106 protein-coding genes and 6 tRNA genes (2 of these 112 cut by a window edge) are annotated in these 115,343 nt (G+C 27.9%); 21 read left to right on the forward strand and 91 right to left on the reverse strand.

Features of this window, described 5'->3' with window-relative positions; translation table 4 throughout:
• From tyrS to EXC36_RS02395, 3 genes are all read right to left on the reverse strand, one after another.
• On the reverse strand, nucleotides 1-102 hold the start of the coding sequence (tyrS, locus tag EXC36_RS02385) for a tyrosine--tRNA ligase (protein ID WP_129690283.1). 1,143 nt of this gene lie to the left of the window's left edge; only the first 102 of its 1,245 coding nucleotides appear in the window; the start codon lies at nucleotides 100-102; its stop codon lies off the left edge, out of view.
• Entirely contained in the window at nucleotides 102-692 is a 591-nt protein-coding gene (gene tapR / locus EXC36_RS02390) for a TyrS-associated PheT N-terminal domain-related protein TapR (RefSeq protein WP_010925287.1), read from the reverse strand. Before tapR ends, tyrS begins: the two co-directional genes overlap by 1 nt.
• A 272-nt stretch (nucleotides 693-964) precedes the next feature.
• Nucleotides 965-2,167 carry an IS3-like element IS1138B family transposase gene (locus EXC36_RS02395; protein WP_041363864.1) on the reverse strand — a complete coding sequence of 401 codons (1,203 nt, stop codon included), beginning with the start codon at nucleotides 2,165-2,167 and terminating at the stop codon, nucleotides 965-967.
• A gap of 557 nt (nucleotides 2,168-2,724) precedes the next feature.
• Between EXC36_RS02395 and EXC36_RS02400 the strand changes: the two genes are divergently transcribed.
• Nucleotides 2,725-4,182: a lipoprotein 17-related variable surface protein gene (locus tag EXC36_RS02400; protein ID WP_010925288.1), complete on the forward strand. Its 1,458-nt coding sequence runs from the start codon at nucleotides 2,725-2,727 to the stop codon at nucleotides 4,180-4,182.
• A 58-nt stretch (nucleotides 4,183-4,240) separates the two neighbouring features.
• On the opposite strand, the gene EXC36_RS02405 is transcribed toward EXC36_RS02400, so the two are convergent.
• The 7 genes from EXC36_RS02405 to mraZ all read right to left on the reverse strand — a co-directional run bounded on the left by EXC36_RS02405 (nucleotide 4,241) and on the right by mraZ (nucleotide 11,102).
• On the reverse strand, nucleotides 4,241-5,287 hold the full coding sequence (locus EXC36_RS02405; RefSeq protein WP_010925289.1) for an aminopeptidase P family protein: 1,047 nt from the start codon (nucleotides 5,285-5,287) through the stop codon (nucleotides 4,241-4,243).
• A gap of 51 nt (nucleotides 5,288-5,338) precedes the next feature.
• Nucleotides 5,339-5,491, reverse strand: coding sequence for a 50S ribosomal protein L33 (gene rpmG / locus EXC36_RS02410; protein ID WP_010925290.1), 153 nt, complete (start codon nucleotides 5,489-5,491; stop codon nucleotides 5,339-5,341).
• 98 nt (nucleotides 5,492-5,589) lie between these two features.
• Nucleotides 5,590-7,119 carry a methionine--tRNA ligase gene (gene metG, locus EXC36_RS02415; RefSeq protein ID WP_010925291.1) on the reverse strand — a complete coding sequence of 510 codons (1,530 nt, stop codon included), beginning with the start codon at nucleotides 7,117-7,119 and terminating at the stop codon, nucleotides 5,590-5,592.
• Nucleotides 7,120-7,282: 163 nt separating this feature from the next.
• Entirely contained in the window at nucleotides 7,283-8,455 is a 1,173-nt protein-coding gene (gene ftsZ / locus EXC36_RS02420) for a cell division protein FtsZ (protein WP_129690285.1), read from the reverse strand.
• Between the two features lie 36 nt (nucleotides 8,456-8,491).
• Nucleotides 8,492-9,718: a hypothetical protein gene (locus EXC36_RS02425; RefSeq protein WP_129690287.1), complete on the reverse strand. Its 1,227-nt coding sequence runs from the start codon at nucleotides 9,716-9,718 to the stop codon at nucleotides 8,492-8,494.
• Between the two features lie 20 nt (nucleotides 9,719-9,738).
• Complete coding sequence (gene rsmH / locus EXC36_RS02430; protein ID WP_010925294.1) at nucleotides 9,739-10,638, reverse strand: 16S rRNA (cytosine(1402)-N(4))-methyltransferase RsmH; 900 nt, start codon at nucleotides 10,636-10,638, stop codon at nucleotides 9,739-9,741.
• Nucleotides 10,638-11,102 carry a division/cell wall cluster transcriptional repressor MraZ gene (gene mraZ, locus EXC36_RS02435; RefSeq protein ID WP_129690289.1) on the reverse strand — a complete coding sequence of 155 codons (465 nt, stop codon included), beginning with the start codon at nucleotides 11,100-11,102 and terminating at the stop codon, nucleotides 10,638-10,640. Before mraZ ends, rsmH begins: the two co-directional genes overlap by 1 nt.
• Nucleotides 11,103-11,395: 293 nt before the next feature.
• On the opposite strand from mraZ, the gene rplM reads away from it, so the two are divergent.
• The 6 genes from rplM to EXC36_RS02465 all read left to right on the forward strand — a co-directional run bounded on the left by rplM (nucleotide 11,396) and on the right by EXC36_RS02465 (nucleotide 15,796).
• Nucleotides 11,396-11,830, forward strand: a complete 435-nt coding sequence (gene rplM / locus EXC36_RS02440) for a 50S ribosomal protein L13 (RefSeq protein ID WP_010925296.1) — start codon at nucleotides 11,396-11,398, stop codon at nucleotides 11,828-11,830.
• A complete protein-coding gene (rpsI, locus tag EXC36_RS02445; protein WP_010925297.1) occupies nucleotides 11,830-12,240 on the forward strand; it encodes a 30S ribosomal protein S9 in 411 nt (136 codons plus the stop codon). Before rplM ends, rpsI begins: the two co-directional genes overlap by 1 nt.
• 79 nt (nucleotides 12,241-12,319) lie before the next feature.
• Nucleotides 12,320-12,396, forward strand: a tRNA-Ile gene (locus EXC36_RS02450).
• A gap of 83 nt (nucleotides 12,397-12,479) precedes the next feature.
• A complete protein-coding gene (locus EXC36_RS02455) occupies nucleotides 12,480-14,003 on the forward strand; it encodes an ATP-binding cassette domain-containing protein (protein WP_050780375.1) in 1,524 nt (507 codons plus the stop codon).
• On the forward strand, nucleotides 13,996-14,970 hold the full coding sequence (locus EXC36_RS02460) for a carbohydrate ABC transporter permease (protein WP_129690291.1): 975 nt from the start codon (nucleotides 13,996-13,998) through the stop codon (nucleotides 14,968-14,970). Before EXC36_RS02455 ends, EXC36_RS02460 begins: the two co-directional genes overlap by 8 nt.
• On the forward strand, nucleotides 14,963-15,796 hold the full coding sequence (locus tag EXC36_RS02465; protein ID WP_129690293.1) for an ABC transporter permease subunit: 834 nt from the start codon (nucleotides 14,963-14,965) through the stop codon (nucleotides 15,794-15,796). The genes EXC36_RS02460 and EXC36_RS02465 overlap by 8 nt, the downstream gene beginning before the upstream one ends.
• 394 nt (nucleotides 15,797-16,190) lie before the next feature.
• Here EXC36_RS02465 and EXC36_RS02470 read toward each other — a convergent pair whose 3' ends face one another.
• The 7 genes from EXC36_RS02470 to EXC36_RS02500 all read right to left on the reverse strand — a co-directional run bounded on the left by EXC36_RS02470 (nucleotide 16,191) and on the right by EXC36_RS02500 (nucleotide 26,292).
• Nucleotides 16,191-17,015 carry a hypothetical protein gene (locus EXC36_RS02470; RefSeq protein WP_129690295.1) on the reverse strand — a complete coding sequence of 275 codons (825 nt, stop codon included), beginning with the start codon at nucleotides 17,013-17,015 and terminating at the stop codon, nucleotides 16,191-16,193.
• A 287-nt stretch (nucleotides 17,016-17,302) separates the two neighbouring features.
• Entirely contained in the window at nucleotides 17,303-18,394 is a 1,092-nt protein-coding gene (locus EXC36_RS02475; protein WP_129690297.1) for an MSC_0620 family F1-like ATPase-associated subunit, read from the reverse strand.
• Nucleotides 18,384-18,857 (reverse strand): MSC_0621 family F1-like ATPase epsilon subunit, encoded by a 474-nt coding sequence (locus EXC36_RS02480; RefSeq protein WP_129690299.1) that lies wholly within the window; start codon nucleotides 18,855-18,857, stop codon nucleotides 18,384-18,386. The genes EXC36_RS02475 and EXC36_RS02480 overlap by 11 nt, the downstream gene beginning before the upstream one ends.
• 2 nt (nucleotides 18,858-18,859) lie before the next feature.
• Nucleotides 18,860-19,768, reverse strand: a complete 909-nt coding sequence (locus tag EXC36_RS02485) for an MSC_0622 family F1-like ATPase gamma subunit (RefSeq protein WP_041364131.1) — start codon at nucleotides 19,766-19,768, stop codon at nucleotides 18,860-18,862.
• A 25-nt stretch (nucleotides 19,769-19,793) separates the two neighbouring features.
• On the reverse strand, nucleotides 19,794-21,272 hold the full coding sequence (locus EXC36_RS02490) for an MSC_0624 family F1-like ATPase-associated membrane protein (protein ID WP_010925304.1): 1,479 nt from the start codon (nucleotides 21,270-21,272) through the stop codon (nucleotides 19,794-19,796).
• 16 nt (nucleotides 21,273-21,288) lie between these two features.
• The gene (gene mip, locus EXC36_RS02495) at nucleotides 21,289-23,694 is read right to left on the reverse strand and encodes an Ig-specific serine endopeptidase MIP (protein WP_129690301.1); all 2,406 of its coding nucleotides are present in this window, start codon (nucleotides 23,692-23,694) and stop codon (nucleotides 21,289-21,291) included.
• 36 nt (nucleotides 23,695-23,730) lie between these two features.
• Complete coding sequence (locus EXC36_RS02500; RefSeq protein ID WP_129690303.1) at nucleotides 23,731-26,292, reverse strand: putative immunoglobulin-blocking virulence protein; 2,562 nt, start codon at nucleotides 26,290-26,292, stop codon at nucleotides 23,731-23,733.
• 397 nt (nucleotides 26,293-26,689) lie between these two features.
• Here EXC36_RS02500 and msrB point away from each other — a divergent pair, with 397 nt between their 5' ends.
• The gene (gene msrB / locus EXC36_RS02505; RefSeq protein WP_010925307.1) at nucleotides 26,690-27,127 is read left to right on the forward strand and encodes a peptide-methionine (R)-S-oxide reductase MsrB; all 438 of its coding nucleotides are present in this window, start codon (nucleotides 26,690-26,692) and stop codon (nucleotides 27,125-27,127) included.
• A gap of 158 nt (nucleotides 27,128-27,285) precedes the next feature.
• Here the strand turns inward: msrB and EXC36_RS02510 are convergent, their stop codons facing one another.
• The 11 genes from EXC36_RS02510 to EXC36_RS02560 all read right to left on the reverse strand — a co-directional run bounded on the left by EXC36_RS02510 (nucleotide 27,286) and on the right by EXC36_RS02560 (nucleotide 41,879).
• Nucleotides 27,286-29,004, reverse strand: coding sequence for a hypothetical protein (locus EXC36_RS02510; protein WP_129690305.1), 1,719 nt, complete (start codon nucleotides 29,002-29,004; stop codon nucleotides 27,286-27,288).
• A gap of 258 nt (nucleotides 29,005-29,262) precedes the next feature.
• Nucleotides 29,263-31,305, reverse strand: a complete 2,043-nt coding sequence (locus tag EXC36_RS02515; protein ID WP_129690307.1) for a hypothetical protein — start codon at nucleotides 31,303-31,305, stop codon at nucleotides 29,263-29,265.
• Nucleotides 31,306-31,447: 142 nt separating this feature from the next.
• Entirely contained in the window at nucleotides 31,448-33,310 is a 1,863-nt protein-coding gene (locus tag EXC36_RS02520) for a hypothetical protein (protein ID WP_129690309.1), read from the reverse strand.
• Nucleotides 33,311-33,490: 180 nt separating this feature from the next.
• Nucleotides 33,491-33,730: a hypothetical protein gene (locus tag EXC36_RS02525; protein WP_010925311.1), complete on the reverse strand. Its 240-nt coding sequence runs from the start codon at nucleotides 33,728-33,730 to the stop codon at nucleotides 33,491-33,493.
• A 247-nt stretch (nucleotides 33,731-33,977) separates the two neighbouring features.
• A complete protein-coding gene (locus tag EXC36_RS02530) occupies nucleotides 33,978-35,825 on the reverse strand; it encodes a transketolase (protein ID WP_129690311.1) in 1,848 nt (615 codons plus the stop codon).
• A 1-nt stretch (nucleotide 35,826) separates the two neighbouring features.
• Nucleotides 35,827-36,123: an MMB_0454 family protein gene (locus tag EXC36_RS02535; protein WP_129690313.1), complete on the reverse strand. Its 297-nt coding sequence runs from the start codon at nucleotides 36,121-36,123 to the stop codon at nucleotides 35,827-35,829.
• Nucleotides 36,123-36,686, reverse strand: coding sequence for an elongation factor P (gene efp / locus EXC36_RS02540; RefSeq protein ID WP_010925314.1), 564 nt, complete (start codon nucleotides 36,684-36,686; stop codon nucleotides 36,123-36,125). The genes EXC36_RS02535 and efp overlap by 1 nt, the downstream gene beginning before the upstream one ends.
• Nucleotides 36,687-36,812: 126 nt before the next feature.
• Nucleotides 36,813-38,102 carry a CNNM domain-containing protein gene (locus tag EXC36_RS02545; RefSeq protein WP_010925315.1) on the reverse strand — a complete coding sequence of 430 codons (1,290 nt, stop codon included), beginning with the start codon at nucleotides 38,100-38,102 and terminating at the stop codon, nucleotides 36,813-36,815.
• Between the two features lie 10 nt (nucleotides 38,103-38,112).
• The gene (gene dnaB, locus EXC36_RS02550) at nucleotides 38,113-39,471 is read right to left on the reverse strand and encodes a replicative DNA helicase (protein ID WP_050780377.1); all 1,359 of its coding nucleotides are present in this window, start codon (nucleotides 39,469-39,471) and stop codon (nucleotides 38,113-38,115) included.
• Complete coding sequence (gene rplI / locus EXC36_RS02555) at nucleotides 39,464-39,916, reverse strand: 50S ribosomal protein L9 (protein WP_041364138.1); 453 nt, start codon at nucleotides 39,914-39,916, stop codon at nucleotides 39,464-39,466. Before rplI ends, dnaB begins: the two co-directional genes overlap by 8 nt.
• Nucleotides 39,897-41,879 carry a GGDEF domain-containing protein gene (locus tag EXC36_RS02560; protein WP_129690315.1) on the reverse strand — a complete coding sequence of 661 codons (1,983 nt, stop codon included), beginning with the start codon at nucleotides 41,877-41,879 and terminating at the stop codon, nucleotides 39,897-39,899. The genes rplI and EXC36_RS02560 overlap by 20 nt, the downstream gene beginning before the upstream one ends.
• A 190-nt stretch (nucleotides 41,880-42,069) precedes the next feature.
• On the opposite strand from EXC36_RS02560, the gene eno reads away from it, so the two are divergent.
• The gene (gene eno, locus EXC36_RS02565) at nucleotides 42,070-43,440 is read left to right on the forward strand and encodes a phosphopyruvate hydratase (RefSeq protein WP_010925319.1); all 1,371 of its coding nucleotides are present in this window, start codon (nucleotides 42,070-42,072) and stop codon (nucleotides 43,438-43,440) included.
• Nucleotides 43,441-43,566: 126 nt separating this feature from the next.
• Here eno and lon read toward each other — a convergent pair whose 3' ends face one another.
• Nucleotides 43,567-46,095 (reverse strand): endopeptidase La, encoded by a 2,529-nt coding sequence (gene lon / locus EXC36_RS02570; RefSeq protein WP_129690317.1) that lies wholly within the window; start codon nucleotides 46,093-46,095, stop codon nucleotides 43,567-43,569.
• Between the two features lie 473 nt (nucleotides 46,096-46,568).
• On the opposite strand from lon, the gene EXC36_RS02575 reads away from it, so the two are divergent.
• Nucleotides 46,569-47,081 carry a lipoprotein 17-related variable surface protein gene (locus tag EXC36_RS02575; RefSeq protein WP_129690319.1) on the forward strand — a complete coding sequence of 171 codons (513 nt, stop codon included), beginning with the start codon at nucleotides 46,569-46,571 and terminating at the stop codon, nucleotides 47,079-47,081.
• Between the two features lie 483 nt (nucleotides 47,082-47,564).
• On the opposite strand, the gene EXC36_RS02580 is transcribed toward EXC36_RS02575, so the two are convergent.
• The 4 genes from EXC36_RS02580 to EXC36_RS02595 form a co-directional block, all read right to left on the reverse strand.
• Nucleotides 47,565-49,601 carry a hypothetical protein gene (locus EXC36_RS02580; protein WP_129690321.1) on the reverse strand — a complete coding sequence of 679 codons (2,037 nt, stop codon included), beginning with the start codon at nucleotides 49,599-49,601 and terminating at the stop codon, nucleotides 47,565-47,567.
• A gap of 220 nt (nucleotides 49,602-49,821) precedes the next feature.
• Nucleotides 49,822-50,988 carry a hypothetical protein gene (locus EXC36_RS02585; protein ID WP_129690323.1) on the reverse strand — a complete coding sequence of 389 codons (1,167 nt, stop codon included), beginning with the start codon at nucleotides 50,986-50,988 and terminating at the stop codon, nucleotides 49,822-49,824.
• A 176-nt stretch (nucleotides 50,989-51,164) separates the two neighbouring features.
• On the reverse strand, nucleotides 51,165-51,968 hold the full coding sequence (locus EXC36_RS02590; protein WP_129690325.1) for a hypothetical protein: 804 nt from the start codon (nucleotides 51,966-51,968) through the stop codon (nucleotides 51,165-51,167).
• A gap of 528 nt (nucleotides 51,969-52,496) precedes the next feature.
• Complete coding sequence (locus tag EXC36_RS02595; RefSeq protein ID WP_129690327.1) at nucleotides 52,497-52,763, reverse strand: hypothetical protein; 267 nt, start codon at nucleotides 52,761-52,763, stop codon at nucleotides 52,497-52,499.
• Nucleotides 52,764-53,245: 482 nt separating this feature from the next.
• On the opposite strand from EXC36_RS02595, the gene EXC36_RS04125 reads away from it, so the two are divergent.
• Nucleotides 53,246-55,096, forward strand: coding sequence for a DUF7486 family protein (locus EXC36_RS04125; RefSeq protein WP_456298997.1), 1,851 nt, complete (start codon nucleotides 53,246-53,248; stop codon nucleotides 55,094-55,096).
• Between the two features lie 896 nt (nucleotides 55,097-55,992).
• Here the strand turns inward: EXC36_RS04125 and EXC36_RS02605 are convergent.
• Nucleotides 55,993-56,796, reverse strand: coding sequence for a hypothetical protein (locus EXC36_RS02605; RefSeq protein WP_129690331.1), 804 nt, complete (start codon nucleotides 56,794-56,796; stop codon nucleotides 55,993-55,995).
• A 344-nt stretch (nucleotides 56,797-57,140) separates the two neighbouring features.
• On the opposite strand from EXC36_RS02605, the gene EXC36_RS02610 reads away from it, so the two are divergent.
• Complete coding sequence (locus EXC36_RS02610; RefSeq protein ID WP_129690333.1) at nucleotides 57,141-57,659, forward strand: hypothetical protein; 519 nt, start codon at nucleotides 57,141-57,143, stop codon at nucleotides 57,657-57,659.
• On the forward strand, nucleotides 57,652-59,178 hold the full coding sequence (locus EXC36_RS02615; RefSeq protein WP_129690335.1) for a hypothetical protein: 1,527 nt from the start codon (nucleotides 57,652-57,654) through the stop codon (nucleotides 59,176-59,178). The genes EXC36_RS02610 and EXC36_RS02615 overlap by 8 nt, the downstream gene beginning before the upstream one ends.
• A 917-nt stretch (nucleotides 59,179-60,095) precedes the next feature.
• Here the strand turns inward: EXC36_RS02615 and EXC36_RS02620 are convergent.
• The 3 genes from EXC36_RS02620 to rpsB all read right to left on the reverse strand — a co-directional run bounded on the left by EXC36_RS02620 (nucleotide 60,096) and on the right by rpsB (nucleotide 62,837).
• A complete protein-coding gene (locus EXC36_RS02620; RefSeq protein WP_129690337.1) occupies nucleotides 60,096-60,842 on the reverse strand; it encodes a tyrosine-type recombinase/integrase in 747 nt (248 codons plus the stop codon).
• 115 nt (nucleotides 60,843-60,957) lie between these two features.
• On the reverse strand, nucleotides 60,958-61,842 hold the full coding sequence (tsf, locus tag EXC36_RS02625; RefSeq protein WP_129690339.1) for a translation elongation factor Ts: 885 nt from the start codon (nucleotides 61,840-61,842) through the stop codon (nucleotides 60,958-60,960).
• Between the two features lie 2 nt (nucleotides 61,843-61,844).
• Complete coding sequence (gene rpsB / locus EXC36_RS02630; RefSeq protein WP_129690341.1) at nucleotides 61,845-62,837, reverse strand: 30S ribosomal protein S2; 993 nt, start codon at nucleotides 62,835-62,837, stop codon at nucleotides 61,845-61,847.
• 214 nt (nucleotides 62,838-63,051) lie between these two features.
• Here rpsB and EXC36_RS02635 point away from each other — a divergent pair, with 214 nt between their 5' ends.
• Together EXC36_RS02635 and EXC36_RS02640 are read left to right on the forward strand one after the other, a co-directional pair.
• Nucleotides 63,052-63,543 (forward strand): hypothetical protein, encoded by a 492-nt coding sequence (locus EXC36_RS02635; RefSeq protein WP_010925335.1) that lies wholly within the window; start codon nucleotides 63,052-63,054, stop codon nucleotides 63,541-63,543.
• Complete coding sequence (locus EXC36_RS02640) at nucleotides 63,536-64,435, forward strand: DUF4231 domain-containing protein (RefSeq protein ID WP_129690343.1); 900 nt, start codon at nucleotides 63,536-63,538, stop codon at nucleotides 64,433-64,435. Before EXC36_RS02635 ends, EXC36_RS02640 begins: the two co-directional genes overlap by 8 nt.
• Nucleotides 64,436-64,565: 130 nt before the next feature.
• Here EXC36_RS02640 and EXC36_RS02645 read toward each other — a convergent pair whose 3' ends face one another.
• From EXC36_RS02645 to thyA, 3 genes are all read right to left on the reverse strand, one after another.
• Complete coding sequence (locus EXC36_RS02645; RefSeq protein ID WP_158304729.1) at nucleotides 64,566-65,822, reverse strand: TatD family hydrolase; 1,257 nt, start codon at nucleotides 65,820-65,822, stop codon at nucleotides 64,566-64,568.
• A gap of 141 nt (nucleotides 65,823-65,963) precedes the next feature.
• On the reverse strand, nucleotides 65,964-66,455 hold the full coding sequence (locus tag EXC36_RS02650) for a dihydrofolate reductase (RefSeq protein WP_041364161.1): 492 nt from the start codon (nucleotides 66,453-66,455) through the stop codon (nucleotides 65,964-65,966).
• Between the two features lies 1 nt (nucleotide 66,456).
• Complete coding sequence (gene thyA, locus EXC36_RS02655; RefSeq protein ID WP_129690345.1) at nucleotides 66,457-67,317, reverse strand: thymidylate synthase; 861 nt, start codon at nucleotides 67,315-67,317, stop codon at nucleotides 66,457-66,459.
• Nucleotides 67,318-67,557: 240 nt separating this feature from the next.
• On the opposite strand from thyA, the gene nrdF reads away from it, so the two are divergent.
• From nrdF to EXC36_RS02680, 5 genes are all read left to right on the forward strand, one after another.
• Nucleotides 67,558-68,583, forward strand: a complete 1,026-nt coding sequence (gene nrdF, locus EXC36_RS02660) for a class 1b ribonucleoside-diphosphate reductase subunit beta (protein ID WP_129690347.1) — start codon at nucleotides 67,558-67,560, stop codon at nucleotides 68,581-68,583.
• A gap of 3 nt (nucleotides 68,584-68,586) precedes the next feature.
• A complete protein-coding gene (gene nrdI, locus EXC36_RS02665) occupies nucleotides 68,587-69,042 on the forward strand; it encodes a class Ib ribonucleoside-diphosphate reductase assembly flavoprotein NrdI (protein WP_010925341.1) in 456 nt (151 codons plus the stop codon).
• A 33-nt stretch (nucleotides 69,043-69,075) separates the two neighbouring features.
• A complete protein-coding gene (gene nrdE / locus EXC36_RS02670) occupies nucleotides 69,076-71,211 on the forward strand; it encodes a class 1b ribonucleoside-diphosphate reductase subunit alpha (RefSeq protein ID WP_010925342.1) in 2,136 nt (711 codons plus the stop codon).
• A gap of 30 nt (nucleotides 71,212-71,241) precedes the next feature.
• Nucleotides 71,242-71,913 carry a 16S rRNA (uracil(1498)-N(3))-methyltransferase gene (locus EXC36_RS02675; protein WP_010925343.1) on the forward strand — a complete coding sequence of 224 codons (672 nt, stop codon included), beginning with the start codon at nucleotides 71,242-71,244 and terminating at the stop codon, nucleotides 71,911-71,913.
• A gap of 77 nt (nucleotides 71,914-71,990) precedes the next feature.
• On the forward strand, nucleotides 71,991-72,758 hold the full coding sequence (locus EXC36_RS02680; protein ID WP_129690349.1) for a hypothetical protein: 768 nt from the start codon (nucleotides 71,991-71,993) through the stop codon (nucleotides 72,756-72,758).
• Between the two features lie 72 nt (nucleotides 72,759-72,830).
• Here the strand turns inward: EXC36_RS02680 and EXC36_RS02685 are convergent, their stop codons facing one another.
• The 51 genes from EXC36_RS02685 to EXC36_RS02935 all read right to left on the reverse strand — a co-directional run bounded on the left by EXC36_RS02685 (nucleotide 72,831) and on the right by EXC36_RS02935 (nucleotide 113,269).
• On the reverse strand, nucleotides 72,831-73,688 hold the full coding sequence (locus EXC36_RS02685) for an HAD family hydrolase (protein ID WP_129690351.1): 858 nt from the start codon (nucleotides 73,686-73,688) through the stop codon (nucleotides 72,831-72,833).
• Between the two features lie 139 nt (nucleotides 73,689-73,827).
• Entirely contained in the window at nucleotides 73,828-78,108 is a 4,281-nt protein-coding gene (locus EXC36_RS02690) for a DNA-directed RNA polymerase subunit beta' (protein WP_129690353.1), read from the reverse strand.
• A 2-nt stretch (nucleotides 78,109-78,110) separates the two neighbouring features.
• A complete protein-coding gene (rpoB, locus tag EXC36_RS02695) occupies nucleotides 78,111-81,761 on the reverse strand; it encodes a DNA-directed RNA polymerase subunit beta (protein ID WP_129690355.1) in 3,651 nt (1,216 codons plus the stop codon).
• Nucleotides 81,762-81,957: 196 nt separating this feature from the next.
• Entirely contained in the window at nucleotides 81,958-82,692 is a 735-nt protein-coding gene (locus EXC36_RS02700; RefSeq protein WP_010925348.1) for a DNA-processing protein DprA, read from the reverse strand.
• A gap of 75 nt (nucleotides 82,693-82,767) precedes the next feature.
• On the reverse strand, nucleotides 82,768-83,607 hold the full coding sequence (locus EXC36_RS02705) for an FAD synthase (protein WP_010925349.1): 840 nt from the start codon (nucleotides 83,605-83,607) through the stop codon (nucleotides 82,768-82,770).
• Between the two features lie 83 nt (nucleotides 83,608-83,690).
• Nucleotides 83,691-84,509, reverse strand: coding sequence for a YcsE-related riboflavin metabolism phosphatase (locus tag EXC36_RS02710; RefSeq protein ID WP_050780379.1), 819 nt, complete (start codon nucleotides 84,507-84,509; stop codon nucleotides 83,691-83,693).
• Nucleotides 84,502-85,350 (reverse strand): tRNA pseudouridine(55) synthase TruB, encoded by an 849-nt coding sequence (gene truB, locus EXC36_RS02715; RefSeq protein ID WP_129690357.1) that lies wholly within the window; start codon nucleotides 85,348-85,350, stop codon nucleotides 84,502-84,504. The genes EXC36_RS02710 and truB overlap by 8 nt, the downstream gene beginning before the upstream one ends.
• Before the next feature lie 76 nt (nucleotides 85,351-85,426).
• Nucleotides 85,427-85,511 (reverse strand) — tRNA-Leu (locus tag EXC36_RS02720).
• A gap of 25 nt (nucleotides 85,512-85,536) precedes the next feature.
• Nucleotides 85,537-85,612: transfer RNA gene (locus EXC36_RS02725), tRNA-Thr, on the reverse strand.
• Nucleotide 85,613: 1 nt separating this feature from the next.
• Nucleotides 85,614-85,689, reverse strand: a tRNA-Val gene (locus EXC36_RS02730).
• Nucleotides 85,690-85,693: 4 nt separating this feature from the next.
• Nucleotides 85,694-85,769, reverse strand: a tRNA-Glu gene (locus EXC36_RS02735).
• A 4-nt stretch (nucleotides 85,770-85,773) separates the two neighbouring features.
• Nucleotides 85,774-85,848 (reverse strand) — tRNA-Asn (locus EXC36_RS02740).
• A 112-nt stretch (nucleotides 85,849-85,960) separates the two neighbouring features.
• A complete protein-coding gene (hpt, locus tag EXC36_RS02745) occupies nucleotides 85,961-86,542 on the reverse strand; it encodes a hypoxanthine phosphoribosyltransferase (protein WP_010925352.1) in 582 nt (193 codons plus the stop codon).
• A 68-nt stretch (nucleotides 86,543-86,610) separates the two neighbouring features.
• A complete protein-coding gene (locus tag EXC36_RS02750; protein WP_010925353.1) occupies nucleotides 86,611-87,261 on the reverse strand; it encodes a deoxynucleoside kinase in 651 nt (216 codons plus the stop codon).
• An 11-nt stretch (nucleotides 87,262-87,272) separates the two neighbouring features.
• Nucleotides 87,273-87,746 (reverse strand): transcription elongation factor GreA, encoded by a 474-nt coding sequence (gene greA / locus EXC36_RS02755; protein ID WP_041364168.1) that lies wholly within the window; start codon nucleotides 87,744-87,746, stop codon nucleotides 87,273-87,275.
• A gap of 85 nt (nucleotides 87,747-87,831) precedes the next feature.
• Nucleotides 87,832-88,512: a BC85_0335 family putative methyltransferase gene (locus tag EXC36_RS02760; protein ID WP_129690359.1), complete on the reverse strand. Its 681-nt coding sequence runs from the start codon at nucleotides 88,510-88,512 to the stop codon at nucleotides 87,832-87,834.
• Between the two features lies 1 nt (nucleotide 88,513).
• Nucleotides 88,514-88,852 (reverse strand): hypothetical protein, encoded by a 339-nt coding sequence (locus EXC36_RS02765; protein WP_010925356.1) that lies wholly within the window; start codon nucleotides 88,850-88,852, stop codon nucleotides 88,514-88,516.
• Nucleotides 88,852-89,292: a Holliday junction resolvase RuvX gene (ruvX, locus tag EXC36_RS02770; RefSeq protein WP_010925357.1), complete on the reverse strand. Its 441-nt coding sequence runs from the start codon at nucleotides 89,290-89,292 to the stop codon at nucleotides 88,852-88,854. Before ruvX ends, EXC36_RS02765 begins: the two co-directional genes overlap by 1 nt.
• The gene (gene alaS, locus EXC36_RS02775; protein ID WP_129690361.1) at nucleotides 89,285-91,906 is read right to left on the reverse strand and encodes an alanine--tRNA ligase; all 2,622 of its coding nucleotides are present in this window, start codon (nucleotides 91,904-91,906) and stop codon (nucleotides 89,285-89,287) included. Before alaS ends, ruvX begins: the two co-directional genes overlap by 8 nt.
• Before the next feature lie 36 nt (nucleotides 91,907-91,942).
• A complete protein-coding gene (gene mnmA, locus EXC36_RS02780; RefSeq protein ID WP_010925359.1) occupies nucleotides 91,943-93,058 on the reverse strand; it encodes a tRNA 2-thiouridine(34) synthase MnmA in 1,116 nt (371 codons plus the stop codon).
• 62 nt (nucleotides 93,059-93,120) lie between these two features.
• Complete coding sequence (locus EXC36_RS02785) at nucleotides 93,121-96,807, reverse strand: lipoprotein 17-related variable surface protein (RefSeq protein ID WP_129690363.1); 3,687 nt, start codon at nucleotides 96,805-96,807, stop codon at nucleotides 93,121-93,123.
• A 246-nt stretch (nucleotides 96,808-97,053) separates the two neighbouring features.
• On the reverse strand, nucleotides 97,054-97,416 hold the full coding sequence (gene rplQ, locus EXC36_RS02790; protein WP_010925361.1) for a 50S ribosomal protein L17: 363 nt from the start codon (nucleotides 97,414-97,416) through the stop codon (nucleotides 97,054-97,056).
• On the reverse strand, nucleotides 97,416-98,417 hold the full coding sequence (locus tag EXC36_RS02795; protein WP_010925362.1) for a DNA-directed RNA polymerase subunit alpha: 1,002 nt from the start codon (nucleotides 98,415-98,417) through the stop codon (nucleotides 97,416-97,418). Before EXC36_RS02795 ends, rplQ begins: the two co-directional genes overlap by 1 nt.
• Before the next feature lie 4 nt (nucleotides 98,418-98,421).
• Nucleotides 98,422-98,832, reverse strand: coding sequence for a 30S ribosomal protein S11 (gene rpsK / locus EXC36_RS02800; RefSeq protein WP_010925363.1), 411 nt, complete (start codon nucleotides 98,830-98,832; stop codon nucleotides 98,422-98,424).
• Nucleotides 98,833-98,835: 3 nt separating this feature from the next.
• The gene (rpsM, locus tag EXC36_RS02805) at nucleotides 98,836-99,234 is read right to left on the reverse strand and encodes a 30S ribosomal protein S13 (protein WP_010925364.1); all 399 of its coding nucleotides are present in this window, start codon (nucleotides 99,232-99,234) and stop codon (nucleotides 98,836-98,838) included.
• A gap of 6 nt (nucleotides 99,235-99,240) precedes the next feature.
• Nucleotides 99,241-99,354: a 50S ribosomal protein L36 gene (rpmJ, locus tag EXC36_RS02810; RefSeq protein ID WP_010925365.1), complete on the reverse strand. Its 114-nt coding sequence runs from the start codon at nucleotides 99,352-99,354 to the stop codon at nucleotides 99,241-99,243.
• Between the two features lie 82 nt (nucleotides 99,355-99,436).
• Nucleotides 99,437-99,655, reverse strand: a complete 219-nt coding sequence (gene infA, locus EXC36_RS02815; RefSeq protein WP_129690365.1) for a translation initiation factor IF-1 — start codon at nucleotides 99,653-99,655, stop codon at nucleotides 99,437-99,439.
• Nucleotides 99,655-100,404 (reverse strand): type I methionyl aminopeptidase, encoded by a 750-nt coding sequence (gene map, locus EXC36_RS02820; RefSeq protein ID WP_129690367.1) that lies wholly within the window; start codon nucleotides 100,402-100,404, stop codon nucleotides 99,655-99,657. Before map ends, infA begins: the two co-directional genes overlap by 1 nt.
• Nucleotides 100,404-101,048 (reverse strand): adenylate kinase family protein, encoded by a 645-nt coding sequence (locus EXC36_RS02825; protein WP_010925368.1) that lies wholly within the window; start codon nucleotides 101,046-101,048, stop codon nucleotides 100,404-100,406. The genes map and EXC36_RS02825 overlap by 1 nt, the downstream gene beginning before the upstream one ends.
• Complete coding sequence (gene secY / locus EXC36_RS02830) at nucleotides 101,042-102,466, reverse strand: preprotein translocase subunit SecY (RefSeq protein WP_010925369.1); 1,425 nt, start codon at nucleotides 102,464-102,466, stop codon at nucleotides 101,042-101,044. The genes EXC36_RS02825 and secY overlap by 7 nt, the downstream gene beginning before the upstream one ends.
• A gap of 2 nt (nucleotides 102,467-102,468) precedes the next feature.
• Nucleotides 102,469-102,906 carry a 50S ribosomal protein L15 gene (gene rplO, locus EXC36_RS02835; RefSeq protein WP_010925370.1) on the reverse strand — a complete coding sequence of 146 codons (438 nt, stop codon included), beginning with the start codon at nucleotides 102,904-102,906 and terminating at the stop codon, nucleotides 102,469-102,471.
• 13 nt (nucleotides 102,907-102,919) lie between these two features.
• Nucleotides 102,920-103,609, reverse strand: a complete 690-nt coding sequence (gene rpsE, locus EXC36_RS02840; protein WP_010925371.1) for a 30S ribosomal protein S5 — start codon at nucleotides 103,607-103,609, stop codon at nucleotides 102,920-102,922.
• Nucleotides 103,609-103,965, reverse strand: a complete 357-nt coding sequence (gene rplR / locus EXC36_RS02845; RefSeq protein WP_010925372.1) for a 50S ribosomal protein L18 — start codon at nucleotides 103,963-103,965, stop codon at nucleotides 103,609-103,611. Before rplR ends, rpsE begins: the two co-directional genes overlap by 1 nt.
• A gap of 12 nt (nucleotides 103,966-103,977) precedes the next feature.
• Entirely contained in the window at nucleotides 103,978-104,517 is a 540-nt protein-coding gene (gene rplF / locus EXC36_RS02850; RefSeq protein ID WP_010925373.1) for a 50S ribosomal protein L6, read from the reverse strand.
• A 3-nt stretch (nucleotides 104,518-104,520) separates the two neighbouring features.
• Nucleotides 104,521-104,919, reverse strand: coding sequence for a 30S ribosomal protein S8 (gene rpsH, locus EXC36_RS02855; protein ID WP_010925374.1), 399 nt, complete (start codon nucleotides 104,917-104,919; stop codon nucleotides 104,521-104,523).
• 3 nt (nucleotides 104,920-104,922) lie between these two features.
• The gene (locus EXC36_RS02860; RefSeq protein ID WP_010925375.1) at nucleotides 104,923-105,108 is read right to left on the reverse strand and encodes a type Z 30S ribosomal protein S14; all 186 of its coding nucleotides are present in this window, start codon (nucleotides 105,106-105,108) and stop codon (nucleotides 104,923-104,925) included.
• Nucleotides 105,109-105,117: 9 nt separating this feature from the next.
• Entirely contained in the window at nucleotides 105,118-105,663 is a 546-nt protein-coding gene (gene rplE, locus EXC36_RS02865; protein WP_010925376.1) for a 50S ribosomal protein L5, read from the reverse strand.
• 2 nt (nucleotides 105,664-105,665) lie between these two features.
• Nucleotides 105,666-105,992 carry a 50S ribosomal protein L24 gene (gene rplX / locus EXC36_RS02870; RefSeq protein ID WP_010925377.1) on the reverse strand — a complete coding sequence of 109 codons (327 nt, stop codon included), beginning with the start codon at nucleotides 105,990-105,992 and terminating at the stop codon, nucleotides 105,666-105,668.
• A 10-nt stretch (nucleotides 105,993-106,002) separates the two neighbouring features.
• Complete coding sequence (gene rplN / locus EXC36_RS02875; RefSeq protein ID WP_129690369.1) at nucleotides 106,003-106,371, reverse strand: 50S ribosomal protein L14; 369 nt, start codon at nucleotides 106,369-106,371, stop codon at nucleotides 106,003-106,005.
• Between the two features lies 1 nt (nucleotide 106,372).
• Nucleotides 106,373-106,639, reverse strand: coding sequence for a 30S ribosomal protein S17 (rpsQ, locus tag EXC36_RS02880; protein WP_010925379.1), 267 nt, complete (start codon nucleotides 106,637-106,639; stop codon nucleotides 106,373-106,375).
• Complete coding sequence (rpmC, locus tag EXC36_RS02885) at nucleotides 106,639-106,836, reverse strand: 50S ribosomal protein L29 (protein ID WP_010925380.1); 198 nt, start codon at nucleotides 106,834-106,836, stop codon at nucleotides 106,639-106,641. Before rpmC ends, rpsQ begins: the two co-directional genes overlap by 1 nt.
• Before the next feature lies 1 nt (nucleotide 106,837).
• Entirely contained in the window at nucleotides 106,838-107,266 is a 429-nt protein-coding gene (gene rplP, locus EXC36_RS02890; protein WP_010925381.1) for a 50S ribosomal protein L16, read from the reverse strand.
• Complete coding sequence (rpsC, locus tag EXC36_RS02895; RefSeq protein ID WP_010925382.1) at nucleotides 107,266-107,919, reverse strand: 30S ribosomal protein S3; 654 nt, start codon at nucleotides 107,917-107,919, stop codon at nucleotides 107,266-107,268. The genes rplP and rpsC overlap by 1 nt, the downstream gene beginning before the upstream one ends.
• 9 nt (nucleotides 107,920-107,928) lie before the next feature.
• A complete protein-coding gene (gene rplV / locus EXC36_RS02900) occupies nucleotides 107,929-108,261 on the reverse strand; it encodes a 50S ribosomal protein L22 (RefSeq protein WP_010925384.1) in 333 nt (110 codons plus the stop codon).
• Entirely contained in the window at nucleotides 108,261-108,536 is a 276-nt protein-coding gene (rpsS, locus tag EXC36_RS02905; protein WP_010925385.1) for a 30S ribosomal protein S19, read from the reverse strand. The genes rplV and rpsS overlap by 1 nt, the downstream gene beginning before the upstream one ends.
• Entirely contained in the window at nucleotides 108,536-109,381 is an 846-nt protein-coding gene (gene rplB / locus EXC36_RS02910) for a 50S ribosomal protein L2 (protein ID WP_010925386.1), read from the reverse strand. The genes rpsS and rplB overlap by 1 nt, the downstream gene beginning before the upstream one ends.
• Before the next feature lie 71 nt (nucleotides 109,382-109,452).
• On the reverse strand, nucleotides 109,453-109,917 hold the full coding sequence (gene rplW, locus EXC36_RS02915; RefSeq protein WP_010925387.1) for a 50S ribosomal protein L23: 465 nt from the start codon (nucleotides 109,915-109,917) through the stop codon (nucleotides 109,453-109,455).
• Entirely contained in the window at nucleotides 109,917-110,795 is an 879-nt protein-coding gene (gene rplD, locus EXC36_RS02920) for a 50S ribosomal protein L4 (RefSeq protein WP_010925388.1), read from the reverse strand. Before rplD ends, rplW begins: the two co-directional genes overlap by 1 nt.
• Before the next feature lie 2 nt (nucleotides 110,796-110,797).
• A complete protein-coding gene (gene rplC, locus EXC36_RS02925; protein ID WP_010925390.1) occupies nucleotides 110,798-111,598 on the reverse strand; it encodes a 50S ribosomal protein L3 in 801 nt (266 codons plus the stop codon).
• Between the two features lie 118 nt (nucleotides 111,599-111,716).
• On the reverse strand, nucleotides 111,717-112,028 hold the full coding sequence (gene rpsJ / locus EXC36_RS02930) for a 30S ribosomal protein S10 (protein WP_010925391.1): 312 nt from the start codon (nucleotides 112,026-112,028) through the stop codon (nucleotides 111,717-111,719).
• A 353-nt stretch (nucleotides 112,029-112,381) separates the two neighbouring features.
• Nucleotides 112,382-113,269, reverse strand: a complete 888-nt coding sequence (locus tag EXC36_RS02935; RefSeq protein WP_010925392.1) for an MPN527 family putative ECF transporter permease subunit — start codon at nucleotides 113,267-113,269, stop codon at nucleotides 112,382-112,384.
• A 1,100-nt stretch (nucleotides 113,270-114,369) separates the two neighbouring features.
• Between EXC36_RS02935 and EXC36_RS02940 the strand changes: the two genes are divergently transcribed.
• Nucleotides 114,370-115,343 carry the 5' portion of a phospho-furanose lactonase gene (locus EXC36_RS02940; RefSeq protein ID WP_010925394.1) on the forward strand. Its footprint extends 82 nt past the window's final position, so the window shows 974 of its 1,056 coding nt (coding positions 1-974); the start codon lies at nucleotides 114,370-114,372; the stop codon falls past the right edge of the window.

Consider the following 115,343-nt stretch of genomic DNA (forward strand, 5'->3'; position numbering starts at 1 on the left):
ATCTAGTGTTATTAAATACACTTTTTCTTCACTTGTAATGTTGTTAAAAACCTTCCTCTTTTTTAATTCTTCTATTAATGTTTTAAGCTTGTTTTGTGACATTAAAAAATAAACTCCTTATCCTTTTGATCTTCATTTAAAAAAACTAATCCTGTGTTTTTTGACTCTATTGCCAAAGACTTATAAGAAACTAACATTCCTTGAGATTCAATATCAAAGATTTTATTTTTTTCAATAACTAAGCCAGAAGGTAAAAAAGCACCTATATTTGCAAAAACTAAAATGTCATTTTCTTTTACTTGCTCTTGGTTTGTTATGATTTGTTTGTTATCTTTTTCAAAAGTTAAAATAAAAAGTTTTTCATTTCTTGGATGAACTATTTTTTTAATTACTTTTGAAATAGAAAAAGATTCACTTTGTTCTAGATTTATTTCAATGTTATTTGCTTTTAAAAAAGATGAGAGTTTTTTGAATAATTCATTAGTAAAAACTCCATAATTTCTAAAATTAAAAATACCAAAAATAGCCTTAAATTTTTTTATATTAAGAGCAACTATTTTGTCTTTAGATTTTATTAGTGTTAATGTAACTTCTTTAATAGCAATATCTTCTGTTGAATCCACTTTTTTACTAGAGTCAAAATTAACCATTAACACATCTTCATATAAACTATTTTTTAAATATAATGACATATAGTTTTTTATTATATTACAATTATTAAAATAACAAAATTAACTATAGTTATATTTTCTATAATAGTTAAATTCAAAAGTATTTTTTATGCTTAAGTAAGTTTTACTTTTACAAAAAATAAATTATCTTTATCAAGATTTTTATAAAATTAGTCATATTTTATTTTAGATTTATATCTTGTAAAAAATGATCTTGTGTTAATGGTTTTTTAATAGTTAAAATCACATAATAAAATGAAAATTAAATAAACTAGGACAAAAAAAGTGACTATTTAAAAAACACTTAGAACATCTCAGCTTTGTTGAGGTGTTTTTCATTCTAAGATTGATTGTAATCTTTCATTATTGTATCAGTCAATATAATTTTGAATAATTTCTTGCAATTCTTTGAATGATAATTTTGAAATTTTTAGATCATTTAAGCACTCACTTTTGATATTTGAAAAGAAATATTCTGCTTCTCGATTATCAAGTGAATTTGCGATTCTACTCATTGAAATTATCCCATTGTTTTCTTTAATAATTTCACTATACTGATTTGATGAATATTGACTTCCATGATCTGAGTGAATTATTCACTCTTTATCAAATTTGATTTTAGAAATATGATCTAAAACTAACTTAACATCATTTCTTTTACTTAGATTTCAATTAATTATTTTCTTGCTTTGATGATGAATTGCAATCGATAAATAAACATGATTGTTAATTGCATCTTTGGGGCTTGGAATATAAGTTACATCAGTGGCAACTATGTTGTTAAATTTGCCATTGTAGTCTCTTTGAATTAGATTTTGATATTTAGTATTAAGATTTTTAATTTCATTTTTTCTTTTTGCTCTTCTAATTTTGCAAAAAAGATTTAATTTAAGCAAAATTCTACCTATTTTTCGATAGTTTATATACCTTTTATATTTATTTTGAATATAAATTTCTAATCTTTTTCTACCAAATATACCTTTGTTTTCATGAAATGATTTTCTAATAATTTCTTCAATTTCTTGATCTTTTTTCGGCTCTGCAAGTTTAGGTTTTTTTCAAGAATAATATGTTGATTTTGAAAAGAGAAATTCTTTTCATGAAATTTTAGTTAATATTTTTTCTTTATCTTTATGTTCTTTAATTTTTTTTCGAATTTCTTTTTCACTAATGTCATCAAAAATTATTCTATAAATTTTAACAATCTCTTCTAATTCTTCTCTTGTATATTCATTAACTTCTTTTCTTTTTGGTGGTCTACCGTTATTTTTTTTGTTAGCTGTAGATTTGCCAGTTTGTGAAATTAAAGATTGTTCATCTTTTTGAAAAGCAGAATATTTTTTGAAAAATCAAGATTTTACATATGTATTTTTTCAATCTTTACCAATATTTTTGTTTACTAAAAATATATATTTTTTTATATTAATTTTTCCATCATAAAATTCTTCATATAATGAAAATCATTTCTTTCATTGTTCTGGTTTTAGTTGTTTCATAAACACTCCTATTTAAAGTATATTTTAAAAAGTGTTTTTTATTTTTTTGTCCCAGTTTAAAATGACGATTTTTTAATTAAATAAATTTAACTTTAGTAATTTAATTTATTTTGACTTTCAAAATCAAAAGCATAAACTTACAAATATTTTAAGTTTATTATCTCAACTTTAAAATAATCAATACTTTTTGAATATAAAATTTGATCTCAAAATTGATTTTTAGTTAGAATTACTTTTTAATTAGTGATTAATTTTCACACAAAAAATTTAATTCAATAACAAAAAAACTAAAAAAATAAATAAAATTTTTTTTAATTGAAAAAAGTGAAAATTTAGGTTTTTTTATAAATTAAATTTCTTGTTTTGAAATTTAAAATATATAATTTTAAACATAGACAGGGGTACTTATCTATCAAAAATAGATATGGTTGAGATCAAACTCTTGAGCTGATCTAATTAATATTAGCGTAGCGAGTCTTTGGTAAAATAATTTTAATTACATCAATCTTTTATCTTCTCTGTCTAAATTACAAAAACGAGGAGAAATATTACTAATTATGAAAATAAAAAACTACAAAAAAATATGGATTTTAGTTCCAGGTTTTTTTGCATTATCTACTGTGGCCTTTGTTTCATGTTCATTATTTGCAAAGCAAAACAATCAAACAACTCAACAAACACAGCAAGCTCAGCCATCAACTCCAAATGAGTCACAAAAGCAAAATGGCTCAACTCAACAAACACAGCCAGCTCAGCCGTCAACTCCAAATGAGTCACAAAAGCAAAATGGCTCAACTCAACAAATACAGCCAGCTCAGCCTTCAACTCCAAATGAGTCACAAAAACAAAATGGCTCAACTCAACAAATACAGCCAGCTCAGCCTTCAACTCCAAATGAGTCACAAAAGCAAAATGGCTCAACTCAACAAACACAGCCAGCCCAGCCTTCAAATCCAAGTGAGTCACAAAAGCAAAATGGCTCAACTCAACAAGCAAATCCGGCTCAGCCTTCAAATCCAAATGAGTCACAAAAGCAAAATAACTCAACTAAGCAAAAATCAGTTCAAGACATTTTAAAAGATGAAATGAATGAAATTGGTCATATTTATTTAAAGTTAGCTTCAACTTTAAAAAATAAAAAGCCTTCGGAGATAAAAAATGAAGATCTTACAAGCAAACATATTGATGCTAAAATTGGTCCTTGAAACAATGTTTATACTCCAAAAGATGGCATTAGTCTAACTTATTCACTTCCAACCAAAAATGAAGAGAAAAAAGTTGATGATGATGCAGGGACTTTAAATGTTATTTTGACTTTGTCAAAAGGAAATGAAAGTTTAAGCAAAACCTTTAGACTTTCTCAACTAAAAGGAAGACTATCTCAAGAGATTAAAAAAATTCACTCAATTATTATTAAAGATAATAAGCAAAATGATTTAAAAAATAAATTGCCCTCTGAATTAAAAGTTAGTGATTTAACTCATGATAAATTGAAATTAAATAATATTCTTTTTAGTGAATTTGTTCCCTCTGAAGGAACTAGTGTAAGTTTTGATTTAGCTAAAGATGAGGCTCAAAAAGAAGCCAACGATGATCTAGGAAGTATAAATATAATTGTAAAATTAAAAAATGGAACTCAAGAAGCAAGTGAGGAGTTTCAAGTTTTTGGTTTTAAAACAAAAACACACCAAAAACTTGAAGCTGAACTAGCTAAAATAACTTCAATTTCATTAAAGCCTTCAGGAGATTATTTTAAAAATCTTTTACCTAGAGAAATTATTGGTCAACACATTCGTGATTTTTATAGCAAATTAGATCTAATAAAACAAGACGGAACAGTCTATAAAGCTCCAAGAGAGATCAAAGTTGAATTTGAAATTACAACTGAGCAAAGTCAAAATGTTGAAAACAACAATAAAGGTGAAATAGATGTTATAGTTAAATTTTCTCAAGCAGCTAAAGTTGTAACTAAGATTTACAAACTTAACCAACTAAAAAAAGCAACTACTGCCTAAGATTTAAAGCAAATAAAAAATGATTTCATTAGGAAATCATTTTTTTGTTATTTTCTTTTTATTTAGAGTTTTTTCTTGAAAGAACTACTGAGCCTTTTTCTGTAACTAAAATGTCATCTTCAACTCTAGCTCCACCAAGACCTTCAATGTAGATTCCTGGCTCAACTGTAATTACCATTCCCGGTTCTAAAACAGTGTTGCTAAATTTTGAAACATTAGGAAGCTCATGAACATCAATTCCAAGTCCATGGCCAGTTGAGTGAAGGAAATATTGACCATATCCTTTTGATTCAATGTAGTCGCGACACACCTTATCAACTTCAGAGCTTAAAATTCCAGGTTTAACAACTTCTCTTCCTAAACGAGCTGCCTCTTCAACAATTTCAAGAATTTCTTTAGCTTTAGGATTGGTACTTTTGTTTTCTTTAAAAATAAAAGTTCTAGTAATATCAGTTGCATAACCTTTGTAGTATCCACCAAAGTCAATTGTTAAAAGCTCACCTTCTTTGATTTTTCTATCACTAGTATGAGCATGAGGCATTGAAGAATTTGGCCCTGAAGCAATTATTGAACTAAAGCTTTCTTTTTCTGCTCCATGTTTTTTTAAAAGATAGTTTAATTTTCAATCAACTTCTTTTTCACTCATACCTTCTTTAAGATGATTTTTAATTAAATCATCTAAGGCCTTTAGTGAAATATCAATTGATTTTTGAAGTTTGTCTACTTCTTCTTTAGATTTTAAAATTCTAAGCTCTTGACCATCAATTCCAACAAACTCTGCATTTGGATTTAATTTTTTTAGATTATCTAAAACAGCCATAGTTAAATAGTTTTTTTCAAAACCTAATCTTTTGAAATTTCTTTGAGCAAAAAAGTCTTTTAAGCTATCACTAGTTAATAAGATAACATCAACATTTTTTGCATTTTTTCTAGCATATTCAATGTATCTTGAATCAACAAAAAGACTAGCTCTATCTTTTTCAATGACTATGTATCCATCTGAGCTTTGAATTTGTGAATATCATAGACGAGTTTGATATGCCTCTGAGACAATTGCTTCTAGCTGGTTTTGTTCTAGAACTTTTTTTAAGTATTTTGTATCCATAATTTAGCATTCCTTAAAGTCAATATAAAAAAAATAATTACAAATACTTAATTATTTTTTCTCTCTATGCATTGTTTTTGAGTTACATTTTGAACAAAATTTATTAATTTCAAGTTTTTCAACGTGTTTTTTCTTGTTTTTCTTTGAAATGTAGTTTTCCATTTTACATTCCTTACATGCAAGTGTAAATCCTTCTCTTGCCATTATTTCCTCCTAAAATGATGATTAACAAATTAATAATTAATTTTTGTTAATTTTATAGAACTATATTATTAATATAATAAGGTAAATCTTATTTTACTTTAAAGTTTAATTCTATTGAATAAATTTTCAATTTTTTCAATTTTAATGTTATCAAATTTTTTAAAATCTTCTAATTTAGATTTTTCAAAACTTTCAAAACCTAAAGCTTTAGCTAATTTTTGACTTGTTTGAGGCATTACAATTGAAAGCTCAAAAGCCATTGCATAAATTCCGTTTAACAATCTATTTAATACAATTTCAAGTTTTTGATCCTCTTTAGTTAAAAGTCAAGGACGAGTTTTGTCAATGTATAAATTTAATTTTTTACCTAAATTTATTGTTGATTCAAAAGCTTTGTCAAATTCATACTCTTCTGCAAAAGAGCAAAATGTCTCAAAGCTATTTTTAATATCTTTTTCAATTTCAAGATCTTCTTGATCTTTGCTTAAAATAAAACTTAAAGGCCTATCATAATTATTTAAGATCATCTTAACTGTTCTTGAAATTAAATTAGAAAAAGTATTAACTAAGTCATTGTTGTAAGCACTAACTAAAAGCTCTTCACTAAAAACACCATCTTTTTTAATAGAAAGCTTTGCTATTAAAAAATATTTAAGTACTTCTGAGCCATATTTTTCAATTAAAACAACAGGATCAACTACATTCCCTTTTGATTTTGACATTTTTCCTTCGGGAGTGACAATTCATCCATGGCTTATTATTTTAGTTGGCATTTTAACATTTAAGCTTTTTAAAAATATTGGCCAATAAATACAGTGAAATCTAGTAATTTCTTTACCTACAACATGGACTCTTTCATCACCATTTTTTCAAAATTTTTCATATAAACTTTGGTTTTTACTTCCATAACCTAAATTAGTTAAATATTGAAAAAGTGCATCAAGTCAAACATAAATAACATGTTTTGAACTTTGATCAATTTTAATTCCTCAATCAAGTTTAATTCTAGTAACTGAAAGATTTTCTAGTCCTTTATTAATAAAATTTGATTTTAATTCATTAACAATAGCTTTTGAGCTAATTATGTCTTGGTCTAAAAATTCTTTAATTCAATCAATAAAAAGATTTAAATTGAAAAAATATGACTCTTCTTCTATTTTTATTAACTCATGATTTGAAACAGGATGAAAAAATTTATTGTCTTTTTTAAGAGCTTGAGTCTCAGTTAAAAACTCCTCATCACTTACTGAATAAAGACCTACATATTTATCTAAATAAATGATGTTTTTTTCTTTTAGCTTATGAAAAATTTCTCTAACTACTTCTTTGTGCTCTTTATTTGTGGTTCGAGCAAAAAAGTCATAGTCAATATTGGCTTTTTTTCAAAAATCAATAAATTTATTAGCTTGTCTATCAACATAATCTTGAGTTTCAAGTTTTAACTCTTGGGCTTTATTGAAAATTTTTTGGCCATGTTCATCACTTCCAGTTGAAAAAAAAGTTTCATAGCCTTGAATTTTTTTATAGTTTCTTAAAACTCAAGCAATATTAGTAGAGTAAATATGACCTAGATGTAAATCTCCCGAGGGATAGTAAATTGGTGTTGTAATATAAATTGTTTTTTTCATAAATAATCCTTTATTGTCTTAATTTCTAGCTTTTAGTCTTTGAATTAAACATTATATAGTTTAATAAAAAATAAAAATTCAGACAATAAAAAAATGATCTCTTGAAGATCATTTACCTTTTTTTAAAATTGACAAAATAAAGAAATTTCGCAACATCTTTTCTTTAAACGTTTCTTTTTAAGAAAAAAGGTAATGTATCATCTTGAGAATCATCTTTTTCAAGAATTTTTGAGTCTCTATCAAGTAAAGAAGTTAAAACCATTTTCTCATCTTTTGGAAGAGGATCATTTATTAAAATAGTTTTAGTCTCTGATGCTTGAAGGTCAATTTCCATTGTCTTAAGCATGCTAGAAACTTCATCTTTAATTTCTTGTTCTGAATTAAATTTTTTAGAAGAGCTTAGCCCTGTTGCAATAACAGAGACATAAATCTCATCACCAATTGATTCATTGATTGTAGCTCCAAAAATTGTATTCATTTCAGGACCTACTGCGTTTTTAATAACATTAACTGCGCTATGAACTTCGGTTAATGTTAAATTAGCACTTCCGGTGATATTGATAATGGTATGGCTTGCTCCTTGAATTGATGTTTCAATTATCGGAGAGCTAATGGCATGGATGGCAGCTTTGACAGCTCGATCTTTACCAGAGGCTCTACCTATACCAATAAGAGCATCACCTTTGTCTTTCATAACAGTTTTGACGTCAGCAAAATCAAGGTTGATATGTGCTGGAATGGCAATTATATCTGTTATGGTTTTAACGGTGTGCTTTAATATGGTGTCTGCAAAAAGAAATGAATCTTTCATAGGAGCATCACCATATTGTTCAAGTAACTTATTATTAGAAATAGTTATAATTGAATCGCTAACTGCCCTAAGGTTTTTAATTCCCTCTTGGGCATTTTTATTTCTTAAATTACCTTCAAATTCAAAAGGAGTTGTAACAATTGAAATTGTAAGAGCTCCTAGTTCCCTTGCGATTTTAGCAATAATTGGACTAGCTCCAGTTCCGGTTCCACCACCCATTCCTGAGGTGATAATAACCATATCTGCGCCTTTAAGTTTTTCTTTAATCTCAACAATGCTCTCTTCTGCTGCTTTTTTACCAACTTCAGGATTGGCCCCAGCTCCTAGACCTCTTTTGTTTTCACCAAGGTGAATAAAGTTTGGAGCGCTGCTTCTTTGAAGTGCTTGAATATCAGTGTTTGCAACAATAAATTCAACACCTTGAATACCAGCTTGAATCATTGTCTCAACAGAATTATTTCCTCCACCACCAACTCCGATAACTTTAATGTTGGCAGTAGGAATAAAATTTTCTAAATCCGACATGCTTTTCTCCTTATAAAATACAAAATTCCAAGATAATTAATTAATAAATTTACTATCATTGTACTCTTCTTGTTTATTATATGAGAAATTTTGATAAAAAATGTTCGGTAGAGTATAAGTTTTACCATCATCTTCAAAATGAGGGTAGTTTAATTTAGAAAATCCAATTAATGAGTAGTGATTGAAATTAGCATGTTCATACAAGTTTCAATCAAACTCAGAGACATTAAAATCTCCAAGATCAACTTTGAAATAATGTTTTAAAATATTTAGATTTTGAAATTTACCTGTAAAAATTAAATTATCTAGCTTGATTTTGAATTTAGATAAAATTTCATCAATTTTAATTTTAATTTCATTGAAAAATTTTTTAAAAAAGTAATTTACATAATCAAGAATTCTCTTTGGATCGATATTAGGATTGGTTAGTAAAGTAGCTTTATTGTTTTGATCCAAATAAGAATTTGAATAAGCATTAATTAATTCAAAATACTTTTCAACATCTTTGTGTTCCATTTTTAAAAGAACATGCGATTTTTTCAAAAGGTTTAGTAAATGCTTATAACCATTTTTTAGTCTTTTTGAAAAAATCAATTTGTTATTTTTTCTAATACTAATAATTGTTCAAATCTCATCAACATGAACATTAACAAATTCATTTTCTGATTCTTTGGAAATGGCCTCACTTACAAGAGAGTCATAGTTTTGAATTTTATTAACTTTAATGTTGATATTTTTTAAAAAATTAATGAAAAGATTAATTTTTATATCACTTATTGACTCTACTGAAGCCCTTAATTTAAGGCTAGCAATTTTACTTTCCTGAAATAAAGGTGTGTCATAGACTTTTTGTTCTCCATTTTCCTTTTCAATGATGTATGACATTGGGTTAATGGCAATTAAATATCTATTTGGATATAAGTTTTTAAATCTTGATTCAGCTTTTTTAATAATTATTTCGATTAAACTTTTAGTAACGTTTTTGTTAATTATTTTTTCATGTATTTCAAAATTTTGATATTTGTGTTCAAAAGACTCTCCTCTTAGAGAAATGTCTAAAATTTCAAGTTGAGTTTTTGTTAATTTAAAAAATTCATTTTTGTAATCTAGAAAAAATGGCTTTAATTCATCAAGTTCTTTTTCAAGAATAGGACAACTTTTAGACAAAATTAAAACCGGTTCACTAGAGTCAGAGAATTTTAAATATGAAAATAAACTTATTTCAAAATCTCCTATTTCTAAAAATGTTTTAATTTTATTCATGATCATGTCCTTTCTTGAAATTAAAGTTTTTTAATAATTCTTAACTTTGAGCTTTTGGCTCGACGGTTTTGAGCAATTTCTTCCTCTGTTGGTTTAATAGTTTTAACTTGATAATCTTTTTGCTCCATAATAGGAAGCCTTCGATCATGTTTGTTCTTGACTTGTCTCTTAAAAAAGTCCTTGACAATTCTATCTTCAATTGAGTGAAAAGTGATTATGAGCATTTTTGAGTCTTTTTTTAGAAAATCTAAAGATTGAGCCAAAAATTTTTTTAAAACTATCAATTCATCATTGACAGCAATTCTAATTGCTTGAAAAACTGCCTTTGCTGGATTTTTCTTTCTAACAAGTGCAGCTGGAAGCGAAGATCTTATTACTTCAACTAGCTCTAATGTATCTTTTATAGGTCTATTATTGACAATGCCTTTAGCAACTTGCTTTGCAAGCTTTACATCTGCGTTTTCAATAAAAATTTTACAAAGACTTTCTTGATCATAGCCATTGACAATATCATCTGCTTTTAAAGGCTGATCTAAGTTCATTCGCATATCCAAAGGTCCTAATTTGGAGTAACTAAAACCTCTATGGGCAAAATCTAATTGAACAGAGCTTACACCTAAATCTAATAAAAACCCATCTACAAAGCTAATATTCATTTTGTCTAAATAAACTTTAAAGTTTACGAAGTTATCATTTATCAAAACAAAATTATCACTAATTTGACTAAGCCTTTGTCTACTTTTTTCTATAGCAAAAGAGTCTTGATCAAATCCAATTAATTTACCTTTGCTTGAGAGTTTTTTCAGGATCTCACTAGAATGGCCTGCATAACCAAGGGTTAAATCTACATAGATGCCCTCTGGATTTATTTCTAAATTTTCGATGACATCCTTTAATAAAACTGGTTTGTGCAATTGCATTAGAATTCAACACCTGATTCTTTTAATTTAAATGCAATGTTTTCAATTTTTTCATCATCAATTGAATCTTGGAAGCTGTCATATTTGGCTTTAGATCAAAGTTCAACTTTGTCTCCCATACCAACTAAAACAACATCTTTTTGGATAGAGGCTTTTTCTAGGATGTGCTTTGGTAAAACAAATCTTCCTTGTTTGTCCCCTTCAACTTCAACTGTTCTTTGGAAAAACAATCTAGCAAAGTCTCTTGCATTTTTATCAAGGACATTCATTGTTTTAAACTTATGGGCTTCGTTTTCAAATTCCTCAGAATTTCTAATTTCAACAACTCCATCTAATAAAACGCTTAGATAAAAGTTGCTACCTAGCTCAGTTTTAAACTTAGCAGGTAGCGAAAGTCTATTTTTAGGATCTAATGATCTTTCGAAGTTTCCATACAAAGCCATTTTTACCCCACTTTCTTCCACTATCCACCACTATTATACATTTTATTTCCACTTTTATACTTTTTTGTTATTTTTTTGGATAAAGAAAATTTTTTTGTATAAGCTAAAAAAGAAAGGTTTTTTCATTAGATTTAATCTAGTTTTTCAAGAAAAAAACCGTCAAAAAATTTTTTTTGATTTTTTTTGTTTAATGTATAATTTCAAAGCAATTATTCAAAATTTTGACTTAGACCGTTACACTTGTCATGTTATTTTGTAGAGTTGACTATGAATCAAAACATAATTAATATATAAAATAAAAAAGGAAACCATAAATGAGACAAACTACTATTGTTAAACATAAAGAAGTTAACAAAAAATGATTCCTTATTGATGCAGATGGTGTAGTTTTGGGAAAGTTAGCTACTTTAACAGCATCAATTTTAAGAGGAAAAAATAAGCCTGATTTTACACCCAACGTTGATATGGGAGACAACATTGTAATAATTAATGCCGAAAAAGTTGTATTAACAGCTAATAAAGAAGAGGATAAAAAATACTACTCTCACTCTGGATATCCTGGAGGGCTAAAAGTAATTAATGCAGCTAAGCTAAGAGCTAAAAAACCAATTGCAATTGTTGAAAAAGCGGTTAAAGGAATGCTTCCACATACAAAATTAGGTAGACAACAATTTAGAAACTTGTATGTCTATGCTGGAAGTGTACATAAGCAAGAGGCACAACAGCCAGTAAGAATTGAGGTTAAATAATGGCTATTTCTTATCAATTAAAATCACCTGCTTTTAGAGGACTAGGAAGAAGAAAATCATCAGTTGCTAGAGTTATTTTATTAAAAGGTAGTGGTAAATTTACTATTAATAAAAGAGAAGCAAAAGAATATTTAAAATCAGATATTTATATCAAAGATGCTCTTCAACCTTTTGATTTAACTCAAACAAACAACACTTTTGATATTAGAGTTACAGTTAGAGGTGGAGGTCTTGCAGGACAAGCTGGAGCAATTAGATTAGGTATTGCAAGAGCTCTTTTAGAAATAAGCGCTGATTATAGATCTGTTTTAAAAGAAGCTAAAATGTTAACTAGAAATACAAAAGTTAAAGAAAGAAAGAAACCAGGTTTAAGAAAAGCGAGAAAAGCTCGTCAATTTTCAAAAAGATAATTCTTTTTTATCAAAAACATATAAATTATTTAGTATAATCTTGAAACGAAACTTTGAAGTTATATTAAATTCTTTTCATGGGAGCATAGCTCAGCTGGTTAGAGCACACGACTGATAATCGTGAGGTCGATGGTTCAAGTCCATTTGTTCCCACCATATCACATTTTGACCAAACAAGTTATATAACTTGTTTTTTTATTTATATTTTAATTTTAAAAAGTTTATAATTGAAATTTAGTATGCAAAAAAAAGAAAAAAATGAGATTTTAAGAGTAAAAAATTTAAAAATTCAATATGGTAAAAAAGTTATTTTAGAAAATGTTAACTTTTCAGTTGATAAAGGTAGCTTTATTTCTATTCTAGGCCCTTCAGGCTCTGGTAAGACTACCCTTTTGAATTCATTAGCATCACTAGTTAAGAAAAAAGAAGGAGAGATTTTAATCAACAACTCCAAAGATAATCAAAACATTGGATTTGTTTTTCAAGACTCAAGCCTTTATGAAAATATTTCAGTTTACAAAAATATTTATCTTTCGATCAAAAATTCATGATCTTGAAAAATAAAAGAACTTTCAATATTTTTTGAAAAATATATTAGTGACTACAATGTTAAAAATAAAAAGATTTTAAATTTACTAAATGAAATTATAGAAAAAAGAGAAATAATTCAGAGTTTAAACAAAAAGCAACAAAAAAAAGTAATAAATAAACTAAAACTAGTTAGATTTTTGCTTTTTTTAGAATCAATCAAAATAAAATATTCAAAAGAATTTAAGCAAACAAAAACCTTAATTCTTAGAAAAAAAATCCAAAACGATTTGCTTTTATATCAAAGTTTTATTGATGAGTATAAAATCCAAAACAATAAAATTACAGCCTTAATTGATAATATTAAAAAAGAACAAACTAGTGTTGATTCTTTAGATCATAAAAGTTTAAAAAAGCTTATAAGCAAACTTAAGATGCTAAGGTTTTTACTTTTTTGACAAAGCGTTAATCTAAAGCTTTTTAAAAAAGTAAAAATGATAAAAAGCTTAGGGCAAAATAAACTAAGAAGCTGTCCAGTTAATAATTTTATATTTAATGCTAGAGTTGCTTTTTTAGCTAGAAAAGATATCATTGATGTTTCTAAAAACCTTGATATCATGCACCTTTTAAAAAATAAAGCAACAGCTCTTTCTGGAGGACAAAAACAAAGGGTTTCAATTGCTAAGGCTTTAGCAAAAAGAAGTGACATAATTTTGCTTGATGAGCCTTTTGCTTCTCTAGATGCCAAAATCAAAGAAAAAGCTCGAGAGTGACTAAAAGGTATTCAAAAGCAATATCAAATTACAATGCTCTTTGTTACTCACGATCAAAATGATGCTATGTTAATTAGTGACAAAATCATCTTTGTTGATAGTCAAACCATAGTTCAATTTGATGAGCCTAAAATGCTTTTTGAAAATCCTGTTAATTTAGCAGTGGCTAAATTCATAGGTTTTCCTGAAATTGTTCTTTTAGAAAAAAGAGAAAATTTATCTTACTATATTAGATCAAATAAAATAAATGTTGAAGCTGATCAAAATGGTAAGTGAGTAATTAAAGATTTAAAAACAAATGGAAATTTTGACATTCTAACCATTTCTTCAGCTTCTTCAAATAATTTAGTTGAAGTAATTTCTCTATCAAATGAGTACAAAAAAGGCCAAAAAGTAAATATTAGATATAAAAAAGAAGATGTTTTGATTTTTGATCAAAACGGTAAGAGAATTTATGTTTAAAAAAATTGACAATATTAGGCAAAACTTTTTTAATAAAGAAAACTTTTCTAAAAAAGTTATAGTTCAAAACTTAAAAGCAACTAGCTTTTTAATTCCTATTTTATTATTAGTAATTATTTTTACTTTTGTTCCTATCATAAAAACTTTTAAAGATGCCATTAGTGTTTATGAGCGTCATTCAAGGGTTAATTTTACTTTTGGTATAAGAAATTTTGAATCAACTTTTAATGATCCTTATTTTAAAGATGCTTTTTTTAATTCCAATATTCTTTTGGTAGTTGCCACCCCTCTTGGAATAGTTGTAGCATTTTTATTTTCTTTGATCATAAATTCAATAGCACTAAAAGTTACTAAAAACTTTTTAATTACAACTTTGTATTCACAGTTTTTTATTTCATCTTTTGCTATAGGACTAAGTTTTATTTTCCTTTTTGGAGATCAAAAAAGTGTTTTTAATAAGCTTTTTGGAACAAACATTGCCTTTACAAGAGAACATGTTTTATTAACCTTTTCAATTTTCCATATTTGAAGGCTTTTACCTTTTAATGTTGTTTTATTTTCATTTGCCCTTTCAAAAGCAAATGAAAAATATTCAAAAAAATTCAAAGTTGATAGATTGACAATAGCTGATAAAATCAAAAACGTTTATTGATTCTATATTAAAAGAGCTTTTATGTTGATTTTCTACATTAACTTTATAAGCGCTATTTTGCTCTATCCAGGGGCTATAATTGAATCAACTACTGATTTAAAATTAAATAAAGCTACTACTTTTGCAAGTTATATCTTCGATTTAATTAGAGGAACCAACTTCCAACCAGAAAGAGCCTCAGCTGCTTCATTTATAATTTTTGCTTACATAATGACATTAATTTTTTCTTTTTATATTCTTACAAAAATAACAAGAAAAACATCAAGACACATTAGTGCAAAAATTGAGCAAAGGAGATTAAATCAATATGTTTAAAAGAACTCTTTTTTCATTTGTTAAATATTCAATAGTTATTTTTGTATTGCTTTTAATTCTTTTTCCGCTTTATTATTTAATAACTCTATCTCTGACTTCCTCTAGTGAAGCTCTAAAAGATAACATTCGTTTTGTCCCTGATGGATTTAATTATAAAAACTATGATATTTTAAATAGTGAATTTTGATCGTCTTTAACTTATTCATTTTTTTTTGTAATTACAGCCCTTACAATTAGACTAGTTTCTCTGTTTTTAGGTGGTTATGGCCTTTATCTAACAACAAGAAAAATAAAAACTCTATTCTTTTCAATATTTTTATTTTTCTCAATTGTCCCTGAAATAAGTATTTATTTAGGAATTAAAGGAGTACTTAATGACCTTAATATCTCCGACATAGTCTTTTCACTTTCTGCTTCATCATTTTTTTCATTTTTTTCACTTAGCTATTTCCACAACTCATTTAACCAGGTAAGTCAAAAAGAAAAAGATATTATTAAAATTGATAATTTAAATAAACTTGAAGTTTTTTACTATGTTTATTTACCTAAATTAAAAATGCCTATTTTCCTGACTGTTATTTTTACAACCATTTCAACATGAAATTCATTTTTATGACCTTCTTACATCCTTTCCGGAAAAACAATAAATGGAGTTGGTTTTGATACAATTTCACTTTGATTCTTAAGAGTAGGAGACATTCCTCATGGAATGGGTAGACATGAGAATTTAGTAGCAGCTGGTTCTGTTATTTCAATTATTATTCCTCTTGGAATTTACCTAATTTTTTCAAAACTAATAAATAGACAATTATATAAATCAATTTAGCTTATTTAACTTGGCAAGTTTAAAAAACTTAAAGATTAGCTTTATAAACAAATTGCAAAAAGCATCCTCAAAGGGTGCTTTTTTAATTTAAAAATCTAGAAGCTCTTAGAAAGATTTTGGCTAAAAAAACTATTTAAAAACTTTGCTAAAGTTTAGTAATTGAATTGCTTAAACTGACAATGTTTTGTTTATTAAATAAGACAATGTTTTTATAAAAGTTTTATAGACAAAAGCTTTTGTTTTAATTAGTTCTATAAAAAGTCTTTTTTGGCTTTTTGTTTTATTTAAAACTTTTGAATTTGTTAGGTCAGTAAAATTAAAGATAAAACAATTAAAAAACTTACCAATATTTTTTGGTAAGTTTGTTTGTAAAATAGGAATTTTATTATTAATTTTATAAGCTTAAGAAAATTAATGGAAGTCCAGCAACAATTAAAGTAATAGAAATTAATGTAATTAAAATTATTAGAGTTTTTTTCTTTTTAAGATTCTTTTTAGTAAATGTAGAAATTCAAGTTCCTAATAAAGCAAGAGTACCCACCACTTCTAAGATAATACCCAAAATAAATTGAACATTTTTTTGTGTGCTTTTTTCTTCATTAAGTAAAACTTTTGATTCATTATAAGCTTTTAAAGCTTTAGTTTTTGTATCTTCTTCAGGATTTTTTGGATCTTTTGTATCTTGTCCAATGTAAGTTAGTGCACTAAGATGTTTGATTTGTTGAGTTATTTTTTCTGTTTTATTAATGTAGCTTTCGTATCAAGTAAAAATATCAAAATTTGGATTATTGGCAATACTTTGAAGTTGGAAAACATCTTTTATTAGTTTATTAAAGAGCTGGTCTAGCACTTTAATATCCATGTTAGCTTCTTTGAATTTTTGTTTTATTTTGTCAAAGTCAATGTCATTTTTAAATGTTTGTCTAAATTTATCTATAACACTTTCAAAAGCACTAGGAATTGAAGCAAAAGGAGATATTTTAGTACTTGTACCTTCTACTGTGAACTTTGAAGCAGAAAGAGCAGAAAGAATTAATCTTCTAATTTCTAAGTTAGATCTTCTTACTGATCCTTTAGTAAGGATACCTGTGGCATATTTATTTAAAATTTCTTCTTGTAACTTTGAAAAATCTAAACCATAAACAATTTGTGTTCCAAGACGATTAAAGGCTAAAAGAGCAGCTATTAAATGACCCTCTCCTAAATTTATAAATTTCATAGTATCATCTAGACCAACTGATTTATATAAACTTACAAAAACATCTTTAACTTCATCAATTTGTTTTTCATATAAGTGGTTAAATTTTTCTCTAAAAGATATATCAACAATTGGTGAAGGAAGATCAACATCAGCTAAATATTCACGAGTGCTTTCAGGAATGTTTCTATCACTAACTTTAACAGTTACTCTTATCTTACCTTGAGTTTGTGATTGTTGATCTAAAGAATTGTTAGGCCCTTGACCTTGATCATGAATTTGAGTTACTTCATATAGAAATCTTGTATTTACGGGATTATTAAAAAAGAAATAATTTTCACTTTTTTATCAACATTAAAATTTTTAATTAACGCTGGAATATCTTTTAAATATGAGTCTTTAATAATTGGAGATAAAATACTTAAACTTTGTTGATTAACAGTGTTACTATCTTCAATTTTTCCTTCATCTGGATCATTTGGAACCAATGGAAGAGGTTTAGGAAGCTCAGGTAAAGTTGGCTTAGGAGGAGGTGGAGGAGTTTGTTGTTCTTCATCTTCAAATCTATTTTGTTCAAGATCAAATTTAATAAATCTTGAAGAATATTTTGAACGAATATATTCTTCCCAATCTTTAAAGCCTTTTGGTACTTTAAAAACTATAGCTGCATTGGAGTCTTTTTCATCAAATTTTAGAAGATCTTCTTCTGAAATTTCAGGGGCATCTTTTTCATTGTAAATAATTGAATATAAATCATTTATTAACTTTTCAGAGTATTTTTTAGTAGTGTCTTTAATTTCATCGAGTAACTTAATATTTTTGATTTTTTCAGTTGAAGTTACTTTTCCATTTGGGCCAATTTTACCTACATATGAATTTTTGCTATCACTTTGTTCTCCAAAAACAATTTGTTCATATGTTTTAGTTTCTTTTTTGCCATCTTTTTCTTCTTCAACAGTTACACTTCCTCAATTAAGTTCTTTTAATGTTGAAAGGGCATTTAAAAAAACAGTGTGAAAGCCAAATTTACTATAGTTTTGCTCAATTTCTTTTTTATTTTTTTCTAAAAAATTAATGATGTTTTGAATGTAGGCTGTTTTGGTGATTTTTTTATAAGCATCAGTTTCAATCTTTTGGATTTTAGCTTTTTCATCCTTTAATTTACCAATGGTTGCAAAAACAGCTTTTCCAAAGGCATCTTTTAGGCCTTCACTTACTACTCCAGCAAATTGATCAAAAGCTACACTAACATCTCTTTTTTGCTTTTGGGGATCTTTAGGTGTGTTTTGACCGCTTTCAGTTTGAGCTTGAGTTGGAGTTGCACTAAGAGAAAAAACACTAACTAAAGATAAAGAACCAATTAAAGCTAAACTAACGAGTTTTTTCTTTTTATTTTTCATGTTCAAACTCCTCTAGTTTAAAAAGTTCTTTCATTTGTTCTTTGTAAATTTGATATTCAATTTCACTAATTTTTAAAAAATCTTCAAAGTCTATACCAATTTTTTGCATTAAGTTAAACTCTGCTAATTCTTTTGAAAGAGTTTTTATCTTTTCTTTGTTGTTAATTTTTTTATTAGTTTTTTCATAAAGATTTTTTTTATTTGAGCTATTTACCCAAATATTGTTGTCAGAGACAAGTACATTACAATTTTTTAAAAAAACATATTTTTTGTTTTTAGTTTTAAGATTCTCAATTTCAATTAAATTTTTTTCATAACTAGCAACCGAGTTAGGATCAAGGACAAAAAATTGATTTTCACTCTCTGAAACAAGTGAGATTTTAGAATTAGAAAATCTCAATTGTTGGTTGTCTAAAAAATGAATTCTAAGGTCAAAACCAATATTATTTGTTGAATTTTTCATAACTATTTTTCCTTTTTATCAAGTGAGAATCTAATGTTGTTTCTAGTTAATAAAACAATTTCTTCAATTTCTTTTTCCCTTTGGATTTTAATGATTTGTCTAGATAATTTTAAAATTTCTTCTTCAACATCTTTGATTATTTTGTTAATTTTTACCAAAAAGCTTTTAGAGCTAAAAAATGAAGATTCGATAATTAAAGATTGAATTGCATTCTCCAAATAAACATTTATTTGTGATTCAACAAAATTATTGACATCTGGATAAAACTTTAGTTTATTTGGTTCAAATTTAAACTTGATTTCATTTCTTGAATTTAACTTAGAAGCATCAAAGTCATCTATTGGAAGAATTGTAAAGAAGTTGTTGTAGTTTTTGTTTGAGTTAATAATAAAGTTAACTTTTTCATAGTCATTTTCAAAATATAAAGCTTTAATTAATCTACTTAAATAAAGAGCAAAGTTGCTTTTAACTTTTTTTAAATCAAAGATCTCAACTATTTTTAACTTATTTTTTTGACAAAACTCAAGAGCTCTTGGACCTATTGGCACAAATTCAATATTTTTATCTTTGCTTTGATTTAAGATCATATTTTCATAACGAATATATCCATCAGTTGAGTCTTTTTCATCTTCTGTTAAATAAATTCAAAGCTCTTTTTTTTCAGCAAATTTATCAATTAAAAAATTAGTAATTTTATTTTTACTTTTTTTATTAATAAAATCATTTTCAACATTGTATTTATCTCTAAGTAAATTAAACAAAGCCTTGTTAATTAAACAATTATTTGTATAAACATTCAAAGACTTGCTAAGTTTCATAATGTTAATTAAACCAATGTTTTTGTCATTAATAGCTCTTATTCTAATTTTTTCTAAGTTGCTTTTTCTCTGGGAAAGTTTTTTAAAATCCATATTTTCTCCTAAATTTGTCTTTAATTTAAATGCTTTGTGTTTTCATATTTTTGTTTTGGAATCTAGCCGCAATATAGATAGTTTTTACAAAAGAAACTAAAAACAATAGACTAATAAAGGCAATATTTACAAGAACAAAGATTTCATCAAGTGATATTTGAGAATTAATAGCATAGAAAGCATAATTTTGTTTGTTTAATAAGATAACTTGTAATCCAGCAAAAACAAGAGTTGTTATACTTGAGACTAAAAAGATTAAGATAAAGATCATGTTGTGGTTTTCTGATGATTTGTTTTTGAAAACAAAAAACCCAACATTAATTGCACTTATTAAAGAAGTTGATAAAAGATGAATATTTTTTTGTAGGGGATTGTCTATAAAAAGAGTAACTAAATAGTAACTAATTCACATCAGACTTGTAAAAAATGATAAATAAAGTATGCTAATTAAATTTGAAGATGAAAGTTTCTTGTTTCAATATTGTAGAAAAATATTTATAACAAGAAGAGCTAACAAAACAGCAACTTGAACTAAAAGGTAAACTCATTGAAGATTGTAATTTCCTGGAACTATACTAAAATCAACTTTAATAAACAAAATTCTAATAAATCATATTAAAACAGCTGCATAAATTGCCATATTTAAACTAATTTGATTTTTGAAATATTCATTAGTAAATTGTTTTGACATTAAAAAGACAATGTTTTGTAAATTAACTAAAACTAACAAAATTAGTAAAGCCAATGATGCAAATGTCATAATTAGTAGATTTGAAGTTTTTTTAACTTCAAATATTTGAACTAAATAATCATAAAATTTATTTTCATGAAAAAGAAATCCTGGGATGCTTGGTCCTTTTAAAAATGCATAACTAAAAGTATAAAAAAGTCCAAAAAGAATTATTTGTGATATAAGGGATAAAATACCTATTCAACGGCTTTTAAAGAAAATTGGGTTTGTTTTTTTATTTTGGAAATTCAAGTATAGAAAATAAGCTATGTTTAAAACAATTAGAGGTACAAAAATATAAATTAAATCAAAATAAGATTGAGCAACACTTGCATAAACATCAATAGTTGAATTAGCATTTATTTTATTATAAGGATTAAAAAAGATTAAAAGTGCTAATGAAGATATTGAAAAAGACAAATACAATAAAAATCAAATTCAATAGTTTTTAATTGATTCTCTTTGGAAATGGACTGAGCTATAGTTTTTCTTAATGGAATAAACTAAAACAAATATCAAAATAAAGGTTTTATAAAAAATTACATAATTAAATTGTTTGTCAAATAAATTTTTAAAATTCAAAAAGATTGGTATGTCGAAATCTTTTGTTGCATTAAAGATTGTTTTTTCGTATAGAAAAAAGATTAAAATAAAACAAATTGCAAAAAGGACTAAAATGGTTGATTTATAGAACTTTAATAGCAATTTTTTATTTTCCAAAATTAAATGTTTGGAATAGATTTTTTTCTCTGAAATAGTATTGTTAATCTGCATATATTTAAACTCTTAATTATGAGTTATTCGCCTTTGCTGAATTGTCAAATTTAAAATCATTTGGAACTTCTTTTATATTTTCAAAAAGATTAGTTTTAAATGAATCTCCATATAATTTTTTAAGAGCCTCTCGATATGAAGCACCTTCTTTTTGGTCTTTTCCTCCTCCATAAATTAGGTCATATTGACCAAGATTATATTGTCCATATAAACCTTTGTAATCAAATCCTTCTGAACGAAAAGCTGAACTAATACCTGAATTTGTTGAAGTAGCTCCTGTATGTCAAACTGAAACTAATTCATTATTTTGATTTCTAATTGAACTTCCTGAACTACCACCAATTGGTGAATAATGTTTTGGAGCATAACTCAAACCTGAATATAAATATTTTTTACCATCATATTCAAAATATTTTATTTGCTGAGTTTCTGGATCTCTTTTAGCAGTTTCAATTGGTGAAAGAATAAATAAATCAGCAATTCCTGGTTTATCAATAAATGATCTATAACCTAAAGTATAAGATAAATAATTTCCATTTTTAATTTGATCTTTAAAGTGATCTTCTCCATTTTCAGGAATACTTAACTGACCATATCAACTTGACTCTCCATTTACTCATAGAGATGTACTTACTTTATTAAATTCAATTTGTCTAGAATCTTGATATTTATCTAAAAAATAATCACCTGCTGTAGAAGGAAAACCAAGAGCAAATAAAGAATCACCTTTGTATTTTGCATCTCTTTCTGCTCTAGATAAAGGTACATCTATTTTTGAAGAATCTTTTAAATATGAGTTTTTTAAGAATTTAATATGATCAGCAGTATTTTCTGCATATCCATTAGTAAATTCTCTTGCAAATTCTTCAGCTGATGCTCTAGTTTGAAGATCTAATTTTGTAAAATCAATTTCCAAAACAGCAAAATCAATAAATTCTTGGAAATCTTTATATTTGGTCTTTTGTTCCTCAACTAAATAATCACTTGGATTTGATCTTAAGTAATCAGTAGCTGTATAAACTACTTTAAAAGGATTTTCACTTTGACCACTTTTTTTTACAATTCCAATTTGAGTCATAAAGTCATTTTCCAAAGTTGTCTTTAAAGTTGTTCTAATAGGAACATTTTTATTAAACTTTGTAATACCTAAATTTTTTGTTTCTGCATTAACTTTATCTATAACGTGAACATTAGTACCAAAGTATCATTTAGTTGGGTATTTACCATTATTTGTTTTTTCATAATCCAAAATTCACATTGTTCCAGTATCTTTAGTTGAAACTTCGGCATCTTCAATTTCACCATTTGCATTTTTCTTTGGATTAAAAACGTCCACTGAATAAGTTTGAAGTGCTATTTTTTTATACATTTCATTTGGAAGTGTTCTTGCCAAACCAGCTACTGAATATGAATTTCGATTAACAGAGTCTACTCAAGAAGGACCTTTAACAACTGTTTCTTCTTTTATGTTTAAACCTAAATTTTTACCACTTTGATCATAAACAGGAACAGTAAAACCTTTTACTAGTTGATTTTCATATGAATCTTGATTTAATTCTTTAGCTTTTTTATCAAATTCACTTTCTGCAGTTGAATTTCTTTTTATATCTTCTCTATATTTAGTGATGTCAAAATTACCAGCTCCTAATTGTCTTTTTAGTATATCTAGATATTTAGGATTGTCTTTATGGAATCTTTCTAAAGAATTAGCCGCTACATATTCTTGTAAATCAGATTTTAAAGCAGAAGAAGCATCACTTTCAATTTTTCCATCTGATCCTATATTAAAAGGACTAGTTTTAAAGCCATCAATTAGAATTTTTTCATCACGTTTTGATTTATTGTGAACATTTGTAACTTCAACTAATATATAGATTTTACCAGTTGTATTTGATATAGATCTACCTTGAGCATCTCTATCTGGAATTAGAGCTTTAGCTTTTAGTGAAAAATTTGAATCACTTGTTACTAATTCAAGACTTTCTAGTTGAATATCTGTTGCATAAAGATGTTCTTTTGATCTTCCTAATGGTTCATATTTGTTTATGGTAATTGTTTTGGTATCAAAAACTAAATTATCATAATTTGGTGTTTTTGAATTAGGAATTTCAATTGGCTTTTTACTTGGATTTATAGAATCAATTTCTTTTTTCTTAGCCTCTATATCCTTTGTTAATTTTTGAAGTTCTTTATTACTATCTTCAATTTGTTTTTGAATTTCTGGAGTTTTATTAGCACTATTTAACATAGAAATTTTGTCTTCTAAAGTTTTTCTTTGAGTTGTTAAATTATTAATTTGCTCTTGAAGGCTATTAACTTTTTTATCATCTGATGAATTTAGACAAGAAGTTAAAACTAAAGGAGCAAATCCTAAAACTAGAGTTGAACTAAAAATTATCATTTTTTTTCATTTTCTTTTCATTATAACCACCTTTTAAAGTATTTCTAGATTTTGAAATTATATAAAATCAACATTATCTTTTTCAGTTGTTCTTCTACCTATTAAACTATTTTTTAATTGAGAATTATTTCTATCAACTATAATTTCTGGATCTGAACCTAAATTATCTTTTGCTAGTTTAAGTAATAGATTAAGATTTGCTTGTCCTGAACCATTTAGTTGGGCGCCATTTTTTGAAGTAATTTTCAATTTTTTGGTTTGATTACCATTAGAAAATTCAATTTTAGCAAATGGAGGTCCAGGCTCTTCATGAGATATTGCATCAAATTGAGCTTCATTTAACTCTTCTACATCAATTTCAAAAACACTACCTGTATTATGTAATTTTAAGTTTTTAATTCTACGCCTACCATTTTCGGTTTTTTGCTCATCAGAGAAAATTAGACCTCTTAGAGATTTTATGGCTGGAACTCTACTAAAATCAAGTCTTGTTGGATAAGAGTTTTGTCCCTCTTTATGGTCAGGATCAAGTCCTGGACCAAAACCACCTTGGAAGATTTTTTCATTATTTCTAGTAAAGTATGCCATTCTTAGACCCAAGTTAATTCTTTTTAAATCTTTATCATAGTCTTTTGCATCAAAGGCTAAAGTGTTAAAGACTATTCTTGAATAAGGAAGATCTCTTCTATTAGCTTCATGAACATAGTTATAATCAATTGTATTTACTCAAGCAACATTTCTAAGAGCATAAGGATTTATTGTTCATTGATCAAAATAAGGTCTGTGTTTGCTTGTAAAAATTCCTAACTCATCAATTTCTTTGTTTTCTAATTCAATTAATGATGAAGTGTTGAAACCTTCAAAAAATAGTTCTAATTGAGCTAGTTTTTTAGGTAAAACTTTTAGTATCTCAGAAAATCTTTGATTGTCATCTTTTAATCCCATGTTCATTATTCTATAAGAAGTTATTGGTTTACCATCTCTTGTTAGATCTTCAATTAATTTTTTAGCTTTTGAATAACCACTTGGATTTGCTGCATCAATTGTAACAACAACTCCTTCGTTTCTATGTTTGTCACTTTTTACATCTCTTGTTAATTTAGAGATATTGATTCCATCTCTTTTTGAAACATTATACTTTTTATATTCAGGGCTAGTGGTAATGTCAGTTTTGGTTCATCCAGGATAGCTTCCTTCACCAATTTGGCCACCAAAACGTCAATTTCAACTTGAATAACCAAAAGCTCTTCTTTCAGTGTTATCTTTTTCATAAAGAATTTTAGTTCCATTAATTAAAGGAGCTTTTGAATATGAATTTATCTCACCTTTTGAGTTTATAAAAACGTTGTCATTTTCTTCATCAATAACATAACCTTTTCTAATATCTTGCTCAGTGTTACTATCTAATTTGGTAAACAAATTAGTGTCAATCACGTTTATTGTTCTAATGTAATACTCTAATACATGACCTTTTTTCTTACCTTCAAAACAATTAGGTCCAAAATAACATTTTATTTTTTTCTTAGGATCTTTTGCATAAGGATCATAGTCATCAACTACTTCCTGAATTCTTTTTTTTCTTATTTCAGCTAATTTTTTAACATCATCAAGGGTATAACCATTTTTTAAGAATTTTTGAAGTTCTGGATTTGGATCGGGAGTATCATCTCCTCTATAATCACGATTATGAAGATTAGGATTTACTCAATTTGGATCATCAATTAGTTGTTTAAATTTTGCAATAACTCTTGTATAAAATTCAGTTGGATTACCAGCTAATTGATCTGCTATCTTATAAACATCTGATTCTTTTGCATTTAATAAATTAGGTAAAAAGTTTTGATTAGCAAGGAAATTTTGTTTTAGACCTTTTAATCCATTTTGTCTATTTTTTTCAATATACTCTGGAGTTACCTCAGCAGAAATAACATGGTCAGCTATGTCATTTCGATAAGGATTTCTATTTGCTATTTTATCATCAATATCTTTTTGAGATACTTTCCTTGTTCTTGGTGTTCTAACTTTAACTTTTATATCAACACCACCAAATTTAACTATTTTATCAACTATTTGACCCTCTTTTGCTTCATCACTAGGTTTGCTTTGTCTTATAGGAGGGGTTTTTTTAGGCTCTTCAACTTTAGGTTGAGGTGGTAAGGGTTTAGGCTGTGGTTTAGGTATTGGTTTAGGAATTTCGGGTTTAGGAAGAGGAGCAGGTTTAGGCTCTGGCTTTGGCTTTGGCTCTGGTTTTGGTTCTGGCTCAGGCTCGGGCTTAGGCTCAGGTTTGGGTTCTGGTTTTGGCTCTGGTTTAGGTTCAGGTTCAGGTTCAGGTAAAGGTTGAGGTTCTTCTTTAGGTTTTTCAGGCTCTGGAAGAGGCTCTTGAATTTCAGGAAGATTAAAATCAGTATTAGAAGGAGCTGCTTGTCTATAATCAAGATTATTTTTTGGAATTAATTTAATTTGATCAGGATCTGTATCTCGTAAAAGTTCATTATGTTCATTGGAATTTTTGTTATTAGAAAAATAAATTAATGCAGCAGAACCTACAGAAAGGGGCAAAGTTGCAGATAATATAAACAACAATTTTTTTCTGGTTTTTCCAGTTTTAAAAATTTTCATAATAGAAATTCCTTTCTTTATTAATTATTAATTAAGTAAAAATTTTACCATTTTTTTAAAAAAATCTAGGTTTTTAAAGTGCTTTAGGAACATTTTTGTTCATTTATTTACAAATTAAAATGTTTTTTTACATAGAATTGTCAGGAATTTTAATTAAGTTTTAAGGATATAAAACTCATTAATATTATAATACTTAATTATTTTTTTAAATTTTTTAAATTAGTCTGGCAACTATTATAAAAAATATTTTTTCAAATTAATAAAAAGTTTTAGATTTAGTTTTTATTTTTTTAAAAGTTTTTAAAACTTAAAATCTTTAAAGCTATAAATAAAGAAAAATTAAAAATAATTTAAAATGTTTATGAATATCTATTTATATTGTAGAAAGGTTAATTAAATGAATAAAACAAAAGAACAAAGATTAAAAGAACTAACAACTTTGCAATACAAAGTAACTCAAGAAGGTCAAACCGAAAAAGCCTTTGATAATGAATATAACAATCATTATGAAGAGGGTATTTATGTAGACATAGTTGATGGAACTCCTCTTTTTAAATCTCAAGATAAATACAACTCAGGATCTGGATGACCTGCTTTTACTAGTCCTATTAAAAAGGATGAAATTGTTGAAAATGCTGATTTTTCTTATGGCCTAAGAAGAGTTGAAGTTAAATCAAAAAACGCTCAATCTCATCTTGGACATGTTTTTACAGATGGTCCAAAAGATAAAGGTGGTCTAAGATATTGTATAAATTCAGCTGCTTTAAGATTTATTCCAAAAAAAGACTTAGAAAAAGAAGGCTACAAAGAATATTTAAAATTATTTGAAGACTAGTTTTTTTTAAAAATAACTACTTCAATTTCAAAAAAGCACTTAGTTTAATCAAAACAAGCTAAGTGCTTTTTTATATCTTTTAAAAAAGTTAAAAAAATAATTAAAATGCCTTTGACATCTTAATTATTTATTTGTTAAATAGTTTTTTAATTATTTAATTAGTTTTGTTGAGCAACTATAGGATTTAAACTAACAATAGAACTATAGTAAGGTTTATTTACAAATTTAATTCTAATTGCATGAATTTTATCCTTTTTAATTATTACATGTTCTCTAACTAGTCCACGCTTGAAATCTTCATTTGTAGTTTTTGGTCATATTTCTGGATTATCAATAGTTTTTCACTCACCATTAGCTGCTTCTTGATATTCAACTACATATGAATTTGGTTTATAGTATTTTGGATTTTTGTAAAATAATAATTCAAAACCATAAATTAATCCTTGAGCATCGTCTTTAAATGACATTTGTAGTCAAGGCTGTTCATCAGCTGAATCTGCTAGTCAATAATAACCACTGTTGTAGTGTCTAAAAACACTAGAGGTAGGATATTGGTGAAAAATATCTTTTCAAAAACTACTTGCAATTACATCAAATTTTTGATTTCTAAGTGTTCCGCTATAGTCTTTGTCTAAAATACCTACTTTTGCAAATCCATCTATAACTAGAGTAATTTCTTTATTAGAACTACCTCTTGAAATTTTAAATTTCAAATGAGCTTTACCATTTTCATCATCAATTATATGATATTTTAGAAAATCAGCTTTTATTAGATACTTAAGAGGAATAGTTTTAAAACTATGATTAAGTTTTTGTAATTCTAGCGGAATCATTTGAGATCTTTTTTTAGTTTCATCAATGTTTTCAGCAACTTGTCTTTGCAGATTTTTATAAATCTCACCGTCTTTGACAACTTCGTTTAAAAATTCTTGATTAGTTTTGTAGCTCCATTCAAGAGTTTTAGATATATCCTCATAGCCTTGGGCAACAATTTTAAAAGTTGCTGTTCTTTTTTTAGAAACTTCATTTTCAGTTACTTTTTCAAGAGAAATACTAATGTCAACGTCTTTTTCAAGATCTTGAACAATTTTTGATGCTTTAAATGTAAATGAATTATCAGTAATTTTTGGTTTTTCACCAGCTAAATTTAAGTTAAATTGACCAAGTTTATAATCTGAAATATCTGGATTATTCATAAAGTCTTTATCAATAAAACTAATTTGATGAGCTTTTAGTGCATCGATAATTTTGCCTTGTTTTTCTTTTGTTAAATTATCGTTTTTTGGATTTTCTAAAGAATTGCTATTGTCCATATTTTTTTGTGGATCACTAGGATTTTCTTGTTTTGGAGTTTCTGGAACTTTAGGTTCTTTTGATTGATTTTCTAGAGTTTTTTCACTTTCTGATTTTCCAGAGTCTTTAGGAGTCTCTGGGTTTTTAGTTTTATCAGGGGTTTTTGGACTATCTGAATTTTCAGGACTAGTCATTGAATTTTCATTAGTATTTGGCTTATCTTGTGGCTTATCTTGATTAGATGGGCCTTTAGGAGTCTCTGGAGTTTTTGGACTATCTGAACTTTGAGGGTTAGTCATTTGCCCTTCGTTTTTGTTTGAATTATCTGCTTGAGGGGCTTTTGAGCCTTCATCTTCTTTATTTGAAGTATTTGGATCAGAGACTTTTGGACTTTGGTCACTATTTTTAGTTTCTAAGTCTTGCTTTGATGAATCTTTGTTTGAATTATTATTAATTAAATTTTGATTTTTATTGTCATTTTGTTTTGCTTTTGCAACACTAGAACATGAAGCTAGTGCAATTGGAGCTAAAATGCTTAGCGAAAGAGCAAAAACGAAAGTTAATTTTTTATTTATTTTTTTCACAATTTCCTCACTTATAAATTTTTTAATTTAAAAACAAAGCAATTAGCATTTTAACAAATTTTACTAATAAAAGGCATTTTTTTAAGCCTTTGCCTAATTTTTTCCACAAAAAAAGGCTATATTTATCAGTTTCATGTTTTCAACAAAGCTAGGAATTTTTAGATAAAAAGCTAAAAATTAAGCTCAAAAGAATAAACAAAATGATCAATAAATCATTTTTAAAAAATTTAAAATTTTATTTTTAGTTTTTTTGAAAAACTATATTGTAACTATTGGATTTAAGCTAAAAATTGAAGTATTTTTTGCTTTTTTGTCAGCTAAAAAGGTAATTTTTATTGCATGTACTCTATCTTTTTTAAGTATTATTCTTTCTTTGATGTAATTTTCCTTGTCATTAATTTTTAAAACTTCTTTTTGTGTTATGTCAAGATTTTGTCATTGTCCATCAACACTTTTTTTATATTCAACTTTGTAAGAGTCTTTATTGTAAAAATCGCTTTGGTCTAAAAATAAAAGATCAATTCCATAGATAAATTGTTCATAGCCTTCTTTTCATGCTAGTTCTAATCAAGGACTAATATCTTGATTGGAACTTTTTGCCTTTCAATAATTATTATTTGTTTGACTATCCTCAAAAACTTTATTAGATTCATGGCCATTTTCAAAACTACTTGCTTTTAAATCAAAATTTGAAGTTTTTTCTTCTTTTGATTCTAAAAATCCTACTTTTAAAAATCCACTTATAGAAAAAGTTTTTTCTATGGCCTCATTTGCTCTTGTTATTTTAAATCTTAATGTAGCACTACCTTGAAAATCATCAAAGCTTTCATAATTTAAAAAAGTTGCTTTTATTTCATCTTTTAAATCAAAATCTTTAATTTTTGGATTTGTCTCTGGTAATTTATAAGCATAGATATTAGCCTTTGTTGGATCAAAGAAATTATCAAAGAAAAAATTTGAAACTTTAGTTTCTAATTCTTTTTTAATTTCACTTTTTTCTAGTGAAAATTCAGCTAAATAATCTTTATTGCTTTTGTAAGTCCAATTTAAAACTTTGTTTATAAGCTGATTTTCTAGAGCAATTATTTTAAAATTTGCACTTCTTTGCTTAGTTTTTTCATCTTCAACTACAGACTCAAGAGAAATTGATAAATCAGCTTCAATATCAATTGCAGGATTTAAATCTAATCCACTAAATTTAAGAGAGTTTTCATTTTCTTTTGCTTTAGCTGAATTAAAATTTAAATTAAAATCATGGAGTTTATAGTCTAAAAGATTAGCTTTATTTTTATTTTTTTCATCAATGCTAAAGTTGTGGCTTTCTAGTGCATCTTTAATTTTTTGAAGTTTTGCTTCTAATAATTTAGCTTTTGTTTTAACTTCAAAGCTAAATTTATTAGTTAGTTTGTATTGATAAACATTAAAAAGAAAATGGCTAATTTCTCATTTTCCATCATTAATTTCTTCTTTTTCAAGTGAAATGGTTTGTATTTTAGACTTTAGTGTTTTAAAAGTTATTCTTTTTGTGTTTTTATTTGATTCATCACTAGCATTATTTAAATAATTTAGAAAAATTGAACTTTCTATATTTTTGGCTAATTCATCTTTGAAGTGTAAAGTTAGATTTTGCCCATCATAGTCAACTTTTATTAGCTCTACATATTGACCCTTAGTTGTATTTCATCATTTAAAGTTGCCATCTTTAATTTGATCATCGTTTTTAGAGTCTTTGTTTTCAAGTTCTTTTTGACTATTATTTAAATTTTTCTCTTGAGTTTTTGGTTTTTCTTCTTTTTTGGCTAAGCTATCTTGATTATTTTTATCCTTAGAATTTGCCTTGGCATTTTCATTATTTTTTGGCTTTGACTCTGGCTTTGGTTCCATTTTTGAAGGCTCATTTGTATCTTTTTGAGGTTGATTTGGTTTTGCTTGAGTTTTATCTTCAGCTTCATCTTGGGGCTTAATAGGTCCTTGTTGAGGGGTTTTTTCCATTTGATTAGTGTTTTTTTGATTTGTTTTTTCATCAACCTTTGGTTTTAGTGTATTTAAATTCATTTGATTGCCCATTGGGCTTTCATTTTTTTCTTGCTTTTTAGAAGAGCTTGAATCATTAGTTTTGTTATTACTATTATTTAAAGTCTCTTTGGAGTTGGCCATATTTGTAGTATTTTTATTTTCTTGCTCTTTTTCTTGGTTTTTTTGCAATTGTGAACTAGCACAAGAGACCAATGTTATTGGAGCTAAAATACTCATAGAGCTAAAAAGTGCTAAGCTATATTTTTTTAAATTTCTTTTTTTCATAATTTCTCCCGCATATAAAATAAAAGTTTTTTAAAAAAGCTAAGTTCGAAATAATAAAATTTTAACAAAATTTAAAAGCTTGTGATTTTTAAAAAAACAAGAAAAAAGGTGATTATGTCAATCACCTTTGATGTTTTGTTTTTTAATTTGCTTTTTTAACTATTGGCATTAAATATAAAATTGATGGGTATTTTGGTTTTTTGTCTTTTATAAAAACAACCCTTGCAGCATGAACATGTTTTTTGATTTCTACCGTGTCAATTCATTGATGTGTAAGTCTTCAATGACGTTTTCCTGTGATTTTAGGATTTTCAAGACTTATTCACTTTCCACCTGGTTTTTCTTGATATTCAATTCGATATGCATTTTCTCTATAGTAATCTTTAACACCTTTTTCAAATCCATTTAAAAATCCAATTTGTAGGCCATATAAAAGATTGCTTTTGCCATTTTTTCATCCAATTTGTAGTCATGGATTTGCATCATTTTTACCAGCTTGTCAATAATCACCCATTTCATCAATAGTACTAAAAGCTCCTTGAGCATGAAGAACTCTTCCTCTTTCACTTTGAATAAAATCATTTGCACTAAGTCCATTGCTACTTGAACTTATGTCAAAAGTTTCTTTTCTAAGTCTTTTTGAATTTTCAGCTTCTATATTTGCAACTTTTGCAAATCCCTCTACATTTAAGCTAATTAATTTTTCTTGATCTGCTCTTTTAACTTTAAATTCTAAAGTAGCACTTCCTTTAAAATCATCAACTGATTTAATTTTTTCAAAAAAAGCTTCGATTTCATCATCTAGAACAATTTTATGAATGTTTGTATTTAATTTATTTAACTCAAAAGGAATTAAATTAAGTTTTGAAGCAAAAAATTCATCAACTTTATTTTTTAAATTTTGAAAGTTTGGACTTTTTTGTGTAAATTCACTAATGAAGTCTTCATTAGTTTTATAACTTCACTCAAGAGTTTTTTCAATAGAGTCTTTTTCTGTAATTCATATTTTAAAAGTGGCTATTCTTTTTTTAGTGCTTTTATCTTCTGTTAGTGATTTAAGTAAAAGCTTTGGCTCTTTTATAAGATTTGAATCATTTGATTGATCAACTAAAAGTAGGGAAATAATATTTTCTTTAGATTCATTTTGTCTTAATTGTAGGTTTAAATTAAAATCAGATAAAGCATAAGAATTAACATCTTTTTTGTCTTTAGCTTTTTCTTTGATTTCAAAAACATGTGAGCTAAAATACTCTTTTATTCTTTGAACTTGTTTTTCTACTAATTTAGCTTTTTCTTCTTCAAAATTAGTTATTTTTACTTCAAAAGTCATTTTAGTTGAAGGTTTATAAGCATAGACATTAAATAAAATTTGAGAAATTTCTCATTTTCCTTGTTCAAGATTTAAAGAGCTAAGCTCAACCATTTGGCTTGTAGATTTTTTACTTGTAAATTCTATTGTTTTTTCTTGACTTTGACCGCTGGTATCTACTTTTTTTAGAGTCAATGTTGTTTTTAGATTTTCTGGAATTTCTTGGTCAAAATTAAGAGTTAATTTATTATTTTCAAATAAAGAGCTAGTTAAATTTAACTCATGACCTCCAGAGCTTTCTCATCAATTAGTCAGATTTGTCTCGGGTTTATTTTGACTTTGAGCATTATTGCTTTCTGGCTTTGAAGGAGAGTTTTGGTTTTTTTGGCTATCTCAATTTTCTTGTTTTTGAGAGTCTTTTTCTACATCTTTGCTTGCAGGAGGGTTGTTTTTTGGCTCCTCTTGTTTAGGAATTTCTTGTTCAGGGGCTTCTTTTGTAGAGTCTTCTTTTTCCATTGGACTTGGATTGTAATTTTGTTCTTGATCAATAGGTTTTTCAGCTTTGTTTTGATTATTTCTTTGATTTTTTTGTGTTATTGCAGTGTCTAGAACACATGAGCTAAGTGCTAGTGGACTTAGTACTAAAGACGAAAGTATTAACAAAGACTTATATTTCTTAGTTGTAAATTTTTTCATAATTTTCCAATCGTAAGTTTTAAAATGTCACTTGTAAAATTATAACGTATATTTAAATTTTTAAAAATTAGCTCTTTAAGGGCTAATCTAATAAAGCTTGAGTAATTAAAAAAAGGCTTATAAAAAAAGTAAAAACTAACAAAATAAGTGAATTTGTTAGTTAACTAATAATTTAAATTTTTATATATAACTAATAAGTAAATAAACTACAAGAGCAATAATACCTAGAAAAAACGCAAGAGAAATTCCTATTTTTAAAAATTTCGGAATGACTTTAAGGGCCAATACTACAATAACAATAACAACAAAAAGTACAATTATTCCAATGATACTTCAAGCAGCAATTGAGTTAATAAAGCTTTTTATTTTTTCATCATTTGTAGCAATTAACTCACTAATGTTGAATAAAGTATTGTCCATGTTTGTCCTTAGTATTAATTAATCATTTTGTAAATATTTTTACAAAATTAATTTGTTTCATTATAAAAAAATTTCTATGTTTCGCAAAAATTTTACTATAAACTCAAGCAAAAATATCAATATTCATCAATGTTTTAATAAAATAGGATTTATAAAAATAAATAAAAGCCTTTAAAAAGTAATTAATTAAAAACATGCACAATTTTGAAATTTTAAATTTTGTGCATGTTTTTTAAAGTTTTAAAAGTTATTTTTCGATAATGCTTTTAATTTTTTGCCTTAGTGAGTCTATGTCTAATTTCATTTCTTTATAAACAAGATTTCCAGGAGCTGAAAGTCCAAAGCGGTCAATTCCAATGTTGTATTTTGCTAGTTTTGACCAACCAAAAGTTGAAGCTGCCTCTATTGAAATAGTTTTATCTCTTTTTCATGGAAAATCCTCAACCAAGTTCATAGCAGGAACTGAGTACATATTTAACTTTAGTTCTTTAGCTATTTCTAAGGCATTGGCCACCTCTGAACCTGAGGCAATTAAACTATATTCTGAATTAGAATCTAAAAGTTGATAATATCCATTTTGGCTTTTTTGACTTGATGAGTTTTCTAAAGAAACAATATTTTGTCTTGTTGTTGCAATTACAGTAGGGCCATTATTATTTAGAGCAAAAGCATAAGCTCCTTGCATTTCCCTTTGATCAGCTGGTCTAAAAACTGCTACATTAGGAATTGATCTAAGCATTGCAAGTTGTTCAATTGGTTGATGAGTTGGGCCATCTTCTCCAACAAAAACTGAATCATGTGAAAAAATGTAAAGAGTTTTCAAGTTCATCAAAGCACCTAATCTAATAGCTGCTTTTAAATAATCTGCAAAAACTAAAAATGTTGAAGAAAAAGGAATTAAATTAGAGTGAAGAGCCATTCCATTAGATATAGCTGCCATAGCAAATTCTCTAACACCAAAAAAGATATTTCTTCCACTTAGATTTGTCTTTGAAAAAATTCCATCAGAACCAGCTGCTTTAGTTGAAACTGTCAAATCAGCTGAGCCTCCTATGATGTTTGAATTTTTAGAGCTTAAAAAATCTAAAATTTTTCCATTATAAATTCTAGTTGCAAGGTTATTTTCTAGTTTTAACTCGCTAAAATCAACATTAGGTTTTTGGCTTAAAAACTTTTCTAATTCACTTGAGGCTTTAAATTTTTTAAAAGCTTCAGAGGATCTTTTCCCTAAAGTTTCTTGATAGTATTTTTTAACCTCTTCAGGAAGATAAAAAGAATCGTTATTTCAATTTAAATTTTTAAGTAAAACATCAATATTTTTTCCAAGAGGAGCTCCATGGACATCGCTTGTTCCTTGGTTGTGAGCTCCTTCACCAATTATTGTTTTAATTTCAATAATTGTTGGCTTAGAAGAGGCTTTGGCTTTTTTGATTGCCTTATCGATATTTTCAACGCTAGTTTTATCAACTAAAATGTAGTTAAAATTCATCGCTTCAAAGCGTTTTTTGTTGTCAGAAGAATAAACAAGATCAACTTTACTATCTAATTGAACGTCGTTAGAATCATAAAGAACAATTAATTTTTCCAGTCCTAAATGACCAGCTAGATCAAGGGCTTCATTTGCTACTCCTTCTTGAAGATCTCCATCTCCACAAAGCACATATGTATAGTGATCTAATTCTTTGAATTTAGATTTTAAATGTGCCTGAGCCAAAGCAAGACCAACTGCCATTGCAAGACCTTGACCTAAAGGCCCTGTTGTAGCTTCTACTCCAATGGTGTGTTTATACTCTGGATGACCTGGAGTTAGAGAGTTAAGCTGTCTAAAGTCTTTTAGATCTTGTTCATTAATGTAGCCTAAAATTCTTAGATGTGAATAAAGAAGCGAAGATCCATGACCTGCACTTAAAACAAAACGATCACGGTTGATTCAATTTGGATTTTCAATGTCAAAATTTAGATGTCTTGTAAAAAGTGTGTGGCTAATAATGGCAGCTCCAAGGGCTATTCCTGGATGTCCTGAATTGGCTTTGTTAATTGCAGCTACTGAATTAACTTTTAGAGTATTTATTGAAAGTTGATCTAGTTTGTTCATATTATTTTCTCCCTAAAAATTCCATTTTGATATTTTCGGCTCTTGCATTATTTATTAAAATAAAGCTTTGATCAATTTTTTCGACGATCATTTCAATGGCTTTTTGTAAGAATAACTCACCCTTGATATAAAAGCCAATTTTAACTTTTACATTTGTAAAGTCTTTGTTTAATTTAACTTCATGAAAATCAAGAATTATCTCATCTCATGTTTTGAAAATATTTAACAAAGATTCTTTGAAAACATTAATATGGATATTCTCAAATATATTTTGATTTTCTCTAGTTATGTAGTACATTATTTAGAAGATTTTCCTCCATATTTACCTGTCTCTGATGAGACAATAATTGTCTCTCCTTCTTTAATAAACATAGGAACTTCAAGTTCATAGCCTGTTTCAACAATAACTTTTTTTTGTGGATTAGTTGTGGTGTTACCTTTGACTGCATCGGGGGCATTAATAACTTTTAATTCAATGTTAATTGGAATTTCAATATCCAAAATTTCATTTTGGTATTGTCTAACTAAAATTTTCATCCCTTCTGTAAGAAAATTTAGCTCCCATTCAACTTTTTTAACATCGATTTCAATTTGTTCAAAGCTCTCTTGATCCATCAAAATAATGTTTGATCCATCATTATATAAATAGTCCATTGGTTTTTTTTCAATGTGAGCTTTTTGAACTTTATCTCCACCGGTGTAGCTCTTAAGTGTAGTTGAGCCTGTTCTTAGGTTTTTAACTTTGGCTTTAACATTGGCTTGTCCTCTTCCTTGTTTTGAGTGTTGTGCTGTTAAAACAACATAGATATTACCCTCATCTTCGAAGGTAATTCCTGGTTTAAATTCATTAACATTTATCATGGTTGTCCTTTAAAATACATAGAGTTTATAAAATATATTTTCAATTATATACAAGTTGTATTTTAATGACCATTAAAATATTTATTTTTAAGTTTTTTTGTTTTAATTTAACTTAAATCAAAAGCTTTATTTAAGAATAATTTCGTATTTAAAAACTTTTTTCTTGTTAATTTCAATTACTTTGATTTGAAGTTGCTTTTTGTAGATAAATTTAGAATTTAATTTGATTTTTTTCTTAAATCTTTTTTTGATTCAATCACTAACATTTTCATCTTCATCAGCTTCAAGGTCTATTTCACTTTGGCTAATAAAATTTGACATTTTAGCATTTCCTCAAACATGGTATTTTCCAAGTGAAACTTCAAGAATTAAAACATCATCGTCATATTCATCATAGATCTCACCAACGAGCTCTTCGATGATATCCTCCATTGTAATAATTCCAATGATTTGCTCTTGTTGGGATTCAAGGTTTTTTTTAGTTACAAAAGCCATGTGTTTTTTTTCAGATCTTAGACTTTCAAGAGCTTTAGTCAAAGAACTAAAATGAGAGATTTTTGGAATTTGATAGATGTATTTTCTAATGTTAGTCTCAGGCTCTTCTCCGAGTAAATCTGAAATGTGAATAATTCCTAAAAAGTTATTTTGTTGTTTGACTGGAATTCTTGAATAACGATCTTTTTTAGTTAGCTCTATTGCCTTGGCAACATTGTCATCTGCATTTAAAAAAGTAATGTTTTCACTTTTTACATAATGGCGAATAACTTTTTCGGAATTTAAATCAAAGGCATTAGAAATAAGCTTTGACTCATCTTTGTTTATTACTCCTTCTTCATTTGCTATTTCAACATAGCTTTTTAGATCCATTTCTGAGTTAGTAACATTTTCATTTGTTTTTTTAAAGTATAAAACTGGGAAAGTAATAATGATAAAAAGATAGTTAAAAAACTCAACAATATAACAAGTTTTTTTCAAAAACTGATAGGCATATTTTTTAGCTAAGATCTTAGGAATTATTTCTCCAAAGATAATTACTAAGGGAGTGGCTAAAAAGATAGTAAAAATAGTTATTAAAAACTCATTTTCTTGAAGTGTTTTTGAAAGAAGCAAAGTAGTCATTGATGAAAAACCAATGTTGACTAAGTTGTTTCCTACTAATATGCTAGTAAGTGTTTTACTAAAGGATTTGATTTGTTTTTGGATTAATAAAGCTGATTTTTTCTTTGATTTGACATCTTGATTTAGCTTAGCGATGTTTAAAGAAGCATAAGCTGTTTCAGCTGAAGAAAAAAAGGAAGATAAAAATAGCAATATAACCATAGTTATAACTATCGAAACAATAAAAAGTCATGGATATGAACTTGAAGAAAGATTAGTTGTTAGTTTATTTGCTATATTGAGAAATGAAATGTCCATTTGTTACCTCTTAGTAAGATGTTTTTTGAAAAAGGCCCGTAGGAAGATCAAGGCTAAGTTGAATTTTTCCAATAGCTCCATTACGATGTTTTGCAATAATGACATCAACTGTTGGTCTTTGATCTGCTTGATCTTTTGAATTTGCATTTAAATAATAGTCCTCTCGATATAAAAACATAATTAAATCAGCGTCTTGTTCAATTGATCCTGAATCTCTTAAATCCGACATTAAAGGGATTTTGTCAGCTCTTTTCTCAACTTCACGATGAAGTTGAGAAAGAGCGATAATTGGAATTTGAAGCTCACGAGCTAATTCCTTAAGCTGTCTTGAAATTTTAGAAATTTCGTTTTGGCGGTTATCTCCTCTATTGTCATGAATTGTAATAAGTTGAAGATAGTCAATAATGATCATGTCTAATTTAACTTTTTGGTGCATTCTTTTAGATTTAAAAATAATGTCATTGATTCTTGAAGTTGAACCATCATCTAAATAAAGATTAAATCGGTCAATTTTATCTTTGGCCTTTAGAATTTGAAGCCAGTCATATTCATTTAAAGTCATCGGTTTTTTTAGTTTATTTCCAGCTACTCCACTTAGTGATGAAATCATTCTTCCAATTAAATGCTCATTGGGCATTTCTAATGAAAAAAAAGCAACTTTTTTGCCATAAAAATCACAAGCATTAAAAGCTAAATTCAAAGAAAAAGCAGTTTTTCCCATTGAAGGACGAGCTGCTAAAATAATTAGATCTCCTTTTTGAAATCCATGAGTTATTTCATCGAGATTATCAAAATTTGAAGCCACTCCTGAAATAGCGCTGTTTTCTTTTCTATCTTGCAAGTTTTTATAGTATCTTTTAACTACTTGAGAAGCGCTTTCAAAGTCTCTTATTTCAATGTCTTGATCAAGACTAGTTAATTTATTAATAACTTGTTCAATAATATCTTTTGTTTGTTGGTTATGAACAAGTGATTTTGAATTGTAAAAATTAAAAATTTTTTCAAGTTCTCTTTTTTTAGATTGCTCAATTATTTCTCTTACATATAAGATGACATTGCTTTTTAGTCCAGGTTTGACCATTAAAGACAAAAGATAGTCATAGCTAACTAAATTATTAGTATTTTTTTTAATGTAACTAGCTACATGATCAACATTAATTCCTTGAGCTTCTTTTGACATTTTTAAAAGAACTCTAAAAAGTTCTTGATTTAAAGGATTAAGAAAATTTTCAGGGCTAATCATTAGCTCTATTTTTTTAATCTCTTCAGGATAGACAATTAAAGTTGAAAGTAAATAAGACTCAGCTTCAATACTTTCATTTTGATTAGGAAAAATTTCAGGATTTTTATCTTGTTCGTAGTTATACATCTGCTTCAATTACCACCGTTAATTTTGCAACTATTTTATCAAAAAGTTTTACATTAACATGATTAATTCCTATTAGGTTTAAATGCACTTTTTCAATGCTATGTTTAGGAAGGTCAAAACCTAACTCATGCAATCTTTCTAAAAGTTTTTTTGCAGAGATTGAATGATGAGTTTCTAACTTATGATTTTTATCAAGAGAAGCTTTTAACTTAAAGGTTAATTTAAGTTTTTCAAGTTTTTCTTTTAGTTCTAAAAACTCTTTTGTTTTTAGAGAAAAATCAAGTTTTTCTTGTTCTAATTTTTGCTTTAATTTTTTAGCATTTTCTTCAGTGTAGGCAATGGCAAATTTTCTTGGTATTAAAAAGTTTTTTGCATATCCATCACTAACTTCAACTATAGTGTTTGCCTTACCGCTTGGGCAATCTTTAATTAGTATTAATTTCATTATTTTTCACACTCACAATCGCTTGTATTATATTATCTACAAATTGTTCAAGAGGCTCAACCGAGCTAGCAGCTGCAGCGGCATAGTGTCCTCCTCCTCCTACGGCTTCAGCAATGACTTGAACATTTGTTTTAATTCCTCTAGCTGAGAGTTTATACTCTTCTGTTCCAGAATTTTTAGCAACTACAAAAGATGCTTTTCTTCCTTGAATTTTTAACATCTCATCAGCTGCTATTGAAATGATATCTCCTGAAGCTTCAATTGATGAATAAGCTAGGAAATATCCTGGTTTTATTTCTCTAATATTTTCAATTAGTGATTTAACTTTTAGACTAATTTCTTCAGAAATTTTTAAAAATTCGACACTCTCAGAACTTAGTGCTCCCCAACTTTCTAAAAGTGCCGCTGCATTAAAGGTTCTTGAAGAAGTTGATTTTTGGAACTGATTTGTATCCATATAAATTCCATTTAATAACATTTGAGCTACATTTGGCTCAATTTTTATATCTCGATTAATAAAGTTAATTATTTCAGTGACTATTTCACTTGCACTTGAGGCATTTGTTTCAATATATTGATTAAAAAGGTTTGAAAAATCAGGGTTTTCACTTACTCGGTGATGGTCTAAAATAATAACATTATCTTTATGAACTTTGGCAAAAGCTTGAGGATTTTCAATTCTAATTTTTTCAGCAGTATCAACTACAAAAACTAAAGTTGACTCATCACTTAAATTATTAGCTACACTTGGTTTAATAAAAAGTTGACTATCATTTCCTGCAATATAAGTTGAAATGGCTCTTTTTGAAGTTTCATCAAAAGTAATATTTTGAATATAGGCTTTTTTGTCAAATTGACTTGCAATTTTGGCAAGAGCAAAAGCTGAGCCTAGTGAGTCAAGATCTGAAAATTTATGTCCATAGATAATAACTTTTTTGATTTTTTCACTTGAAAGTTTTTGTTCAATAATTCTTGTCATGTCCTTAATTCTTGTCTTTGATAAATCAAGGGCAATTTCACTTCGAGAACCAAAGAAAACTGGTTTTTTATTTTTTTCAAAAATTGTAATTTGATCTCCACCTCGAGATTGACTTTGTCTTAGAGCATTTTTAGAAACTTCAATTAACTCACTAACTTGATAAAGTCCTTTTGCAAACCCAAATGAAATTGAAATTCTAACATTTTTAACACTTTGCATCTCATCAAGCATGTTTAAAAATACAAACTCATCTTTGACCATTTTTTCAATAGTTTCATCATTTGTAATAATAAGAAATTTTCCACCAACATACTGACGATAAGCAAAGTTATAATTAGTAGAAATTTTTTCTAAAAGATCAACAACAATTGATTGAATTTGAAAAACATCCTCTTCACTTAGAGTTGATTGATAAAGCTTAAAATTATCAATTTCCATCTCTCCTAAAGCTAGTTTTTCACTTCGATAGCTATGTTGAATAATTTCCTCTTTAGTAACATCTTTAATAGTAATGATATTTTTGTCACTAAAGTTTTGTAATAAATAATAACTATCATTAATTTTAGTTACTATTTTTTCACTATTGTAAGCATCTTGATCAACTAATTCTGGTAAAAGATTGGAAATTCTTTTACCAATAACTTTTTCACCAAAAATTTTATTAACAAATGAAGAGTTTCATATTACTTTGTTGTCGTGAGAAACAACAATTATTCCAAGATAGTTATTAGTAATTGCAAAATCTAAAAAACTATTAAAAGATTTTTTAACATAAACATGTCTATTAAAATTATTGTTAATAAAATAAATTTGAAATAAAGTAAAAATTAATAGTGCAAAAGTTAAAAAAGTTCCAACCGAAAGATAAGGAATTTCACTAGCATCAGAGCCCTTTGAAGTAGAAGCTATAATTAACCATGTTAGAAAAATAAAGAAAATTAAGAATAGCAAAGACAAAAGGAAGAGGTGATACTTTTTATTCATGCCCTTATTATAATAAATTTTTATTAATATAAGGTTACATTTAGATTCATTTTTGTAATATTTTAATTAAATTTTAGATTTTGCTCTTTTATCTATTAAAATTTATAAAGTTTTAAAAATGTTTAGTTTTTTTGAACTTTTTTAATCAAAATAACTTTTAAATTTTTTAACCAAACAGGTAAGGAGACAAATGTCAGAAATCGTTAAAATTAAAGCACTTGAAGTTCTAGACTCAAGAGGAAATCCAACAATCCAAGTTGAAGTTCATACTATTTCAGGGGCCTATGGAAAAGCCCTTGTTCCTTCAGGAGCCTCTACTGGTTCAAGAGAGGCTCTTGAACTAAGAGATGAATCAACAAAATACAAAGATAATTGATATGCTTCTAAAGGTGTACAAAAAGCAGTTGATAATGTTAATAACAAAATCGCAGATTTACTTATTGGGCAAAATGTTCTTGATCAAAGAAACATTGACAACATAATGATTGAAGCTGATGGAACAGAAAATAAATCAAAATTTGGAGCAAATGCTATTTTAGGTGTTTCTTTAGCAGCTGCTCATGCAGGGGCTAATTTTTTACAAATCCCTCTTTATAGATACATTGGAGGAATTAATGCCAACATGCTTCCTCTTCCAATGTTAAATGTTATCAATGGAGGAGAGCATGCTTCAAATACCATTGATTTCCAGGAATTTATGATTATGCCAATGGGGGCAAAAACTTTTAAAGAATCCCTTCAAATGGCAAACAAAGTTTTCCATAATTTAGCTAAATTACTAAAAAAAGCAGGTCATGGAACTCAAGTAGGTGATGAAGGTGGTTTTGCACCTAATTTAAAAAACCATGAGGAAGTTTTAGACTTTTTAATGCAAGCCATTGAAGTTGCAGGTTTTGTTGCTTCAACTTCAAAAGAAAAAGGAATAGCAATAGCCATCGATGCAGCTAGTTCTGAGTTATATGATCAAAGCACAGGAAAATATACATTCAAAAAATTAAAACAAGCTATTAAAACAAAACAACCAGGTTTTGAAAATGTTGAAAAAACAAAATTAGATTTTACAAGTGATGAACTTATTGCTTATTATGGAGAGTTAATTTCTAAATATCCAATAATTTCAATTGAAGATGGTTTTGCAGAAAGTGATTGACAAGGTTTTGCTAAATTTACAAAAATATATGGTGAAAAACTACAAATTGTCGGAGATGATTTAACAGTTACAAATTCAAAAATTCTTGAAAGAGCTATTAAAGAAAAATCAATGAATTCAATTTTAGTTAAACTAAACCAAATTGGAAGTCTTTCTGAAACCCTTGATACTATCAACATGGCTCATAAAGCAGGTTTTAGCGCTGTTATTTCACATCGTTCAGGAGAAACAGAAGATACTACCATAGCAGATCTTGCTGTTGCTTTAAATACTGGTCAAATTAAAACAGGATCACTTTCAAGAACTGATAGAATTGCAAAATACAATCGCCTTCTTGAAATAGAAGATCAACTTGAAGAAGCAGCTGTTTTCCCTGGAAAAAAAGCATTTTGAAATTTAAAAAATAGATAATTAAAAACATCTACAAAAAAGCACCTAGTTTAAAAGGTGCTTTTTTTATTTATTTAAAAGTTCATAAAAAAGGTATTAAAAAATATTAAACCAATTGTTGATTTAATACTTTCCAAAATTAATTGACTATTTTTTTAAGAATAAATGATTGTAGATTTCTCAGTATTCTTTTACACTAATGTAGTCAATTTTTTCTTTAACTTCATCAGGAACATCAACTAAATTCTTTTTGTTTTCATATGGAATAAAAACAGTTTTTATTCCAAATTTATTTGCAGCTATTGATTTTTCTTTTAAACCGCCAATAGGAAGAACTTTTCCCCTTAGGGTAATTTCTCCTGTCATTCCCACTAAAGGAGAGACTTTTTTCTTAGTTAAAGCTGAGATTATAGCTGTTGTAAAGGTTACTCCAGCACTAGGGCCATCTTTAGGAGTTGCTCCATCAGGGACATGAATGTGAATTGAGTTATTTTCTCAATCAAAATCTTTAATACCAATTTTTTCAGCATTTGATCTTACAAAAGATAAAGCTGTAATTGCAGATTCTTTCATAACATCTTTTAGTGAACCAGTTAACTCTATTGAGTGTTTTCCTGGATAGATATTTACCTCAATTTGAAGAGTTGATCCTCCATAAGAGGTATAAGCTAGTCCATTAACTGAGCCTATTTGATCTTCTTTATCATTTGACTCATCATCATATTTAATTACACCAAGAAGTTCAACAACTTTTTTTTCATCAATTTTAACTTCTTCGTCTTCTTTAATTTTTCCTTCAAGAAGTTTTACAACAATTTTTCTAGCCATTTTATCTAAAACTCTTTTTAAGCCACGCACACCAGCTTCAAGGGTGTAGTGTTTAATAATAAAATCTAAAACTTCATCTGAAATTTGAAAGTATTTTTCATCAAGTGAAGAGTCTCTTAAAACAGCTTTTATTAAATGGTTCTTAGCAATTGCTTTTTTTTCTAATGAGGTGTAACTTGATAAGTTAATTATTTCAACTCTATCTAATAAAGGAGCTGGAATATCTTCATAGTAATTAGCAGTTGCTAAAAACATTACTTTTGAAAGATCATATTCATGTTCTAAATAATGATCTTGAAAATGTTTGTTTTGTTCAGGGTCTAAAACCTCAAGCATAGCAGAGGCTGGATCACCTTTATAATCTGAGGCCATTTTATCAATTTCATCTAGTAAAATTAAAGGATTTGACACTCCCGCTTTTTTAATTCCCTGAATAATTTTTCCAGGCATAGCTCCAACATAGGTTCTTCTATGTCCTCTTATTTCAGCTTCGTCTTTGACTCCTCCTAAAGAAATTTTTACAAATTCTTTATTAATTGACTCAGCAATTGCCATTGCCAAAGAAGTTTTTCCTGTTCCGGGAGGGCCTACTAAAGCTAAAATAGGAACATTGTGAGTTATTTGCTTATCGAATTTTTTATCAGATTCTTTAAAAACATTTAAGTTTATTTCATGGTCTTTATCTAATTTTATTAATGATTTTTTAAGATCTGGATTTTTGTTTTTATTATTAATTAAAACAGCTAAAAATTCAATAATTCTTTCTTTAACTTCTTTTAGTCCATAGTGATTTTCATCAAGGATTTTTTTAGCAACTTTGATATCTAAAAAATCAATGCTTGTTTTTCTTCAAGGAAGTTTCATTAAAGTATCAATATAATTTCTAGTAATGTTGGCATCAGGAGAAGAAGACATCATGTTTTTTAATTTTGACTCTTCATTAGCTATTAGTTTTCTTACTGACTTAGGATAGATTTTTTTATTGTTTTTATCATTGATTTTAGTTTTATACTCTTCTTCTTCTTCATTTGACTCACCAAGTTCTGAACGAATAGCTTTCATTTTTTCTCTTAAAATGAATTCTTTTTGCTGCTTACTTAGATTTTTCTTCATTTTTTCATCAATGGCATTTTCTAAGTCTTGGTCTTCTCTTTTACTTTTTAAATATTCAATGATAAATTCAGCTTGATTAATTCAATCAATTTGAACAAAGTATTCATATTTTAATTCTAAAGGCCAACTAAGTTCATTAACAATTTTATTTAAAAGTGCTTTTGGAGAAATTAAATCATTGGTTAAATCTTCACTGTAGAATCTCTCTAAAAACTCCTGATCACTTTCAATTTTTAAATTGTCAAGTTCTTTAGTAATACGGTTGTATTTAATACTTATACTAGAGATGTTTCTTTTTGATTCACTATCAAGGGGCATTGAGCTTTTGAAGATAATGTCAACCATTTTGTTGTATAAAATTTTTCCTTTAGCAGGATCTGGAGCTACTAGTTCAAAAGGGGAATAATCAGCCATAACTTTATGAGAAAGATTTGTCTCAGAGATAGTTATTTTATTAACTTTAACTCTTTTAAAAGGTAATAAAGTAACTTTTATATTACCCTTTGAAGGACTTTGAGAAATAATTTTACATAAAAGACCAAATTCCTTTAAATCTTTTTCACTTTCTATTAGTTCTTGTTTTGGATTTTCTTGAGTAACAACTACAATTTCATTTTTGTAGTTTTTAGTAGAAAGCTCCAAAGCAATTTTAGATGATTCTCTTCCAACATCTAAAGTTATTTCGATAAAGGGCAATAGAACTTGTCCTCTAACTGCAAAAAATGGTTTTAACATTTGATTCCTCCTTATTAATTTTAAGATTTTTACTTAAAATTTAATTTCCTTTAAATTCTACATACTCCAATGAGTTTTTAGAAAATTTTTCCTATTTCTTTTTAATTAATTTCCTTATTATAAACTAAAAATTGGCACTCTTACTAATAAAGTGCTAAATTTTAATAAATTATTAGTTTCCTTTGCTCAAACTCTACTATATTACATAGTGTTTTGAAATTCTTATCAAAAAAAATAAAAAATTTAATAATCTTTTGAAAATGAAAATTTAAAATTATATAGGTTGGTATTTTTTATTTTCTATTATTAATAGAATAAACTAATTGCTTTTTATATTTTAATTTCAGAAAATTTAAAAGCACTTTTAATATAGTGCTTTCATTAGTTTGAAAATCTTAAAAAAGTTGTCTTTTATTGGTTGAGTCAATGACTTAGAGATAAAACAAATAAAAATTATAAATAAAGGATAAATTATGAAATCTTTAAATAAAAAGAGAAAGTTTTTATTGCTTTTTGCTTTGACTTTAAACATATTGCTAATTTTTAGCACAACGCTAGCTTGCTCAAAAGAAGAAACTAAAGTAAACAAAGTAACAAATGCTTTCAAAATTGAAAGTGATATTCAAAAATTACAAGATTGATTTAATAAAACAAAATCTCTAATAGCTATTAGCAATTCAGATATTTCGAAATTAGCTCCTTCTGAAATAACAAATGAAAATCTTGTTAAAAGTCAAATAAAAGCACTAGATCAAAATAATTTAGAATTTAATATTCCAAAAAATTGAAGTGCTTTATTTGAGCTAGATTCTAACAAACAAGCAAATGACCAAGAAGGAACTTTGAAAGTTAAACTTAGATTTTCAAGCGGCTCTAAAACTAAATATGAATATAGAGTTCTTAGTGGACTAAAAAAATCCAAGGATATAAAAGAAACTATAGATCAAGCTAATGCATCAAAATTGACAAAAGATTTCAAAAGATAGCTTTTAAAGAACATTGCCATAATTAATTTGACCAAATTATTAAATTCTTAAAAAATAAAAGAGTTCTGTAAATTAATATAATGAATAGACACTCAACAACAAAAAGCTAAAGAGTTGATACAAAAGATTTTGTCTTTTTTAATAGAATTAATCTTTTTTTGAACTTTCTAAGTCTAAAAAAATTAAATCACTAAAAAGTTTTAACTAATAATGAAAAAATCCTAATCATTAAAGAAACAAATACTAAATTTTTAGAATCAAATTCTAAGAATTTAGTTCCAAAAGAGTTTTAAGGCCTAAATTCATTTATCACTATTAATCGAGAATTAAAAATAGCATTAAAAGCTCAAGATAACACTCCTATTCAAAAAGCTAATAAAAAAGCTAATTAACTTAAACTAATTAAAAAATAATTTGTTTATAAAATGTAAAAAACCAACTATGCAAAATAGTTGGAATTTTTTATTAATTTAAGATAGTTAATTAAAAAACAGTTCTTACTATAGGATTTAAACTAAAAACAGAAGGATAAGTTGGTTTTTTGTCTTTTAAAAAGACTATTCTTACAGCACTAATTCTTTCTTTTTTAATTTTGACTATTTCTTGAATAAAGCGCTTATCTTTTTCAAAAGGCATTGAAGTTATTTCAACATTTTCTAGAGCTTTTCACTCTGAGTTGCCATTGCTTTTGTATTCAACTTTATAAGAGCCTTTTTTGTAATAATCTTTGTTATTTCAAAAAAGTAGTTCAAAACCATAAATATCAGCTAATGTATTATCTTTTCAAGAAAACTCAAGTCAAGGACTACCATCGCTTGATGTGGCATATCAATAACTTTTGGCATTTGAATAATGTTTAAAAACTTCAGCTGCTGTATAGTATTGACCTAGTCAATAACCATTACTACTTGCTTTTATATTAAATTCTGAATTTCTAAGATTTCCCCTATATAAAGGATCTATTAAAGAAACCTTTAAAAATCGATTTATTGTAAAAGTTATATCTCTTTGCTCTTGTCCTCTTTGTAATTTGAATTTTAACTTGGCACTTCCATTAAAATCATCTAAAAAATCATATCCTTGAAAAGAGGCACTAACATCATTAATTAAATTAATAGTATTAATTTTGCTTTTTGCTTTTGGAAGCTGATAAGGATGTCAAAGACTTTTTTCAAAAACCGAAGTTAGACTTGCTTGCAAATCATCTCATAGAGCGCTGCCATTTTTAAATTCATCTAAATATTCTTTATTAGTTTTATAACTTCACTCAAGAGTTTTTTCGAAAACAAGATTGTCTAAAGTAGTAATTTTAAAATGGGCTTTTCTTGTTTTATTTGCCTGATTTTCGCTAACTTTTTCAAAAGTTATTTTCATTTGCTTTTCACTTTTTAAATCTTGATTTAAATTAGAGCCATCAAATTTAAGAGAATTTTTAACTATTTCCAAATTTTTGAAATTTAGATTTAAATCAAAATTAGAAAGGGCATATTCTGAAATAATTGGCTTATCTTTGTAATTTTGTTTAATCTTAATTTGATATTCGTCTATTACTCTTTGAATTTTTTCAACTCTTTCTTGGTTAAGTTTTTCATTTGTCTTAAAATCAAAAGTTGTTTCAGTTGTTGGACTATGACTATAAGTTTTGTCAAAACTAAAACTTTTTATCTTTCATTTTCCACTTGTTAAATTGCTAGAGGTAAGTAAAACATTTTGAACTTTGCCATTTGTAGTTTTAAAGCTTATTTGTTTTTCTTCATGAGAGTCTAAATTTTCCAATTTTAAAACTACTTCTACATCTAAGGGCATACTTTCTTTAAAAGTTAATGATAAGCTAGTTTGATCATAACTAAAGGACTCTAATATAGAAGCGCTTTCATTTAGTTTTTGCCATCATTGAAGAGCTTTTTTATCATCTTTGACTTCATTTTTGTTTTGCCTATTTTCAACTGGCGTTTTTAAATTTAAATCACTTGAGTTTTTTGACTTTTCTTTAGAATCATCCTTTGCAAGAGCTACTTTTTCATCATTTTTTAAAATGACATTTGTATCTTTTGAATTTGCCAAAGATATGTTTTCATCATTTTTTGTTTGTTTTTCTAAAGCACTAACATTAACAGCACTAGTGTTTTGATCCTTTTGAGCTTGTTTATTTTCTTGGATTTTGCTCTTAGAATTTGAAGAGCTATTTTGATCGGTAATTAAATTGCTAGTTTTTGAAGAGTCATCTTTTGTATTTTGACTAGATTCATTAGTCTTTTGACTTTGAGTTTGTGAGTTTTCATTAGAAACTGCTTTATTAGTTGAATCTTTGTTATCTTGAGATACATTTTTATCTTTATCTTTAAGATGATCATTTGGATCAGATTTGTTTGTTTTATTAGACAAGTTAGAAGAGTCACTTTGAGTTTTGTCTTCTTTTTTAGCAACATTATGATTACATGAAGCTAATGTCATTGGAGCTAGAATACTTGTTGAAAGAATTAGCACTCAGCTATATTTTTTAAAATATTTTTTATTCATAAATAACCTCACTTAATTTTTTTGTATATTAAATAAAATAAGAATTTTTGAATTCGAAATAAAATTAGATCTACATTTTAACATATTTTTAAAAAAACCAATCAATTTTTAGAATTGTTAAGTTATGACCAAAACAAACCAAATTACTTAGTAAATGCCATAAATTTGTATATTTTTTAACTTTTAAGAAATCTAAATTTGATAGTTTTTTTGATAAAAATTAAAAAATTTTTTGTTCATTAGCATCAAATAATGAACAAAGTGGAAATAATTCAAGTTCAAAAGATCAAAATTCAACTCCACCAAAGACTGATCAAGGTTCAAATGGAAGTAGTGGGAATGAAATGAAAAATCCTCTAGCAAGTGGAGACAAAAATGTAACTCCTCCAACAACAGGAGCTGCAAACACCAGTCAAACTCCTCCAACAACAGGAGCTGCAAACACCAGTCAAACTCCTCCAACAACAGGAGCTGCAAACACCAGTCAAACTCCTCCAACAACAGGAGCTGCAAACACCAGTCAAACTCCTCCAACAACAGGAGCTGCAAACACCAGTCAAACTCCTCCAACAACAGGAGCTGCAAACACCAGTCAAACTCCTCCAACAACAGGAGCTGCAAACACCAGTCAAACTCCTCCAACAACAGGAGCTGCAAACACCAGTCAAACTCCTCCAACAACAGGAGCTGCAAACACCAGTCAAACTCCTCCAACAACAGGAGCTGCAAACACCAGTCAAACTCCTCCAACAACAGAAGCTGCAAACACCAGTCAAACTCCTCCAACAACAGAAGCTGCAAACACCAGTCAAACTCCTCCAACAACAGAAGCTGCAAACACTAGCCAAACTTCTTCAACAACAGAAGCTGCAAACACTAGCCAAACTTCTCCAACAACAGGAGCTGCAAACACCAGTCAAACTCCTCCAACAACAGGAGCTGCAAACACCAGTCAAACTCCTCCAACAACAGGAGCTGCAAACACCAGTCAAACTCCTCCAACAACAGGAGCTGCAAACACCAGTCAAACTCCTCCAACAACAGGAGCTGCAAACACCAGTCAAACTCCTCCAACAACAGGAGCTGCAAACACCAGTCAAACTCCTCCAACAACAGGAGCTGCAAACACCAGTCAAACTCCTCCAACAACAGGAGCTGCAAACACCAGTCAAACTCCTCCAACAACAGGAGCTGCAAACACCAGTCAAACTCCTCCAACAACAGGAGCTGCAAACACCAGTCAAACTCCTCCAACAACAGGAGCTGCAAACACCAGTCAAACTCCTCCAACAACAGGAGCTGCAAACACTAGCCAAACTTCTTCAACAACAGGAGCTGCAAACACCAGTCAAACTCCTTCAACAACAGGAGTATAAAAATAAGCCAAAGTTATAAAAAAACAAGAGCTTACTTTTTAATAAAGTACTCTTGTTTTTTTATTTAGTAAATTAATAAAATGTTAAATGTTTAAATAGTTTTTACATATAAAAATTTAAATTTCAATAAAAATATTAAGTTTTCATTTTTATTTTTTAAAATTCAAATTAATTAAGAATTAACATTTTATTTATATATTACTGAAAATGATTTTGTTGAATCTAATTCATTTATCTTTTTTAGATGTTCTTTTAGTTTTTCTATAATTGGATCTAATTTTTCTTCTATAGTTTGTTTTTCACTTTTTATTTTTTCTAATTTTTTAGTTAAATCTTCTAATTTTACTTTTGCATCTTGAATTACATTTTTAAATTTATCTTCTTGCTCTTTTGTTAGTTCTATTTTGGTAAATACTGATTTTTTTTGATCTTCTGTTAATCCTTTAATTAATGAATCAAACTCCTCTAGGGAAATAGACTCTTTATTTAGTAAAGTTTCTTGCTCTTTTGTTAGTTTTACATCTTTTGCTGCATTTTTAAAATTTTCTAATTTTAGCTTAAAAAGTAATGATTTAAGATTATTTGAAATTAATTCTGATTGTTTTACCAAAACAATTTCTTCTTGATCTTTTAAATCTAGCTCTTGAGATACAAGATCTATTTTTTTGGTTGTTTCCTCTAAATCCCTTGATATTGACTTCAATGCATTATCATCTTGATTACTTTCAAATTTTGAAATAATTAAATCTTTTGATACACCTTCACTATTAGAAGAGCTCAACATTAAACTAATTCCTAGACTAAATTTGTTATTTTTTTCATTTTCTTCTTTTTGAAATGAAAGTAAAAGTTTTACACCATTAGGTATTGAAAAATCTGAATTATCTGCTTTCTTAACTTTTATTTCAGTACTTGAAGAATTTAAAACAATTTCACTTTTAGTTTCAAATTTTGAGCTTATTTCAACAGATTCAATACTATCAAGCAACATTTGAAGATCTACTTGGTTAGTTTTTCCTGTATCAGAACCATTTCCTCCAGTTTGACCTTCAATTTTTTCTGAATTATTTTGATTTTGTTCATTATTTGATGTTTATGAACTTTTTTTGAACCATTTTTTTGTTGGTTTATTTAATTATATTTAATGTTTTTTTCATATTGATTTAAAGTTTAAATAACATTAATTTCAAACTAAAAAAGCATATATTTTAATTCATTATTTATATATCATTATGTTTATTACATTTAATTTTTGCAAAAAAGCAATTTATAAACTAATTAGATTTAAAAAAGAGAAAATCTATATAATGTAATTATTAAATTTTTAAGGTTTAATAACAAATTTTAATAAACGAATTGTTTTAATTTTTTTATAAAAAAATATGTAAAATTATTATTGACAAGTTTCATATTGTATTCTTGTTAAAAAATTTTTAAAAATATAATAAAATTAAAAATTAAAGTAAGTTTGTAAAATTTAATTTTCAAGATAAATATCTATTTTTTCTACTATAGATATTTAACATAATTTTAAAATAGGAGAAGATATGAAAAATTCTAATATGAAGAAAAAGTTTTTATTCTTTTTAGGTTCTACTTCGTTTTTATCTATAGCAGGAGCTACACTAATTGCTTGTCAAAAACAAGACGATGGTGCAATAAAAAAAGACCTAGAATCAAAAATAGATGTTTTAACTTTTTTTCCAAAAAGTGTTGATGAAACTGCACAATGAACAGTTTCAAGACTACTATCTGAATATAGAACAGCTAAATCTAGTGATAGCAACCTAACTTTTGATGCATTTGTTAAATCAAAACTTGGTTCAAAACTTGGTTCTGACTATGAATTAACATTTAAAGAAAAAGGTGCAGACAAAATTGAATATACTATTTATAAAAAGTCTAATAAAGCTGTTAGTTCTACAAAAGTGTTAGAAGATACTAAAATTGGTCAATCAGATGCTCAAAAAGTAAATGCATGACTTGATAGAGTAAAATCTCTTGTTGCTAATAGTAGTGATCTTAAAGGTAAAAAACCTTCGGAAGTAATTGAAATCAAAACTTCAGATGTAAAGTTTAAAGAAACTAAAGATGGTCAAGATGTTGAATTTGATGTTCCTACAAATTGAGGAACTGTTATTACTAAATCATCTGCTAGTGATGCAGCAAATGATGCAAAAGGAACTTTAAAAGTTTCAGTTCAGTTTTCAAGTGGTGATTTTCAAAAGAGCAAAGATCTAAATCTTACTGGTTTAAAAACATCAAATAATGAACAAAGCGGATCTAATTCAGACAAAGTCGATTCAGGAACAAGCGGATCTAATTCAGACAAAGTCGATTCAGGAACAAGCGGATCTAATTCAGACAAAGTCGATTCAGGAACAAGCGGATCTAATTCAGACAAAGTCGATTCAGGAACAAGCGGATCTAATTCAGACAAAGTCGATTCAGGAACAAGCGGATCTAATTCAGACAAAGTCGATTCAGGAACAAGCGGATCTAATTCAGACAAAGTCGATTCAGGAACAAGCGGATCTAATTCAGACAAAGTCGATTCAGGAACAAGCGGATCTAATTCAGACAAAGTCGATTCAGGAACAAGCGGATCTAATTCAGACAAAGTCGATTCAGGAACAAGCGGATCTAATTCAGACAAAGTCGATTCAGGAACAAGCGGATCTAATTCAGACAAAGTCGATTCAGGAACAAGCGGATCTAATTCAGACAAAGTCGATTCAGGAACAAGCGGATCTAATTCAGACAAAGTCGATTCAGGAACAAGCGGATCTAATTCAGACAAAGTCGATTCAGGAACAAGCGGATCTAATTCAGACAAAGTCGATTCAGGAACAAGCGGATCTAATTCAGACAAAGTCGATTCAGGAACAAGCGGATCTAATTCAGACAAAGTCGATTCAGGAACAAGCGGATCTAATTCAGACAAAGTCGATTCAGGAACAAGCGGATCTAATTCAGACAAAGTCGATTCAGGAACAAGCGGATCTAATTCAAACAAAGTCGATTCAGGAACAAGCGGATCTAATTCAGACAAAGTCGATTCAGGAACAAGCGGATCTAATTCAAACAAAGTCGATTCAGGAACAAGCGGATCTAATTCAGACAAAGTCGATTCAGGAACAAGCGGATCTAATTCAGACAAAGTCGATTCAGGAACAAGCGGATCTAATTCAGACAAAGTCGATTCAGGAACAAGCGGATCTAATTCAGACAAAGTCGATTCAGGAACAAGCGGATCTAATTCAGACAAAGTCGATTCAGGAACAAGCGGATCTAATTCAGACAAAGTCGATTCAGGAACAAGCGGATCTAATTCAGACAAAGTCGATTCAGGAACAAGCGGATCTAATTCAGACAAAGTCGATTCAGGAACAAGCGGATCTAATTCAGACAAAGTCGATTCAGGAACAAGCGGATCTAATTCAGACAAAGTCGATTCAGGAACAAGCGGATCTAATTCAGACAAAGTCGATTCAGGAACAAGCGGATCTAATTCAGACAAAGTCGATTCAGGAACAAGCGGATCTAATTCAGACAAAGTCGATTCAGGAACAAGCGGATCTAATTCAGACAAAGTCGATTCAGGAACAAGCGGATCTAATTCAGACAAAGTCGATTCAGGAACAAGCGGATCTAATTCAGACAAAGTCGATTCAGGAACAAGCGGATCTAATTCAGACAAAGTCGATTCAGGAACAAGCGGATCTAATTCAGACAAAGTCGATTCAGGAACAAGCGGATCTAATTCAGACAAAGTCGATTCAGGAACAAGCGGATCTAATTCAGACAAAGTCGATTCAGGAACAAGCGGATCTAATTCAGACAAAGTCGATTCAGGAACAAGCGGATCTAATTCAGACAAAGTCGATTCAGGAACAAGCGGATCTAATTCAGACAAAGTCGATTCAGGAACAAGCGGATCTAATTCAGACAAAGTCGATTCAGGAACAAGCGGATCTAATTCAGACAAAGTCGATTCAGGAACAAGCGGATCTAATTCAGACAAAGTCGATTCAGGAACAAGCGGATCTAATTCAGACAAAGTCGATTCAGGAACAAGCGGATCTAATTCAGACAATGATGTTTAATACATTTATCTAATTTTTCAAACAAAAAATCATATAAAATAAAATTTAAAACGAGAAATAAAACAAAATTGTCCAAAAACTATTAACCTATTTCAATAAATTGAAAGTAAAATATATTATTTTAATAGTATTTATTTAATATTAAAAGATTCTAAATATTGTTTTAAATTTAGGCAAGAAAATATATTCTTGTCTTTTTTTATTTTTTTTAAATTGATTAGTCATTTTGCAACTAAAGTTTAAAACCTTAGTTTGTTAACTATCCAATCAAGCTAATTATTTTAAAAACATTAATTGAAAATAATTTATTAAAAATTTATTGATTGTAAGCTAAATTATTTCTAAAAAATGAATCATGAATTTTTAAAATATTTTTATTACTTATGTTTAGTTTTTCTAATTACTGTAAATCTTTTTTGTTATCTAGTAGTTTCTTTGTTAAGGTCTAAAGTTATTACTTTAAATATATTTTGATAGCCTTTTTCTTATTATTTTTAATGCTTAAATAAGCATTATTTGAATCAATATAAAGATATTTTCTAGTCTTAGTTATATCTTTAAAATCTAAATAATTTATTACTAAAATTAATTTAAAATCCCCTTCTTTGATATGATAAATTTCTATTTTTTTAATGTTGTAATCATTAAGAGATGGAAATATGAGACAAACTCATCCCTCAGCAGGAGAAATAAATAACGAAGCCTACAACAAAGATAAGTATAAAATAATCCAAAGTTATAAAAAAACAAGAGCTTGCTTTTTAATAAAGTACTCTTGTTTTTTGATTTAGTAAATTAATAAAATATTAAATATTTAAATATTTTGTATACATAAAAATTTAAATTTCAATAAAAATATTAAGTTTTCATTTTATTTTCTAAAACTCAAATTAATTAAAAGTTAACATTTTATTTATATATTACTGAAAATGATTTTTCTGAACCTAATTCATTTATCTTTTTTAGATGTTCTTTTAGTTTTTCTATAATTGGATCTAATTTTTCTTCTATAGTTTGTTTTTCACTTTTTATTTTTTCTAATTTTTTAGTTAAATCTTCTAATTTTACTTTTGCATCTTGAATTACATTTTTAAATTTATCTTCTTGCTCTTTTGTTAGTTCTATTTTGGTAAATACTGATTTTTTTTGATCTTCTGTTAATCCTTTAATTAATGAATCAAACTCCTCTAGGGAAATAGACTCTTTATTTAGTAAAGTTTCTTGCTCTTTTGTTAGTTTTACATCTTTTGCTGCATTTTTAAAATTTTCTAATTTTAGCTTAAAAAGTAATGATTTAAGATTATTTGAAATTAATTCTGATTGTTTTACCAAAACAATTTCTTCTTGATCTTTTAAATCTAGCTCTTGAGATACAAGATCTATTTTTTTGGTTGTTTCCTCTAAATCCCTTGATATTGACTTCAATGCATTATCATCTTGATTACTTTCAAATTTTGAAATAATTAAATCTTTTGATACACCTTCACTATTAGAAGAGCTCAACATTAAACTAATTCCTAGACTAAATTTGTTATTTTTTTCATTTTCTTCTTTTTGAAATGAAAGTAAAAGTTTTACACCATTAGGTATTGAAAAATCTGAATTATCTGCTTTCTTAACTTTTATTTCAGTACTTGAAGAATTTAAAACAATTTCACTTTTAGTTTCAAATTTTGAGCTTATTTCAACAGATTCAATACTATCAAGCAACATTTGAAGATCTACTTGGTTAGTTTTTCCTGTATCAGAACCATTTCCTCCAGTTTGACCTTCAATTTTTTCTGAATTATTTTGATTTTGTTCATTATTTGATGCTAATGAACAAAAAATTTTTTAATTTTTATCAAAAAAACTATCAAATTTAGATTTCTTAAAAGTTAAAAAATATACAAATTTATGGCATTTACTAAGTAATTTGGTTTGTTTTGGTCATAACTTAACAATTCTAAAAATTGATTGGTTTTTTTAAAAATATGTTAAAATGTAGATCTAATTTTATTTCGAATTCAAAAATTCTTATTTTATTTAATATACAAAAAAATTAAGTGAGGTTATTTATGAATAAAAAATATTTTAAAAAATATAGCTGAGTGCTAATTCTTTCAACAAGTATTCTAGCTCCAATGACATTAGCTTCATGTAATCATAATGTTGCTAAAAAAGAAGACAAAACTCAAAGTGACTCTTCTAACTTGTCTAATAAAACAAACAAATCTGATCCAAATGATCATCTTAAAGATAAAGATAAAAATGTATCTCAAGATAACAAAGATTCAACTAATAAAGCAGTTTCTAACGAAAACTCACAAACTCAAAGTCAAAAGACTAATGAATCTAGTCAAAATACAAAAGATGACTCTTCAAAAACTAGCAATTTAATTACCGATCAAAATAGCTCTTCAAATTCTAAGAGCAAAATCCAAGAAAATAAACAAGCTCAAAAGGATCAAAACACTAGTGCTGTTAATGTTAGTGCTTTAGAAAAACAAACAAAAAATGATGAAAACATATCTTTGGCAAATTCAAAAGATACAAATGTCATTTTAAAAAATGATGAAAAAGTAGCTCTTGCATAAGGATGATTCTAAAGAAAAGTCAAAAAACTCAAGTGATTTAAATTTAAAAACGCCAGTTGAAAATAGGCAAAACAAAAATGAAGTCAAAGATGATAAAAAAGCTCTTCAATGATGGCAAAAACTAAATGAAAGCGCTTCTATATTAGAGTCCTTTAGTTATGATCAAACTAGCTTATCTTTAACTTTTAAAGAAGGTATGCCCTTAGGTCTAGAAGTAGTTTTAAAATTGGAAAATTTAGACTCTCATGAAGAAAAACAAATAAGCTTTAAAACTACAAATGGCAAAGTTCAAAATGTTTTACTTACCTCTAGCAATTTAACAAGTGGAAAATGAAAGATAAAAAGTTTTAGTTTTGACAAAACTTATAGTCATAGTCCAACAACTGAAACAACTTTTGATTTTAAGACAAATGAAAAACTTAACCAAGAAAGAGTTGAAAAAATTCAAAGAGTAATAGACGAATATCAAATTAAGATTAAACAAAATTACAAAGATAAGCCAATTATTTCAGAATATGCCCTTTCTAATTTTGATTTAAATCTAAATTTCAAAGATTTGGAAATAGTTAATAATTCTCTTAAATTTGATGGTTCTAATCTAAATCAAGATTTAAAAAGTGAAAAGCAAATGAAAATAACTTTTGAAAAAGTTAGTGAAAATCAGGCAAATAAAACAAGAAAAGCTCATTTTAAAATTACTACTTTAGACAATCTTGTTTTTGAAAAAACTCTTGAGTGAAGTTATAAAACTAATAAAGAATATTTAGATGAATTTAAAAATGGCAGCGCTCTATGAGATGATTTGCAAGCAAGTCTAACTTCGGTTTTTGAAAAAAGTCTTTGACATCCTTATCAGCTTCCAAAAGCAAAAAGCAAAATTAATACTATTAATTTAATTAATGATGTTAGTGCCTCTTTTCAAGGATATGATTATTTAGATGATTTTAATGGAAGTGCCAAGTTAAAATTCAAATTACAAAGAGGACAAGAGCAAAGAGATATAACTTTTACAATAAATGCGTTTTTAAAGGTTTCTTTAATAGATCCTTTATATAAAGGAAATCTTAGAAATTCAGAATTTGATGTAAAAGCAAGTAGTAATGGTTATTGACTAGGTCAATACTATACAGCAGCTGAAGTTTTTAAACATTATTCAAATGGCAAAAGTTATTGATATGCCACAGCAAACGATGGCAATCCTTGACTTGAGTTTTCTTGAAAAGATAATACATTAGCTGATATTTATGGTTTTGAACTACTTTTTTGAAATAACAAAGATTATTACAAAAAAGACTCTTATAAAGTTGAATACAAAAGCAATGGCAACTCAGAGTGAAAAGCTCTAGAAAATGTTGAAATAACTTCTATGCCTTTTGAAAAAGATAAGTGCTTTATTCAAGAAATAGTCAAAATTAAAAAAGAAAGAATTAGTGCTGTAAGAATAGTCTTTTTAAAAGACAAAAAACCAACTTATCCTTCTGTTTTTAGTTTAAATCCTATAGTAAGAACTGTTTTTTAATTAACTATCTTTAAATTAATAAAAAATTCCAACTATTTTGCATAGTTGGTTTTTTAATAAATTAATAATTTATTCATAATAACTTTTTAATACTAAAAAACTTTTAAATATATTTTATGTATTAATTTTTTTAGTTAAATTATTTAAAAAAATGATTAGATCTTTTTCTAATTTAGTTGTTAAATTTTGATAAATTTAAGCCTTTAAATGATGAATTGTTATTTACATTATTTCAATTGATTTATCAATCTTTTTGTATTATCAAATTTGTGCAACTTACAATTTTAAAGTATAACTTTAGTCCATTTATTTAACAAAAGACAATATGAAAAAAATATAAAATTAAAATAAATTTAATCTTTTATATTTTTTAAAAAACTTGCACTAAAACAAGTGCTAAAGCTCAAAAAATCAATGTTAAAAAAATTAAAAAGTAAAAAAAGTAACCTCCTTTATTAGCTTAATTAAAGAGATTTTGAATTCATTATGTTCATTATTTAATTTATAAAATTAAATGTTTCTTTAGTAATTTATATAGATGATTGCAAGGGGAAAAATTTAATCTTAGAAAGGAAAGATAATCTAAAAAAAATTAAATTTAATAAAGAATTTAAATTAAAAAAATTTTGTATAAATTAAGATTTGTAAGTTAATAATGTAAATAAGTTTTATTTATATTTAGTTATTTTTAGTAAGGAAGGGTCATTTAATATTGAAATCTTCTTTTATAAAAAAATCTATTCCTTTACCAAAGCAATGTTTTTGAAATGAAAAAACACTTTTATTGAATAAATACAACATTTAAAAGTAATTCAAGATCAATATTAAAGATAAAAAATTAACAAAGAGAACAAAAAAACAAGAGGCTTTTAACAAAAAAGCACTCATGTTTTTTTGTTTCAAACTTAATGAAATTTTTATTTATTTAAATGTTTTAAGTATATTTTTCTATTGTAGCTCTCTGAAGAATTTACATATTGAAAAGTTGTATTAATTGATGAGTGTCCAAGTTGAAGCATAATAGTTTTAGGATCAGCTCCACTTTGCATCATATGAGTTGCAAAGCTTCGCCTTAATGAGTGAGGTGAAAATTCCTTTCCTAAAATTTTTTTAATTTCAATACGAAGAGTTTTTAAAGACATAGGATATCTTAAATCTGGATAGTAATTTCTAAAAGTATTAAAGGTCTCTTCTAAATAAAGAATTTGTCGATTTTTATTTCCTTTACCATGGACATAAAGTTTTTTATTGACCAAGATTAAGGTGTTAAGCTCTCCAATTCTAATTCCTGTTTGATATAAAAATCTAATTAAAATCTTGGTTTTTTTAATTCTTTCACTATCATTTTCTTCGAATTGAGTTAATTTTAAAAGCCTTTTATTTTTTAAAACAGGTCGATAAACAATATCAATTTTTTTAATCTTTAAAAATAAAAGATCTTCAACTTTTTTGTATTTTTTATGAAATTTCAAAAAACCCTTGTAAGAGGCTAAAAGCATTCTTTGATAATGAGCTCCATTAGAATCATCTACAATGATTTTCATGATTTTGCGATGACTATTATTTTCAACATCAAGTTTTTTGCTTAAGATTCTTCATGAAGAATCTACATATTTTTTTGATAAATTTCTTTTTTCAAGAAAAGCACAATATTTTTCAATCATATTTCCTCCTGTTAATTTAAATTTTGATTTTAAAAAAGCTAACTATTTTTAAAATCAAAAATACAAAAAAACAGAACAGATGTTCTGTTGAAATACAATTGTCAAAATGACAAAATTATTTTTTCATTTGAGCGGCTACCTCTGATGCAAAATCAACGGCCTTTTTTTCAATTCCTTCTCCGACTTCATATCTAATCATTTCTAAAGCTTCTGATTTATTATTCTTTAGATATTGCTCAACACTTAAAGAAGATTCCATTACAAATGGTTGGTTTAATAAAACAAATTCAGCTAAAGCTTTATTCAACATACCATTTAAAATGCTTTGTTGAATTTTTTCTGGTTTTCCAGCTAAAGCTGGTGATTTTAAAAACTCAGCTTTAAGTTTTTCAATTTTTTCTTGAGGAACTTCATTAGCACTCATGTATTCAGGATTCATAGCCGCAATGTGCATTGCAACATTTTTAGCTACTTCTTCATTTTTTCCTCTAACTAAAAATAATGAGGCAATTCTTCCATTTGCATGAGTGTAAGCTCCGATTGTTTGATCTTCAAGTAAGTCAAATTTTTTAGCTCTTCTAAAAGAAATTTTTTCCCCAATAGTAGCTGTTGCTTTGGTAGTAGCTTCTAATATAGTTAGATCATTTTCCATAAAAATATTTTCAGCACTTTCCATTGATTGAAAAGAATTTTCAACTAATGCCTCCGAAATATTATCCATTAAGTCTAAAAATTCTTTATTTCTAGCAACAAAGTCAGTTTCTGAATTTAGCTCAAAAATAACTGCACTTTTTCCTTTTACTGAGGCTCTAACTAATCCTTCAGCTGCTATTCTTCCTGATTTTTTAGCAGCTTTAGCTTTTCCATTTTCTTGTAGTCATTCAATAGCTTTATCTAAATCATAGTTAGTTTCTTCTAAAGCTTTTTTACAATCAAGAAAACCACTATTTGTTATTTCTCTTAGTTTTTTAATTAAACCTGCTTTTTGGCTTGCATCCATGATTATTTCACCTCTTCTTTAGTTTTTTTATCCAATGTTTCTCTTGAATCTTTATTATAAGTTCTTTTATATGGTCTTTGGCTTTGTTCTTGATTTTGAGAAGTATTTTGACTATTTCTTCTTCAAGAATCTCTATGTTCTCTTGAAGAAGATTGGTCAAATCTTGTATTGTTAAAATGACTTCTTTGAGGACTATCTATTTTTTTATCTTCAGGTAAAATGATGTTTGCTTCATCTTGGTAGGCAAAAAGATCTTTGCCACCTTTTGCATTAACAATAGCATCTGCCAATACTGTTAAAATTAGTGAAATTGATTTAATAGAATCGTCATTGGCTGGAATACCTAGATCGACAAAATCTGGATTAGCATCACTATCTAAAATACCAATAATTTTTACACCTTTGTCTCTTGCTTCTTTTACAGCAATTCTATCTACATTAGGATCTACTACAATCATAAAATTAGGTTGAGTTTTCATCTCTCTAATACCTTCAAAGTTTTTTTGTAACTTTGAAAGTTCTTTTTTAAATTCAATACCTTCTTTTTTGGTATATCCTTCGAAGTTATTTTCTGCCATTTTTTCAAGATCAAAAAGTCTTCTTACTCTTGAAAAAATTGTTTTAGAGTTAGTAAGAGTTCCACCTAATCATCTTTCAGTTACATAGTAAGAATTTGTTCTTTGAGCTTGCTCTTTAACAATTTCTTTTGCATGCTTTTTAGTACCTACAAAAATAAATGTTGCACCTTTAGCAGCTGCTGCATTAATAATTTTATAAGCTCACTCTAAAGCTTTAGAAGTTTTTGAAACATCCAAAATGTGAATTCCTCTTCTTTTTGAGTGAATAAATTTTTTCATCTTTGGATTTCATTGTTGAGTTCTATGTCCAAAATAAACTCCAGCTTCTAAGAACTTAGAATTTGGAATAATTTTATAAATATTTTCTGTTTTTACTTGTTTATCTTCATTAGATTTTCTTAAAATTTTTTCTGCCATTAATTCCTTTATTATTTGATTTTAAATATATTTTTTAGTTTGTTGAATTTCTTCCCAATGGATCATTTGACTCTAGCAATTTTTCTCAAACCACACCCAAAGCCATCACCGTTGGTGCTTAATGTAAATAAAAGCTCCTAAATTTTAACATATTTATTAAAACAAACTTGTAAAATGTATTGATAAAAAATTAAAAATTTAAGGAGGAATATTAATGGAAAAAATAAATAATTATTTAGAAGATTATTTATTAAAAAAGAAAAAAGATTTAATTAAACAAAAGAAAATTTCACTAATTTTAAGCACACTTTTAAGATGGTCTATCATGATTTTAAATTTAATTGTAATTGCTCTAGCTGCTTGAGTAATTAATGTTGAGATAAAAAGATATAATGGCTTAAATCCTTTAACAAGAAAAAGTTTTTTTGATGAAAATGGACTTACAATTGTTTTTGCTTCATTTTTAGTAATTGTATTTTTATTCAATTTATTTTTGGCTTTTTACACACCGATTATGAAGTGAAAAGACTATAAAAATGCAATGAATGAACTTGAATATATCAAACACAAAAATGATCAAGATAAAACTTATGAAAAAGAAGGGTTTTTAGATGATTTAGAAAATATAAAAAAGACATGGCTTTTTAAAAATAAAATTTCATTTAAAGAAACACTAAAAAAATTCTTATTGGACAAAAATGCTTAAAAATAATTTAAAAATTTCTGTTTTAGAATTTGCCCAAAGAGCAAAAAACAAAACTCTTTTAAAATGAAAAGTTTATCGAAGTATTTTTTGAATTTTAACAATTTTTACACTTGTTTTTGGTCTTTTTTCAGCCATCATGGGTACTGCTAAAATAGCCTCTTCAAGATTTCCAGAGCAATATAGTTTTATTGTTAATTTCTTTGTTAGCAAAAAGATTGAAAATGGAAAAGAAATTGTTGTTGATCAATGACCAATATTTGTTTTATTCATTGGAATTTTTCTATCAATAATAAATGGATTAATGGCTCTTTTTGCAATTAAAAATCAATGAGTTGAAAACAAAGAAAAAAACATTCAAATTTCTCTTCAATTCAAACTTTTTGAAGCCTCAGAGGAAAAATACAAAGATCTTAAACAAAGAGAAAAAGAGTTTCTACTTTTTAGCCAAATAAATTCAATTTTAAAAACAAGCTCTCGTTTGTTAAATAAGGAAAAATTAGAAATTCAAGAACAAAAAATAAAAAAATGTTTTAACACAAGTGATATTGAAGAGCTTTATAAAAAACTTCAAATCAAACATCTAAGATCAAAATCTATTTTTTTATTTTTTAGCATTTCACTAATTTTAATTTCATCACTAATGGGATTTTTATCAGCTTATTCAATTGCTAAAAATTCAAATTTAGAATCAGTTAAAATCTTTATTGTTATTTCTTTTATTACAGTAGTTGTTTCATTTTTAACAAATCTTTTAGTAACTTTTTCTCTTTCATCAAAAGCACAAAAAATTGATGAGCAAATTGAAAAAATTGATCTAATGTTAAAAGATATTAAAAATGAAAGTGATATTAAAATTAATGAACTTTTTGAAAACATTTCAAAAATAGACTAAAAGTATAATTAAATAAAATTTAAAAAACCTAGAGTTAAAAATAGCAAGAGACTCTAGGTTTTTTATTAGTATTTTTTTAAGTTTTATTAAAGATTTTACAAATATTGATAAAGGGCGTTTTTATTTAATTTTACAATTTAAAAGTTCTATTAAAATTATCCAAAACTATCTTAGCTATTTTTTGTGGAGAGCTTTGTTTTATTGCTGCAATGGCTTGAATTACATATTTAACATAATGGCTATGATTTTTTTTATTTTTATATTGTGAAGGTGTTAAATATGGTGAATCACTTTCAACTAAAATTCTCTCTAAAGGAAGGTATTTTATTACTCTATGAATTAATTGATTTTCAAAAAATGTAATTACCCCTGAAAAGGAAAAATATGAATTTAAAGATAAAAACTTTCTAGTTCATTCTATGTAACCAGAGTGGCTATGAAAAATATAAGTTAAAGAGCTATATTTTTTATCACTTATAATTTCATAGATTTTATCATGAGCATCTCTGACATGAAGAACTACCGGAAGATTATATTTAAGAGCAAGATCTAATTGAGATGTAAAAGATCTAATTTGATTTTCTTGAGAGGGATATTTTTTGCGATAAAAATCAAGACCAATTTCACCTATTGCAATTGTTTTATTTTCTATTAGTTTTTCAATTTCTTGATAGTCTTGATTTTCATTTGCTATTGTTGGATGAAGACCTACTATTGAATAGACATTTTGATTAATTTTAGCTAGCTCTAAAATTTCTTTGTTATCTTTTTGATCTATACCTACAAGAGCAACTTTTTTAATTTGATTTTTAAAAATATTTTCAATTTCCTTTTGAGGATTTTTATAATATTTGCTTGTAATGTGTGAGTGAGAATCAACTAAAGGATAGTGAATGTCAAAAATGTTAATTAAGTAATAATAAGTTGAATCTTTTATTTCCAATTTATGTTTAAAATCTTTGATAATTTCATGGCTTTCTAAATCGTCTTTTTCAACTTTAAAATAAACATTTTCAAAAGCAATTTTGTTTTGTAAAAATTCAAAAAACATATCAAGACCAAGCTGTTCTAATCCTCTATTTTTGTATAGGGGATTAATAAGAAAATTTACATAAGCTTTTTGCTCTTTTTTATCATCATTTATTTTTGTATAAAATTTAAAAACTCCAATAACTTCTTGATAAGTTTGCCCTTGATCAACTAATCACATTTGTATTTTAGAAAAGGTTTTTTTATCCTTTAGATGATTGGTTTGTTTTTTTAATTTTATAAGTTTTTCAAAATCATCTTTAAGTTCATCTTTTAAGTTATTTTCAAAGTGATTTATAAAAGAGATGTACTTGTTTTTATACTTTAGAGATGCTCTTGTTAATTTCAAAAAAGTCATATTATCACCTATAGAAAACTTTTTAAAAAAAACTCTAAAAAACAAAATCATCTTTTAATAAAAACTCTTTTGTAAAAGAGAAATTTTAAGCATATATTTATGATAATATTTTTTGGCTTTTAAATAAGCAAAAAAATGTTTTTAAATAGAGTTTTTTTGATCTTTCTTTTTGTAATAATAAACACTAAATTGATCGTAAATTTCTGGTTGTTTATATTGGACAAAATTTGAAAAATCAACGCTTAAATATTTATTGCCTTCATAGCTTCCTTTTACTATTGAAACAATTAAAATATCTGAAAGAGGTATTAACTGTTGATAAACATAAAGACCCCCTGCTACATATATATCTTTTTTGTCATTATTGGCATATTCTTTAAGTAAATCTTTATAGTCATAAATGACCTCAACATCAGGGTGGTCGATTTTAAAATCTTTTTCATGAGATAAAACATACATTTTTCTTTTATCAAAAACTTTTGGTAAAGAAAAAAAAGTGTTTTTTCCCATTATCAAAGTTTTATGTAAAGTTTGTCTTCTAAAATGTTGAAACTCTTCCTTAATGTGTCAAGGCATTTGGTTATCTTTTCCGATTAGACCTTCTTTGGTCATAGCTCATATTGAAATTATCATTTTAAACCGCCACTTCCCCTTTAATAATTGGATCAAATTCATAGTCAACTAATTCAATATCTTCAAAATTAATTTCAAAAATATTTTTGTTTTTGATTATTAATTTTGGCAGTTCTTTTGGATTTCTTTTTAGTTGAGTTTTTACTTGCTCAAGATGATTTACATAAATGTGAGCATCTCCAATTGAATGAACAAAATCACCAACTTCTAAATTAGTTTCTTGAGCTAATAAAAAAGTCAAAAGTGCATAAGAGGCTATGTTAAAAGGAATACCCAAAAAAGCATCAGCACTTCGTTGATATAGATGACATGAAAGCTTATTATCATTTACATAAAATTGAAACAAAGTATGACAAGGAGGTAAAAGCATAGTATCTATTTCACTTGGATTTCATGAAGAAACTATTAGTCTTCTAGAGTTTGGATTATTTTTTATTTGTTCAATAACTTTTTTTAATTGATCTATTCCCAAAAAGTCTCTTCATTGCTTTCCATAAACTGGACCTAAATTACCATGTTTTTGAGCAAATTCATTATCATCTTTGATTTTTTGAATAAACTCTTTTAAGCTCTCGTTTTGAAAATCTTGACTTTTTTTATAACTCTCATAAGGTCATTGATTTCAAATGTTAACTTTGTTATCAACTAGATATTTAATGTTAGTATCACCTTTTATAAATCACAGTAATTCATGAGCTATAGCACTAAAATTAGTTTTCTTTGTTGTAACCAAAGGAAAGCCCTTAGATAGATCAAAACGCATTTGATAACCAAAGGCACTAATTGTGTCAACACTAGTTCTATTTTCCTTATGTTTTCCCTTTTCTAATACTCATTTTAAAAAGTCTAAATATTGTTTCATCTTTGATATTTCCCCAATTGTTTTTAGCTTTTATTATAGGTTATTTTTTTCCTATTTTTTTTATAAAAAAAAATATAAAAGAAATATTTTGAGATTTTGTAATTTTTTTATGTATATTATTTAAACTATCACTATTGTTAAGTAGTTAAGTTATATATTTTTTAAGAGGTTATATATTTTTAAAAAGTAGTATGTAAAAATATTAATTTTGAAATTATTTTAAAAAATATAGGGGTAATTATGAGTCAAAAAGAAAGAAAGACTTATTTTGAAGATTCAACTTCTCCATTAGAATTTGCTCTTAATAATTTTAGTGGAAAAATGCGCTCTGTTAATTGAAATAAAATTGATGATGAAAAAGATTTAGAAGTGTGAAATAGAGTTTGTCAAAATTTTTGACTTCCTGAAAAAATTCCTGTTTCAAATGATTTAGAAACTTGAAGATCTCTTGATCCTATTTGACAAAAAGTAATTACCAGAACCTTTACTGGCTTAACTCTTTTAGATACCATCCAAGCTACCATCGGTGACATAGCACAACTTCCTCATTCTTTAACTGATCATGAGCAAGTTATTTATACGAACTTTGCTTTTATGGTGGCAATTCATGCTCGCTCTTATGGAACAATTTTTTCAACACTTTGTTCAACTGAGCAAATTAATGAAGCTCATGAATGAGTAATTAATACCAAAAGATTGCAAGATAGAGCAAAAATTTTAATTCCTTTTTATACTGGAAAAGATCCTTTAAAATCAAAAGTAGCAGCTGCTTTAATGCCTGGATTTTTGCTTTATGGTGGTTTTTATTTACCTTTTTATCTTTCTTCAAGAATGAAGCTTCCTAATACTTCAGATATTATTAGACTAATTCTTAGAGATAAGGTAATTCACAACTATTATTCAGGATATAAATATCAAAAGAAAGTTGAAAAACTTTCTCTTGAAAAACAAAAAGAAATGAAAGAATTTGTTTTTGATCTTTTATATAAGTTAATTGATTTAGAAAAAAAATATTTATATGAGCTCTATGAAGAAATTGGACTTGCAGAAGATGCTATTAAATTTTCTTTATACAATGCAGGTAAATTTTTGCAAAATTTAGGTTATGACTCACCTTTTACTAGTGAAGAGACTAAAATTGATGCTGAAATTTTTAGTCAACTCTCAGCTAGAGCAGATGAAAACCATGATTTTTTTTCTGGAAATGGCTCTTCATATGTAATGGGTATTAGTGAAGAAACAGAAGATGAAGATTGAGAATTTTAATTAATGCATGAAGATTTAATAAAAGTTAGCTCAAATACTATCAAAAAACCAACTGGTCAAGTATTTGTAGTTTATTTTTCATCAATTTCTAATAATACTCATCGCTTTATTCAAAAGTTAAATTATGAAAATCTTAGAATTCCAGTAAATATGGAAGAGTCTGTTTTTGTTGATAAAGATTATGTAATTTTTGTCCCTACCTATAGTGGTGGAGGAGAGTTTACTCAAGGTGCTGTTCCTAAACAAGTAATTAAATTTTTAAACAATGAAAAAAACCGCTCTTTTTGTAGAGGGGTAATAGCTTCAGGAAATACCAATTTTGGTAATACTTTTGCAATAGCTGGACCTATTTTGTCCAAAAAATTAAATGTGCCTCTTTTATATCAATTTGAACTTCTTGGCACTAGTGAAGATGTTAAAAATGTTCAAAATATCTTAGAGACATTTTGAAAAACATAAGCTTTTATAAAGCTATATATATAAGGAACTAAAATGACTAAAAAGAAAAATCAAGAAAAATACATCAACTTGAATGCAATGGCTAAGTTATATTGACAAGATGGCCAAAACATAAACTACGACCTTCAAGCTGCCCATGATTATTATGAAAGTAAAATAAAGCCTCATTTTAGAGTTTTTGAATCTTTTGAAAAGAGAATTGAGTTTTTAGTCAAAAATAATTACTATGAAAAAAGCTTAATAGATCAATATACAATAAGCCAATTAAAAGAGCTAAATGATTTAGCTTATAGCTATAATCATTTTTTTCCCTCATTTATGGGAATTTTAAAATTTTATAATGCTTATGCTCTTAAGAGCTTTGATGGAAAAGAATATTTAGAAAACTTTGAAGATAGAGCTCTAATGAATGCTTTGTTTTTGGCCAATGGTGATTTTGAAAAAGCTAAAGCTATTTTAAAAGAAATTATGCTCAAAAGATTCCAACCTGCTACTCCAACATTTTTAAATGCAGGTAAGGCCCAAAGAGGAGAGTATGTTTCATGTTATTTAATTAGGACTGAAGATAACATGGAATCAATTTCAAGGTCAATAACAACTTCACTTCAACTTTCAAAAAGAGGTGGAGGAGTTGCAGTTTTGTTAACTAATCTAAGAGAGCTAGGAGCTCCAATTAAAAACATTCAAAATCAAGCAACAGGAATTATTCCAATTATGAAAATATTGGAGGATTCTTTTTCATATGCAAATCAACTAGGACAAAGACAAGGAGCTGGTGCTGTTTATTTAAATATTCACCACCCTGATATTTTGCAGTTTTTAGACTCTAAAAGAGAAAATGCTGATGAAAAAATTAGAATCAAGTCTCTTTCGCTAGGTCTTGTTGTTACTGATATTGCTTTTGAGCTTGCAAAAAACAATGAAAAGCTTGCTCTTTTTAGTCCTTATGACATTCAAAAAGAATATAAAAAACCAATGAGTGATATTTCAATTACTCAAGAATATTACAATCTATTAAAAAATGACAAAATTAAAAAGACCTATATTAACGCTAGAAAACTTTTTACTTTAATAGCAGAGCTTCATTTTGAAAGTGGATATCCATATTTGCTCTTCGATGATACAGTTAATAGAAGAAATGCCCATCCAAATCGAATTGTCATGTCTAATTTATGTAGCGAAATCGTTCAGCCTTCAACAGCTAGTGAATATAGTGCTGATTTGAGCTATACAAAAGTTGGTGATGATATTAGTTGTAATTTAGGAAGTTTAAATATTGCCAAAGCACTTGAAAGCGGAAGAGAATTTAAATCTTTAGTGGCTAATTCAATTTTTGCCCTTAATCAAGTTTCTAGAAAAGCAGATCTTTCAAGTGCTCCTTCAATTGAAAAGGGAAATAACAAAAACCATGCAATTGGTCTAGGAGCTATGAATTTACATGGCTTTTTGGCAAATAATGAAATTTTTTATAACTCACAAGAGGCCCTTGATTTTACAAATATGTTTTTTTATGCAATGGCATATTATGCTTTTGAGGCCTCTCAAGAGCTTAGCCTAATTTATGGCAAATTTCACGGTTTTGAAAAAACTAAATTTGCCGATGGTTCATACTTTGAAAAATATACAAAAGGTGATGAAAATAAATGAAAGGCAAAAACTAAAAAAGTTCAAGATATTTTAGAAAAATATGATTTTTACATTCCAAGTCAAAAAGATTGAATTGAACTTGTTGAAAAAATTAAAAAAACTGGAATAGCAAATTCTCATCTTATGGCAATAGCCCCTACTGGCTCAATTTCATATCTTTCTTCATGTACTCCTTCACTTCAACCAGTAGTAGCTCCTGTAGAGGCTCGTAAAGAAGGTAAACTTGGAAGAGTTTATGTTCCTGCTTATAATTTAAATTCAAATAATTTTAAATACTACATTGAAGGGGCCTATGAAATGGGACCTATTCCTATTATTGATATAGCAGCCGAGGCACAACAACACATTGATCAAGCTATATCACTAACTTTGTTTTTAACTGATAAAGCTACAACTCGCGATTTAAATAAAGCCTACATTCATGCTTTTAAAAAGGGTTGTTCATCAATTTACTATGTAAGAGTAAGACAAGATGTTCTTGAAAATAGCGAAAATTATGAATGTGAATCTTGTGCAATCTAAGGGCAAAATTAACTTATAATTGCAAGAGCTATGTTTAGATTTTTTGTTGAGCAAAAAGAAGATAATTATTTCATTTTAACAAATGAAATTTTAAATCATATTAAAGTTGCTAGAGTTCAAAATAAAAACTTCATTTGTATTTATGAGCAAGTTTTTTATCTTTGTAAACTTGAGGGCAAAAAGGCTTTAATAATTGAAAAAATAGATGCCAATCATGAATTCAAAAATCAAGTAATTTTGGCAATGTCAGTTATTAACACTAAAAGATTTGAACTAACAATTCAAAAAGCAGCTGAATTAGGAGTGAGCTTATTTATTCCGATGCTAAGTCAAAATGTTGAGCAAAAATTAGGCAATGACATTGACAAAAAACTTCAAAGATGAAAAACTATTGCTTTAAATGCTTGTGAGCAATCTTTTCGAAATAAAGTTATGGAAATAACTTATCCTAAAAGCTTTAATGAAGTTATTGAAATGGAAGTTAAAAATAAGTACATAGCCCATGAAAAAGCAAAAGATTTTTTGACTAAAAGCTCTTTTGAAACTAACTCACTTTTTTTAATTGGCCCTGAAGGGGGCTTTAGCCAAAAAGAAATAGACCTTGCTCAAGAAAAAAGCTTTGAGCTTATTTGGCTTGGAAAAAGAATTTTAAGAGCTGAAACTGCTGCTTTTTTTGTACTAAGTCGAATTAATGAAGACTAAATTAAGTTAATATTTTAACTTTGTTATAATATTAAAATTGTATGAAAATGAAAAATCTTAAGTGGAGTTGAATTTCTTTGGCTTTAGCCTACACTCTTTTGTGTGTTCTTTTAATAATTTCAGCTGCGGTCTTTATTTTTCAAAACAAAAGCAAAGATCCTAATGTAATTCAAATAGCCCTAGCTCTTTCTTTAATTGTTTTAATATTATGAATTGCAATGATTGGAATTTTGTTTTGAAAATGAAAAAAAATTCCTTATAGCTTTGTTGAAGACTATGTTGAGACAAAAATTTTGCATGAACAGCTTATTTTAGGAAAAAAAGACTACAAAGTTAAACCAATATGAATAAAAATTGGAATTTTCAATTTTTATTGATGAACTATTAGTCCAGTATTTTCGCTAATGGCTTTAATTGTGCTATTTTTTACAGCTTCAAAAATTAAAGAACAATATTTTTTTACTATCTATATTTTTATTGCTTACAACTTATTAAATGCACTAATAGCATTAATTAAATTAATAAATATTAGTCCTTTTAAAATAAAAGTTGAAAAAATGTTTTTGGATAAACTTCGTCAAAACAAAGAGTTGATTTATGCAACAAATCCTGTAAAAGCAAGCGATTTAAAGCAAGGTAAAAATCCTTATGCTTTGGACAAAATCCAAAAAATGCACTTTGAAAGTCTTGAATTTAAAGATGGCCATGAACAAAGTCAAAATACAGATCAATTTAAAGAGCTCAAAGATATTGAAGTCAATGACTTGGAAGTTGATAATTTAGAAGTTGAAGAAATTGAAGAAAATTTTGAAGATAAAAAAGTTGAGCAAGAAAATCAAGAGTAATAGCTAAAAAATAAAAAATGTATCTAAAAAGCTAGATACATTTTTGTTTGTTTTTTTAAAGTAAATAAAGCTTTAATTTTTAGATATATCATTTAAAAAATGATAAATCCCCTCTTCATTGTGGCTTTTTGTTTCAAAAAGAGCATTTTGCTTGACAATGTCTTTGGCATTTTTCATTGCAACTGTGTATTTAACCACTTTAAACATTGAAATATCATTGAGTTCATCACCAAAGGCTAAGGTTCTTTGAGTGTTTAAATATTTATTTTTTTCTAGAAACTCCACTCCCTTACCTTTATCTGATCCTTTGGGCATAATATCATTGACTGAAATTTGAGAATCTAGTGAGTAAATATTATTAAATGTTTTTAAAAATTCTTGAAGTTTTAAAAACACTTTTGGATCAGTTTCTTTTTTTATAACCAAAAATTTAAAAATGTCATGATCATCAGTGTTAAAATCTAGGTTTTTTCAATCTAGGTCAATAACTTCAAATCTTTGGCTTTGCTCTCTTGAATTTAATGACTGATCAATTCAGTCAAATCAAGGACTTTTTTCAATGGCTTTATATCTTGTCATTTTATCTTCAAGATACATTATGAAAGTTATTTTTTGCTCTGTTAAATAATTGAATATTTTTTTAGCCTCTACTTTATCAATTGAGTTTTTAAAAATAACTTTATCGCTTAGTGGATCATAAACCATAGCTCCATTACATGAAATTACAGGGCTAGTAATATTTAGTTCATTAATTTCTTTTTTAACAAAATATCATGGCCTTCCTGTGGCAATAAAGATTTTTTTTTGCTCATTTTTTAATTTTTCAATAATGGCCTTGGTTTTAGGTTGGATGCTTTTGTTTTTGTCTAAAAGAGTTCCATCCATATCAAAAATAAGTGAGTCAATATCATTTATACCAATTTTTTTCATCTTTTCCTTTTCTTATAAATTAAAAATTTCTTAAATTATAAAATTAAAAGTTGCTTTAGTTAAAAAACTTTAATTAAAAAAGTTGCTTTTTGCTTAGAAAAACAAAAAAACTAGCTCTAAAGCTAGCTTTTAAATTAAATTATTTATTTTGAGAAATTCTAAATTCATTGAACATGTCTGAGACTTCATTGTCCATTTCAATTTTGTAGTGTCTTTGAGGAGATTTATCTTTGAAGTATTCTTTTGGATCTCTAATGTCAAATTTAGATTTACTTTCATATTGAGAGTTTGTTCCAGCTGGAATTTTCTTACCTAGAATAATGTTTTCTTTAACCCCAACTAAAAAGTCTTGTTGAGATGAAATTGATGAATTAACTAAAATTTTAGCCGATTCTTGATAACTTGCCGCTGCAAGGAATGAATTTGAAAGAAGTGGGATTCTTTTAGCTCCATGAATTACCACTTTACCTTTGGCAGGTTCAAGTCCTTTTTCTAAAAGCTCGTTATTTGTGTTGTAAAAATCAAGGTTATTTACAAGTGAACCAATAATAAAGTCACTATCTCCTGGTTCAGAAATTTCAATTTTTGAAAGCATTTGGCTAATGATAATTTCAATGTATTTGTCATTAATTGCAATACCTTGCATTCTATAAATTTTTTGAATTTCTTTAAGTAGATAACTTTGAACTTTTCTAGGTCCACCATATTCTAGAAGCTCTTCTAAAATAATAGGTCCATCAATAATTTTTTGACCTTTAACGATTTTGTCACCAACTTTAACACGAAGTGTTCTATTTTTAGGAACTGAAACTACTTCTGTTTGACTTGCATCATCTTGGTCTAAATAAGTTATATAAACTAAGTTAGTATTTTTGTCTTTTGGAGTTTTAATCTCAGTTATTATCCCATCAACTTTTGAAATAATAGCTGGTCTTCCTCAAGGAGAACGATGAGCATCAATAAGCTCAGTTAAACGTCCAAAACCACCAGTAATATCCTCTACACCAGCTACCCCTCCAGAGTGGAAAGTACGCATGGTTAGCTGAGTTCCAGGCTCACCAATTGACTGGCTAGCTGTAATACCAACTGCCTCACCAATTGAAACAATTCTTGAAGTTGCAAGATCTTTACCAAAACATTTTTGACAAACTCCGTTTTTAGCCTCACAACCTAAAATTGATCTAATGTTTACTTCTTTAACATCATGAACTTCGACAATTTCTTCTGCCATTTTTGCATCAATTAAAGTATCTTTTTCTACAATGACATTTCCATCTTTGTCTTTGACATCTTCAATTGTAAATCTTCCTTCAATTCTTTCTCTAATTGGAACAATAACTGTTTTAGTTTTATTGTCAACAATGTCTTTAACAACAAATCCATTTTGTGTAGCACAATCTTTTTCAGTTACAACAATTCCTTGAGCCACATCAACTAGCCTTCTAGTTAAATATCCTGACTTAGCTGTGTTAAGAGCAGTATCGGTTAGTCCTTTACGAGCTCCGTGGGTTGAAGAATAAAACTCATAGGCAGTTAGTCCATCAAGAAAAGAAGATTTAACCGGAATTTCAACAGTTGAACGAACAACCCTTTCGTTTTCAGCATCGGATTTAAGGATTTTAGTATTGTTAGTCATTAGTCCCCTAATTCCAGCTAATTGAACATAGTTGGCCATATTAGAACGAGCCCCTGAATTCATCATAATAAAAATTGGATTTAATGGATTATTTTTAACAATTTTCTTAAGGTCATTTTGAATGTTATCTTTAACTTCAGATCATTTGTTAATTGTTAGAGAATATCTTTCATCGTCGGTTAAAAGACCTTCACGATACATAGATTTAAGTTCACTGGTGTAATCATCACCTTCTTTAATTCTTTCTTTTTTGTTATCACTTACTTCAATGTCATGAATTGAAATTGATGTTCCTGATTTAGTTGAGAATTTAAATCCTAAGTCTTTAATTTCATCAAGCACAGAAGCTACAATATTGACATAGTCAAATCAAACATTTTCAAGAAGCTCAACATATTGATCAACTTCTCAAATTGGTTGATTTGGATTTCCTGGAGTTTTTAGAGAAAGTTTTTTATTTACATCAACAAAGTGTTTTGTTGTAAATTTTGAAAGTGATTCTGCATGAATGTATTCAAGAGCTGTTTTGTTTGTTGTAACTAAATTAGCAAATTTTGTAGAAGTGTCTTTATAGTTTGTGTGATTTACATCATTAATAACACTAGCTACATCTTCTTTTGTTAAAACAGGAACATATTTGTCAAAAATGGTTCTAATAATTTTTGAAAGATCTTTTTTAGAAAGAGCATCATTAATAGGAGTGTTTTGAATTGTCTCTTTTATGTTTAAACCATAAGGAATATAATATTTTTTAGTATATTCTTGAGCATCACTTATAGATGAAACTGATGAGTCAAAGATAAATGGGAAGTTTTCAGGAAAAGCTTGGTTAAAAATGAATTTACCAACTGTTGAGAAAATATAACCTTTATCACCTTTTAAATTAAAGGTTTTTTGTAACTTTTTAAATGGAATTGCAACTCTAGCATGAAGAGAAACACTTCCTTCTTCATAAGCTCTTAGCATTGAATTGGCATCTTGGAAGACTTTTGCCTCTCCTTTGGCCCCTGCTATTTCAATAGTTAGATAATAAATACCTAAAATCATATCCTGTGAAGGGTTAATAATTGGCTCACCATCTTTTGGCCCTAAAATATTTCTATTAGCATAAAGCAATTCTTTAGCTTCTCTAACAGCTTCATCACTAATAGGAACATGAACCGCCATTTGATCACCATCAAAGTCAGCGTTAAAAGCTGTAGTTACAAGTGGATGAAGTTTAATAGCCTTACCTCTAATTAAAACTGGCTCAAAAGCTTGAATTGAAAGACGATGCAATGTAGGAGCACGGTTTAAAAGAACAGGTCTTCCTTGGATAACTTTTGCAACATGAGGTCAAATAATTGGATTTAAATTATCAATTAATTTACGAGCACTTTTAACACTTAAGGTAATTTCTTGATCTATTAATTCTTTAATAATTCATGGCTCAAATAATTTAGCAGCCATTTCCCTTGGAATACCAACTTGGTTCATTTTTAATTCAGGACCAACAACAATAACACTTCTTCCTGAATAGTCAACCCTTTTTCCAAGTAGATTTTGTCTAAAACGACCTTTTTTACCAGTTAGAGCATCTGAAATAGACTTTAGATTTCTATTATCTTTAGAAGTTACAGGTTTAGGTTTTTTCTTAGAATTATCTATTAGAGCATCAACTGCTTCTTGAATCATTCTAAGCTCATTTTGAGTAATCAAAGTAGGAGCATTTAATTCAATTCATTTTCTTAGACGATTATTTCTAATAATAATTCTTCTATATAGCTCATTAATGTCACTTGTTGAGTGTCTTCCTCCATCAAGTTGAACTAAAGGTCTAAGCTCAGCTGGAATAACCGGCAAGTTATAAATTAACATGCTAGTTGGTTTTTGTCCAGAGTTAATAAAAGACTCAACTACTTGCAATCTTTTGTAAAGTTTGGAAAGATCTTGCTTTCTTGAAGAAGAAGTTTTTTCTAAGTTATTAATTTCTTTAATTTTAGATTTAATTTTTCTTTGCTCTTCTTCAAGGTCAATATTTTCTAGTAAAAATTCTATGGCTTTTGATCCAGTTTGAATTTTTGCACTTGAGTACTCTTCAATAACTTCATTTAGCTCGTAAAAATCAACTCCATAGTCATTTCCAACTTTTGATCCAACAATATCATTAAGGTGATTAATGGTTCCATCAATAATTTCAAGAGCATCAGCGTCATTTAAATTTAGCTCTCTTAGTTCAATAAGAGCATCTTTATAAATTTGAGCTGCATTATTAATATTGATAATTTTGTTTTTTGGTAAGCTTTTTAGGCCACCATTATCTAAAACAATGTGGCTTTTGTAGTAAATAATGTTTTCTAAGTCATTTTTAGAAACATATTCATTGCTCTCTCCAACTCTTAGTACTAATAATTTCGAAATAATTGAATTGTCAATTTTGAAAAATCAAAAGTGAACAACAGGAGTTTGTAAAGCAATATGACCCATTCTACTTCTTCTTGAAATTTTTGGCAATATTTCAGGTTTTTCAATTTCACATTGAGGAGTGTTATTACATGTTAGACCTTCATTGCTTTTTTTGTATTTTTTACCACAAATAGGACATTTATAGTCAGTTGCAGGACCAAAAATTAACTCATCGAAAAGCCCATGTCTTTCTGGTTTATAAGATTTATAGTTAATTGTCTCTGGCTTGGTAACTTCACCATGAGATCACTCTAAAACATCTTCTTTAGTTGCAAGAGATAAGCTAACTTTTAAAATCTTTTCTTCATCAACTGTTGAATATTTTCTAGTTTTTGGCATAATTAAAACTCACTTTCACTAACATTTTCAGAAGCTGTTTTTAGCTCTTGATCAAGATTTGAACTTTCATATTCTTGGCTTGGTAGTTCTTGTTTTTCTTCTTCTTTTTCATGAATTTGAAGTTTGATTCCTAGCCCTCTTAATTCATAGGCTAAAACACTAAATGACTCAGGAACTCCCGGTTTAGGAAGTTTTGTTCCACTTGTTAGAGCTGAATAAAGATTATTTCTTCCTTGAATATCATCTGATTTATAAGTTAGTATTTCTTGTAGAATGTTGGCAGCTCCATAAGACTCAAGAGCTCAAGTTTCCATCTCCCCAAATCTTTGTCCTCCGTTTTGACTTTTTCCTCCAAGAGGTTGTTGAGTAATAAGAGAATAAGGTCCAATACTTCTTGAGTGCATCTTGTCATCAACCATGTGAGAAAGTTTGAACATATACATAACACCAACAGAAATTTCATTGTCAATTTTTTCTCCAGTTGTAGGATCAAAAACTTTCATTTTCCCTGTTCTAGGCAATTTAGCCTCTTCAAGAGCATCCATAATATCAGCTTTTTTAACACCATCAAAAACTGGTGAGACAAATTTAACACCAAGTTTTTTAGCAGCCATTCCAAGGTGAAGCTCAAGAACTTGTCCAATGTTCATCCTTGAAGGAACCCCTTGAGGATTTAAAATAATATCAAGAGGAGTTCCATCTTCTAAATAAGGCATATCTTCAACAGGAAGCACTCTAGAAATAACCCCTTTGTTTCCATGGCGACCAGCCATTTTGTCTCCAACTTTGATTTTTCTTTTTTGAGCTACATAAACTTTAATCATCATGTCAATTTCTTCTTCAAGAACATTTCCATTTTCTCTACTTAGAATTTCAACATCAATAACTGTTCCTTGGTGTCCGTTTTTAACTTTTAATGATGTGTCTTTTTCATTAGAAATTTTTTGGTTAAAAATTCCATTTAGTAATTTTTCAGCAGGTGAGATGTTTTCATCTCCTTTAGGAGAGACCCTTCCAACTAAAATATCACCTGTAACTACTTCAGAACCTATTCTTACAATACCATTTTCATCAAGGTGTCTTCTTGATTCTAATGAAGCATTAGGAATATCAGCTGTTAATTTATCATCTCCAGCTTTTGATTTTCTAAATTGAATAGTTTGCTCTTCAATGTGAATTGAAGTAAAGACATCATCTTTAACTAGTCTTTCACTAACTATAATAGCATCTTCATAGTTATATCCATTTCAAGTTGAAAAACCAACAAGCACATTTTTACCAAGAGCCATTTCACCATCTTTAAAGCTTGATGAATCAGAAATTAAATCACCTTTTAAAACTTTATCTCCCATTTTAACAATAGGACTTTGAGAAATAACTGTTCCTTGATTTGTTTTTTCAAATGTTTTTAGTTGATAAGTTTTTATACTTCCTTTTTCAGAGGCACTATCTTTAATTTTTATTTGAGATCCATCGACAAAAACAACTTCTCCATCAACCGTTGATTTTAAATTGTTTGGTGAAAACTTAGCAATGTCAGCTTCAATTCCTGTTGCAACAAGAGGAGCTTCTGCAAAAAGTAAAGGAACAGCTTGACGTTGCATGTTTGAACCCATAAGTGCACGGTTGGCATCATTGTTTTCTAGAAAAGGAATTGAAGAAGCAGCTAGTGAGGTCATTTGTTTTGATGAAACGTCAATGTAGTCAACTTCTTTTGGTGAAACAACGTTATAGTCAAAATTAGACTTAACAATAACTTGTTCATCAGTAATTTTTCCATTTTCATCAATTGAAATTGAAGATTGAGCAAAAGTTCTATTGATTTCTTCATGAGCTGTTAAATAAACAGGTTGAGAAAAATCAACTATTCCATTAGTTACTTTGAAATATGGAGTTTGTAAAAATCCATATTCATCAACTTTTGCATAAGTTGCTAAGTTAAGAATTAGCCCGATGTTTGGTCCTTCAGGGGTTTCAATTGGGCAAATTCTTCCATAGTGAGTTGCATGAACGTCACGAACTTCAAATTGAGCTGTATCTCTATTAAGACCACCAGGCCCTAGAGAAGTAATTTTTCTCTTTGTAGAAATTTCTGAAAGAGGATTTGTTTGATCCATAAACTGAGAAAGCTTTGATGAGTTAAAGAAGGTTTTAATTTGGTTTTGAATCATTTTGTTATTGGTAATGTTTTTTGGAGTGATTCTAGAGATTTCTTTAGAAGACATTTTTTCTCTAGTATTTTTTTCCATTTTTAAAAGACCAATATTTAATTGGTTTAATAACAATTCTCCAACACTAACTATTCTTTTATTAATAAGTGAATCAGGATCATCATCTCTACCAATGTTTTCATTTAAATTAAAGTAATAGTTAATAATTGCAACAATATCTGAAATTAATAAATGGTTTTCAACACTAGTAGGATCATTACCAATTACAAAGTGTTTTTCTCCATCTTTTTCCATAGCTTTTTTAGATTTAAAAATATAAATACCAATGATGTTCATTCTGTTTTTTAACTTAGGATTTGTATCAAGTAATTTTCCATAAACATCGCTAGTAATGCCATAGTCTTTTAGATCAATATTTTTAATTAGACCTTCTTTAAAAGCATTTTGAATATCATTTGCAATATCATTTGTAATATAGATGCCTTTTGGATATAAAATTTTTGGCTCCATAGTTGGATCAACATTTTTTAGCACTATATCTTGGGCTAGATAAGTGGTAATGATTCTATCAAATAAGCTTAGCTTACGATTAAGCATATATCTACCAGTTTTTGATAGGTTATATCTTTTTTCGTTAAAAAGTAAATTTGAAATTAAATTTTGTGAAGCTTCTTTAGTTATACGATCACCTCTTCTAACTATTCTAAAAATATTTTCTTGAGCTTCTTTTCTAATTTCAACAATGTCTTTGTTTTTACCTAAAATTTTGTCTTTTGAAAGAGTGTTTTTTAGAGTTTCTGAATCTCCAAAAAGTTTATAAATATTCTCTTCAGTAAAACCAAAAGAAGATAAAAAGGTTGTTAATAAAAATGATTTGTGTTTATCAATTTTAATTTTTACACTATCTGAATTTGATGTAACTTTGTGTTTAATTTCAATTCATGAACCAATTCTTGGCAGAACTTCAACTTTATTGAACAAATCATCTGATTGTTTATCACGAGTTTTTTGAGCAAAATATGCTCCAGGTGATCTAATAAGTTGTGAAACAATAACTTTTTCAAAACCATTAATGATAAAAGATCCACTACTTGTCATTAGCGGAATATCACAAAGAATTACCTCATCAAAAGAAATCTCCCCAGTTTCTGTTATGTGTTTTTGCAATTTTACATAAAGCCTTGCTGAATAAGAAATACCTTTTTGTTTAGCTTCTTTAACTGCTTTTTGCTCAGTTACAAGTGGTTTTTCAATTCTTTTTGAACCTAAAACATACTTGATCTCAACTTTGTTATTTGAAGATTTAATTGGATAATATTTTCTTAGAGTAGCTTCAATTGCTTTGTTCAAGAATCAATCAAAAGATTCTTTTTGGATAGCCAAAACATCAGTTAATGGAAGAGAAAATCTAGTTTTTGAATAGTCTCTTCTTTTTGTGTACTGACCAAAATTTTTTAGCTCATAATTAATTTTTTGCGGCATAAACTTAGCTCCTTAAAAGTAATTTTTAAGTTTTTTGATATTATTTTAAATCCTTAAAATAAACAAAAAAACTAATCTAAAACATTAAATTAGTCATTTCATTTGTTAATAAATGTAAAATGTTAAATGTCATAATTAGTTTTTTAATTGTATAACAAAAAAATAAAAATTACGTAATTTTTTTAAAGAATTTTTTTTATGCTAAATCGCTATAGTGTGTAATCAATTTTGCCCCTTCTTTAATTAGATCATTATTGCCAAATTCATTAAAATTATCTGTTGGATAACAATAGATCATTTTGCCCATTTCTAAAAAGAAATTTACTAAGTGAAGGCTTTTAGAATTTTTCTTAAATTCGAAAAATACTAAGTATTTAGCAAGAGAAGCTAAAATTTCACTTCTTGATTGAAGCCTTTCTTTTTTAACTCCTACCTCAGGAGGGTAGATGCTAATAAGAAGATTTTTTTCAAAGTCAAATTCTTTTTGAGAAAAATAGGGATTATCTAGTCCGTTAGCTGCTAAAAAAATTACTTTTAGATCTTTTTGAATAAATTTTTTGACAACTTCATCATCAAAGCCTGGAAAATTTAGAGTTACTAAAGTTTCATTTTTCATATTCTCAACAAAATCATCTAAAAGATCTAAGTTTTTTTGACTTACAACATCTCCACTTAGAGCTATTTTTGTGTTTTTCAAAAGATCTAAATTCCCTTTATAAAACAAAATAAATGGTGGGTTATTTAAATATTTAAACTCTTCTGGGTATTTTGAACTCAAAATTGTAATGTATTTAATTGAATTTTCTTCAAGCATTGATTTATATTTTTTTAGCTCTACAGGGTCTATTTGTTCATGTTTTTTTAAAGATTCAAAAATCTTTTTTGTATTTCCTTTGTTTATAAAAGAAAAATACAGTAATACTTCATTCATTTTATCACCTCATTAAGTAATAGTCAAAAAAGGCTATTTTTATGAGAAAAAAATAAATTTAGGATTTTTAGCTAGTTATTTTTTTCTAAAGCGATAAAACTCTTTTATTTTTTCAAGGTCTTCTTGGTCAAAATTGTCTTTTGGAGAGCTTGTAATGATTCTTATTTTCTTGACAATTTCAAGAACTACAGCTTTGTTTTTTAAATTTTCAATTTCTTCATAGATAAGAGATTTAACTTCATTTTCTAAAAAGCCAATTCTAATTGCACAAGGAATTGCTTTTTGATCAATTACTATAAAACCAAAATAAATTCCTTTATGAATTTTTTGGATTGTTTGAGGATAGTCAAAAAGCATTTTTTCATTAATAGTTATTTCGATTTCATAATTTTTAATTAAAAGTAAATTAACAAAATCAATTTCTCCAAATTCAAGTTGCTCTTTTAAAAGTGAAGTTGCAATTTTTCTAGAATTAATTGTTTCAATTTCAACAATTTCAACTTTTTGAAAGTGTTTTTTTAAATCACTTGCATTTACACTAGCTCTTTTTCCTAGTTTAAAATCCTCTCCAACAATAATAGAAAAATCACTAGTTTTTTCAACTAGTTTTTTTATAAAATCAAAGCCATCTAGACTTGAAACTTCATTAAAGTCTCAAACAACAAGTTTTTTTAAATTAAAATCAACTAAAGATTGAATCCTTGAGTTAAAAGAAAGGAAATTCTTTGCTTTATTTTTTGGAAGATCAGCTGGGTTTTTAACAATTACAAAAACAAGCTCAAAGTCTTTTTCTGAATATTCAAGAGCTTTTTCAAAAAGCTTTTTATGACCAATATGAAAGGATTCAAAAGCTCCTATAATAAAGCAAATTTTTTCATTTTCAAAGACTTTAGGAAATTTATAAATTTCTAACATTTAAAAAGCTCTTTTACTTTAAAAACTAAATTAAAATCTTTTGGCATAATCTTTAATTTAAAACTACTAATTAGCAAAAGTTCTTAGATGAATTTTTGCTCTTTTAAATAATGAAAAACTCCATCTTTGTTGGCTGGGCCTACAACTAATTTAGCAACTTTTTTAACAGAGTCCAAAGCATTGGCTACAGCAATGCCGTGTCCCACTCCTTTAATCATTTCAATGTCATTTTCACTATCTCCAAAAGCCATTACTTGATCAATTGAAGAGTTTAAATGAGTTGATAAAGCTTTGGCAGCGCTAAGTTTGTTTGTTCCTTTTGAAGAGACAAAAAAGCCACTACTTCATTTTGTATTAATTTCAATTTCAGGGCAGTTTTTTTCAATAAATCCTTTACATTCATTGTAAACATTTTCGTCTTTGCTAACAATTGTTAAAATGGAAATTTTTTCTTTATTAATAGATTTATCAGCTATATCTTTAAATTTGTCTTTGTGGTTGGCTAAAAATCAAGATTGATCAAGGTGTGAGTGGTTTATATCTGAAAGGTGAATTCACTTATCATCGGTAACAAACATTAAATCATTATTAAAGTTTGCTTTAAAAAATTTAGAAAATTTTTTGACATTGTCAAAGTTTAAATAATTAGAATAAATTTCTTTTTTGTTTTTAATGTCATAGATAAAACTTCCATTTGCTCCAATAAAAAAATCTGAATGTCCAACTTGGTCTAAGACATCACCAATTGTTACATATTCTCTACCGGTAGCAAGGGCTGTGTAGTAATTATTTTCTTTTAGCTTTTGAAATGACTCAACAGTTTTATCACTTACTCTTTTTCAACCATAGGGCAAGATAGTTCCATCAATATCTGAGATAATTAATTTTATTTTTTTATTCATTTTTTTCATCCTTTTTTAAAGATTTTTCTATTTTGTTATTAAAAATTTTAATAGGTGCAATAATTTTACTTTCAATTTTGCAAATACCTAAAATTTTTTTAGTATTTTTGTAAATAAAGGCATATTTTCCATCAGCTAAGTCCTTGGAAAATTTTTGTCCTTTAGCTAAAGTCAAAATTTCGTGTTTTTCAAGGCTAAGTACTTCAAGGTCGATAATATCTAAATCACTAACAACTCCTAGATCATTTTTGCTTAGCCCTGAAAGTTCTATTCTTTCAAGATCATCCATCAAAGCATAAGTTTTAAGCTCGAGTCCAATTTGGTTAATTAAAGAGCGAATGTAAGTTCCTCTTGATACTTTGGCTTTAAAAATAACTTTGGGAAAGTCAATTTTTTCAATTTCAATGCTTTTGACAAAAACTTCTTGAGCTTTCATTGAAATTTCGCTTCCTTGACGGGCATATTCATAAGCTCTTTTTCCATTGATTTTTTTAGCTGAAAAAATTGGGGGAATTTGAACAAATGGACCAACAAAGTTTTTAATAGTTTTTTCAATTGTTAGATTATCAACTTTTAAATTAGAAGAGTTAATAATTTTGCCTTGGCTATCAAAGCTTTGACTTTGAAGGCCTAAAATCATTGTAGCTCTGTAGGATTTAAACTTTTTATCAACATAGTCTAGTAATTTTGTATCTTCATCACTGGCTAAAAGTAAAAGTCCAGTGGCCTCAGGGTCTAAAGTTCCTGAATGGCCAATTTTTTTAATATTATTTTGCCAAGCAAAATCTTTGATGGCTTTAAATGAAGAGATGCCTTTTTCTTTATAAATTAGATAAAACATAAATAACCTTAAGTATTTTTAAAGGGGATAAAAAATACCGTTGTTAGACGGTATTTTGGTCAAAAAAACTTTGATATGGTGCACGAGGAGGGACTTGAACCCTCACACTGTAAAGCACTAGAGCCTAAATCTAGCGTGTCTGCCAATTTCACCACTCGCGCAAAAACAAGGTAGTTTTAAACTATATGGTGCCGACTATAGGAATCGAACCTACGACCTACTGATTACAAGTCAGTTGCTCTGCCTGCTGAGCTAAGTCGGCATGGTGGAAGATGAGGGGCTCGAACCCACGACCCTCGCCTTGTAAGGGCGATGCTCTCCCAACTGAGCTAATCTTCCAAAATGGTGACCTATGCGGGATTCGAACCCGCGCATGCATGGATGAAAACCATGTGTGTTAACCTCTTCACCAATAGGCCTTAATGGCGCCGATTACAAGATTTGAACTTGTGACCAACTGGTTAACAGCCAGCTGCTCTACCACTGAGCTAAATCGGCAAAAGCATTAATAAATAGACTTTAAATTCTTTTTCGTCTTTATCTTTGCTAACTTATTTTAGCAACTTTTTTTAAAAAATTTAAATTTTTTTTAAATTTTTTTTGAGCTTATTTATTTGTCATTTATGTACTTTTTATTCATAGTTCCTATATAAGGAAGGTTTCTAAGTTTTTCTTGGTAATCTAGTCCAAAACCAATTAAAAATAAATTTTCTTTAACTTTAAAACCAACTTGGTCTATTTTAATATTGGCATTGGCAACAGCGGTTTTATCAAGAAGAGAAACTACTCTTAAAGATTTAGGATTTCTAGCTCCTAGAATATCTAAAGTTTTTTGAATGGTAATTCCACTTTCAATGACATCTTCAACAACTAGAATATCTTTTCCAGCAATATCAAGAGAAAGGTCCATAACGATTTTGACATTTCCTGAGCTAAATGATTTGCCATGATATGAAGAGGCAATCATAAAATCAATTTGACAATCAACATTAATGTATTTTATTAGTTGAGCTAAAAAAGGCACACAACCTTTAAGAAGACCTACTATTACAAGGTCATTGCTATCTTTATAAGTTTGATCTATTCAAAGGGCAATTTTTTTAATAGCTTCATTAATTTGCTCTTCGTTGTAAATAATCTTGTCGATATACTTACTAATTTTTGGTTTGTCAGTTTTGGTTTTTTGGCTCATTTTTACCTCTAAAATATATAAAAAAATAATAGTTACAAAATAGTAAATGTAACTAATTATAAATTTTTTTAGCTTCTTTTAAGATTTTCTAAAATTTCTTTAGCTTTTGCTAAAGTTTGATCAGCACTTAGCTTATCAGTTTCAATAATTGTATAAGGGATGTTATATTTTGTGCAAAGCTTTATAAAAAGTGGTTTATAAACTGCATGTAATATTTCAAAGTAGTTTTTATTTTTTTCTCAATTGTTAATTTCAACGTCTCTTCCACGACTAAAAAGTCTTTGTTTAAAAACTTCAAAAGAGCAATCTAAAAAAATTGCATGATCAGGAATTTCATTTCCTCTAATAATTACATCAAACATTGCATCATAGGCCTCAAGATAATAAGGGGCTTTTGATTGTAAATTTACATGTGCAAAAATGTAGTGTTCAACTGAAAAACGATCAAGAAAAATAAAGTCCTTTTTAGGATCTAAATGCTCGTTTTCAAAAATTGATAGAATTTTTTCAAATTTGCTTGAATGATTTTCAACAATATAGGATTGAAATCCTATTGTTAGATTTTCTTTTTTTTCATAAAATCATCTTAAAAAAGTATTAAAAACTTCATCATCTTCTTCAAATTCAACTAAATGAAGTGAAGTTGGATAGGTATTTTTTAAAGACTCAACTAGTGTACTTTTACCAGTGGAGATCATTCCACTTATTCCAATAACCATAAAAAAGCCTTTTATTTGTCATTAACTGACAAAATTTTTGTTGTGTATTTGTCAGGGGCGTCAATTTCAACAACATCACCTTTAGAAAAACCAATAATTGATTTTGCAAGAGGAGATTCATAAGAGATTTTGTTTTGAGTTGGATCAGTGTCAAAAGAACCAACAATTTTAAAAGTCCTTTCTTTTCCAGTTGATTGGTTTAAAATTCTTACAACTGAGCCAAGGCCTATTTTGTCAGAGTGACTTTCTTGAATTGAAATGGCATTTGAAAGAATGTTTTCAAGTTCTGTGATTCTATCTTCAATTTGACCTTGCTTTTCTCTAGCTGCATCATATTCAGCATTTTCTGAAAGATCACCTTGTTGACGAGCTTCTTTAATTTCTAAAATAACAGCTGGTCTTTCAACATTAATTAGATGTCATTTTTCTTCTTCATATTTTTTAATAGTCTCTTGAGTTAAATAAATTTTATTTTTTTCTTCCATATTCTTTTCCTTTCTAAGCACTTTTATACAGCTTTAACTTTTTAAAACTAAAAGTTAAAACATTTTGATTTTGTAAGATGTTATTTTAATTTAAATTTTTAACAATTAATAAAAATTCTGATTTAACTTTTGAAATTTCATATTTTTGTTTTAAAAAGTTTAAATCTTTTAATAATGTTTCTAAATCATTTTTTTTAGAGCCGTTGCAATGAATTAAAATCATAGCATTTTTTTTGACAAGTTTAAGACATTGATTGTATATTTGGTTGTAACTTGAGTCAAAATTTATGGCTAGGGCTAAGTCAAAGTCCTCTTTTGAATAGGAGCTTCGAAAAACATATTTTGGATCTTTAGCAGTTATTTTTTCAACTAAGTCTTTGTTATAGTCTTCATATAAAATCTCGGTTTCAAAGTCTATTAAGGATTTAATTGAAAAATAAATGTATTCATTTTCTTTTCCTAAAAGAGCTATTTTTTTATAGTTATTTCTATAAATTGTATTCAAAATAAAATCAAGATCAAGATCATCAAATTTTGAAGAGCTAATCTTTTTAAGCTCAAGATCAATTTCTCCTGCATTAGGACGCATTATTTTTTCAAGCTCTTTTTCTTTAAAATCTTCGTTTTTTTTAATTTTTTTAACCTTTAGTTTAATAAAAATATAACAAATAATAGCAATTGCACTTACTACAAAAATTGAAGCAAAAAGTACTATTTTAGAAGGAGTTCACTCCGAAGTAGAAAAATGAGATTTTAGACTAAGCACTTTAGTTTCTCTCTTCTTTTAAGAATTTTTGATAGCTTTTTTCATAAATAAAGTCATATTCAAAATACTCAAACATGGCTCTAACTAGCTCTTCGTTTTCTTTTTTTGAGCTCATAAACTCAAAAAAAGCAGGAAAAATCTCTGATTTTATCTCTTCATCATCAAGAAAGGTCAATTCTTGATCAGTGTCATAAAAAATTTCAATTTCGCCATCAATAAAAAGAAATTTGAAGTATTGATCTTCAATTTCAATTTGCATAACCACATAAGCCTCAGAGCCATCTTCAAAGATAATTTGACGTGATTCAATTTCATCAATTATTTTTTGGCTAAGTTGCATTATCTAACTCCTAAAAAGTTATTTAAATAATAATTCAAAAGCAAAGCAGCTGCCATTGAATCTTTTTTTTCTTTAATTTTGCTCTGAGATATATTAGTCTCTTTTAGCATTGCTTTTGCTTTAACAGTTGAAAGGCGCTCATCAACTAAAACAATTCTTTGACTAAAAGTTTTTCTTAAAAGTTTTTCAAATTCTTCAACCATAATTGAGCGCTCACTTCTAGTTCCTGTCATTCGAAGAGGATAACCTAGAATTATGGTGTCAAATTCATATTTTTTTTCATAGTGTTTAAGTTTATTAATAACTTTTTTGAAGTTATTTTCTTCAAAAAAGAAATTTTCAAGGGGAATAGCAAATGAATTACTTATAGGATCACTAATGGCAAAGCCACAACTTTTTGTTCCTAAATCAAGAGCTATTTTACGCATTACTTTAGCCATTTAACACCTTCAATATTTTATCTTTTGTAATTTTATCACTTGTAAAACCTTGAACTAAAATAGCATTTCCTCCACCTTTGAGCGAATATTCACTTTTTAGTAAATTAAAGATCTTATTTGAATCATATTTTTTAGAGGCAATTGTTAGAATAGTTGAGTTTTTTTCAACACTAGCTAGAATAATTAAAAGATCATCAAATTTTTCTCTTAATTGAGCTCCTTGAGCTTTAATTGTATTTTTATCAGCTTCTAAGTTAATATAAACTTTGTAGTTTGCTATATTTTCAAATTCAAGATTTTCAAAGTTGATTTCAACGTTTTCTTGAGATTTTAGAGCTTTTTTAAATTCTTGTTGAAGAGCTAAAATAGACTCTTCAACTTCAACTTGTCTTTGTTCTAAATCATCACTTTTAAATTGGTTTTTGTATTTAAAACTAGGATTAATTTTTTGAATTTTCTTGATAATGTTTTGTTGTTGTTCAATTAGATTATCTAAGTGCTCTTGATTAAAAGCTCTAACTAATTTTTCTGTTGTAATGGCACTTATTCTAAAAATTCCAGTTCCTTTATTTTCAACAGAGATGATTTTAAAGTTTTCAATTAACTTAGTATTGGGAATGTGAGTTCCACCACAAAGATCACTTGTAATGTTTTTGAAAGTAACAATTCTAACATTTGTTGGATCCATGTACTCAGTTTCTTCAATTGTGATGATTGCTCCCATTTCCTTGGCTTTGTCAATTGTTTCATTGCTATATTGTCTATCAATTGAAAGTTCAATGATTTTTCTGACTTGTTTTTCAATTTCTTTGATTTTCTCTTTTGAGGGTTTATTTTGACTAGGAAAGTCAAAAGTTAGACGTTTTTCATTGTTATTTGAACCAAGTTGGACAACAAAAGGACCTATTTGATCTCTTAAAACTTTAAAAAGTAAGTGAGTAGCTGAGTGGTTTCTTTCTAGATTTTTTCTATTTTTAGCATCCACTACACATTTAAGCTCTTTTGATGAGTCAATTTCACCTTTAACAAGGTGAACATGATTTCAGTTTTTGTCTTTGAAAACTTCTAGAATTTTGAATTTTTTTCCATCTTGTTCAACATAGCCTTGATCGTGTTTTTGACCACCGCTAGTTGCATAAAAAGGAGTTTTGTCTAAAATAAAATAACCTTGACCTTCGAGTTTGTTTAGCTTAGACTCTGAGTTAAAAAGATATAAAATCTTGCTAGTTGTTTCTAAAGTATCATATCCAACAAATTCATCAACTTTTTTGTCAATGTTGGCTAAAAAGTTGATGACCTTTTTCATTCCATCACCTTTTTTACTTTTTGATTTTAATTCATGCTCTTGTCTATATTTTTCAAATTCTTCAAGGCTAATTTCAACACCTTTTTCTTTGGCCATTTCTTTAGTTAATTCAACTGGATAGCCATAGGTGTCAAACATTTTAAAAACAATTGAAGCATCAATTTTTTTTGATTTTTCAAATTCTTTTTCAAGAATTTTTTTTCCTTGATCAATTGTTTTTGAAAATAAAAGCTCTTCATCTTTAATTACTTTAGCTACATGTTTTGTATCATAGTCAAAAATTAGTGAATCTTTGATAACTGGAACTAATTTATATAAAAAAGCCTCATCTTTAATTCCAAGTTGAATTCCAGTTCTATAAGCTCTTCTAATTAATCTTCTAATGATGTAGTCTCTTCCAACATTGGAAACACCAGCTCCATCACCTATGGCATTTGCAACGCTTCGCATGTGATCTGCAATAATTTTAAAGTAGGTATTAATTTCTCTTTGAACAGGCTCGTTTTGAAAGTAATTTTCAACAACATATTTTTTGTTGGTTAATTTTTCAATTGCTCTAATTATTGGTAAAAATAAATCAGTGTCATAGTTGGTAGGAGCGTTTTGTAAAATTGAAACAATTCTTTCAAAACCAGCTCCAGTATCAATGTTTTTTAGCTTTAATTCACTATAGTTGTTTTTACCGTCATTGTTAAAAGTTGAAAAAACAATATTTCATATTTCAATGTAGCGATCATTTTCAATGTCTTCTTTTAGAAGCTCAACTCCTCTAGGATCATATTTTGGACCTCTATCATAAAAAATTTCAGTATTTGGTCCACAAGGGCCCATACCAACGTCTCAAAAGTTAGTTTTTCTTGATCCTGCAATTAAATGGCTTGGATCAAAGCCTAAATCTAGTCAAATTTGTTTTGTTTCTAGATCTTCATGATAGTAAGTAAAATAGAGCTTTTCTTTTTCTAGTTTTAAAACATCAAGGACAAATTCTTTGGCAAAAGCAAGAGCTTCTTTTTTAAAATAATCTCCAATTGAAAAATTACCTAGCATTTCAAAAAAAGTATGATGGCGAGCTGTAATACCAACATTTTCGATGTCATTTGTTCTAATTGATTTTTGGGAATTAACAATTCTTGGTGAAGGTGGAGTTTTTTTTCCTGAAAAATAATCCTTTAAAGTAGCCACTCCCGAGTTAATCCACAAAAGGGAAGGATCATCAACTGGAATAAGTGATTTTGACTCGAGTTTGAGATGGTTTTTTGATTCAAAAAATGTAATTCATTTTTGCCTAATTTCTTTTGAGCTTAGCATGGTGGTTTCTCCTTAATTTAAAAAATCTTATTAAATTTACACAGAATAATTTAGTTCATTTTCATTTCAATATATATTTTTAATAACAGCTCCTCCAAGACATTTTTGTCCGTCATAAAGGGCTATTTGTTGTCCAGGGGTAACCGCTTCAAAGCCCTCTGGATAATAAACTTTGATTTGATCATTTTCAAGGAATTCAACTTTTACTCTAACGTCTTTTTGACGATAGCGAAATTTAGCACTTAAATTCTCAGGGTTAAAATCATGGTTATTTAAATTTAAATTTTGAGCAAAGAGTCAATTTGAAGTAAGTCATTTTTTTTCAGAAGCTGGTGCTACAAAAACTTGTTTTTTTTCTAAGTCATGGCCTACTACAAAATAAGGCTCTTTCATTCCTCCAAGGTTTAGACCTTTTCTTTGGCCTAGAGTATAGTACATCGCGCCTATGTGATTGCCAACAATTTTTTTAGTGGTTATATCCACTATAGTCCCTGGCTGAGTTGGAATGTAGTTTTGTAGAAAGTCAGTGAATTTTCTTTCTCCAATAAAACAAATTCCAGTTGAGTCTTTTTTATTGGCAGTATATAAATTAGCCTCTTGGGCAATACGTCTAACTTCAGATTTTTCCATATTTCCAAGGGGAAAAATCACTTTTTCAAGGACTTGGGATCTAACTTGAGTTAAAAAATAGCTTTGATCTTTTGACTGGTCAATACCTCGATAAAGATTTCCTTCTTTAGCAATGGCATAATGACCCATAGCAACATAGTCGGCGCCAAATTTTTCAATGGCATAGTTGAAAAATTTGTCAAATTTAATGTATTTATTACACAAAATATCAGGGTTGGGAGTAAAACCATTTTGATATTGCTCTATTAAATTTTCAAAAACACTATCTCAATATTCTTTTATAAAATCAACTCTATAAATAGGTATACCTATTTGTTTGGCTACTCTTGAGGCATCTTGAAAGTCTTGTTCTTGGGGACAAAGACTTTGATTTAAAGAGCTATTTCCCAAAATATCGCTATTAACTAATGAATCTCAATTACGCATAAAAAGACCAATAACTTCATGGCCTTGTTGTTTTAATAAATATGCAGCTACAGAAGAGTCAACTCCTCCTGAAAGTCCTATTACAATTTTTGACATAATATTATGATAATACCTTATTATAAAAAATTAATCATCCATTTTGAATGATTAACCTTATTTTAAGCAAAGTTTACAAGTCTAAAGCTAACTTGTCTTTCAATATTGGCAATTTTTAATTTTAAAACAATATCTCATTCTTGATTTGAAGATCCAACTTGATTAGCTGAGACTAATTCATAGCTAACACTAGTTATGCGATCAAATTTCATAAGTGCAAGTTTTTGTTCATTAGATAAAGCACCAAATTCTGATCCTTTAGGAACTTCTTTGGAAGGGTCTCATCAACTACCTTTATTAAGAGCATCAATTTTAGAAATTGCAGAGGTAATAATTTCATTATTTCTTTGCTCTTCAGTTTTAAATCCTGAAATAACTACAGGAACATATTTTAGAGCATTTGGATTTGATTTAAGGCTAACTTGCACATAAATTTGAACTCCAGGTTCATTTGAGCCTTCTACACTAAAGTTTCTGTTAATTTTTCTTTGATCATTTGAAAGTGGTGAAGTTTCAAAAATTCAAACAAAGTTGTATCTTTGGCTTACTTCTCTAGAGGCATTGATTTGAATGTCTGTAACATCAAAGGTTTGAGCAGTTTTTTCTCTTCCTTTTTGGTTTAGTTGAACTGAAGGAATTTGGAATTCATTTACTGCAAGTTGATCATTACTTAAAAGTCCAACAATTTGACCATCATTAAAGATGCTTGAAGTTAAGCCTTTATGAATAATTTGATAACTAAAGTTTACCTCACCTCTATTACTATTTCTAGTTATTGAACTCTCTATTATCTTAATTTCGTATTCACCACTTGATCCTTCAAGTTTTTCACTTCCAATTTGTAGTGATGTAATTCATTCTTTGATTTTTGTAAAATCAACATCTTCAGGTTTTCTTGTTTCTTTTTCGTTTAGACCTTTTGTAAAAGTCACTTTTGTGTTGTTAATTCTTTCTTGAGCTGTAGTTAGTAAGTTTCTAACTACAATGTTTTCAAATTTTCTTGAAGTTGTGTTTTGGTATTCAAAAGTATATGAAAATGTTAGAATTCCATCTGTATCATTGGCTTGGGTCTCTGTTATGTTTTCATATTCAAGATTTCAACTAATTAAGCTTGATGGGATTTCTTTTCCACCAATGTAGACTCTTTCAACTAATTCAACAAATTTAGCAGCTCCTTCTTTAGTTCTAAAAAATGAAGGTTTGTATCTATTATAAGAATTTCTAAAGTAAACTTGAGCGCTATTAACTTGATCTTGAATAATGGTTTTAAATCCAGGAACAATTACATTAACTAACTCTTCTCTAGTTACTCCATCAACTACATAAGTAACTTTTACTTGAAGATTAACAGAGCCATTTTGAGGGTTTCTACTTAGAATTTGAACAATTTGAGCACTTAGTCTATCTTTGTCATCTACTTTTTGTGGATCAGGAATTTTTATTGGAAGATCTCTAATTGCAAAGTCACTAACATTTGTATTGTTAGGTAAAATTGTGTTTTGAAGAGTGTTTGCTCTTTGGAAGAAAATATTTCTTGGCACTCTTAAAAATGTTCTAATAACATTGAAAACATTGGCTATGTCAAAGGCTTTAGATCTAAATCCTCTTAGTCTATGAGTAAATAAATATAAAGGAGTTTTTCCTGTTGAACTAGAAGAGTCATCTATTGTAAGACCAAGTTCAAGGGTTAAAATACCATGTTCAATATCACTTTGGTTAGGATCAATAACTCTTTGAAGACTTAGCTCAGGATTAAAATCTTTAAATTGTTCATCAAGGGTAGGTAAAACAACGTTTTCAGATTTAATTTGATTAACTAAATACTCTTCAAAACGTTGAGAAGCTCTATCACCGGTAAATGTAAATGAAAAGCGTCCTTGGTTAGTAATTCAGTCTTGAATTTTTCTAATTCTTTCACTATTTACATTTTCAGAGGTGTTAAATCCTTCAAGATTAACAATATAATTTAAGAAAACAAATTTAGATCTTGAGCTATCATTTTGGTCTAATTTTTTTCAATTTTCATGATCTTCTTTAGTTAAAAATACATTAACTCTAGCACTCATTGTTCCTTTGGCATCATCATAAGAATTTATTGATTCAATTTCAAAATTTAATCATGGATATCTTCTTATAAGTGCAAATCTATTAATTTCTTTAGGATTGGTAAAAAGTGAGACAATTTCACTTTTGTCAATTTCAGAAGCTGAACTAGCTCCTTCAGGTAAAAATGAAGAAGGTAGTTTAGAGCTTAGCTCATCTTTTCTTGAAGGTAAAACTTCAAATCTAGGTTTTGCATTGGTAATTTGACTTTCAAGCTCTTCTTGGGTTAAAAATCCATCAACATATCTAAAAAAGCTTTCAGTGTATTTTGAAGAACCCTCTCCTGCTTCAGCGATTATTTGAACTAGAACTTTTGAAGTTGTTTTTTCTTTATAAAATAGTTCAGAGTCATTTGCAATTTCAGCATTTTCTGCAGTTGATGTTATAACTTTTAAATCTTTAAGATTTTTTTCATTATCAACAAAGTCTTGTCAAATTTGCGAGTCTAAGTCATTGATATCTTTAAATTTATAAGAGTTAAATCCTAATGGCTCTGGCTTAGTGTTATTAAAAATTCGCTCATAAATTTGTTTTCCAACATAACCTATTCTATAGTTTATGTGTTTTCCAACAAATCTTTTTTTATCTAGCTCTGAAAGTGAAGAAATTGGATCTAAATCAAGATCTTCAATAGAATCAGAAGGAGGCTCACTTATGTTATTGCTTAAAACTTGAGAAGGTAAAATTGTAGATTTATTAACAGTATTTTTAACTAAAGGTTGGAAATTTGCTGCTTTAAGTCTATCTAAAGCTTGGCTAACTAATTGTTTATAAACTAAAAAGTCTTTGTTATTTATTGTTTGAAATTCAAAGCTAAATTTTTCATTAAAAGCAACATTTGAGCCTTCTTTAGAAGTTGCTAAAAAGTTTGCTTTAATGCTTCCTTTTTCATCGCTAACATCACTAAAGCCTTCAAATTTAAAATCTAAATTTGAACTAGCTAGAATTGGATTACTGTCATGGTTAATTATTTGAGGCTCATAAACTTTTATAGTTTTTTCTTGGCCATTTTGGTCACTTTGATTATAGCTTTGGTTTAGTATTTGAGAAGGTAAAACATATCTAGGGTTTTTTAATTTTGAATTTGGATCTTTTGATCTAATTTTAGCTAGATTATCAAAAGTTAAATAACCAGAGTTTTTTAAAGAGACAAATTTTTCTTGAATAAGAGCAAGAGCTTGTTTTTGAATTGATGAGTTTTCAATTTCTTGTCTTGTAGCAAAGCCATCTATTTCAATGTTATATTTTTTTACTTGATAGTCCTCAGTTGCATTATTAATTTCAACTTGAATAGTAACTATTAATTTTCTAAAATCCTCAGAGGGCTTAACTTCAGTAACTTTGTAGTTTAGCCTTGTGTCTTTTTCAAGATCATAAATGATCTCAATGTCTTCTTTTTTAACATCAAGGGTACTGATTTTTTTGTTGTCTTTTAAAAGCTGTTTTTCAGAAGTTAAAGCTACTTTAAATTCTTGGGCATCACTAACTAATTGCTCAGCTTCACTTCGAGAGAGTAAATTTTTAACTTCAGAGCCGCTTTTGCCAAGAGAAGTATAAACAAGAGCAACTGAAAAACCAGTTCCTGCAAATAATACACCAGCTGTTATTCCTAGACCAAGTAAAATTATTTTAAGCTTTTTATTCATAAATTTCTAACCTCGATTTACCTATTAATTTTTATATTGATTTGTCTATTTTGTCTATAGTTTAGTTTATCCCAAACAATTTCTTTAAGATTTTTTAAAATTTGAGCTCATTGATGCTTTGAATTATAAAGCAACATTGTTTAAGATAGTATAGTTTTAAATTATACCAAATTAAATCAGTTTAAAAGGAGCTTAACTAGCTAATTTAAGGGCTAATTTATAAGATAAATCACCCTGAAGGTGATTTTAAACTAGTTCAATAATAGCCATTTTAGTGTTGTCTCCTTGACGAGGAGGCAATTTGATAATTCTAGTGTAGCCACCATTTCGATTTTTGTACTTTGGAGCTAATGTATCAAAAAGATACTTTAGAGCATCTGTTCCATCTTTGGTTTTAATTTTTCTCATAGATGCAGCTGCTAGTCTTCTTGAGGCTAAGGTATTTTTCTTACCTTTAGTAATTAATTTATCAACAACTTTTCTTAGTTCTTTAGCTCTTGTTAGAGTTGTTGTGATTTTACCATTGACTATAATTTCAGTAGAAAGCGATCTTAAAACATTTTTTCTTCAAGTGCTATTTCTTCTATATAACTGTGTTGGATTAGCCATTATTTTTCCCCTCTATTTAAAGTGACATTATATTCTTTTAATTTTTGAATAATCTCTTCAACAGATTTTTTACCTAAGTTTTTAACAGCTACTAAATCATCTTCAGTTAGTGTTAAAATGTCTGCTAATTTTGTATAACCTTGTCTTTTTAGAGCGTTAATTGAACGAACTGAAAGATCAAGTGAGGTAATATCAACTGAGTGAATTGATGGTTCAACTTTTTCTTGTTTTTTTTGTTCAAAAACATCAACTGCATCCAAGTTTTTAACATCCCCTATTACTTGTAGATGAGCTATTAAAATTTGAGCAGCTTGAGAAAGAATGTTTTTGGTATCAATTGTGCCTTTGGTTTTAATTTCAATTTCAAGTTCTTCTTCAATGTTTAAAGATGAAGAGTTGATTTCTTGAACCTTTACTTTAACTTTTTCAACTGGAGAAAAATCTGAGTCAATTGCTAAGAATTTACCTCTTTTAATTGTTGAGTTTAATAAAGCAACTTTTTCTTCAATTAGTTTTTTGTTGTCTTCAAAACTAATATATCCTCTTCCAACATGGAAATAAACTTCCATAACAAAAGGTTTTTGACCATTATTAGTTGCAATTTCTAGGTCTTTGTTAACAATTTCAATTTCTGGATTTTCTGGAAATTTCAAATCAGAAGAAGTAATTTTTTCATTTTTAGTCTCAATTACTCCTCTATAGATTTTGTTGTCTTCAAAAATATTTTCATCATAGACTAGATGAATATTTTTTACATTTAACATAATCATTTGTACATCTTCAACAATATCAGAGATAGTGTCAAATTCTTGATCTACATCTTTGATTTTGATGGCAAAAGGTACAACTGAAGTAATAGATGATAACAAGGTTCTTCTTAGGGCAGTTCCAATTGTTGAGCCAAAACCTCTTTCTAGAGGTTCGATTTTAAATGTGGTTTCATAGTCATTAACTCTTTTAGTTTTGACTTCTTTATATTTAATTTGAACCATTTTTTTCATCTTATTACCTTGCTTTCTCTCGTTTTAAAACTCTTTTTGGAGGACGAGTACCATTGTGAGCTTGAGGAGTTACATCAACAATTTGACTCACTGATATCCCTGAAACTTCAATTTGTTTTCTAGCGGCATCTCTTCCTTGACCAATTCCTTTTACTCTAACGCTAACTTCTCTAATTCCATGTTCTTTAGCTTTTTCGCTAGCATTTTGAGCTGCAAGTCCAGCTGCATAGGCTGTTTTTTTCTTAGTTCCTTTGTAACCAATTGTTCCAGAAGAAGCTCATGAAATAACATTTCCTTTTTCATCTGAGAAAGTAACTATTGTATTGTTATGAGTTGAGTGAATATGGGCAACACCATTAGTAACGTTTTTACGTTTAACTTTTTTAGTTGTTTGGCTTGATCTTCTTTGTGCCATGTTCTATTTACCTTTCTTTCCAGCAACTGTTTTTCTTGGACCTTTTCTAGTTCTTGCATTTTTTTGAGTAACTTGACCTCTAACAGGAAGCCCTTTTCTATGTCTTATTCCTCTATAACATTTAATTTCCATTAAACGTTTGATATTTAAAGAAACTTCTCTTCTTAGATCCCCTTCAGTTAAGTAAGTTTTAGCTGAGTCTCTTATTGCTTGAAGTTGCTCTTCGCTTAGATCTTTAACTCTTGAGTCTTCTGTAAAAGTTTTTTCTTTTGCTTTTGCTAATTTTTCATTAGCTTTGACAATAATTTCCTTTGAAAGAGACTTTCCTATTCCAAGAATATAAGTTAGTGAAATAACCACACGCTTATTAGAAGGAATTTCAATATTTAAAATACGTGCCATATTTTATTACCCTTGCCTTTGTTTGTGTTTTGGTTGAATACAAATAATTCTTCGTATCCCTTTTCTTTTAATGTTTTTGCAATCTTTACACATTGCTTTTACTGATGCTCTAACTTTCATAGTTTTTTCCTTTGAAATTTTTGTTTGTTCATATAGCTAAAGGACTTTTAAAGTTCTTTAGTTTTTATCTTAATTAAAAGATTTATTTGTGTCTATATGTAATGCGGCCATTAGAAAGATCATGTGGGGAAATTTCCACATCAACTATGTCTCCTGGCAAAATTCTAATTTTGTGAATTCTCATTTTACCAGAGATATGACCTTTTATGATTACTTTATTTTCAAGAAGTTCAAGTTCATATTTGTTTGTTGAAAACATCTTTAAAACTTTAGCTTGCATTTTTATTGACTTATCTGACATTAGATATCCTTTGTTAAAACAATTGCTTTTCAGTCTTGAATCAAGACAGTATGTTCATAGTGTGATGATTTTAACCCTGATTTTGCAACAACTGTTCAATTATCTTCTTTTGTATAGACTTGAGGAGATTTTTGTAAAATCATCGGTTCAATACAAATAACCATATTATTTCTAATTTTCATTCCAGAGCCTCTTGGAGCTCTATTAAAGACATAGGGACTCTCATGCAAAGCGCTGCCAATTCCATGTCCTGAGTATTCTCTAGGAGTAAAGACTTTTTGAGAGTCTAAATATTTTCCTATAGCATAGCCAATATCACCAATGGTTGCTCCTTTTTTAATGGCTTTAATACCTTTTTCGAAGGCAACTTTGGCAACATTAATTAAAAAAGCGTTTTCTTCATTTTCTGGTGAAAGGCTTTTGCTAAAGGCTGAATCAGAATAGTAGCCCTTGTAGATAACTCCAATGTCAATGGAAATTAAATCATCTTCTTTTAGCACTCTTTCATTTGGAATGCCGTGAATCAATTCTTCATTTAAAGAGGCACATATTGTAGCTGGAAAACCCATATAACCTTTAAAGGCTGGTTTTGCTCCTCTTTTGACAATTTCTTTAAAAGCAATTGAATCAAGTTCTTTTAAAGAAACCCCTGGTCTTATAAGGTCATAGATAACTTTTTTAACCTCTGCCAAGATTTGACAAGATTTTTTGATTAGTTCAATTTCTTGCTGTGTTTTAACCAAAGCCATTATAAACTCACTTTTTGTTCTAATTCTTTTAGAATTTCTTCTCTATCTTTGGAAGCGTCAATTTCAACTAGAATGCCAAGTTCTTTGAAATATTTTTTTAAAGAATTAGTTTGCTTTTCATAAATTTCAAGTCGTTTGATAATTGAAGATTCTTGATCATCTTTTCTTTGAATTAGCTCGCTTTGATCAATTTCACATTTTGTATCAAGTTTTGATTTTTTAAAGTAAATGTGATATTGAGCATTACAACTAGGACATATTCTTCTTCCACTAAGTCTTTTTAGAATAATTTCACTAGGAGCTTCTAAAAATCAAACACTATATTCTTGAGCTTTATTTAAACTAAAAAGAAACTCAATTTGGTTTAGCGTTCTAGGATAGCCATCTAAGATGTAACTTTTTTGCTCTTTTTCGAGATCTGCTAAGGTTTTTTTAACAATTTCATTAGTAATTGAATCAGGAACATATCCCCCTGATTCAACTATTTCTTTAAGTTTTATTCCTAGCTCTGAATTAGAGGCTATTTGTGATCTAAAAATATTTCCTGTGGAAATGTGCTCAAAGCCATATTTTTGAGAAACTAGAGAAGCCAGAGTTCCCTTACCTACTCCTGGAGGGCCAAAAACTATAAATCTTTTTATCATAAAACTCCTGAGTTATCTAGCTTGTCTTGTTTTTTAGAAATAGCTTTTTGAGTAACTTTCTTCATGTTTGAAAGTTTGTTTGCCTTTAGTCTTGCTTTAATTTGATCAATTGTCTCAAGAGAAACAGAAACTAAAATCATCATACTAGTTCCACCAAAGCTAATGGCAGCTGGCATTCCGGCCATTTGCATTATATATTGAATTGAAACTAAAATTGAAAGATAAAAAGCTGAGAAAGTAGAGAGTCTTAAAACTACATCAATTAAGTAATTTTCAGTTTGATCCCCTGGTCTTAGTCCTGGAATAAAAGTACCACTTTTGTTAAAATCTTCACTAATTTTGTCGATTTTAGATTGTTGCAGTCCCATAAAGATTGAGAAAATAAAAGTAATAATTATTAATAAACTAAATCCAATAGGGTGGGTAAAGGCTAGATGTCTTTCAATTCAAAGCCTTACTAAAGAAGTGCTTCTATCTAAAAGTCCAGCAATTAAAAGTGGAAAGGAAATGACAATCATTGAAAAAATGACAGGCATTATTCCAGCTGGGTTAACCTTAATTGGTAAAGATCCCATTTCTTTTATGTTTTTACTTAGACCAGCTCCAGTTTGTTGAATTGGAATTCTTCTTTCAGCTAGATAAACAAAAACTATAATAACAATTAAAAGTAAATAACCAAATAAATACAACAAAAAATGAATTAGACCAGTAAAAAGAGTGGTTTTATTAGTTCCAACCAAAACATTAAAGGCCGCTCTAAATTGAGAAGGAAGACTAAGAGATATTCCTGAAAAAATAATTAAACTTGTTCCATTTCCAATACCTTTATCAGTAATTTGCTCTGATAAAAATAGAGTAAAAAGAGAACCTGCCACTAAGATAAGAGGAAGTAAAACATAAATGTTGGCAATTGTTTTGAACTCTTGATCAATTGAGATAAATCCATTTTCTCGAGAGAGAGTCTGAGTTAAAACAATGGCTTGAGGAAAGGCAAAAACCAAAGTTAAAAGCCTAGTGATAACATTAATTTTTTTTCTTCCAAGCGGTCCTGATTGAGACATTTTTTGAATTGGAGGAAAGAGTTTAGACTGTAAAATTGTCATAATCAAAGAGGCTGTAATAAAGGGGTTAATCCCTAATGAGACAATTGAAAATTGTCTTAGACCTCCACCACCTACTATGTTTAAAATACCAAAAAATGCTGATTGATTTAATTGTGAGGCATTAACAATTTTCACAAAAGGTGCTGTAATTGTTCCAGCTACAATAAAGATGGTAATTAAAAATAGTGTAAAAATTAATTTTCTAACCAATTCCTTTGTTGATCAAAAATCTGTCCACTTATGTTTAAATGACAAAAATTTTTCAGAAATAAACAAAGAAAAGGATCCAAAATATTTTCCAAATCCTTTTTTCATTTTTATAATACCTCTACTTTTCCTCCAAGCGATTCAACTGCTTGAATCGCACTTTGGCTAGCAGAGTGAACATGGATAGTTAACTTTTTGGTTAATTTTCCATTAGCCAATAATTTAACAGGCAAAGTTCTTTTAGTAACTAAGCGCTTTTCATAGATTTTTTCTAAATCTACAACTTCGTTTTCCAAAAAGTGTTTTTCAAGAGCTTCAAGTGAAAGGGGTTGGTATTCAATGTGGTTAATATTTTTAAAACCTCTTTTTGGAAGTCTTCTAAATCAAGGATTTTGTCCACCTTCAAAACCTAATCTAACTTTAGATCTTTTTCTTTGACCAGACTGTCCTTTACCAGCTTGTTTACCTTTACCAGCTGCATGACCTCTACCTTTACGGTGTTTTTCTTTTCTTGAGCCTGGTGTTGATTTCAATGAATGTAATTCCATTTTTATCCCCTTTTTAACTTATTATATCTTGGACTTTAAGACCTCTTAAAGCCGCAATTTCTTCAACTGTTCTCATTTTTTTAAGAGTTTCTACAGTTGCTTTAACAGTGTTCATTTTAGTTCTTGAACCATAACTTTTTGCATAAATATCAGTGTAGCCAGCTAATTCCATAACGGCTCTGACAGCTCCTGAGGCAATGATTCCTTTTCCTTTAGGAGCTGATTTAATAATAACTTTTGAAGATAAGAATTTTCCGCTCATTTCATGAGGAACTGTTGATTCATTAATGATTGGAACTGTAATTAAGTGATTTTGTGCATCTTTAATAGCTTTTTTGATTGCATCAGGAACTTCGTTTGCTTTACCGTGGCCATAACCTACTTTACCTTTTTTGTTTCCCACAACTACAAAAGCTGAAAATGAGAATCTTCTTCCACCTTTAACAACTTTTGTAACTCTAGCAATGTCAACAATTTTTTCGCTAAATTCAGTTTTTGGCTTGCTAATAACTTTTTTAACTTTTCTTCTAGCTTTGAAATTGCCCTCATTTTTGCTTTGAGACTCTTCAGTTACAACTTCCATTTCATCATCTTTTTTGATAATTTCCTTAGTTGCTTTAGCTTCTTTTTTTCAGGCTAAATTTGATTTTTCTTCTTTTTTAAAAGATGAGCTATCAAATTTTTTGTTTTTCTCTTTTTCCATTAAAATTCAATCCCTTCTGAACGCAATGCTTCTGCAAAAGCTTTAACTCGACCATGATATAGATAACCAGAACGGTCAAAAACGATTTTTGAAACATTTTTTTCTTTAATCATTTTTGCAAATTTAAGACCTAATTCATGAGCTGATTTGATGTTTCCGTGATATTCTTTTGAACCTTTTTTAGCTGTGGTGATTCCTACAATAGTAATGCTTTTACTATCATCTATTAATTGAGCAGAAAAGTTCATATGTGATCTAAAAACTGATAGTCTAGGACGCTCAGCTGTTCCAGTGATTTTAGTTCTAATTTTAAGATTTTTTGCTTTTCTAGCTTGATTTCTTGATAATTTTGCCATAACAATTTATGCTTATTTAGAAGCTTTTTTCCCTTCTTTTCTTCTCAATTTCTCGTCTTTATATTGAATACCTTTACCAGAATATACACTTGGAGGTCTAACTCCTCTAACTTTGGCAGCAAATTCACCTACAACTTGTTTGTCAATACCAGATATTATAATATTAACTGGCTTTGGAACTTCAACTTTTAAGTCTTTAGGAATAACAAGACTTACAGGATGTGAATAACCAGCTGCTAGTTCTAAATTTTGACCTTTAAGAGTTGCTTTATATCCAACCCCTTCAATTTTAAGTTCTTTTTTGAACCCTTCAGAAACACCTTTGACCATATTTGCAATTAAAGCATTTGTTGTACCATGAAGTTGTTTTGTTGGTTTAAGTTCATTAAGTCTTTCAACACTAATTTGATTGTTTTCGTGTTTGATATTTACAAAAGGAGAAAACAATCTAGAAAGACTACCTAATTTACCTTTAACTTCAAAAAAACTTCCATCAATTTTAACTTCTGTTCCACTAGGAATTTGAATAATTCTTTTACCGACTCTAGACATATTCTATCAAATGTAGGCAATAACCTCGCCACCTACATTTTCCTTTCTTGCTTCTTTATCTGTCAAAATACCCTTAGAAGTTGAAATTATTGCAATACCATAACCTGATAAAACTGAAGGAATGTTTGAAGCTGTTGTATATACTCTTAGACCAGGTTTTGAAATTCTCTTAAGATCAAAAATTGCACTTGTGTTTCCTTTGTATTTTAGAGTAATTAAAATTTTCTTTTCAATTCCCTGACCTACAATTTCATAGCCACTAATGTAACCTTCTTTTTTAATGATTTCAACAATTTTTAATTTTTTATTTGAAAAAGGTATGTTAACGCTTTTGTGTTTTCTTTTTGTTGCGTTTTTTATTCTAGTTAACATATCTGCTATTGGATCTGTAATAATAGACATAATCTATCAACTCGCTTTCTTAAGACCTGGTATTTTTCCTTCATGGGCTAATTTTCTAAAACATATACGGCAGATTTCAAATTTTCTTAAAACAGCATGTGGACGACCACATAGTTGACATCTTGTATATGCTCTTGTTGAGAATTTTGCTACTCTAGCAGCTTTGACTTTTAATGATTTTTTTGCCATATATTTCCTTTATTTTTCAACCTTTGCAAATGGAATTCCAATACCTTCTAAAAGTGCTCTTGCTTCTTTGTTGGTTTTAGCTGAAGTTACAATAATTACATCCAAACCTTTAATTTTTCTAATTTTGTCAAATTCAATTTCTGGGAAAATAATTTGCTCTTTTATTCCTAGTGAGTAGTTTCCTCTACCGTCAAAAGCTTTTGGACTAACTCCTCTAAAATCTCTAATCCTTGGCATAGCAATGTTGATTAGTTTATTTAAGAAAATTCACATGTTTTTTGATCTTAGAGTAACTTTACCACCCATTGGCATTCCTTCTCTTAGTTTTCAAGAAGCCAAAGATTTTTTAGCAACAGTTTGATAAGGTTTTTGTCCTGAAATTAAAGTTAGCTCATTAATAACTTCTTCAATTGCTTTAGCATTTGTTACTTCTTTTCCAGCTGTCATATTCAAAATAACTTTTTCAATTCTAGGTATTTCCATAGACGAAGAGTAATTAAATTGTTTTTGTAAATTTGACTTTACTTCTTTTAAATATTTTTCTTTTAAAATCACAACTAAATTACCTTTCCTGTTTTTCTAGCAATTCTAACTTTTTTGTCTTTTCTTTTTTCATAAGAAATTTTGCTAGCAATTCCACTTTTATCTTTTGGTCCACTTTTATGAACATAAGCTACATTTGAAATATGAATTGGAGCTTCAAAGTTTTGAATTGAACCCTCTGAATTAGATTGAGAAGGTTTTACATGTTTGGTTACAACATTTACACCTTTGACTTGAACTCTTTGCTGTTTTGGTAAAACTTTTAAAATTGTTCCTTTTGTTCCTTTGTATGAACCGGCAATAACAATAACTTCATCATTTTTTCTTAATTTTGTTTTCATAATTATCTTCCTACAACACCTCAGGAGCTAAAGAAACGATTTTTAAATATCCTTTTTCTCTTAACTCTCTTGCAACAGGACCAAAAACCCTTGTTCCTCTTGGACTTTTATCTTCTTTAATTATTACCACAGCGTTGTCATCAAAAGAAACATGTTGACCATTTTCTCTTTTAATTCCATATTTTGTTCTTACAATTACCGCTTTAACTACTTGACCTTTTTTAACAATTCCATTTGGAATAGCTTTTTTAACAGAACAAACAACAACATCACCAATATTTGAACTTTTTTTAACTGATCCACCTAAGTTTCTAATAATTCCAACTTCTTTAGCCCCTGAGTTATCTGCAACTTTGGCAACTGATAATTCTTGTAACATACTAATTACCTTCCTTTGCAAGTTCAATAATTTTGTCTAGTCTAAATTTTTTGGTCTTAGAAATTGGTCTTGTTTCAATAATTTTGACAATGTCACCAATTTTAGCTTTGTTTTGTTCATCATGAGCTGCAAATCTCTTTGTTTTTTTGAATCTTTTTGAGTAAATTGGGTGTTTTTTATAAATATCAACTGCAACAATAATAGTCTTGTCATTAACTGAAGAAACAACAGATCCAACTAGTGCTTTTCTTGTATTGATTCTTTCCATTATTGTGCTCCTCTATTTTTTTGACTTAGTGCTGTTAAGACTTTAGCAATGTCTTGTCTTACCATTTTAATTTTGTGTGTTTGATCTAATTGTCCTGTTGAGTTTTGAAATCTTAAAGTAAATAATTCAGCTTTTAGATCATTTACCATTTGTTCTAATTCAGCAACTGGTTTAACATTTATATCTTTAAATTTCATCTTAAATTACCTCTTCTTTAGGGCTGGCCTCAACAATTCTTCATTTAACAGGTAATTTGTGTCCAGCTAATCTTAGAGCATCTTTGGCAACTTCAGGTTTTATTCCAGAAACTTCAAACATCATTGTTTGTCTTTTAACTACTGAATATCATTTTTCAGGAGAACCTTTTCCTGAACCCATTCTTACTCCAATTGGTTTTGATGTTTTAGATAAGTGAGGGAAGATTCTAATAATAACTTGTCCTTCACGACCCATTCTTCTTGTAGCTGCAATCCTTGCTGATTCAATTTGTCGTGCTGTAATTCATGCACTTGTTGTAGCTTGAAGACCATATTCACCAAAAGAAACTTTGTTACCTTTAAAGGCATCTTTTTTATCGTGTCTAATTCTAAACATTTTTCTATGTTTAGTTCTTTTTGGTTGAAGCATTATTGTTTACCTCCGTCTAAAATTTCCCCTAGTGAAACTCAAACTTTAATTCCAATTGCTCCATAAGTAGTTCTAGCAGTAGCTTGTGCATAGTCAACTTTTTGTCTTAGGGTATGAAGTTTCATCTCACCCTCAGTGTAACCTTCTGTTCTAGCCATATCAACTCCATTTAAACGTCCTGATACAGCAGTTTTAATTCCTTTAGCCCCTGCTTTTAGAGAATTTCTAATTGCAAATTTTTGAGCAATTCTAAATGGTTTACGATTTTCCAAATCAACTGCAATTTGTTCAGCTAACAAACGTGCATTTAATTCAGGTTGGTCAATGTTAATTACATCAATTTTGATGTCTTTGTTTTTTTGTCTTAAAAATTTTTGTAAAGATGCAGTTAATGTTTGGATGTTTTTACCTTCTTGTCCTAACATAGCACCTCTTTTGGCACTATGAACTCCAACGAAAACTCTTCCTTTTTGATCTCTTTTAATTTCAACTTTTCCAATTAAGTATTGTCTAACTAGTTTTTCAAAAAACTGGTGAATTTTTTGGTCTTCTAATAAAAATTTACTAAAGTCTTTTTTCTCTGCATATCAAATAGCATTGTGTTGCTTTGTAATTCCGTATCTAAAACCATTTGGATTGACTTTTTGTCCCATTAATTTCTCCTATCTTTCGCTTACCATTACTGATAAATGTGATGTTCTTTTTAAAATTCTAGTTGCTCTACCTTGTGAGTGAGGTTGAAATCTTTTTAGAGTTGGTCCTTCATTAACCATAACATTTGAAACATAAAGTTTTGAAGCATCAAGTCCATGATTGTTAACAGCATTTGAAATAGCTGAGTTTAAAATTTTTAGAAAAATTGGCGCTGATTTTTTATTAGTGTTTTTTAAAATTGAAATAGCATTTGCAGTTGATTGGTGTCTAAATAAATTTGCCACTAATGAAGCTTTTTTTGAACTTACTCTAACTGTTTTTAATAGTGCTCTTACTTCCATTATTTTTTCTTCCTTTTATCTTCACCATGACCACCAAAAGTTCTTGTAGGTGCAAATTCACCTAATTTGTGACCTACCATGTCATCAGTTACAAAAACATCTATAAAATTTTTACCATTATGAACTTGGAAAGTTAAATTAACAAAATCTGGAAATATTGTTGATCTTCTTGACCATGTTTTAATTGGTTTTCTACTTTTTGATTCAATTGCTTTTTCAACTTTTTTAAGCAAATGTTCATCTGCAAAAGGCCCTTTTTTTAACGATCTAGCCATTATTTACTTTCCTTTCTTCTTCTTATAATTAATTTAGTAGATGATTTTTTGTTATCTCTTGTTTTAACACCCAAGGCTTTTTTACCTCAAGGAGTTAAAGGAGCTTTACGACCAATTGGTTGTTTACCTTCTCCTCCACCATGTGGGTGGTCAATTGGGTTCATAACTGATCCTCTAACTGTTGGTCTTATACCTTTGTGTCTATTTCTTCCAGCTTTACCAATGTTAACTAGTGAGTGCTCTTCATTTCCAACGATTCCAATTGTAGCTCTACATTTTGCAAAAACTTTTCTAACCTCTCCTGATTTAAGTCTTATCAAAACATATTTTCCTGATTCTTCTTTACCTAAAATTTGAGCATATGAACCAGCTGATCTTGCTAGAATTCCTCCACCTTTTGGTTGAAGCTCAATGTTGTGAATGTTTGTTCCTTCAGGAATGTTAGCTAGTTCAAGGCTATTTCCCACAATAATATCAACATTTTCTCCTGAGACAATTCTTTGTCCGACTTTGATTCCTTTAGGAGATAAAATATATCTTTTTTCTCCATCTAAATAAGTAACTAAAGAAATGTTTGCTGATCTATTTGGATCATATTCAATTGTTTTTACAATTGCTTCAATGTTGTCTTTATTTCTTTTGAAGTCAACTAAACGGTAAAATCTTTTTTCTCTTCCACCTTTGTGTCTAGTTGTAATTACACCACGGTTGTTTCGCCCTGAATTTTTCTTTAAGATTTTCATCAATGATTTTTCAGGAGCATGGCCAGTTAAATTTGTCTTATAGTCAAGAATAGACATATTTCTAGTACCGTTGGTAGTAGGGTTTAATTTTCTAATTGCCATTGTTTTCCTTTCTGATTAAAAATAGTTTGGCGTTTTGTCTTTTAATCATTTTTTCTAAATAAGTTTTTTACTTACTTATCTGCAACTTTTCTAACTCTAATTTTTGGAGTTGAAGCACTTGTATTTGCTTTAGTTGATTTAATATTTTTTGCAGCTATTTTTTCTGCTGCTCTTTTTTCAGCATCGCTAGCTTTTTTAGTTTTAGCACTTTCAGCTTCAACTTCTTTAGTTTTTAGCTCTTGCTCAACGCTAGGATCTTGAGGAAATAGATTGATTGAATTTCCTTGTGCCAAATAAACATAGGCTTTTTTAACAGAGTTGGTAAATCCATTGAATCTTCCTACTCTTTTAGGTTTTTTATCAATGTTAATAATGCTTACTTTTTCAACTTTAACATTGAAGATAAATTCAACTGCTTTTTTAATTTCAATCTTATGAGTTTTTGGTGAAACTGCAAAGGTGTAAATTCCTTTTTCCATTAAACCATAAGTTTTTTCAGTTAGAATTGGATATTTAATAACTTCACTTAATAACATTATTTAATCAACCCTTCTAAATATTTAATATTTTCATTTGATAAAATCAATAAATCAGCTGCTACTAGATCTTCAATCATTAATGAGGTAACTTTGGTAACTTTTACATTTTTTAAGTTTCTAGCACTTAAGAAAATGTTTTTATCATCACTGACTAGTAATATTCTTTTTAAATTACTTGCATTGATTTTTCTAAGTTCTTCAACTAAGTCTTTAGTAGAAGGTTTTTCTAGTGAAAATGTTTTTAATAAAACTGAATTTGATTTTGCAAGAGCAAAAAGTGATGCCATTAGAGCGTTTAATCTTACTTTTTTGTTGATTGAAATTTTATAATTTCTATTAACACTTGGTCCAAAGGCTCTACCACCACCTACAAAAATAGGATTTCTTAGAGAACCAGCTCTAGCTTTACCTGTACCTTTTTGTTTTCAAGGTTTTTTACCTGTACCTGAAACTTCAGCTCTATTTTTTACTTTATGAGTACCTTGTCTTCTAGAAGCTCTTTCTGACAAAATACAATCAAAAATAGCTTGGTCATAGTTTTTTTCAAATTCAAATATTTTAGAATTTAATTCTTTAATATTGCTAAAGTCAGCTTTTTGAACATCCTTGCTTGAGCTTTCTCTTTTGATTGAAACTTTTTCAACATTTACTTTTTCTACTTTTTCAGTTTTTTCAACATTGATTTTTTCAGCTTTAGCACTTGTTTTAACACTAGCTTTTTTTGGTGTACTTTCAGCTTTGTCACTTACTTTTGTTTTAGGAGTTTTAGCTTTAAGAGCTGTTTTATCAGAAGTTTTTTCTTTAGTAGCTTTTGTTATTTTTGGAGCTTTTTCTTCTGTGCTTTTAGTTTTAGTTGTTTTTTTAACTTCAACCATGACTATTCTCCTTTTCCTTCTTGTTCTTCTTTAGCTTTTTCGATTAAGCTTTCCATTTCTTCAATTGACATATCATTTTTTAAGTTGATATTGTATTTTTTAGAAATTTCAAATAAGTGGTTTTTCTTTGCAACAATTTCCAAATCAACAAGTTTAACAGCTTCTTTAGATGGAATTTTTTTTGCACATTCTTTGATAACAACAAATCCTTTTTTAGGTCCAGGAACAGCTCCTTTAACTAATAGAATATTATTTTTAACATCAGTCATAATAACTTCTAGATTTTGAATTGTAACTTGTTCATGTCCAAGATGACCTGGCATTGTCATACCTTTAACAACTTTGTTTCCTGAAATATCTCCAAGAGAACCAGTTTGTCTAACAGGTTTGCTTCCTCCACCTCCACCGTGAGATTTTGGACCTATTTTTTGATTATGTCTTTTAATGGTTCCGGCAAATCCTTTACCTTTTGAAATACCAGTTACATCAACAAATTCTCCTGGAGTAAATATAGATACATCAACGTTTGATCCTAGTTCAAAACCTTGCATATCTCTAATTTCTTTTACAAATCTTTTTGGTGTAGTGTTTGCTTTTGCAAAATGCCCGATTTCAGGCTTTCTTTGTCTTGATTTTTTCTTGTCTTCAAGACTTAATTGGATCGCTTTGTAACCGTTTTTTTCATCGGTTAAAACATTAGAAACAATATTTGGTTTAACTTCAATTAGAGTAACTGGAATAACAATTCCATTGTCACTGAAAATTTGGGTCATACCAACTTTTCGTCCTAAAATTCCTTTCATAGTTTTCTCCTTAATAATAAATAGTTAATTTTAATAGGAATTTTTAAGCTCTTAAATTAATAATAAGACTTAAAAATTCATTAAATTTTGTCTTAGCAGTTTTATTAATTAATAATGACTACTTAACTTTAAATTCAACTTCAACACCAGCTGGCATTTCTGTTCTTTTTAAAATTTCGACAAATTTTGGACCTGGATTATTGAAAACAATAAATCTTTTATATGTTCTTCTTTCGAATTGCTCTCTTGATTTTTTGTTAACGTGAACAGATCTTAAGATTGTAAAAATTTCTCTTTTTGTTGGTAATGGTATTGGTCCACTATAGTCAATTTTTTCTTTTGAAGCTAAAATAAGCACTTTTTTAACAGCATCATCAACTAATTTGTGATCGAAGCTCTTAAATTTCATAGCTAGTTTTTCTTTTTTCATAGATAGTTGTCTCCTTTTGTTCTTAATGAACTAGACTCCTCATAAAAACCTGATAACCACGAACAACTTATTTTGGTGTATCAGCAACCTTATGTCTCAAAGTCAAGTTTCTTATCAATTATATACTAACTTAAAAAAATCCATTGCTTTTTTTTAAGAATTTTTTTAATAAAAAATAAGGAATTTTTTTGGCCTTTTCAAAGACAAAAAATTTCTTAAAATTACTCAAAAGCTCATCATAAATTTACTATTCAAGTTTTTGCTAAAAATTTAATTGCTTAGTAATATTAATGCTTTTTTTAAAAAAAGCTAAAAAATAAAATTGGATAGTTGATCCAATTTCAAAGTTTAAATTAAGCATTTCTTGATTTATAAATATATGATAAAAATACAACCAAAACAGAAGAAGTTATTGAAAAATTAATTAAGTTAAAAGCAATGTATAAACTATAACTTCCTGCAAAATAATTATTTATAAAGAAAAAGAAAGACTTAATTCCATCATATTTTTCAACAATTTCAACTAAGCTAACACTTTTGATGACTCTAAAAAGTTTAAAGTAAAGCAAATTAAACAAAAATGTATTTAAAGTTGAAATGAAAAGGGCTAAAAATATTGTTGTAAAAACTAAAATAGCAAGAATTTCAATTTTTTTCAGTTCATAGTAGTAATTAATGTAATAAAACTTGTTTAAAGTAAATTTAATTTTTTTTAAATGAGACTTTGTTTTAAATAAAATAAAAATGAATTTAAATAAGATATAAAAATTTAAAAACATTCAATTGGTTAACATATTAATAAAATTACCAAGCAAGGAAATATCAGTATAGCCACTTAAAAAGCTGGGGGCTATTAAAAATTTTAAGATCAAGTTTAAAAGAGCAAGACGATATCCAGAAATTGTATAAGTTGCAAAAATGAAAATTACTGAAATGTCAATTTCTAAAAAACCAAAAATTTTCATGTATTTTGAAAAAAATGTAAAAATCAAAACAAGTGAAAAAGTAATTGCTGAAAAAGAAATTCTAAAAATAATTCTATTTCCATAAAAAATATCTTTAGTTGATTGAAAAAGATTATTTTTTTCATTTTCTTTGACTTCTAATTTTTCTTTTTTTTCAGTTAAGTTCTTTAATTTTTTAACTATTCTTTGGTTTGGTAAATCAGAAGACTCGCTTAATAAAGAAAGCTTTGAAATCTTTTTTTCTAGATAGTTTTTATACAAAGAAATATTTTCCATATTTGATCCTAATACATATTCAAAATATTTATAATCAATATTTTATGTAAATATTCTCAAAATATATCAAAATTAATAATTTTTATTTATTGACAAAATATTTCTAGTAAAAAAAGATCCTCTTATTTTTATGGAAATAAAATATGAATTTCAATTTTATTTTTTCATAGTTTTTTCATCAACAAAAACTAAAACTTTCAAAGGCTTTGAAAGTAATAAAAAAAGAACAAAATTAATTGTTTATAAAAAAAATTATTTTAAATTTTGCTAAAAAATTTTGTGATTTTGTTCTAAATATTTTTTAGCAAAAAAAGTAAAAAGATATTTAAACCTTTTATTAAAATTGCCTTTACTTTTTTGTTCTAAAAATAGAGCTTTTTCAACCAATACTTTTTTTGACTCATCTTTAGTTATGAAAGTAACAAAGTATTCTAAATTTTTATAGAGTTTTTGAAAGACAACTTTCTATCAAAATAAGATTATTAATTTGCTTAATTTTTTGAGTCTATCTTTTTAACATAGTCAAATTTTTCCGTCATCTTATTTTTATATTTACTATTAAATAATATAAAGTAAATAAAAAGAAAATTGTAACTAAGCCTAATTTTAAATCATAGTTTTATAGCTTTATAAATTAACAACAACTATTAAAAAAGATAAATTAAATTTAGAAAATAAATATAAAGTTTTTAGTCTAACTTTTTTATAAATCATGATTATTTTTATTCGTTGATTTTTCGATTTATTCAAGCTTAATAATTTCAAATGAAAAAAGTTAATAAAGTAATCTTTGATTTTTATTTTTTTGTAAAAAATTTAACTTAAATTTTCTAAGCTTTTTTAGTCATTTAATCTACTTTAAATCAATTTTGAATAATAAGTTTTTACAAAAAAAGATCACTTGGACTAAATGAGCAATTTTTCTTGTCAAAAAGGTGAAAATCCAATTCATAAACAAGCTTTAGAGGCTTTGAATTAAATTTTCAACTTTGAAAATGATCTATAATTTTTATGTGAATTTTAAGGGGATAAGCGTGGAAAACTTGTGTCAAAAATTCACTAACAAAATGATTTAAATACAAATTTTATGGAGGTAAATTTTGAAAAATTTTGCAAGAACAGTATTAGGGGACATCGACCCGAAACAACTGGGGGTTGTTGATTGTCATGATCACTTAATTAAAAACTATGGTCCAGAAGCTCATGAACATCCAGATTTTATTATGCTCTCACCAAAAGCAGCAATTTTAGAAATGGAGGAATTTGTTGAAAAAGGGGGTAAAACTGTTGTAACAATGGATCCACCTAATGTGGGTAGAGATGTTATAAAAATGTTAGACATAGCTGATGAACTTAAAGGTAAAGCCAACATCATAATGGCTACTGGTTTTCATAAAGCAGCTTTTTATGATAAAGGATCTTCATGATTAGCACTTGCTCCAATTGAGGAAATTACAAAAATGATTGTAGCCGAAATTGAAGAAGGAATGGACATTTATAATTATAGTGGACCTGTTGTTAAAAGATCAAAAGCTAAAGCAGGGATTATTAAATCAGCAACTGGTTATGCTGCAATTGATCGTTTAGAATTAAAATCACTTGAAATTGCAGCACGTTCAAGCATTGAAACAGGAGCGCCAATTTTAGTCCATACCCAGTTAGGAACCATGGCCTATGAAGCTGCTCAACATTTAATTGATTTTGGAGTTAATCCAAGAAAAATTCAGCTTTCACATTTAAATAAAAATCCTGATCCTTACTACTATGAAAAAATTATTAGAGAACTAGGAGTTACTCTATGTTTTGACGGCCCAGATAGAGTTAAATACTACACAGACTCTACACTAGCTTTAAATATTAAACACTTAGTAGATAAGGGTTATCAAAAACATATCACTCTTTCATTAGATGCTGGAAGAATTTTATATCAAAGACACTATGGAATTGAAAAAGGTAAACAAACTTTTGGTTTAGGTTATCTTTTTGATAGATTTATCCCTTTAATGAAAGAGGTTGGTATTTCTCAAGATGCAATTGATGATATCTTGATTAATAACCCTAGAGAAATTTTAAC

The organism is Mycoplasmopsis pulmonis (assembly GCF_900660575.1).
Lineage (GTDB): Bacteria > Bacillota_I > Bacilli_A > Mycoplasmatales > Metamycoplasmataceae > Mycoplasmopsis_B > Mycoplasmopsis_B pulmonis.